104 protein-coding genes (2 of these 104 running past the window's edge) are annotated in these 112,694 nt (G+C 66.9%); 53 read left to right on the top strand and 51 right to left on the bottom strand.

All coding sequences use genetic code 11. From position 1 onward, the window contains the following. From ACTDI4_RS07725 to ACTDI4_RS07715, 3 genes are all read left to right on the top strand, one after another. On the top strand, positions 1-393 hold the 3' portion of the coding sequence (locus tag ACTDI4_RS07725) for an EamA family transporter (protein ID WP_442840592.1). Its footprint begins 45 nt before the window's first position; only the last 393 of its 438 coding nucleotides appear in the window; its start codon lies off the left edge, out of view; the stop codon is at positions 391-393. 213 nt (positions 394-606) lie between these two features. Continuing rightward, a complete protein-coding gene (rsmI, locus tag ACTDI4_RS07720) occupies positions 607-1,518 on the top strand; it encodes a 16S rRNA (cytidine(1402)-2'-O)-methyltransferase (protein ID WP_442840591.1) in 912 nt (303 codons plus the stop codon). Beyond that, complete coding sequence (locus tag ACTDI4_RS07715) at positions 1,511-1,885, top strand: YraN family protein (protein ID WP_442840590.1); 375 nt, start codon at positions 1,511-1,513, stop codon at positions 1,883-1,885. The genes rsmI and ACTDI4_RS07715 overlap by 8 nt, the downstream gene beginning before the upstream one ends. On the opposite strand, the gene ACTDI4_RS07710 is transcribed toward ACTDI4_RS07715, so the two are convergent. The 4 genes from ACTDI4_RS07710 to ACTDI4_RS07695 all read right to left on the bottom strand — a co-directional run bounded on the left by ACTDI4_RS07710 (position 1,870) and on the right by ACTDI4_RS07695 (position 4,690). Next, the gene (locus ACTDI4_RS07710) at positions 1,870-2,646 is read right to left on the bottom strand and encodes an RES family NAD+ phosphorylase (RefSeq protein ID WP_442840589.1); all 777 of its coding nucleotides are present in this window, start codon (positions 2,644-2,646) and stop codon (positions 1,870-1,872) included. The genes ACTDI4_RS07715 and ACTDI4_RS07710 overlap by 16 nt on opposite strands. Continuing rightward, positions 2,606-2,983: an antitoxin Xre/MbcA/ParS toxin-binding domain-containing protein gene (locus ACTDI4_RS07705; RefSeq protein WP_442840588.1), complete on the bottom strand. Its 378-nt coding sequence runs from the start codon at positions 2,981-2,983 to the stop codon at positions 2,606-2,608. The genes ACTDI4_RS07710 and ACTDI4_RS07705 overlap by 41 nt, the downstream gene beginning before the upstream one ends. 64 nt (positions 2,984-3,047) lie before the next feature. Then, positions 3,048-3,323: an acylphosphatase gene (locus ACTDI4_RS07700; RefSeq protein ID WP_442840587.1), complete on the bottom strand. Its 276-nt coding sequence runs from the start codon at positions 3,321-3,323 to the stop codon at positions 3,048-3,050. Then, positions 3,320-4,690, bottom strand: coding sequence for a cytochrome P450 (locus ACTDI4_RS07695; RefSeq protein ID WP_442840586.1), 1,371 nt, complete (start codon positions 4,688-4,690; stop codon positions 3,320-3,322). Before ACTDI4_RS07695 ends, ACTDI4_RS07700 begins: the two co-directional genes overlap by 4 nt. A 175-nt stretch (positions 4,691-4,865) precedes the next feature. On the opposite strand from ACTDI4_RS07695, the gene ACTDI4_RS07690 reads away from it, so the two are divergent. Both ACTDI4_RS07690 and gyrB read left to right on the top strand, forming a co-directional pair. Beyond that, positions 4,866-5,441 (top strand): NADPH-dependent FMN reductase, encoded by a 576-nt coding sequence (locus tag ACTDI4_RS07690; protein WP_442840585.1) that lies wholly within the window; start codon positions 4,866-4,868, stop codon positions 5,439-5,441. 146 nt (positions 5,442-5,587) lie between these two features. Further along, positions 5,588-8,065 (top strand): DNA topoisomerase (ATP-hydrolyzing) subunit B, encoded by a 2,478-nt coding sequence (gene gyrB / locus ACTDI4_RS07685; RefSeq protein WP_442840584.1) that lies wholly within the window; start codon positions 5,588-5,590, stop codon positions 8,063-8,065. 248 nt (positions 8,066-8,313) lie between these two features. On the opposite strand, the gene ACTDI4_RS07680 is transcribed toward gyrB, so the two are convergent. The 11 genes from ACTDI4_RS07680 to ACTDI4_RS07630 form a co-directional block, all read right to left on the bottom strand. Further along, positions 8,314-9,639, bottom strand: a complete 1,326-nt coding sequence (locus ACTDI4_RS07680) for an NAD(P)H-dependent oxidoreductase (RefSeq protein WP_442840583.1) — start codon at positions 9,637-9,639, stop codon at positions 8,314-8,316. 162 nt (positions 9,640-9,801) lie between these two features. After that, the gene (locus tag ACTDI4_RS07675; protein WP_442840582.1) at positions 9,802-11,202 is read right to left on the bottom strand and encodes an NAD(P)(+) transhydrogenase (Re/Si-specific) subunit beta; all 1,401 of its coding nucleotides are present in this window, start codon (positions 11,200-11,202) and stop codon (positions 9,802-9,804) included. 1 nt (position 11,203) lies between these two features. Beyond that, on the bottom strand, positions 11,204-11,626 hold the full coding sequence (locus tag ACTDI4_RS07670) for an NAD(P) transhydrogenase subunit alpha (RefSeq protein WP_442840581.1): 423 nt from the start codon (positions 11,624-11,626) through the stop codon (positions 11,204-11,206). Then, positions 11,626-12,945, bottom strand: coding sequence for a Re/Si-specific NAD(P)(+) transhydrogenase subunit alpha (locus tag ACTDI4_RS07665; protein ID WP_442840580.1), 1,320 nt, complete (start codon positions 12,943-12,945; stop codon positions 11,626-11,628). Before ACTDI4_RS07665 ends, ACTDI4_RS07670 begins: the two co-directional genes overlap by 1 nt. 89 nt (positions 12,946-13,034) lie before the next feature. Next, positions 13,035-13,280 carry an aa3-type cytochrome c oxidase subunit IV gene (locus ACTDI4_RS07660; protein ID WP_442840579.1) on the bottom strand — a complete coding sequence of 82 codons (246 nt, stop codon included), beginning with the start codon at positions 13,278-13,280 and terminating at the stop codon, positions 13,035-13,037. Positions 13,281-13,415: 135 nt separating this feature from the next. Beyond that, positions 13,416-13,565 carry a DUF3096 domain-containing protein gene (locus tag ACTDI4_RS07655; RefSeq protein WP_442840578.1) on the bottom strand — a complete coding sequence of 50 codons (150 nt, stop codon included), beginning with the start codon at positions 13,563-13,565 and terminating at the stop codon, positions 13,416-13,418. A 124-nt stretch (positions 13,566-13,689) separates the two neighbouring features. Continuing rightward, the gene (locus ACTDI4_RS07650) at positions 13,690-14,460 is read right to left on the bottom strand and encodes an N-acyl amino acid synthase FeeM domain-containing protein (protein WP_442840577.1); all 771 of its coding nucleotides are present in this window, start codon (positions 14,458-14,460) and stop codon (positions 13,690-13,692) included. A gap of 211 nt (positions 14,461-14,671) precedes the next feature. Next, entirely contained in the window at positions 14,672-17,005 is a 2,334-nt protein-coding gene (locus ACTDI4_RS07645) for a putative bifunctional diguanylate cyclase/phosphodiesterase (protein WP_442840576.1), read from the bottom strand. A gap of 189 nt (positions 17,006-17,194) precedes the next feature. Then, on the bottom strand, positions 17,195-20,683 hold the full coding sequence (locus ACTDI4_RS07640) for an indolepyruvate ferredoxin oxidoreductase family protein (RefSeq protein WP_442840575.1): 3,489 nt from the start codon (positions 20,681-20,683) through the stop codon (positions 17,195-17,197). Between the two features lie 121 nt (positions 20,684-20,804). Then, positions 20,805-21,296, bottom strand: a complete 492-nt coding sequence (locus ACTDI4_RS07635) for a hypothetical protein (protein ID WP_442843294.1) — start codon at positions 21,294-21,296, stop codon at positions 20,805-20,807. A 283-nt stretch (positions 21,297-21,579) separates the two neighbouring features. Further along, on the bottom strand, positions 21,580-22,206 hold the full coding sequence (locus ACTDI4_RS07630; RefSeq protein ID WP_442840574.1) for a CGNR zinc finger domain-containing protein: 627 nt from the start codon (positions 22,204-22,206) through the stop codon (positions 21,580-21,582). A gap of 82 nt (positions 22,207-22,288) precedes the next feature. On the opposite strand from ACTDI4_RS07630, the gene ACTDI4_RS07625 reads away from it, so the two are divergent. From ACTDI4_RS07625 to ACTDI4_RS07605, 5 genes are all read left to right on the top strand, one after another. Then, positions 22,289-23,194: a branched-chain amino acid ABC transporter permease gene (locus ACTDI4_RS07625; RefSeq protein ID WP_442840573.1), complete on the top strand. Its 906-nt coding sequence runs from the start codon at positions 22,289-22,291 to the stop codon at positions 23,192-23,194. A 170-nt stretch (positions 23,195-23,364) separates the two neighbouring features. After that, positions 23,365-23,949: a TRAP transporter small permease subunit gene (locus tag ACTDI4_RS07620; protein WP_442840572.1), complete on the top strand. Its 585-nt coding sequence runs from the start codon at positions 23,365-23,367 to the stop codon at positions 23,947-23,949. Further along, a complete protein-coding gene (locus ACTDI4_RS07615) occupies positions 23,946-25,688 on the top strand; it encodes a TRAP transporter large permease (RefSeq protein ID WP_442840571.1) in 1,743 nt (580 codons plus the stop codon). The genes ACTDI4_RS07620 and ACTDI4_RS07615 overlap by 4 nt, the downstream gene beginning before the upstream one ends. A gap of 69 nt (positions 25,689-25,757) precedes the next feature. Further along, positions 25,758-25,976 carry a hypothetical protein gene (locus ACTDI4_RS07610; protein ID WP_442840570.1) on the top strand — a complete coding sequence of 73 codons (219 nt, stop codon included), beginning with the start codon at positions 25,758-25,760 and terminating at the stop codon, positions 25,974-25,976. A gap of 72 nt (positions 25,977-26,048) precedes the next feature. Then, positions 26,049-26,792 (top strand): nucleotidyl transferase AbiEii/AbiGii toxin family protein, encoded by a 744-nt coding sequence (locus ACTDI4_RS07605; RefSeq protein ID WP_442840569.1) that lies wholly within the window; start codon positions 26,049-26,051, stop codon positions 26,790-26,792. A gap of 111 nt (positions 26,793-26,903) precedes the next feature. Here ACTDI4_RS07605 and ACTDI4_RS07600 read toward each other — a convergent pair whose 3' ends face one another. Continuing rightward, positions 26,904-28,013 (bottom strand): TRAP transporter substrate-binding protein, encoded by a 1,110-nt coding sequence (locus ACTDI4_RS07600; RefSeq protein ID WP_442840568.1) that lies wholly within the window; start codon positions 28,011-28,013, stop codon positions 26,904-26,906. A 346-nt stretch (positions 28,014-28,359) separates the two neighbouring features. Between ACTDI4_RS07600 and ACTDI4_RS07595 the strand changes: the two genes are divergently transcribed. Then, positions 28,360-29,133 carry a gamma-glutamyl-gamma-aminobutyrate hydrolase family protein gene (locus ACTDI4_RS07595; protein WP_442840567.1) on the top strand — a complete coding sequence of 258 codons (774 nt, stop codon included), beginning with the start codon at positions 28,360-28,362 and terminating at the stop codon, positions 29,131-29,133. A 7-nt stretch (positions 29,134-29,140) separates the two neighbouring features. Here the strand turns inward: ACTDI4_RS07595 and ACTDI4_RS07590 are convergent, their stop codons facing one another. The 12 genes from ACTDI4_RS07590 to ACTDI4_RS07535 form a co-directional block, all read right to left on the bottom strand. Beyond that, on the bottom strand, positions 29,141-30,130 hold the full coding sequence (locus tag ACTDI4_RS07590) for a 2-hydroxyacid dehydrogenase (protein WP_442840566.1): 990 nt from the start codon (positions 30,128-30,130) through the stop codon (positions 29,141-29,143). Positions 30,131-30,177: 47 nt separating this feature from the next. Beyond that, positions 30,178-31,200 carry a LacI family DNA-binding transcriptional regulator gene (locus tag ACTDI4_RS07585; RefSeq protein WP_442843293.1) on the bottom strand — a complete coding sequence of 341 codons (1,023 nt, stop codon included), beginning with the start codon at positions 31,198-31,200 and terminating at the stop codon, positions 30,178-30,180. Positions 31,201-31,271: 71 nt separating this feature from the next. Continuing rightward, positions 31,272-32,156, bottom strand: a complete 885-nt coding sequence (locus ACTDI4_RS07580; RefSeq protein ID WP_442843292.1) for a DMT family transporter — start codon at positions 32,154-32,156, stop codon at positions 31,272-31,274. Between the two features lie 167 nt (positions 32,157-32,323). Further along, the gene (locus tag ACTDI4_RS07575) at positions 32,324-33,145 is read right to left on the bottom strand and encodes a sugar phosphate isomerase/epimerase family protein (RefSeq protein WP_442843291.1); all 822 of its coding nucleotides are present in this window, start codon (positions 33,143-33,145) and stop codon (positions 32,324-32,326) included. A gap of 7 nt (positions 33,146-33,152) precedes the next feature. Further along, on the bottom strand, positions 33,153-34,325 hold the full coding sequence (locus tag ACTDI4_RS07570) for a dihydrodipicolinate synthase family protein (protein ID WP_442840565.1): 1,173 nt from the start codon (positions 34,323-34,325) through the stop codon (positions 33,153-33,155). Then, positions 34,322-35,338 (bottom strand): Gfo/Idh/MocA family protein, encoded by a 1,017-nt coding sequence (locus ACTDI4_RS07565; RefSeq protein ID WP_442840564.1) that lies wholly within the window; start codon positions 35,336-35,338, stop codon positions 34,322-34,324. The genes ACTDI4_RS07570 and ACTDI4_RS07565 overlap by 4 nt, the downstream gene beginning before the upstream one ends. Then, positions 35,335-36,189: a shikimate dehydrogenase family protein gene (locus tag ACTDI4_RS07560; protein ID WP_442840563.1), complete on the bottom strand. Its 855-nt coding sequence runs from the start codon at positions 36,187-36,189 to the stop codon at positions 35,335-35,337. The genes ACTDI4_RS07565 and ACTDI4_RS07560 overlap by 4 nt, the downstream gene beginning before the upstream one ends. Further along, on the bottom strand, positions 36,186-36,950 hold the full coding sequence (locus tag ACTDI4_RS07555) for an enoyl-CoA hydratase/isomerase family protein (protein ID WP_442840562.1): 765 nt from the start codon (positions 36,948-36,950) through the stop codon (positions 36,186-36,188). The genes ACTDI4_RS07560 and ACTDI4_RS07555 overlap by 4 nt, the downstream gene beginning before the upstream one ends. Beyond that, on the bottom strand, positions 36,947-38,473 hold the full coding sequence (locus ACTDI4_RS07550; protein ID WP_442840561.1) for an acyl CoA:acetate/3-ketoacid CoA transferase: 1,527 nt from the start codon (positions 38,471-38,473) through the stop codon (positions 36,947-36,949). Before ACTDI4_RS07550 ends, ACTDI4_RS07555 begins: the two co-directional genes overlap by 4 nt. Positions 38,474-38,475: 2 nt before the next feature. Then, on the bottom strand, positions 38,476-39,750 hold the full coding sequence (locus ACTDI4_RS07545; protein ID WP_442840560.1) for a TRAP transporter large permease: 1,275 nt from the start codon (positions 39,748-39,750) through the stop codon (positions 38,476-38,478). A 2-nt stretch (positions 39,751-39,752) separates the two neighbouring features. Further along, the gene (locus ACTDI4_RS07540; RefSeq protein ID WP_442840559.1) at positions 39,753-40,289 is read right to left on the bottom strand and encodes a TRAP transporter small permease; all 537 of its coding nucleotides are present in this window, start codon (positions 40,287-40,289) and stop codon (positions 39,753-39,755) included. 38 nt (positions 40,290-40,327) lie between these two features. Next, entirely contained in the window at positions 40,328-41,302 is a 975-nt protein-coding gene (locus ACTDI4_RS07535; RefSeq protein WP_442840558.1) for a TRAP transporter substrate-binding protein, read from the bottom strand. Positions 41,303-41,509: 207 nt separating this feature from the next. Between ACTDI4_RS07535 and ACTDI4_RS07530 the strand changes: the two genes are divergently transcribed. The 5 genes from ACTDI4_RS07530 to ACTDI4_RS07510 are packed head-to-tail and all read left to right on the top strand — an operon-like array spanning position 41,510 to position 45,973. After that, positions 41,510-42,616 (top strand): acyl-CoA dehydrogenase family protein, encoded by a 1,107-nt coding sequence (locus ACTDI4_RS07530; RefSeq protein WP_442843290.1) that lies wholly within the window; start codon positions 41,510-41,512, stop codon positions 42,614-42,616. A gap of 8 nt (positions 42,617-42,624) precedes the next feature. After that, positions 42,625-43,395, top strand: coding sequence for a 3-ketoacyl-ACP reductase (locus ACTDI4_RS07525; protein ID WP_442840557.1), 771 nt, complete (start codon positions 42,625-42,627; stop codon positions 43,393-43,395). Next, the gene (locus tag ACTDI4_RS07520; protein ID WP_442840556.1) at positions 43,392-43,925 is read left to right on the top strand and encodes a MaoC family dehydratase; all 534 of its coding nucleotides are present in this window, start codon (positions 43,392-43,394) and stop codon (positions 43,923-43,925) included. Before ACTDI4_RS07525 ends, ACTDI4_RS07520 begins: the two co-directional genes overlap by 4 nt. A gap of 7 nt (positions 43,926-43,932) precedes the next feature. Then, the gene (locus tag ACTDI4_RS07515) at positions 43,933-45,135 is read left to right on the top strand and encodes a LacI family DNA-binding transcriptional regulator (protein ID WP_442840555.1); all 1,203 of its coding nucleotides are present in this window, start codon (positions 43,933-43,935) and stop codon (positions 45,133-45,135) included. Positions 45,136-45,148: 13 nt separating this feature from the next. Continuing rightward, positions 45,149-45,973, top strand: coding sequence for an aldo/keto reductase (locus ACTDI4_RS07510; RefSeq protein WP_442840554.1), 825 nt, complete (start codon positions 45,149-45,151; stop codon positions 45,971-45,973). 551 nt (positions 45,974-46,524) lie between these two features. Here ACTDI4_RS07510 and istB read toward each other — a convergent pair. Then, positions 46,525-47,259: an IS21-like element helper ATPase IstB gene (gene istB / locus ACTDI4_RS07505; RefSeq protein WP_442839287.1), complete on the bottom strand. Its 735-nt coding sequence runs from the start codon at positions 47,257-47,259 to the stop codon at positions 46,525-46,527. Further along, the gene (gene istA, locus ACTDI4_RS07500) at positions 47,192-48,760 is read right to left on the bottom strand and encodes an IS21 family transposase (RefSeq protein WP_442839288.1); all 1,569 of its coding nucleotides are present in this window, start codon (positions 48,758-48,760) and stop codon (positions 47,192-47,194) included. Before istA ends, istB begins: the two co-directional genes overlap by 68 nt. Here istA and ACTDI4_RS07495 point away from each other — a divergent pair. The 5 genes from ACTDI4_RS07495 to ACTDI4_RS07475 are packed head-to-tail and all read left to right on the top strand — an operon-like array spanning position 48,710 to position 53,080. Beyond that, entirely contained in the window at positions 48,710-49,864 is a 1,155-nt protein-coding gene (locus ACTDI4_RS07495; protein WP_442843289.1) for a mandelate racemase/muconate lactonizing enzyme family protein, read from the top strand. The two genes, istA and ACTDI4_RS07495, sit on opposite strands and share 51 nt — an antisense overlap. A gap of 2 nt (positions 49,865-49,866) precedes the next feature. Continuing rightward, the gene (locus ACTDI4_RS07490) at positions 49,867-50,661 is read left to right on the top strand and encodes a FadR/GntR family transcriptional regulator (RefSeq protein WP_442840553.1); all 795 of its coding nucleotides are present in this window, start codon (positions 49,867-49,869) and stop codon (positions 50,659-50,661) included. A 19-nt stretch (positions 50,662-50,680) separates the two neighbouring features. Then, the gene (locus tag ACTDI4_RS07485; RefSeq protein WP_442840552.1) at positions 50,681-51,454 is read left to right on the top strand and encodes an SDR family NAD(P)-dependent oxidoreductase; all 774 of its coding nucleotides are present in this window, start codon (positions 50,681-50,683) and stop codon (positions 51,452-51,454) included. Between the two features lie 14 nt (positions 51,455-51,468). Next, a complete protein-coding gene (locus tag ACTDI4_RS07480) occupies positions 51,469-52,215 on the top strand; it encodes an SDR family NAD(P)-dependent oxidoreductase (protein ID WP_442840551.1) in 747 nt (248 codons plus the stop codon). A gap of 19 nt (positions 52,216-52,234) precedes the next feature. Continuing rightward, positions 52,235-53,080 (top strand): fumarylacetoacetate hydrolase family protein, encoded by an 846-nt coding sequence (locus ACTDI4_RS07475; protein WP_442840550.1) that lies wholly within the window; start codon positions 52,235-52,237, stop codon positions 53,078-53,080. 304 nt (positions 53,081-53,384) lie between these two features. Here the strand turns inward: ACTDI4_RS07475 and ACTDI4_RS07470 are convergent, their stop codons facing one another. Further along, complete coding sequence (locus tag ACTDI4_RS07470) at positions 53,385-54,377, bottom strand: asparaginase (protein ID WP_442840549.1); 993 nt, start codon at positions 54,375-54,377, stop codon at positions 53,385-53,387. A gap of 67 nt (positions 54,378-54,444) precedes the next feature. Continuing rightward, positions 54,445-55,527 carry a tartrate dehydrogenase gene (locus ACTDI4_RS07465; protein WP_442840548.1) on the bottom strand — a complete coding sequence of 361 codons (1,083 nt, stop codon included), beginning with the start codon at positions 55,525-55,527 and terminating at the stop codon, positions 54,445-54,447. Positions 55,528-55,732: 205 nt separating this feature from the next. Here ACTDI4_RS07465 and ACTDI4_RS07460 point away from each other — a divergent pair, with 205 nt between their 5' ends. The 5 genes from ACTDI4_RS07460 (at position 55,733) to ACTDI4_RS07440 (ending at position 61,267) form a co-directional block, all read left to right on the top strand. Beyond that, positions 55,733-56,647: a LysR family transcriptional regulator gene (locus ACTDI4_RS07460; protein WP_442840547.1), complete on the top strand. Its 915-nt coding sequence runs from the start codon at positions 55,733-55,735 to the stop codon at positions 56,645-56,647. 143 nt (positions 56,648-56,790) lie between these two features. Beyond that, positions 56,791-57,837 (top strand): sugar ABC transporter substrate-binding protein, encoded by a 1,047-nt coding sequence (locus ACTDI4_RS07455; RefSeq protein WP_442840546.1) that lies wholly within the window; start codon positions 56,791-56,793, stop codon positions 57,835-57,837. Positions 57,838-57,935: 98 nt separating this feature from the next. After that, positions 57,936-59,429, top strand: a complete 1,494-nt coding sequence (locus ACTDI4_RS07450; protein WP_442840545.1) for a sugar ABC transporter ATP-binding protein — start codon at positions 57,936-57,938, stop codon at positions 59,427-59,429. A 64-nt stretch (positions 59,430-59,493) separates the two neighbouring features. Continuing rightward, a complete protein-coding gene (locus ACTDI4_RS07445; RefSeq protein ID WP_442840544.1) occupies positions 59,494-60,468 on the top strand; it encodes an ABC transporter permease in 975 nt (324 codons plus the stop codon). A 40-nt stretch (positions 60,469-60,508) separates the two neighbouring features. After that, entirely contained in the window at positions 60,509-61,267 is a 759-nt protein-coding gene (locus ACTDI4_RS07440; protein WP_442840543.1) for an SDR family NAD(P)-dependent oxidoreductase, read from the top strand. A gap of 210 nt (positions 61,268-61,477) precedes the next feature. Here the strand turns inward: ACTDI4_RS07440 and ACTDI4_RS07435 are convergent, their stop codons facing one another. Together ACTDI4_RS07435 and ACTDI4_RS07430 are read right to left on the bottom strand one after the other, a co-directional pair. Continuing rightward, on the bottom strand, positions 61,478-61,984 hold the full coding sequence (locus ACTDI4_RS07435; RefSeq protein ID WP_442840542.1) for a MarR family winged helix-turn-helix transcriptional regulator: 507 nt from the start codon (positions 61,982-61,984) through the stop codon (positions 61,478-61,480). A gap of 111 nt (positions 61,985-62,095) precedes the next feature. Further along, positions 62,096-63,274, bottom strand: a complete 1,179-nt coding sequence (locus ACTDI4_RS07430; RefSeq protein WP_442840541.1) for an NAD(P)/FAD-dependent oxidoreductase — start codon at positions 63,272-63,274, stop codon at positions 62,096-62,098. Positions 63,275-63,457: 183 nt separating this feature from the next. Here ACTDI4_RS07430 and ACTDI4_RS07425 point away from each other — a divergent pair, with 183 nt between their 5' ends. From ACTDI4_RS07425 to ACTDI4_RS07405, 5 genes are all read left to right on the top strand, one after another. Next, the gene (locus tag ACTDI4_RS07425; protein ID WP_442840540.1) at positions 63,458-64,513 is read left to right on the top strand and encodes a CobW family GTP-binding protein; all 1,056 of its coding nucleotides are present in this window, start codon (positions 63,458-63,460) and stop codon (positions 64,511-64,513) included. A 172-nt stretch (positions 64,514-64,685) separates the two neighbouring features. Then, positions 64,686-65,660: a WD40 repeat domain-containing protein gene (locus ACTDI4_RS07420; RefSeq protein WP_442840539.1), complete on the top strand. Its 975-nt coding sequence runs from the start codon at positions 64,686-64,688 to the stop codon at positions 65,658-65,660. A 76-nt stretch (positions 65,661-65,736) separates the two neighbouring features. Further along, positions 65,737-67,116 carry an aspartate aminotransferase family protein gene (locus tag ACTDI4_RS07415; RefSeq protein ID WP_442840538.1) on the top strand — a complete coding sequence of 460 codons (1,380 nt, stop codon included), beginning with the start codon at positions 65,737-65,739 and terminating at the stop codon, positions 67,114-67,116. Between the two features lie 13 nt (positions 67,117-67,129). Then, complete coding sequence (locus ACTDI4_RS07410) at positions 67,130-68,518, top strand: glutamine synthetase family protein (protein WP_442840537.1); 1,389 nt, start codon at positions 67,130-67,132, stop codon at positions 68,516-68,518. Beyond that, positions 68,496-69,194 (top strand): UdgX family uracil-DNA binding protein, encoded by a 699-nt coding sequence (locus ACTDI4_RS07405; protein ID WP_442843288.1) that lies wholly within the window; start codon positions 68,496-68,498, stop codon positions 69,192-69,194. Before ACTDI4_RS07410 ends, ACTDI4_RS07405 begins: the two co-directional genes overlap by 23 nt. A gap of 13 nt (positions 69,195-69,207) precedes the next feature. Here the strand turns inward: ACTDI4_RS07405 and ACTDI4_RS07400 are convergent, their stop codons facing one another. From ACTDI4_RS07400 to ACTDI4_RS07385, 4 genes are all read right to left on the bottom strand, one after another. Further along, positions 69,208-70,470 carry a glycerate kinase type-2 family protein gene (locus ACTDI4_RS07400; RefSeq protein WP_442840536.1) on the bottom strand — a complete coding sequence of 421 codons (1,263 nt, stop codon included), beginning with the start codon at positions 70,468-70,470 and terminating at the stop codon, positions 69,208-69,210. Between the two features lie 10 nt (positions 70,471-70,480). Beyond that, positions 70,481-70,981 (bottom strand): heme-degrading domain-containing protein, encoded by a 501-nt coding sequence (locus ACTDI4_RS07395; protein ID WP_442840535.1) that lies wholly within the window; start codon positions 70,979-70,981, stop codon positions 70,481-70,483. A 72-nt stretch (positions 70,982-71,053) separates the two neighbouring features. Further along, positions 71,054-72,379: a guanine deaminase gene (guaD, locus tag ACTDI4_RS07390; protein ID WP_442840534.1), complete on the bottom strand. Its 1,326-nt coding sequence runs from the start codon at positions 72,377-72,379 to the stop codon at positions 71,054-71,056. Positions 72,380-72,551: 172 nt separating this feature from the next. Next, a complete protein-coding gene (locus ACTDI4_RS07385) occupies positions 72,552-73,775 on the bottom strand; it encodes a urate hydroxylase PuuD (protein ID WP_442840533.1) in 1,224 nt (407 codons plus the stop codon). A 138-nt stretch (positions 73,776-73,913) separates the two neighbouring features. On the opposite strand from ACTDI4_RS07385, the gene ACTDI4_RS07380 reads away from it, so the two are divergent. Both ACTDI4_RS07380 and dps read left to right on the top strand, forming a co-directional pair. Continuing rightward, positions 73,914-74,834 carry a LysR family transcriptional regulator gene (locus ACTDI4_RS07380; RefSeq protein WP_442840532.1) on the top strand — a complete coding sequence of 307 codons (921 nt, stop codon included), beginning with the start codon at positions 73,914-73,916 and terminating at the stop codon, positions 74,832-74,834. Positions 74,835-74,934: 100 nt separating this feature from the next. Then, positions 74,935-75,423 carry a DNA starvation/stationary phase protection protein Dps gene (gene dps / locus ACTDI4_RS07375; RefSeq protein WP_442840531.1) on the top strand — a complete coding sequence of 163 codons (489 nt, stop codon included), beginning with the start codon at positions 74,935-74,937 and terminating at the stop codon, positions 75,421-75,423. A 307-nt stretch (positions 75,424-75,730) separates the two neighbouring features. Here dps and xdhC read toward each other — a convergent pair whose 3' ends face one another. The 4 genes from xdhC to uraH form a co-directional block, all read right to left on the bottom strand. Further along, complete coding sequence (gene xdhC / locus ACTDI4_RS07370; RefSeq protein ID WP_442840530.1) at positions 75,731-76,753, bottom strand: xanthine dehydrogenase accessory protein XdhC; 1,023 nt, start codon at positions 76,751-76,753, stop codon at positions 75,731-75,733. Positions 76,754-76,868: 115 nt separating this feature from the next. Further along, entirely contained in the window at positions 76,869-79,223 is a 2,355-nt protein-coding gene (gene xdhB, locus ACTDI4_RS07365) for a xanthine dehydrogenase molybdopterin binding subunit (protein WP_442840529.1), read from the bottom strand. A 3-nt stretch (positions 79,224-79,226) separates the two neighbouring features. After that, the gene (gene xdhA / locus ACTDI4_RS07360; RefSeq protein WP_442840528.1) at positions 79,227-80,714 is read right to left on the bottom strand and encodes a xanthine dehydrogenase small subunit; all 1,488 of its coding nucleotides are present in this window, start codon (positions 80,712-80,714) and stop codon (positions 79,227-79,229) included. Next, positions 80,714-81,088, bottom strand: coding sequence for a hydroxyisourate hydrolase (gene uraH / locus ACTDI4_RS07355; RefSeq protein ID WP_442840527.1), 375 nt, complete (start codon positions 81,086-81,088; stop codon positions 80,714-80,716). Before uraH ends, xdhA begins: the two co-directional genes overlap by 1 nt. Before the next feature lie 182 nt (positions 81,089-81,270). On the opposite strand from uraH, the gene puuE reads away from it, so the two are divergent. The 9 genes from puuE to ACTDI4_RS07310 all read left to right on the top strand — a co-directional run bounded on the left by puuE (position 81,271) and on the right by ACTDI4_RS07310 (position 91,122). After that, a complete protein-coding gene (gene puuE / locus ACTDI4_RS07350; RefSeq protein WP_442840526.1) occupies positions 81,271-82,704 on the top strand; it encodes an allantoinase PuuE in 1,434 nt (477 codons plus the stop codon). 25 nt (positions 82,705-82,729) lie between these two features. After that, positions 82,730-83,563 carry a bifunctional allantoicase/(S)-ureidoglycine aminohydrolase gene (locus ACTDI4_RS07345; RefSeq protein ID WP_442840525.1) on the top strand — a complete coding sequence of 278 codons (834 nt, stop codon included), beginning with the start codon at positions 82,730-82,732 and terminating at the stop codon, positions 83,561-83,563. Then, the gene (locus tag ACTDI4_RS07340; RefSeq protein WP_442840524.1) at positions 83,560-84,069 is read left to right on the top strand and encodes an ureidoglycolate lyase; all 510 of its coding nucleotides are present in this window, start codon (positions 83,560-83,562) and stop codon (positions 84,067-84,069) included. The genes ACTDI4_RS07345 and ACTDI4_RS07340 overlap by 4 nt, the downstream gene beginning before the upstream one ends. Continuing rightward, positions 84,066-84,659, top strand: a complete 594-nt coding sequence (locus ACTDI4_RS07335) for a nucleoside deaminase (protein ID WP_442840523.1) — start codon at positions 84,066-84,068, stop codon at positions 84,657-84,659. Before ACTDI4_RS07340 ends, ACTDI4_RS07335 begins: the two co-directional genes overlap by 4 nt. A 458-nt stretch (positions 84,660-85,117) precedes the next feature. Next, on the top strand, positions 85,118-86,077 hold the full coding sequence (locus tag ACTDI4_RS07330; protein WP_442840522.1) for an ABC transporter permease: 960 nt from the start codon (positions 85,118-85,120) through the stop codon (positions 86,075-86,077). A 12-nt stretch (positions 86,078-86,089) separates the two neighbouring features. Further along, positions 86,090-86,920, top strand: a complete 831-nt coding sequence (locus ACTDI4_RS07325) for an ABC transporter permease (protein WP_442840521.1) — start codon at positions 86,090-86,092, stop codon at positions 86,918-86,920. Further along, on the top strand, positions 86,913-88,577 hold the full coding sequence (locus ACTDI4_RS07320) for an ABC transporter ATP-binding protein (RefSeq protein WP_442840520.1): 1,665 nt from the start codon (positions 86,913-86,915) through the stop codon (positions 88,575-88,577). The genes ACTDI4_RS07325 and ACTDI4_RS07320 overlap by 8 nt, the downstream gene beginning before the upstream one ends. A gap of 48 nt (positions 88,578-88,625) precedes the next feature. Then, entirely contained in the window at positions 88,626-90,212 is a 1,587-nt protein-coding gene (locus ACTDI4_RS07315; RefSeq protein ID WP_442840519.1) for an ABC transporter substrate-binding protein, read from the top strand. Between the two features lie 70 nt (positions 90,213-90,282). Then, complete coding sequence (locus tag ACTDI4_RS07310) at positions 90,283-91,122, top strand: alkaline phosphatase family protein (protein ID WP_442840518.1); 840 nt, start codon at positions 90,283-90,285, stop codon at positions 91,120-91,122. 25 nt (positions 91,123-91,147) lie between these two features. On the opposite strand, the gene ACTDI4_RS07305 is transcribed toward ACTDI4_RS07310, so the two are convergent. Both ACTDI4_RS07305 and ACTDI4_RS07300 read right to left on the bottom strand, forming a co-directional pair. Beyond that, positions 91,148-92,314: a diphosphate--fructose-6-phosphate 1-phosphotransferase gene (locus tag ACTDI4_RS07305; protein WP_442840517.1), complete on the bottom strand. Its 1,167-nt coding sequence runs from the start codon at positions 92,312-92,314 to the stop codon at positions 91,148-91,150. A gap of 87 nt (positions 92,315-92,401) precedes the next feature. Beyond that, entirely contained in the window at positions 92,402-93,166 is a 765-nt protein-coding gene (locus ACTDI4_RS07300; protein WP_442840516.1) for a L,D-transpeptidase, read from the bottom strand. A gap of 155 nt (positions 93,167-93,321) precedes the next feature. Between ACTDI4_RS07300 and ACTDI4_RS07295 the strand changes: the two genes are divergently transcribed. Further along, entirely contained in the window at positions 93,322-93,945 is a 624-nt protein-coding gene (locus tag ACTDI4_RS07295) for a LysE family translocator (protein WP_442840515.1), read from the top strand. Positions 93,946-93,947: 2 nt separating this feature from the next. On the opposite strand, the gene ACTDI4_RS07290 is transcribed toward ACTDI4_RS07295, so the two are convergent. Further along, positions 93,948-94,295 (bottom strand): hypothetical protein, encoded by a 348-nt coding sequence (locus ACTDI4_RS07290; RefSeq protein ID WP_442840514.1) that lies wholly within the window; start codon positions 94,293-94,295, stop codon positions 93,948-93,950. 237 nt (positions 94,296-94,532) lie between these two features. Between ACTDI4_RS07290 and xylB the strand changes: the two genes are divergently transcribed. Both xylB and ACTDI4_RS07280 read left to right on the top strand, forming a co-directional pair. Further along, positions 94,533-95,993, top strand: a complete 1,461-nt coding sequence (xylB, locus tag ACTDI4_RS07285; protein WP_442840513.1) for a xylulokinase — start codon at positions 94,533-94,535, stop codon at positions 95,991-95,993. Positions 95,994-96,104: 111 nt separating this feature from the next. Then, positions 96,105-96,314: a hypothetical protein gene (locus tag ACTDI4_RS07280; RefSeq protein ID WP_442840512.1), complete on the top strand. Its 210-nt coding sequence runs from the start codon at positions 96,105-96,107 to the stop codon at positions 96,312-96,314. A gap of 12 nt (positions 96,315-96,326) precedes the next feature. Here the strand turns inward: ACTDI4_RS07280 and ACTDI4_RS07275 are convergent, their stop codons facing one another. After that, a complete protein-coding gene (locus ACTDI4_RS07275; protein ID WP_442840511.1) occupies positions 96,327-97,307 on the bottom strand; it encodes a GlxA family transcriptional regulator in 981 nt (326 codons plus the stop codon). 78 nt (positions 97,308-97,385) lie between these two features. Between ACTDI4_RS07275 and ACTDI4_RS07270 the strand changes: the two genes are divergently transcribed. From ACTDI4_RS07270 to ACTDI4_RS07240, 7 genes are all read left to right on the top strand, one after another. Beyond that, positions 97,386-98,303: a 3-keto-5-aminohexanoate cleavage protein gene (locus tag ACTDI4_RS07270; protein WP_442840510.1), complete on the top strand. Its 918-nt coding sequence runs from the start codon at positions 97,386-97,388 to the stop codon at positions 98,301-98,303. A gap of 43 nt (positions 98,304-98,346) precedes the next feature. Further along, a complete protein-coding gene (locus ACTDI4_RS07265) occupies positions 98,347-99,414 on the top strand; it encodes a 3-hydroxyacyl-CoA dehydrogenase NAD-binding domain-containing protein (RefSeq protein WP_442840509.1) in 1,068 nt (355 codons plus the stop codon). Between the two features lie 174 nt (positions 99,415-99,588). Beyond that, positions 99,589-100,764: an acyl-CoA dehydrogenase family protein gene (locus ACTDI4_RS07260; RefSeq protein WP_442840508.1), complete on the top strand. Its 1,176-nt coding sequence runs from the start codon at positions 99,589-99,591 to the stop codon at positions 100,762-100,764. Between the two features lie 124 nt (positions 100,765-100,888). Next, the gene (locus tag ACTDI4_RS07255) at positions 100,889-103,075 is read left to right on the top strand and encodes an acetate--CoA ligase family protein (RefSeq protein ID WP_442840507.1); all 2,187 of its coding nucleotides are present in this window, start codon (positions 100,889-100,891) and stop codon (positions 103,073-103,075) included. Between the two features lies 1 nt (position 103,076). Continuing rightward, complete coding sequence (locus ACTDI4_RS07250) at positions 103,077-103,859, top strand: carnitinyl-CoA dehydratase (RefSeq protein WP_442840506.1); 783 nt, start codon at positions 103,077-103,079, stop codon at positions 103,857-103,859. A gap of 1 nt (position 103,860) precedes the next feature. Next, positions 103,861-104,808, top strand: a complete 948-nt coding sequence (locus ACTDI4_RS07245; RefSeq protein ID WP_442840505.1) for an alpha/beta hydrolase — start codon at positions 103,861-103,863, stop codon at positions 104,806-104,808. 21 nt (positions 104,809-104,829) lie between these two features. Beyond that, the gene (locus tag ACTDI4_RS07240) at positions 104,830-106,419 is read left to right on the top strand and encodes an ABC transporter substrate-binding protein (RefSeq protein ID WP_442840504.1); all 1,590 of its coding nucleotides are present in this window, start codon (positions 104,830-104,832) and stop codon (positions 106,417-106,419) included. 63 nt (positions 106,420-106,482) lie between these two features. On the opposite strand, the gene ACTDI4_RS07235 is transcribed toward ACTDI4_RS07240, so the two are convergent. Next, positions 106,483-107,934 carry an aldehyde dehydrogenase family protein gene (locus tag ACTDI4_RS07235; RefSeq protein ID WP_442840503.1) on the bottom strand — a complete coding sequence of 484 codons (1,452 nt, stop codon included), beginning with the start codon at positions 107,932-107,934 and terminating at the stop codon, positions 106,483-106,485. A 447-nt stretch (positions 107,935-108,381) separates the two neighbouring features. Here ACTDI4_RS07235 and ACTDI4_RS07230 point away from each other — a divergent pair, with 447 nt between their 5' ends. Continuing rightward, positions 108,382-108,603, top strand: a complete 222-nt coding sequence (locus tag ACTDI4_RS07230; protein WP_442840502.1) for a DUF680 domain-containing protein — start codon at positions 108,382-108,384, stop codon at positions 108,601-108,603. An 82-nt stretch (positions 108,604-108,685) separates the two neighbouring features. Here the strand turns inward: ACTDI4_RS07230 and ACTDI4_RS07225 are convergent, their stop codons facing one another. The 4 genes in view from ACTDI4_RS07225 to ACTDI4_RS07210 are tightly spaced (at most 35 nt apart) and all read right to left on the bottom strand, a layout consistent with a single transcriptional unit that may run on beyond the window. Then, entirely contained in the window at positions 108,686-109,798 is a 1,113-nt protein-coding gene (locus ACTDI4_RS07225) for an ABC transporter ATP-binding protein (RefSeq protein WP_442840501.1), read from the bottom strand. Between the two features lie 35 nt (positions 109,799-109,833). After that, the gene (bglA, locus tag ACTDI4_RS07220; RefSeq protein ID WP_442840500.1) at positions 109,834-111,495 is read right to left on the bottom strand and encodes a beta-galactosidase BglA; all 1,662 of its coding nucleotides are present in this window, start codon (positions 111,493-111,495) and stop codon (positions 109,834-109,836) included. A gap of 6 nt (positions 111,496-111,501) precedes the next feature. Beyond that, a complete protein-coding gene (locus tag ACTDI4_RS07215; RefSeq protein WP_442840499.1) occupies positions 111,502-112,671 on the bottom strand; it encodes a carbohydrate ABC transporter permease in 1,170 nt (389 codons plus the stop codon). A 1-nt stretch (position 112,672) separates the two neighbouring features. Further along, positions 112,673-112,694, bottom strand: partial view of a carbohydrate ABC transporter permease gene (locus tag ACTDI4_RS07210; protein ID WP_442840498.1) — the final stretch only. It continues 992 nt past the right edge of the window; only the last 22 of its 1,014 coding nucleotides appear in the window; the start codon falls outside the window, past its right edge — the gene reads right to left on this strand; the stop codon is at positions 112,673-112,675.

The raw sequence follows: 112,694 nt of genomic DNA, 5'->3' as shown, positions 1-112,694 counted from the left end.
GCCGGCTTCGCGGCGCTCACGGCAATCTTCGCCAAGGTCGGCGTGGAAAACGTCAATTCCGATTTCGCGACGCTGATCCGCACCGTCGTCATCCTGCTCATCGTCGCAGCCATCGTCGCCGCCACCGGCCAGTTCCAGGCGCCTGGCTCCATCTCGGGCCGGACCTACCTGTTCCTGGTCCTGTCGGGCATGGCCACCGGCGCGTCCTGGCTGTGCTATTTCCGCGCGCTGAAGCTGGGCCAGGCCGCGCAGGTGGCGCCCATCGACAAGCTAAGTGTCGTGCTTGTTGCGGTGTTTGGCGCGCTCTTTCTGGGCGAGCGCCTGTCGGGAACGAACTGGCTTGGCGTCGCCCTCATCGCGGCGGGCGCGGTTCTGGTCGCCTCCCGGGTCTGACGGCGCGCCCTCCCGCGCGGATTTCGTTTCCAGTCGGGTCATGAAGATGTCGAAACGATTGGGCATTGGCCGCTTGTTTCTCCCTGGGGCTTTGTTCTGCGCAAGAAACCCGCCAGGGCCGATCCTGTTCCTCACTGTGGCAAAGCGATGGCGGCCGCCCTCCTGCGCGCCTCACGTTTTGCAACAGTTGCCGATCCGTGCGACAGGAGCGGCATGGAAAACAATGCCGATGCCGGGACGACACGACGCAGCTTCCTGATCGGGCAGGCCGAGTTCCCCGCGCGGACGCCGGAACCGGCGCTCTATCTGGTGGCCACGCCGATCGGCAACCTGGCAGACATTACGCTGCGTGCGCTGGAGACGCTGGCCGGCGCCGACATCGTGGCGGCGGAGGACACGCGGGTCTCGCGCGTGCTGCTGGAGCGCTACGGCATCCGCCGCCGCACCACCGCCTATCACGAGCACAATGCCGCGCAGGCAGGGCCGAAGCTGCTGGCGGCCCTCGAAGCCGGGCAGAGCGTGGCGCTGATCTCCGACGCCGGCACGCCGCTGGTCTCCGACCCCGGCCACAGGCTGGTGGGCGAAGCGCTTGAACGCGGCATCCGCGTGGTGCCCATTCCCGGCCCATCGGCAGTGCTCGCCGCGCTGACAGCGTCCGGCCTGCCTTCGGACGCCTTCTTCTTCGCCGGTTTTTTGTCCCCCAAGGCGGGGCAGCGGCAAAGCCGGCTGGAGGAGCTGAAGGCCGTGCCGGCCACGCTGATCTTCTTCGAATCGCCGCGCCGGCTGGCCGACACGCTTGCCGCCATGGCCGCCGTGCTGGGCGCAGCGCGCAGCGCGGCGGTCGGGCGGGAACTGACCAAGACGTTCGAGGAGATGCGGCTGGGCACGCTGGCGGACCTGGCCGCGCACTACGAGCAGGCAGGCGCGCCGAAGGGCGAGATCGTGGTGTGCGTCGGCCCGCCGCAAGCCAGTCAGGAAGGCCCCGCCGACATCGACCGGCTGCTGCTTTCGCTGGCCCGGGAGATGCCCGCCTCGAAGGCGGCGGCGGAAGCCGCGAAGATGACCGGCGCCCAGAAGCAGGCGCTCTACCGCCGGCTGCTGGAGCTGAAGGACGGCGATGGCTGACGCGGCCGCCCGGCGCCGCAAATCCTATCGTCGCGGCCATCGCGGCGAATGGCTGGCGGCACTGGCGCTGACGGCAAAGGGCTATCGCATCCTTGCCCGCCGCTACCGCACGAAGCTCGGCGAGATTGACCTGATTGCGCGGCGCGGCGACCTCGTGCTGATGGTGGAGGTGAAGGCGCGGCGCTCGCTCGTCGAGGCGATGGAGGCGATCGGCCGCGAATCGGAGCGCCGCATCGAAGGCGCAGCCGATATCTGGCTGTCGCGCCAGCCGGACTATGGCCGGCTCTCGGTGCGCTTCGACATGGTCGCCGTGCTGCCCTGGCGCTGGCCGGTGCATGTGGAGAACGTGTTTTACGGGGAAGGCTGATCCCGGCGCATCAGGGCCGCGACCCTGGGATCTGCCGCGAACAGGTCGAGCGGAAAGGCAAGCCTCAGTTCCGGCCAGTCGCAGAGCGCGTTCGCGCCATGCCGGGAAAATGCGACGCGCCAGGTTTCGTACCGCGCCGGCTTGTCGTCGGCGAAGGCCGCGCAGCCGAACAAAGCCAGATTGGCGCCGCCGGACGGGTCGCGGACCGAACGGTAGCGGACGGTCCCTACCCCCGCCTCGCGCGCCGCGTCGGCAAGCGCCAGGCAGGCGGCATAGTCCGCGGGATCGGTCCAGGAGCCCTCGTCCCTCGATAGAGGCGGCGCGGTCAGATCGAGGCAGGCCGCGACGGAGAAGCCGACCTCGAAACCGGTGAATTCGAGCGGATTGCGCGGCCAGGGCGTTTGCGGGCTCTCGGCAAAGAACAGCAGCCGGTAGAAGACGGTCTCGGCCACCGCCGTCACGCTTCGCTCCGAGGCGTAGTAGACGCCCGGCGAGCAACCCTCGCGGCGGAAGCGGGAACTGCCCGGATAGCGGCCGTAGCGGAAAGGCGTGGACAACAGATAGTGGAGATGGCGGCACTCGGGCGGGCCGGGCGGCTTGGTGCGCTCCAGTTCCTCCTCCAGGAGCTGCTGCTCGTCCATCGTATCGACCAGTTTCATGGTCGATACGCGGTGCTGGGCCTCGACCAGCCGCCAGCAGGTGCCGGCGGCGGGCCGCGCCTCAGACCGGAGCGCGTCTGGCGTCCAGATAGGCGACGACATTGGCCAGGCCGTCCACGGTCCTGATGCGGGCGACCGGTACGCTGCCGAGCGCGAGGTTGTCGGCATGCATCCAGCGGCGGGACGCCGCGTCATCGCCGCCCATGATGGCGTCGAGCGAGCGGTAGAGGCGGATGAACAGCAGCGCCAGTTCATACGGCTTGCCGGACAGGCTGGCCGTGCCGGTGCCGCGCTTGAGGCGCGACAGGGTGGCTTCCGAAAGGCCGATCACCGCCGAAAGGTCCCTGGCAGTCAGGCCAAGCAGGTCGGCCGCCCGCAACAGCGCCTTTGCGGCGACGGCGCCGGCATCCGGCCTGCCTGACGGCAATGGCATCGACATGGCTCGCTCCTTTCTCGTGAAAGGAAATATAGCTTCACTTTCATGAGAAATCAAATAGCGCGGATCATCGCACGATCCTGAAGCCCGGCAGGACGTCCGGAGCGGCGGGCTCCGCGGCCATGTCGGCCACCACGGCCCCGCGCGGCCCTTGCCGCAGCAGCTTCAGCATTTCCTCCACCGCCTCGCCCGGCCCGGCCAGCAGCGCCGCGACGGAGCCGTCCTTCTCGTTGCGCACCCAGCCAGCAAGGCCGAGCGCCTCGGCCTGCTCCAGCGTCCAGTAGCGGAAGCCGACGCCCTGCACGCGCCCGGTGACCCGCACCATGACGGCCAGGCCGCTCATCTTGCCGTCACCTGCATCGGCAGGCCGCCTTCCGGCTGCGTGGTGAGCTTCTGCACCGGCCAGGGCTTCGTCTCGGCGGTGGTGTCGAACCGGAAGCGCGACATCAGCACGGCGAGCGCGATGATGGCCTCCTGCATGGCGAAGGACGCGCCGATGCACACGCGCGGCCCCGCGCCGAAGGGCAGATACTGGAAGCGGTCGATCTTGTCCCGGTTGCCGGGGTGGAAGCGGGCGGGAATGAAGGCGTCGGGGTCCTTCCACAGCTTGCGGTGCCGGTGCACCACCCAGGGCATGACCAGCACGGCCGCGCGCGGCGGGATGGAGAGCCCGTTGAAGGTTTCCGGCTCGATCGGCTCGCGATTGATCGACGGCGCCGGCGGATAGAGCCTCAGCGCCTCCTCGAAGGCGGCGCGGGTGAGCGGCATGGCGTCGAGCCATTTCGCCGGGTCCGGCTCGCGCGCCAGCACCGCGTCGATCTCGCGCTCGATCGGTTCGCGCTCCCACGGCGCCTCGGCCAGGCAATAGAGCGTCCAGCCGAGCGCGCGCGCCGTCGTCTCGTGGCCGGCGCCGATGAAGGTGATGATGTTGTCCTCGACCTCGCCCCGCGTCAGCCCGTCCGGGCCCCGGGCGCGCAGCAGAAGCGTGAGGAAATCCTGCGGCGCGTGGTCCGGATCGCGCTGCAGCCTTTCCTCGCGCATGGCCATGGTGTCGGTCACGATCTTGCGGAAATAGGCCATGGTGCGGCGGCCGCGGATGCGGGTGAGGCGCGGCAGCCAGTCGGGCGCGCGCAACAGGTCGAGCGGATCGACGCGGCCCATAGTCTCGAACAGCCGGTCGATCTGGTGCGAGAAGCTGCCCGGCTCGCCGGCGATCTCGCCCGAAAACAGCGTCTCGGCCAATATGTCGTAGGTCAGTTCGGTCATGTCGCGGGCGATGTCGTGGACCTTGCCGTCCTCGTAGCGGCCGGTGAACTGCCGCGCGCATTTCAGCATCGGCGCAGCGAAGCCGAAGATGTGTCGCGGCGTGAACACCGGCGCCATGGCCTTGCGCGAGCGTTTCCACACCTCACCCTCGGCGGTCAGCAGCCCGTCGCGCAGGATCGGCCGCAGGATCTTCTGGCGCACCGTCGCCATCTTGTAGTTCTTGGCGTTGTCCACCAGCACATGGCGGATCAAGGCCGGGTCGTTGGCCACCACCAGCGGCCCGCCGACGCCGCCGCGCACGCAGATCCACGGCTCGTTGTAGGAGGGCTCGCCCCACAGTTCGAGCGGGTTGCGGTAGACGATGCGCATCATCTCCAGCGTCGAGGGCGGGCTGGTGCGCGGCCTCGGCGCCGGGGGAACGAAGGGAGAGGGCTTGCTGTCCATCGGCTGCTCCGCTGATGCGTCCAATGTAGGACCCGTGCTCGCGCGCGTCCATGGGGCGGCGGGACGGCGCCTCTCCGAAATGTGACAGGGCGCCGCAGCCTCGCGGCTTGCCCGCGTCCGCCGCCTGCCTTAGTTGACGGTCACCAATGGATACCGTCTCAAACAGGAGCCGCACTTGAAGCACCGCCTCAGCATCGTCATCGGCAGCACCCGCCCCGGCCGCGCCGGCCCCGTCTTCGCGCGCTGGCTGGAGAATTTCGCCCACGAGCACGGTAAGTTCGAGCCGGTGCTGACGGATCTTGCCGAATTCGACCTGCCGCTGATCGACGAGCCGCACCATCCGCGCCTCGGCAAATACGAGAAGGAGCACACCAGGGCCTGGTCGCAGGCGGTGGACGCGGCGGACGCCTTCGTGTTCGTGACGCCGGAATACAACTACTTCGCCGCCCCCGCCATCGTGAACGCAGTCGACTACCTGTCGCGCGAGTGGCAGTACAAGCCGGCCGCCTTCTTCAGCTATGGCGGCGCCTCGGGCGGCATGCGCTCGGTCCAGGCCACCAAGCCGCTGCTCACCACGGTCAAGGTCATGCCGATTCCGGAAGCGGTGGCGGTTCCCTTCTACCAGAGATCGCTCGACGAAAACGGCAACTTCACCCCCTCGGAGCCGGTGGCGGGCGGCGCCACCGCCATGCTGGACGAACTGCATCGCTGGAGCGTCGCGCTGAAGCCGATGCGCGCGCCCGCGCAATAGCAGGCCGCATCTGCCGCGATCTGTGGTCAAGGGGCTGCAAAACTTGGAAAATCGGCCCCGAGCGCCTATATCTGTATCATCAAAAGGGCGCGATTCGGGGACAGTTTCCGCGCTGCCGCAGAACGACATCGAACGCACAGGTTTTCATGAACGACCAGACCGAAAACGGCAACGGCGTGAACGCCGAGTATGGTGCCGATTCCATCAAGGTATTGAAGGGGCTGGACGCCGTCCGCAAGCGGCCCGGCATGTATATCGGCGACACCGACGACGGCTCCGGCCTGCACCACATGGTCTACGAGGTGGTGGACAACGCCATCGACGAGGCGCTGGCCGGCCATGCCGACCTGGTGTCGGTGACGCTCAATCCGGACGGCTCGTGCACCGTGGCCGACAATGGCCGCGGCATCCCGACGGACCTGCACCCTTCGGAGGGCGTGTCGGCGGCCGAGGTCATCATGACCCAGCTCCATGCCGGCGGAAAGTTCGACCAGAACTCCTACAAGGTCTCGGGCGGCCTGCACGGCGTGGGCGTGTCGGTGGTCAACGCGCTGTCGGTGTGGCTGAAGCTGAACATCCGTCGCGACGGCAAGATCCACGAGATGCGCTTCACCCATGGCGACGCCGACGCGCCGCTTTCCGTGACCGGCACCTACGAGACGACCAACCAGCCCGGCACCTATGAGGGCCGCAGCGGCACCTCGGTGACCTTCCTGCCCTCGCCCGACACGTTCAAGGGCGTGATCGAATTCGACTACGCAACGCTCGAGCACCGGCTGCGGGAACTGGCCTTCCTCAATTCCGGCGTGCGCATCGTGCTGACCGACAAGCGCCATGCCGACATCAAGACGCAGGAGTTGCACTACGAGGGCGGGCTGGAGGAGTTCGTCAAGTTCCTCGACCGGGCCAAGAAGCCGCTGATCGAGCGGCCGATCGCCATCCGCAGCGAGCGCGACGGCATCACCGTCGAGGTGGCCATGTGGTGGAACGACAGCTACCACGAGAACGTGCTCGCCTTCACCAACAACATTCCCCAGCGCGACGGCGGCACGCACCTGGCAGGCTTCCGCGGCGCGCTGACCCGGCAGGTGACCGGCTACGCCGATTCCGCCGGCATTTCCAAGAAGGAGAAGGTGAGCCTGACCGGCGACGACTGCCGCGAGGGGCTGACCGCCGTGCTTTCGGTGAAGGTGCCGGACCCGAAATTCTCCTCCCAGACCAAGGACAAGCTGGTGTCGTCCGAGGTGCGGCCGGTGGTGGAAAGCCTGGTCAACGAGGCGCTGGGCACCTGGCTGGAGGAGCACCCTGGCGAGGCCAAGACGCTGGTGGGCAAGGTGGTCGAGGCAGCCGCCGCGCGCGAAGCCGCGCGCAGGGCCCGCGAGCTGACCCGGCGCAAGGGCGTGCTCGACATCACCTCGCTGCCCGGCAAGCTGGCCGACTGCCAGGAGCGCGATCCGGCGAAATCCGAACTGTTCATCGTCGAGGGCGATTCCGCCGGCGGCTCGGCCAAGGGCGGCCGCTCGCGCCAGAACCAGGCGATCCTGCCATTGCGCGGCAAGATCCTCAACGTGGAGCGCGCGCGCTTCGACCGCATGCTGTCGTCGGACATGATCGGCACGCTGATCACCGCGCTCGGCACCTCGATCGGCAAGGACGAGTTCAACGCCGACAAGCTGCGCTACCACAAGATCATCATCATGACCGACGCCGACGTGGACGGCGCCCATATCCGCACGCTGCTGCTCACCTTCTTCTTCCGGCAGATGCCGGAGCTGATCGAGCGCGGCCACCTCTACATTGCCCAGCCGCCGCTCTACAAGGTCACGCGCGGCAAGAGCTCGCAGTACCTGAAGGACCAGACCGCCTTCGAGGAATTCCTCATCGACTCCGGGCTGGAAGACGCCTCGCTGACGCTGGGCTCGGGCGAGGTGCGCGCCGGCCAGGACCTGCGCGCGGCGGTGGAGGACGCGCTGACGGTGCGCCAGCTCATCAACGGCCTGCACACGCGCTACAACCGCGCCGTGATCGAGCAGGCGGCCATTGCCGGCGGGCTCAACGCCGATATAGCCGCCGACCTTTCCCGCGCCGGCGCCATGGCAGAGCGCGTCGCGCAACGCCTCGACCTGATCGCCGAGGAGACCGAGCGCGGCTGGACCGGCCGCACCGCCACCTCCAACGACGGTGTCGGCGGCTACGTGTTCGAGCGTATGGTGCGCGGCGTCAAGGAATTCGCCCAGATCGACATGGGCCTCATCAACTCCGCCGACGCGCGGGCGCTGGACCGCTTTGCCGAGCGCCTCGGCGAAGTCTTCGGCGAGCCGCCCGTGCTGCGCCGCAAGGAGGCGTCGGAGATGATCGCCGGTCCATTGGCCCTTCTGGACGCCGTCTTCGCCGCCGGCCGCAAGGGGTTGACCATGCAGCGCTACAAGGGCCTCGGCGAGATGAACGCCGAGCAATTGTGGGAAACCACGCTCGACCCGAACGTGCGCTCGCTGCTGCAGGTCAAGATCAACGACGCCACGGATGCCGACACGCTGTTCTCGCGCCTGATGGGCGACGAGGTCGAGCCGCGGCGCGAATTCATCCAGGACAACGCGCTGTCGGTGGCCAATCTCGACATCTGAGGTTTCCGGCGCCCGGCCCGTTGCGGGCGCCGCGTCGCTTGATAGCGAAATCCCGGGCGAATTTATTCCACCCAAGTTACCCCCACCCCTAACCCCTCCCCACAAAGGGGAGGGGAATCCTGGTGCCGACCCTCATTTCGAGCCGGGCAGAACATGGCGCAGGACGCTTCTGCAAAGTTCCCCTCCCCCTTGTGGGGAGGGGTTAGAGGTGGGGGTACGAGGCGCGCCGAAACAGCGGCCGACGCCCGTCAGGCGTCCGCGCCGTAGACCAGCCGGTCCTGCCGCGCCCTGAGTTCCGCGATCTTCGAGCCCGGCGCCACGGAAGCGTTGGCATAGGTGAGAAGCTCGCCCTTCCTGATCGGCGCGGTCACCCGCCCGTCCTGCAGCAGGCCGCAGGGAATGGCCCGGGCCGCCCGCGCCTCGGGCGCCGTCATGATCCAGGCGCGGTATGAATATTCGCCGATGGCGTCCAGGCGGTCGCCGGGCTTCAGGTCCTTCTTGGCGACGGCGCAGACATCGGCCACCGGCTTCGGCAGCGGCACCATGTCGGCCTTGCCGTAGAGCACGGCGCGCGCGCAGGTGAGCGGCACTTCCAGCGAGGTGAGGTGATAGGGCCGGTGGAAGGTGAAATAAGGGCCCTTGCCCATCCTCAGGTCCTCCATGCGCTCGGTGACGCGCGGATGCGACATGTCGGCTATGACGAAGACGCCGGGCGCCACGCCCTTGCCGATGGAATAGTTGACCACGCCGGCCTTCGACAGCACGCCGCCGTCCTTCTGCGGCACCAGCACCCTTGCCAGCTCGCCCAGCGTGGCGGCGGGGCCGTGCATGCCGGCCTTGTCGGGCACCAGGCCCGTGGCGTTGGCGATCGCCGCCATCTCCACCATGGTCTTGGAGCCGTCGACGAACTCGACCAGCATGCGCACGTTCATGTTGCGGCGGGCCGCCTCCTCCTCGTAGTCGGGCGGCGTGGCGTCCACGTTCAGCGGGTTGTTCTTGCCCTTGCCGGCGGCGACGATGGGGTAGCCCATGGCCGACACGAACTCGATCAGCTCCATGCAGGCCGACGGCTCGTCGCCGGCGCCGAGCGAATACACCACGCCCAGCCGCTCGGCCTCGGCCTTCAGGTATGCGCCGATGGTGACGTCGGCCTCGACATTCATCATCACCAGATGCTTGCCGTGCTCCATGGCGGCGAGGCCGATCTCGGCGCCCACGGCCGGGACGCCGGTGGCATCGACCACCACGTCGATCTGCTCGCTGGCGATGACCAGCGAGGCATCGGAGGTCACGGCGATCCTGCCGGCTTCCATGGCGGCGGTCATGGCCGAGGCGTTCTCGACCTCGCGCGCGTGGCCGCCCTCGCCGTAGGCGATCTCGGCCGCCCTCAGCGCTGCCGGGATCTTGCGCTCGGCCACCGCGCCGACCTCGACGCCGGTCATGCGGGCGACCGCGGTGACGATGTCGGTGCCCATCTCGCCGCAGCCGATCAGGCCGATGCGCACGGGCTTGCCGGTCTTCTGCCGCTCGATCAGGTCGCGGGCCAGTCCCGTCGGCGAAACGTTGATGCTCATGACGGATTTCTCCCTTGGCCCTGCGCTTGCCCCATACCTAGCGGGCGCCTGTTTTCCTGGCAACCGCCGCGCGTCGGACCAAACCCGCCGCGACAAAACGCGGCAAAGAAAAAGCCCGGCGCGAACCGGGCTTTCGACCGTCGGGCCGGCGTTGCCGCAAGATCAGTGGTCCATCGCCTTGACGATTTCCTCGGTCATCTTCTTGGCGTCGCCCAGCAGCATCATGGTGCCGTCCTTGTAGAACAGCGTGTTGTCGATGCCGGCATAGCCGGAGCCGAGCGAGCGCTTGACGAAGAGGCAGGTGCGGGCCTTGTCGACGTCCAGAATCGGCATGCCGTAGATCGGCGAGGACTTGTCGTCGCGCGCCGACGGGTTGGTGACGTCGTTGGCGCCGATGACATAGGCGACGTCGGCCTGCGCGAACTCGGAATTGATGTCCTCCAGCTCGAACACCTCGTCATAGGGCACGTTGGCCTCGGCCAGCAGCACGTTCATGTGGCCGGGCATGCGGCCGGCGACCGGATGGATGGCGTATTTGACCTCCACGCCGTTGGCCTTGAGCTTATCGGCCATCTCGCGCAGCGCGTGCTGGGCCTGGGCCACCGCCATGCCGTAGCCCGGCACGATGATGACCTTCTGCGCGTTCATCATCAGATAGGCGGCGTCGTCTGCCGAACCCTGCTTGACGGTGCGCTCGACGCCGTCGTCGCCCGCGGCACTTGCCGTCTCGCCGCCGAAGCCGCCGAGGATGACGGAGAAGAACGAGCGGTTCATGCCCTTGCACATGATGTAGGACAGGATCGCGCCCGACGAGCCCACCAGCGCGCCGGTGATGATCAGCGCCAGATTGCCGAGGGTGAAGCCCAGCGCGGCCGCCGCCCAGCCCGAATAGGAGTTGAGCATGGAGATGACGACCGGCATGTCGGCGCCGCCGATCGGGATGATGAGCAGCACGCCGAGCAGCAGCGACAGCGCCACGATCAGCCAGAACACCGTATGGCTTTGCGTGAACACAAGCGCCACGATCAGCACCACCAGCGCCAGGCCGAGGGCGATGTTGATGGCGTGGCGGCCGGCGATCATGATCGGCTTGCCCGACATGCGGCCGTCGAGCTTGAGGAAGGCGATGACCGAGCCGGTGAAGGTGATGGCGCCGATGGCCACGCCGATCGACATTTCCACCAGCGCCTGCGCGTGGATGGAGCCGATCTCGCCGATGCCGAAGCTCGCCGGCGCGTAGATGGCGGCGGCCGCCACCATGACGGCGGCGAAGCCGACGAGGCTGTGGAAGGCGGCGACGAGCTGCGGCATCGCGGTCATGGCGATGCGCCGCGCGATATAGGCGCCGACGCCGCCGCCCACGACCAGGCCCAGCACGATGAGGCCGAAGCTGCCGGGCGAAGGCAGCGCCAGCGCCAGGGTGGTGACGATGGCGATGGCCATGCCGACCATGCCGTAGACATTGCCCTGCCGGCTGGTGGTGGGATGCGACAGGCCCCTGAGCGCCAGGATGAACAGGATGCCGGAAACGAGGTAGAGGAAGGAAGCGAGGTTCGCCGTCACGTCACTTGTCCTTCTTCTTGTACATGGCCAGCATGCGCTGGGTGACGAGGAAGCCGCCGAAGATGTTGACCGAGACCAGCACCAGCGCCACGAAGCCGAAGCCGGTCGCCGCGCCCGCCGCCGAAATGCCGACGGCCAGCAGCGCGCCCACCACGATGACCGAGGAGATGGCGTTGGTGACGGCCATCAGCGGCGTGTGCAGCGCCGGCGTCACCGACCACACCACGTAGTAGCCGACGAAGATGGCCAGCACGAAGATGGCGAAGCGGAACACGAACGGGTCGATGGCGCCGCCCGAAAGCGCATGCGCGGCACCGCCTGCGGCTTCGGCCGCGCCGGAGGAATTGGCCAGGTCCTGAACGGCAAGGCGCACCGCCGCGCTTGCCTGGTCGAGCTGGTCGAGAGCTTTCTGAAGTGCGTCCATCAGGCCGTCCCCTCATTCTTGGCGGACTTCTTCGCCGTCGCCCGCTTCGGCTTCGGCGCGGCGGCCTCCTTCGGCGCCGCCGGCTTCCTGCCGCGACGTTTCGGCTGGGCCTCCGCATCGGCCACCAGGGTGGTCGCCGGGATCGCCGCCGGCTCGTCATGCTGCCCCTTCGGGGGCTCCTCGGCCGCCTTGGCGAATGCCGGATGCACGACCTTTCCGCCGTCGGTCAGCATGGTGGCCTTGACCAGTTCGTCGTCGCGGTTGACGGCGAGCTGCTTCGTCTGCTTGTCGACCATCGTCTCGAGGAAGGCGAACAGGTTCTTGGCGTAGAGCAGCGAGGCGGAAGCCGCAATGCGGCCCGCCACGTTGAGATGGCCGACGATCTTGACGCCGTTGTCGGTGGTGACGACCTCGCCGGGCACCGCGCCCTCGACGTTGCCGCCGCGCTCGACCGCCAGGTTGACCAGCACCGAGCCGGGCTTCATCGCCGCCACCACGGAAGCCGACACAAGCTTCGGCGCCGGCCGGCCGGGAATCAGCGCCGTGGTGATGACGATGTCCTGCTTGGCGATGTGCTCGGCCGTCAGCGCGGCCTGCTTGGCCTGGTATTCCTTCGACATCTCCTTGGCGTAGCCGCCCGCCGTCTCGGCAGCCTTGAACTCCTCGTCCTCCACCGCGATGAACTTCGCGCCGAGCGAGGCGACCTGCTCCTTGGCGGCGGGGCGCACGTCGGTGGCGGTGACCACGGCGCCGAGCCGGCGCGCGGTGGCGATGGCCTGAAGGCCGGCGACGCCCGCGCCCATGACGAACACCTTGGCCGCCGGCACGGTGCCGGCCGCCGTCATCATCATCGGCAGCGCGCGGTCGTATTCGGCGGCCGCGTCGATCACCGCCTGGTAACCGGCGAGGTTGGCCTGCGAGGACAGGACGTCCATCACCTGCGCGCGGGTGATGCGCGGCATGAACTCCATGGCAAAGGCGGTGATGCCGGCCCGGGCCATGGCGGCCACCGCGGCGTCGTTGCCGTAGGGATCCATGGTGGCCAGCACGGCCGCGCCCTTCTTGTAGGTTTTCAGTTCGCCGTCCGTGGGGCGTCGCACCTTCAGCACCACATCGGCCTTGCCCGCATCCGCGGCCTTGCCGATGGCGGCCCCCGCCTTGGAAAACTCGGCGTCGGGAATGCGCGAGGCCGTGCCGGCGCCCGCTTCCACGATCACGTCGAAGCCGAGCCCGGCCAGGCGCTTGACCGTATCCGGAGAAGCCGCGACGCGGCCCTCATCGGGATCCACTTCACGAGGGATGAAAATCGTCTGTCCCACCGCGCAATCCTTTCGGCTGGAATCTCCACCTTACGCGGAACTCCGCGCGACGACGGAAGAAAAGAAAGAAGGAAACCTGCGGGGAAGCGTCAGCTAATATGCGCCGGGAGGTCGCGGATCAGGTAGCCGACGACGCCGCAGATAAGCAGGAACAGGACCGTGGCCGAGAAGAAGCCGCCGACGAAGAAACCGAACGCCATCGAGATCAGGATGGCGATGCATACGAGCGAAGTATATTTGGCGAGCGTGATGAAGCCCCTGTAGGTGCGCTCATGCTCGGGATAGTCCATATTCGCGCCAAGTTCGGCCGGACCGGCCGTCGTATGATCTGCCATGGGAACACCCCTCCGAAAACGTCCTCAGGGCACATAGCGAAAAGCCGGGCCAAGGGCAATGGCGCTGTTGCCGCATCCACGCCGTGAATTTGCCTTCGATGCGCCTCGCCGGCCCCGGTGTCGATCCGCCGCCGCTCAGCCGGCCAGATGCGGAAACAGGCCGAGCAGCCCGACCACGATCAGGTAGATGGCCACGATATAGTTCAGCAGGCGCGGCATGATGAGGATGAGCACGCCCGCGATCAGCGCGATCAGCGGCGTCAGCGTCAGCATGGAAACGGTCATTTCGGGCTTTCCTTTCAGCTTCCCGTTCGGACAGAAGGCGTGCACGGCATGGTGCGCGCGCCTTCCTCAACGCCCGCGGCGCGTTAAGGCTCCGCCTTCTCCCGCCTCGCTTCCCCTCCCCCGCTCAGGCCGCGGCAGAAAAATACTTGGCGGTCGGCAGGATGGTCAGCGGCGCCGGCTCGCCGTGCCGAGCCTTGGCAAACAGCATGCGCCGTTCCGTCGCCGTCGAGTGAAAGAAGGGGAAGCGCTCCAGCGTGGGCGCCATGTTCTGCGCGCAGACCGATTCGTAGAAATAGATCGGCATGGTGAACGGCGGATAAAGCCGCGGCTCGCCGACCTGCACGGAGCCGAAGATGCGATGATAGAAGGCAGTATGCTCCTCGCGTATCATCGAGATGCAGCTCGTGGCGTTGAAATAGGTGTTGGCGATCACCGCCAGCCTCAGCGTGACATAGGGCAGAGCCCGGTTCAGCGCCGACATCTGCGGGTCGATGGCGAGGCGGCTGGGATCGATGAAGGTCTGGCCGCGGGCCAGGCGCGGCAGCAGCCGGTCGCCGAACACGGTCATGATCGGCGCCAGCGGCGTGGCGGCGGTCAGGTGATGCAGCCTGACCGTGCTGACGAGGTCGCCGTCCATGAAGACGCCGAAGCAATAGCAGTTGGCAGCGTCGTCGAGATGATCCGACAGCTTCTGCTCGGCGATCGTGTCGAGCAAGCCGTGCGTGTGAAACGCCTTGTAGCGCAGCCGAAAGACCGCCTCGAGGTCTTCGCCGCTCTCGCAGCGCCGATATTCGACGCGCTCCAGAACATCCATAATGTTGCGGGCGAACGCAGAGGGCGCGCGGCGCTCCTCCCCGTCGACAGCCGCAGAACGACAAGGTTCGTAGGTGCCCATGATGTTTCCCCGTACCACCGCGTCCGGGATATTATTCGACCGACTTATTAAGGCGAAGGTAAAATTGCAATCAATCCGGTTTACCGATTGTTAAGGTTAACAAACGGTTAACGGAAAAAGCGCTTGCATCGGGTGAGGCAAGCGCATTGCCGAGCCGAATCGGCGTGCGTGCCGGCAGGCCGCTGTGCCGATGCGGCCCGGACCGCCTTGCTCAGGAAAGCGGAGAAGCGCTCGCCATGTTCGCGCCGGAAGCGGGCGGCAGCAGCTCGGCGGCGAAAGGCCATGTGACGCTGGACATGGTCTCGATGCCGGTGGCGCTCAGGGCCGAGCCGAACAGGAAGCCCTGCACCAGGTCCGGCTGCACCTGCGCCGACAATATCTTGAGCTGCTCGAACGTCTCCACGCCCTCGACCGTCACGGCAAGGCCCAGCCGCCGCGACAGGTTGACGATGCCCTGGAGCAGTTCCAGCGAACGCTGGTTCTGGGCGATGTCCCGCAGGAAGCTGCGGTCGATCTTGACCTTGTCGAGCGGCAGCTTGTGCAGGTAGCTCAGGCTCGAATAGCCGGTGCCGAAGTCGTCCAGCGCGATGCGCACGCCGAGTTTGCGGATCTCATCGACCAGCTCGCGCGTCTGGGAGCGGTCGTCGAGCAGTGCCGTCTCGGTGACCTCCACTTCGAGGCGCCGCGGCTCGAGACCGGACACGGCGAGCGCGTCGCGCACCTTCTGGACGACATCGGCGTCCCGGAAGTCCTTTGCCGACAGGTTGACCGAGACCGTGGTGTGCTGCGGCCACTTGGCGCATTCCGTGCAGGCCGCCTTGAGCACGAAGTCGCTGATCTGGGAGATGATGCCCATCTCCTCGGCCAGCGGGATGAAGATCGCCGGCGAGACGGGGCCGAGTTCGGGATGGTCCCAGCGGCAAAGCGCCTCGCAACTTGCTATGCGCATCGTCTGCGCCGCCACGATCGGCTGGTAGACGACCCTGAGCGATCTGGCCTCGACGGCGCTGCGCAGGTCGGCCTTCATGAGCTGCTTGTTGCGGAAGGCGGCATCCATCGACGCCTCGAAAAGCTGCCAGCCGTTCTTGCCGAGTTCCTTGGCCTTGTAGAGCGCAAGGTCGGCCTTGACGATCATCGCGTCGACATCGCCGGTTTCGGCCTTCGCCAGCACGGCGCCGCCGCTTGCCTGGATGCGCAGCACATGGCCGGCCACGTTGACGTCGCCGTTCAACGCGGCAAACATCGCCTCCAGCAACTGCCCGAGATGGGTTTCGTCCTCTACCCGGTCGAAGAAGACCATGAACTCGTCGCCGCCGAAGCGGCTGACCTTTATGTCCTCGGTCGAGAATGCGGTCAGCCGCTCGGCAACGGCATAGATCAGCCCGTCTCCGACCGGATGGCCGAGCGTGTCGTTGACGCTCTTGAAGTCGTCGAGGTCGATGACGGCAAGTCCGCACAGCCGCTCGCGGCTGCCCGCCATCATGGCTTCGGCCACCAGTTCGTGGAAATAGCCGCGGTTCATCAGCCCGGTCAGGCTGTCGTAGCGGGCCATGAAGCGGATGCGCTCCTCCGCCTCCACGCGCTGGGTGACGTCCTCGAAGGTGATGACGCCCAATTCCTGGCTGCCCTCGCGCGCCGAGAATTCGTAGTGCTGGCCGTTGGTGAACGAGACCAGGACCTTGCGGTCGCGGCCCTCGCGCAAGGCCCGCGTCAGTTGCGCCTCGACATAGCGGCAGTCCTTCGGCGCCAGCATGCCGCCGGCGACGCCGCGCCGCAGCAGCGACTGGATCGAGCGCCCCAGCAGGGCTTCGGGCGTCTTCAGCGACAGCAGCCGGGCGGCCTCGGCATTGCCCACCACCACCTTGCCGTCCGGCCCGAGCATGACCAGACCGTGCGACATGGTGTTGAGCGCACGGTTGAAACGCTGCGCGAGCCGCACGGAGATCTTGCGCTGCGAAATGGCGTTGAACAGCACCGTGCGCACGTGGCCGGCCATGCGGGTGATGACGAAGATGAAGGGCACGATGTAGAGGCCGAGGATGAAATTGGCGACATCGCCCTTCAGCATCAGCGCCACGGAGATCGGCAGCACCACGGCCACGGCCTGCACCGCCACCATGGTGCGCGAGCCGTAATTGCGGCCGACGATGGTGACGGTGGAGCCCATGATGACGGCGATCGCCGCGCTTTCGCCGAACGCGTCGGGCCTCACATAGATGCTGACGAAACAGAACAGGCCCATCAGGAAGGCCTGTATGGTCCCCCCGATCAGGTAGTAGCGTTCCCACTTCCTCGCGGAATCGGCATGCTCGAACGAGCCCCGCCGCTGGCCCTTGCGGATGCCGTAATAGCGGTAGAGGCCGGCGGCCAGCATGGCCGCGCCAAGCAGGAGATAGACCGGATCGCCGGAGGTGTAATAGACCAGGAAGCCGATGAGGCCGTGGCACAAGGCGCCAATGAGCAGGATGCCCGGATCGTTGAAAAGCGACCGCACGAACCCTGCGTAGACGTCTCCGGCGATGTCGTCAGTTTTGTTTTGTTGCATGCCTGCGGTGCCGCGCGAACCGCCTTGTATGACATGCCGGGCCTTAAGAAAGGCTTAGAACGGGCGAGTTCGCGGCGCCGGAGCGCCTGAAACGGGCCTATGCCGGGCCGAAATCCGCTTCAGGTAAAGAAGTGGTGACCGCGTGCCCGGTCCTGATTTGCAAGCAACGCCGCGCTTCCGCTGCGATGCCTATTCGGCCGCCTGCAGTTCGGGTTTCGCGGATGTCGAGGCCAGCCGTTCGACAAGCCGCGCGCGCTCGGCAGCCGCCTTGTCGGTCGAGGCCTGGCGCACATGGCCGTAGCCGCGCACCAGCGCCGGCACCGAGGCGAGCGCGGCCGCCGCCTCGATCCGGCCCGGCGCAAGCGAGGCAGCGAGCGAGGCCTGGACGAGGTCGAGGTCGGCTTCGTATTGCGCCAGAAGGGCGCGCTCGCCGCGGCGCTCGGCGGTGTAGCCGAAGACGTCGAAGGCCGTGCCGCGCAGCCGCTTCAGCGCCGCCAGCAGACGGAACGCCTTCATCATCCACGGGCCGAAGCTGGATTTTCTCGGCCGGCCGTCGGCATCGCGGCGCCCGAGGATCGGCGGCGCGAGATGGAACTCCAGCCTATCGTAGCTCTCGAACTGGCGGGCGAGGTCGCGCGCGAAGGAGCCGTCGGTGTAGAGCCGGGCGACCTCGTATTCGTCCTTCACCGCCATCAGCTTGAACAGGTTCTTCGCCGCCGCCTCGGTCACCGCCTCCGAACCGGGGACGGCCCTGGCCTCGGCCGCCCGCAGCGCCGCGATCCGGTCGGCATAGCGGCGGCCATAGGCCGCGTTCTGATAGCTCGCAAGGAAGGCGGCGCGGCGGCGCACGATCTCGTCCAGCGTCTCGGCACGGGTGGGCGCCTCGCCCTGGCCGGACCGCCCTGCCAGGTTCTTCACACAGGCCGGATCATGCGCGGCGCGGCGCCCCCAGCGGAAGGCGGCGACGTTCATGCCCACCGCCTGCCCGTTGAGCTCGATGGCCTTTTCGAGCGCTTCGGCCGACAGGGGCAGTCCGCCGAGCTGGCAGGCCATGCCGAGCAGGAACATGTTGGCGCCAAGCGAATTGCCGAACAGCACGGCGGCGGCGCGGGTGGCGTCGAAGAAATGCGCCTTGCTGTCGCCCGCCGCGGCGCGGATGGCCTTCTTCAGGCGCTCGGCCGGCAGCGAATAGTCGGCCTGGCGGGTGAAGTCGCCTGGCATCACCTCGGCCGTGTTGGCCAGGAACAGCGTGTGGCTCTCGCGCACCGAGGCCAGCACCTTGCGCGCGCCAGACACGACGAGGTCGCAGCCCAGCACGAGGTCGGCCTTGCCGGCCGAGACGCGGATGGCGTGGATGTCTTCCGGCGCGGCGGCGATGCGCACATGGGTGAAGACCGAACCGCCCTTCTGGGCGAGCCCGGCCATGTCGATCATACCGCAGCCCTTGCCTTCTAGATGGGCCGCCATGCCCAGGATCGCTCCCACGGTGACGACGCCGGTGCCGCCGACACCGTCGATGACGGCCGCCCAGCCTTCCCGCCCAAGCGCGAAAACGGCAGGCTCCGGCACGCCTTCCAGCGGGTCGGCGCTGCCGGCGGCGCCGCCGGCCTTCCTGATGCGGGCGCCGTGCACGGTCACGAAGGACGGGCAAAAACCGTCGACGCAGGAGAAATCCTTGTTGCAGGAGGACTGGTCTATACGCCGCTTGCGGCCGAACTCGGTCTCCACCGGCTGGACCGACACGCAATTGGAGGCCACGCCGCAATCGCCGCAGCCCTCGCATACCAGCTCGTTGATGAAGACGCGCTTGTCGGGATCGGGGAAGGTGCCGCGCTTGCGCCGCCGCCGCTTCTCGGCCGCGCAGGTCTGGTCGTAGAGCAGCACGGACACGCCCTTGACCTCGCGCAGCTCGCGCTGCACGGCGTCGAGGTCGTGGCGCTCGTGGATGGTGGCGCGGGCAGGAAAGGTCACGCGGCCGGCATATTTTTCCGGCTCGTCGGTGACGACGGCGATGCGCTCTACGCCTTCGGCGCGCACCTGTGCGGCGATCATGTCGACCGTCAGGTTGCCCTCGTGCGGCTGGCCGCCGGTCATGGCCACCGCGTCGTTGTAGAGGATCTTGTAGGTGATGTCGGCGCCGCTGGCGACGGCGAAGCGCAGCGCCAGCGTGCCGGAATGGTTGTAGGTGCCGTCGCCCAGGTTCTGGAAGATGTGGCCGCGCTTGGAGAACGGCGCCTGGCCGACCCATTGCGCCCCCTCCCCGCCCATCTGGGTGAAGCCGGAGGTGGAACGGTCCATCCACAGCGCCATGAAATGGCAGCCGATGCCGGCCGCCGCGATCGAGCCGTCCGGCACGCGGGTGGAGGTGTTGTGCGGGCAGCCCGAGCAGAAATAGGGCGTGCGCGAACCGATGTCCTGCGTGTCGGCCAGCATCGCCTGGAACTGCTTCAGCCGCGAAACCCGGGCCGAAATCTCCTCGGACGGGCCGATGGCCTTCAGGATGCGCTCGCCCAGCGCAATGGCGACGTCGTTGGGGTCGAGCGCGCCGGTGGCCCCGAACAGCCGCTCGCCGCGCTCGTCCTTCTTGCCCACGATCGTGGGCTGGAGGGCGGTGCCGTAGAGGTTCTCGCGAAGCTGCGCCTCGATCAGCGAGCGCTTTTCCTCCACCACCACGATCGTGTCGAGCCCGCGCGCGAACTCGGCGACATGCGAAAAGTCGAGCGGCCAGGGACAGCCTACCTTGAACAGGCGGATGCCGAGACGGGCGGCGGCGGCCTCGTCCACGCCGATCTCCTCCAGCGCCTGGCGCACGTCGAGATAGCTCTTGCCCACGGTGACTATGCCGAGCTTCGGGGCGCGGCCGCCGGAATAGACGATGCGGTTCAGCCCGTTGGCGCCGATGAAGGCGGACAGGGCGGCGCGCTTGGCCTCGAACAGCCGCGCCTCCTGCCCCAGCATGTCGATCTCGTTGCGGATGTTGAGGCCGCCCGGCGGCATGTCGAATTCGGGAACGACCACGTTCAGCCGGTCGAGCGAGGCATCCACCGAAGCTGTCGATTCGATGTTGTCCTTCACGCATTTGACCGCCGCCCAGGTGCCGGCGAAACGCGACATGGCGAAGCCGAGCAGGCCGAAGTCGATCAGTTCCTGCACGCCGGCGGGGTTCAGCACCGGGATCATGGCATCCACGAAGGCGAATTCGGTGGCGTGCGCGTTGGTGGAGGATTCAGCCATGTGGTCGTCGCCCATCAGGGCCAGCACGCCGCCATGCTTCGAGGAGCCGGCAAGATTGGCGTGGCGGAACACGTCGCCGGAACGGTCGACGCCGGGTCCCTTGCCGTACCAGACGGAAAAGACGCCGTCATACCTGCCCTCGCCCAGCAGCTCGGCCTGCTGGGTGCCCCAGCAGGCGGTGGCGGCGAGTTCCTCGTTGAGGCCCGGCTGGAAGACGATGTCGGCGGCGGAAAGCTGGCTCCTGGCGCGCCAGAGCTGCTGGTCCAGCCCGCCCAGCGGCGAGCCGCGATAGCCCGAGACGAAGCCGGCCGTGGCGAGGCCCGCGCGCCGGTCGCGCTCGCGCTGCATGATGAGCATGCGCACCACGGCCTGCGCGCCGGAGAGGAAAACACGCTCCCGGGCGAGGTCGAACTTGTCGTCGAGCGCGACATCGTGCAGCGTCATTCGAACCCTTCCTCTGCCGGCGCCGCGCGGGGGCGGCGGCCACCTTCGGAATCGGATGGCCCATCCTTCCTTCCCGGACGGAGGAGGTCAAACGAAAACGCTTCGGCCAGATGCGCTCCGCTCAGCCGGTGACCGGACAGGCGACGCCGCGGCCGCCCGGCAGCCGGCCGTCGGGGCGGCCGGCCAGTTCGGGGTTGGGATCGTAGCCCGGCCCGACCACCAGGGGCCGGTCCGGCAGCATGTCCTGATCCTGAGCCGAGACCATGGTGGTCTCGATATCCTGCAGCACCGTCTTGTCCGCTTCTTCGATGCGGATCGACACCTTGTAGGGCCGGTCCTTGACCACGCATTCCAGCGGCGGGCTCTCGATCGTCACCTTGGCCTGGCCGGGAAACAGCTTTTTCGCGAACACCAGCGGCGGGCCGCCGGCGGGATTGTCCATGGTGGTCACCGCGCTCTGGCCCTCGCCGATCGGTTTCAGCGGGTTGAGCGTGACCAGATAGGTCAGCGTCGCCTCACGGTAGTTGAACACCACGAGCCTGCCGGAAATCTCGAACAGCGCGTCCTTGCCCGAGTCGCGGCAGGCGCCGAGCGCGGCCGTGCCCGCAAGCATGACGACGAGCGCGAGCGCCCGCGAAAACAATGCGGCATTCCCGCCGCGCCGGCCGGCCCGGGAACGAGTGTGTTCCTTAGAACCCCTCGCTGGCCTGCCGGCCATCTCCCCCACAAGGGGGGAGAACAGCCGTCGCCATGGCTTTCGCCAATCTTCCACGCGGCAACTGAAGCGGCGAGGCCGAAACTGCCAGTCTTCCCCCTTGTGGGGAAGATGGCCGGCAGGCCAGAGAGGGGTGTGCGGGAGCGCCCAACGCGTCCCGACCGGCTGCGCGACGGCAAAGCTAGACATTGCCGACCTCCCTTTCCGCCCCGTCGCGCGTAGCCGCGACGCGGCGGCGGTGGTAGTGGCGGCTGGCCTTGCGCCGGTTGCCGCAGACGGCCATGTCGCACCACAGGCGGCTGGCGTTGCGGCTGCGGTCGAGGAACAGCCAGTTGCAGTTGGGGCAGATCCGCAGCCGGGCCAGCACGCCCTCGCCCAGCAGCGACAGCGCCGAGACGGCGAGCGCCGCCTCGAAGGCGATCGGCGCCGCCGGATCGCCGAACGGCTTTCCCGGCCCCCCGATCTTTTCGTCCTCGCCTTCCAGCCCATTCGCGCAGGCCCACAGAAAGGGCGGCATGTCGGCCGTGCCCACGCCCCCGACCGAGACCGCGTTGCGGAACAGGCGGTCGGTGGTCTCGCGGATCTCCAGCACCACGGGGGCTATTGCCTCCGGCTCCGGCACCGCCAGCCGTCGCCCGCCAAGCTCGGCGGCACGATGGACGCTGGCCGCCCCGGCAAAGCGGGCGATCTCGGCCGGATCGGCGAAGCGGTCGAAACTGCGGGCGTCGCCGCGCAGCACCACCGTGTTGGCCGTGTCCAGCGCCAGCACGCCGCCCGAGAAACGATGAGGGATCCACGAAACGCTCATGAATGAAATCTAACCGGTAAAAGCGATTTGACAAGTTAGATTCGTGATAGCAGGTTAAACGTGAAAAAGCCGAAGGTCGGCCATGCTCTATTTCCTGCAACAGGCGCTGAACGGGCTGCATTCGGGCGCGCTCTACGCGCTGCTGGCCTTCGGCTATGCGCTGACCAACGGCGTGCTGCACCGCACCAACCTGGCGCATGGCGCCATCTTCGCCTTCAGCGGCCAGACCCTGATCCTGGCGGCCGTGTTCGGCTATCAGGCGCTGTGGCTGACGCTGCCGGCGGCGGTGGCGCTGGGCATCGCCGCCGCCTTCGCCTATGCGGTGCTGGCCGCCCGCATCCTTTCACGCTTCGTGTTCGCGCCGCTGGCGCTGCGCTCGCCCAACGCCATCGCGGTGGCCACGCTGGGCGTGCTTATCGTGCTGACGGAAACGGGCCGCATCGCCGCCGACACGCACGATTTGTGGCTGCCGCCGATGCTGGCGCGGCCGGTGACGTTCGCGCAAGGCGGCGGCTTCCGCGCCACGCTGACCCTGATCCAGCTTCTCGACTGCGCCGTCGTGCTGGCGGCGATCGCGCTCGGCGCGCTGGCGCTGGCCCGCTCGCGCTTCGGCCGCAACTGGCGCGCCGTCTGCGACGATCCCGGCGCCGCGGCCATGTGCGGCGTGGATGTGGGCGCCGTCTGCGGCGGCGCCGTGCTGGGCGGGGCGCTGGCCGCCGCGCTGGCCGGCGTGCTGGCCGCGCTCTATTACGGCAATATCGGCTTCGGCGCCGGGCTGGTCTATGGCCTGAAGATCCTGTTCGTCACCGCCGTCGGCGGCTACCTGTCGCCGGCGCGCGCGGCTTGGGGCGGCTTCGCCTTCGGCATGGGCGAGGCGCTGTGGGCCGGCTATTTCGCCATCGAATGGCGCGACGCCTGGATGCTGGCCCTGCTGGCGGCGATGCTGGTGCTGGCCGGGGCCGGCCGCGACGCCCGCACGCCCGTGTGAGCATGCCGGTGCAAGGACTTGCCAGACTTTCGTCGCATGACGCTGCGGCGCCTGTGCCCCCTCCCCGCCAATCCTGTTGACCCGTGAGCCAGCCGCTGCATAGGTTTGGTCCAGAGGCGGCGCAAAAAGATTCGGGGGAACGGGCGCTGCCGCATTCAGGGAGGACATGCATGGAAGGGCCGCTCGCTCTGTCCCGGGCAATCGACCGCCTCAACGAATTCGTCGGCAAATGGGTGTCGTGGCTGATCCTAGTGTCGATCCTGGTCAGCTCCACCAACGCGGTCGTGCGCAAGGCGTTCAACATCTCGTCGAACGCCTGGCTGGAACTGCAATGGTATCTGTTCAGCGCCGCCTTCCTGCTGGCCGCCGCCTATACGCTCAAGCAGAACGAGCACATCCGCATCGACATCGTCTACGGCATGTGGCCGCGCCGGGTGCAGCACTGGATCGACCTCATCGGCCACATCTTCTTCCTGATGCCGTTCTGCCTGCTGATGGTCTACTATCTGGTGCCCTACGTCACCCGCTCGGTGCGCAGCGGCGAGATGTTGACCAATGCCGGCGGGCTTATCATCTGGCCGGCAAAGGCCATGCTGCTGGCCGGCTTCTTCCTGCTGGCGCTGCAGGGCATTTCCGAGATCATCAAGAAGATCGCCGTCATGCGCGGCCATATGGACGACCCCAACCCGTTCGTGTCCTCGCACGAACAGGCCGAGATCGAGGCCAAGACGCTTGCCGGCGAGGGCAGCCCATGATCGAACTCATCGCCCAGAACATGGCGCCGATCATGTTCGTCTCGCTGATCGTTTTCCTGCTGATCGGCTATCCCGTCGCCTTCTCGCTTGCCGCCAACGGCCTGCTGTTCTTCTTCATCGGCGTGGAACTGGCGCCGCTGTCGAACGGCACGATCAACCTGTCCTGGCCGCTGCTCTATGCGCTTCCCGACCGCTTCTACGGCGGCGTCATGGCCAACGAGACCTTGCTGGCCATCCCCTTCTTCACCTTCATGGGCATCGTGCTGGAGCGCTCCGGCATGGCCGAGGACCTGCTCGACACGATCGGCCAGCTCTTCGGGCCGATCCGTGGCGGCCTTGCCTATGCGGTCATCCTGGTGGGCGCGCTGCTGGCCGCCACGACCGGCGTGGTGGCCGCCTCGGTCATCGCCATGGGGCTGATCTCGCTGCCGATCATGCTGCGCTACGGCTACGACCGGCGGCTGGCCTCGGGCGTCATCACCGCCTCGGGCACGCTGGCACAGATCATCCCGCCCTCGCTGGTGCTGATCGTGCTGGCCGACCAGCTCGGCCGCTCGGTCGGCGACATGTACAAGGGCGCGCTGATCCCCGGCCTCGTGCTGACCGGCCTCTACATGGGCTACATATTGCTGATGTCCATCGTGCGGCCGAAATCCATGCCGGCGCTGCCGCCGGAGGCGCGCACGCTGGGCCACGGCGTGCTGTCGCTGATCGCGGCGCTGCTGTTCGCCGCAGTGGTCGGCTATGCCGCCTACCGCTACCTGGAGCCGGCCCATGGCACCAATGCCGACATATTGGGCGCCATGGTCGGCGTCATCGCCATCTATGCCGTGGCCATCGCCGACAAGGGCCTCAACGTCAACCTGATGTCGCGGCTGGCGCAGCAGGTGGTGATCGTGCTGATCCCGCCGCTGGCGCTGGTGTTCCTGGTGCTGGGAACCATCTTCCTCGGCATCGCCACGCCGACGGAAGGCGGCGCCATGGGCGCGGTGGGCGCGCTCGTCATGGCCGCGGCCAAGCGCCGGCTGTCGCTCGATCTGGTCAGGCAGGCGCTCGCCTCCACCACGCGGCTGTCGTCCTTCGTGCTGTTCATCCTGATCGGCTCGCGCGTGTTCTCGCTCACCTTCTACGGCGTCAACGGCCATCTGTGGGTGGAACACCTGCTGACCTCGCTGCCGGGCGGCGAGGTCGGCTTCCTCATCGTCGTCAACGTGCTGGTGTTCTTCCTGGCCTTCTTCCTCGACTTCTTCGAACTGGCCTTCATCATAGTGCCGCTGCTGGCGCCGGCCGCCGACAAGCTCGGCATCGACCTGATCTGGTTCGGCGTGCTGCTGGGCGTCAACATGCAGACCTCCTTCATGCACCCGCCCTTCGGCTTCGCGCTGTTCTACCTTCGCTCGGTGGCCGCGCGCGTGCCCTATATCGACAAGATCACCGGCGGAAAGATCGCGCCGGTGACGACCGGGCAGATCTACTGGGGCGCGGTGCCCTTCGTGGCCATCCAGATCCTGATGATCGCGCTCACCATCACCTTCCCGGCCATGGTCATGCACTACAAGGGCAAGGTGGTGGACCCGGGCACGATCGAGATCAGGGTGCCGGAACTGCCGGGCCTCGGCGGGGGTGGTCTCGGGCTGCCGCCGCTGGGCGGCCCGCCTGCGCCGGCGCCGGGCGGGACCCAGCCCGCGCCCATACAGCCAGCCATGCCGGACCTGTCGCAGCCGCCGAGCTTCAACTGAGGTCGATCCCCCGCCGCAAGGCTCGCCCCGTTTGAACCCTTTGCCGTTCGGGCCTATATGGATGCCACGATGACGGACATTCGCGCAGCGATAATACCTGCCCGGTTCCCCGAGCTGAGCAAGCTCGTCTGGAACCGCGACCCGCAGCGCCCCGTGACCGCCGACGAAGCCTTTGCCCTTTACGAAAGGAATTGGCGGCTTGTCGACCGCGAGCACTTGACCGATCGGGAGGCCGGCCTCATCAGGGAACTCGGGAAAAAGTACGGTCGCGGCTTCGGCCTGATCTGACACTTCCTTCGCGTCGGCAGCGGCCGGCGCATCCCGTTGCCGCCCGCCCCTTCCTGCAGCAGGGCAATGCCGATGACATTCCTCCGTGCCGAACACCAGATCATCGCAGACCTGCTCGGACGCATGGACCATCGACTCCTGCTGGACAGCAGATGCTGGTTCGGCGGCGGAACCGCGATCGTGCTCCTGACGGGAGAATATCGCCGGTCGCTGGATGTCGATTTCCTCTGCTCCAGCCCCGACGGATACAGGGACCTCAGGAATGCCGTGGTGCGCTCTGGACCGAAGGCGCTTTTTCCTGAAAGCGCCGTCGGCCTGCGCGAGCCGCGCATGGACCAGTATGGCGTCAGGATGTTCCTGGACTATCGGGGGCTGCGCATCAAGGTCGAGATCGTGCGCGAGGCAAGGATCGACGTCGACGGCCGGATGGACCCCGTGCTGAAGGTGCCGACGCTGCATCGTCACGACCTGTTCGCGGAGAAACTCCTTGCCAATGCCGACCGCTGCATGGATCGCAGCGTGGCCTATCGCGATGCGATCGACCTCGGCATGCTTCTGAAGGCCTATGGCGGCATCCCCGGGATCGCGCTGGAAAAGGCCATCGGGGCCTATGGAGCCGATATCGAGCGCAAGGCGGTCTGGGTCGTGAACAGGCTGCAGGACCGGCAAGAGCTTCTGCATGCGGCCGAGGCCCTTCAGATGGACCACGCCGTCGCGACCGACGCCATAGAGGCTCTCAGGCGCGATTGCCGCCGGCTCTGGCCGCAAGCGCTGATCGGCGACGGCCAGTCCGGCGCCGGCGGGATCCGGGACTGACGCGGCGCCGGTGGCCACAGGGCCGATGTCGGCGCGGAGCCCGAGTGCAGGTCCCCTCCGCCCGGAAACCGGAGGGGACCTGCGCATCGTTTGCGGGCGAGACCCCCGCCTCTACAGCTTGCCGGCGCGCTGCTGGATCATCATGAAGGTGTCGAAATTGTACTCCGCCACCTGCGTCCACAAATAGTGATCCTTGCGGAAGGCGACGATCGATTCCCAGATCTTCTTGAAGTCGGCGTTGGAGGCCATCATCTCGCCATACACCTCGTTGGCCTTGTCGAAGCAGGCCGACATGATCTCCTGGCTGAACGGGCGCAGTTGCGCGCCGTTGGCCACCAGCGACTTCACCGCCGTCGGGTTGAGATAGTCGTATTTCTGCAGCATGTCGGCGTCCGCCGCCTGGGCAGCCGTGCGCAGCAACGACTTGTAGGCTGGCGACAGTTCCTCGTACTTGGCCTGGTTGAACATGAAGTGCACGGTCGGGCCGCCTTCCCACCAGCCGGGATAGTAGTAATAGGGCGCGACCTTGTGGAAGCCGAGCTTCTCGTCGTCATAGGGGCCGACCCATTCGGCGGCGTCGATGGTGCCTTTTTCCAGCGCCGGATAGATGTCGCCGCCGGCAAGCTGCTGCGGCACCACGCCCAGCCGCTCGATGACCTTGCCGGCGAAGCCGCCGATGCGGAACTTCAGGCCCTTGAGGTCGTCGAGCGTGTTGATCTCCTTGCGGAACCAGCCGCCCATCTGGGTGCCGGTGTTGCCGCCGGGCAGCGCGAACAGCCCCTGCTTGGCCATGAACTCGTTGTACAGGTCGATGCCGCCGCCATGGTAGTGCCAGGCATTGCGGCCGCGCGCGTTGAGCGCGAAGGGCACGTCGGAGCCCAGCGCCCAGACCGGGTCCTTGCCCCAGTAGTAATAGCCCACCGTGTGGCACGCCTCGACGGTGCCGGCGATCGCCGCGTCGGCGGCCTGCAGGCCGGGCACGATCTCGCCGGCGGCGAAGACCTGGATCTGGAAATTGCCATCGGTGGCCTCCGACAGCATCTTCGACAGCACCTCCGCACCGCCATAGATCGTGTCCAGCGACTTGGGGAAGGACGACGCCATGCGCCAGGTGACCTTCGGATTGCTCTGCGCGACGGCAGGCGCTGCCAGCGTCGCCGCCGCCGCGGCGGCACCCATGCCGGTCGCACCGGCCTTCTTCATGAACGAACGGCGATCCACGAAATTCCTCCCTCTTTCAAATCGACAGGCTATTTTCAAATCGACAGGCACGACCGGCCGCAGCGATCCCCCCTCGGTGGAACGTCTTGATTTCCCACGGCCGCGAGGCAAGACAATACACGCCGAAGGCATCGAGTCCAGCGCCGGAGACGATTTCCGGCGGGCGCCCGGCCGGCTGAACCGGCCCTCCCCGGCAGCCCTGCGACTATAGTCTGACGCGGCTTGCGGCAGCGCCCCGGCAAGGCGGCCGAAGCACCGGCGCGGCCGTGAAACCCGGCATGGAAAAACCGCCGCCTGTCGACTATGTTGTGTGCCAACGACCCCGCATCGCCTCCGGAAACCAGAAATGCATCAGCCGCTCGTCGCCGTCTCCACCGATGTCCGCCAATTCGAGAACTACACCTGGCATGCGGCGCCCCGGCAATATCTGGAAGCCGCCATTTCGGGCGCCGGCGTGCTGCCGCTGCTGGTGCCCTCCTTCGGCGAGAGACTGGACCTCGACCACCTTCTGTCCGTCGTCGACGGCGTGATGCTGACCGGCTCGAAATCCAACGTGCATCCAGGCCTCTATGGCGGAGAGGCCGGCGAGGCCAACGGCCCCTATGACGAGGACCGCGACGCCACCACGCTGCCTCTGATCCGCAAGGCGATCGAGCGCGGCGTGCCGCTTCTGGCCATCTGCCGCGGCATCCAGGAGATGAACGTGGCGCTGGGCGGGACGCTCGCCACCGAGATCCAGGAACGCGAAGGCTCGCTCGACCACCGCGCCCCCGTCAGCGACGACCAGAACGAGCGCTTCGCCATCCGCCAGAACGTGTCCATCAAGCCCGGAAGCTGCCTGGCCGGCGTGTTCGGCGCAGGCGACATCATGGTCAATTCCGTGCACCGGCAGGCGGTGGACCGGCTGGGAGCGAAGCTCCAGGTCGAGGCCGTGGCCGAGGACGGCACGGTGGAGGCCGTATCGGTGAAGGGGGCGCGCGCCTTCGCCGTCGGCGTGCAGTGGCATCCCGAATACTGGGTGAAGTCGGACTCCGCCTCGCAGAAGGTCTTCAGGGCCTTCGGCGACGCCGTGCGCCAGCATGCGGCGGCGAAGGCGGCATCGAGGGCCGCGGCGGAGTAGGCTTCCCCTACTTCGCCTTCACATGCACGGTCTCGGGCACCGGCGTCAGCGCCCGCCCCTGCGAGAACCACGAAACCAGATTGTCGACGCACAGGTCCGCCATGGCGCGGCGCGTGTGCACGGAAGCCGAGCCGATATGCGGCAGAAGCACCGTGTTGGGGGCGTCCAGCAGCGCCTGCGGCACGTTCGGCTCGTCGGCGAACACGTCCAGCCCGGCGGCGGCGATGGTGCCGTTCGCCAGCGCCGCGGCGAGCGCGTCCTCGTCCACGGCCGAGCCGCGGCCGATATTGACCAGCACGCCCTCCGGGCCGAGCGCCGAAAGGATCTCGGCATTGATCGCCTTCAGCGTCGCCGCCCCGCCCGGCGCGATGCAGATGAGCGTGTTGACCGCCTCGGCCAGCCCCTTGAGCGTGGGATGGTAGGCATAGGCCACGCCCTCCGCCCGGCGCCGGTTGTGATAGGAGACCGAGACCCCGAAGGCCTCCAGCCGCCGCGCCACGGCGAAGCCGATGCGGCCGAGCCCGAAAATGCCGATGCTGCGGCCGCGCAGGGTGAGCGGGCTCAGCGGATAGTTGCCCTTGCGCACCCAGTTGCCGTCGCGCAGCCAGCGCTCGGCGCGCGGCAATTCGCGCAGCGTCGCCAGCAGAAGCGCCAGCGTGGTGTCGGCCACCTCCTCCGTCAGCACGTCCGGCGTGTTGGTGACCATGACGCCGTGGGCGCCGGCATAGGCGGCATCCACCCCGTCATAGCCGACGCCGAAATTGGCCACGATCTCAGCGTTCGGCAGCGCGCGCAGGAAATCGGGCCCGACGAACGAGCCGCCGATGGCCGGCGAGGCGGCGATGCCGCGCACCGTGTCGCGCAGGTCCGCCGTCACCAGGGCCGGGTCGATCCGGTCGATGGCGACCAGGTTGAAGGTCTTGCCGATGCGCGAGACGGCATGCTCGTGCAGCTTGCCGGGCACGAGAATGGAAATGGAGCGGAGATCGAGGGTCATGGCAGGTTCTTCTGTGGCGGTGAAGGAATTGTGGATCGGCGGACGCGTCAGGGTCGCTCCACGGGCCGGCCCGTGGACTGGCGCACATGCAGTTCCGGCTTGATGAGTTCCTGGGAAGGGCGCACGGCCTGGCCGTTGAGCTTGTCCAGCAGGGCGCTGGCGGCGCGGCGGCCCACCTCGCGCTGGCCGTTCCACACGGTGGTGAGCGCAGGCGTCGCGATGGCCGCCTCCTCCAGGTCGTCATAGCCGGTGACGGAGACGTCCACGCCCGGAACCAGCCCGGCGCGGGCGATGCCGTTCATCAGGCCGATGGCGACGAGGTCGTTCCAGCAGCAGGCGGCTGTGGGCTTGTCCTTCAGCGCCAGGAACTGGCTGGCCGCCTCGAATCCACCCTGCTTGGTGCGCGGCCCGGCGATGCGCCAGGAGGGCCGCACTTCCAGCCCCGCCGCCTCCATGGCGTTGACATAGCCCTGGTAGCGGTCGCGGCCGGTGGAGGTCTGGTCGGTGCCGCCGATCATGACGATGCGCCGGTGGCCGAGCGAGATCAGATGGTTGGTGGCGAGCGCGGTGCCGTAGGCGTCGTCGCCGCGGAAGACGGGCACATGCGCCTCCTCGACGTCGCGGGCGATCAGCACCGTGGGCAGGCCGTTCTCCTGCGCGGTCAATATGTCGGAGGCCGGCGTGTCGATGGCCGGCGACATGATGACGCCGTCGGCGCCGAGCTGCAGCAGCGTGTCGATGAAGGTGCGCTGCTTTTCGAGCTGGTCGTAATGGTTGGAGAGCAGGAAGGTCTGCCGGCTGCGGTCCAGCTCGTGCTCGATGGAGCGCAGGATCTCGGCATAGAACGGGTTCATGATGTCGTGCACGACGACGCCGACGATGCCGGAGCGCGAGGTGCGCAGCGAGGCGGCGCGGCGGTTGTAGATGTAGCCGATCTCGCGCGCATGCTCCTTGATGCGCTCGCGCGTCGAGCCGGCGACCAGAGGACTGTCGCGCAGCGCCAGCGAGACGGTGGCGGTGGAGACGCCGAGCGCATCCGCGATGGTGGAAAGCTTGATCTTCTGTGCCAGAGCCCGCCTCCGCCCGGACCTAAATTGTTTAAAATGTTTAAAAGCGGCTTATGCCACCGTTGCGGACGGAGTCAAAGCTTTTTCGCCAGCGCGCGGGTCTCGGCGGCCAGCGCCGCGCGGTTCCTCACCCTCAGCCGGTGCTCGCGGTGGACGATGTAGAGACCGCTCATGACGATGATGGCGGCGCCGACGAGGGTCCAGCCGTCGGGAAGCTGGCCGAAGACCAGCCAGCCGGCGCCGATCATCCACACCATCTGGAGATACGGATAGGGCGCCAGCGCCGTGGTGGTGGCCAGCCGGTAGGCCTGGATCAGCATCCAGTGGCCGACGCCGCCGAACAGGCCGAGGGAAAGCAGCACCGCCCACACGAACGGGTCCTGCGGCAGCGAGACGGTGAAGGGCAGCGTGGGCAGCAGCAGGACCACCGGCGCCAGCCCCGAATAGAGGATGAGGCTTTCGGACGTCTCGGTGGCCGACATGCGCCGCGTCATGATGACATAGAGCGAATTGGACAGCATCGCGCACAGCGCATAGGCATGGCCGATGCCGAACACCCCGACGCCCGGCCGGGTGATGACGAGCACGCCGGCGAAGCCGACCAGGATGGCCAGCCAGCGCCGCAGCCCGGCCCGTTCGCCGAGCAGCGGGCCGGCGAGCGCGGTGATGACCATCGGCCCGAAGAAATAGATCGAGGTGGTTTCGGCCAGTTGCAGCGTGCGCAGCGCCATGAAGTTGAAGATGGTGGAGCCGAACAGGAAGACGCTGCGCAGCACGTGGGCGGACAGGTTGCCGGTGCGGAAGCGGCCGAGATGCCGCCAGCCGCGGAACAGGATCATCACCAGCACGACATGGACGAGGAAGCGCATCCAGGCGATGAAGAGGGGCGCGATGGAGGCCAGCACCAGATATTTGCTGCCGGTGTCGAGGAAGGTGAAGAAGACGTAGGCGAAGACCATGTACAGGATCGCCGCCGGCGAGGTCGCCACGTCATATTGTCTTTGGGGAGCTTGCACGCCTGAAACCGGACCGTGGGAAGAATGCTGCCCGGTATTTGCGGGAATAGCGGGCGGGAAGCAAGGCCCGGCGCCGCCACTTTCATTCGGCCAGGACAACCCGGTTCGTGTCAGACGCAGGTGCGGGCCCTGTCGATCATCGTGCGCAGCACGCCGTCGGGGTCTTCCTGCCACCAATGGTCGCGCGAGAAGATCTCCACCTCGACCAGCCCGTCATAGCCGGCCGCTTCCACCTGCGCCCTGATCGCCGCAATGTCGATGACCCCGTCGCCCATCATGCCGCGGTCCAGCAGCAGGTCGCGCGTCGGCACCAGCCAGTCGCAGACATGGAAAGCCAGCAGGCGCTCGCGCCCGGCGCGCGCGATGCCGGCCGGCAGGTCGGGGTCCCACCAGACATGATAGACGTCGAGCGCGATGCCGACACCCGCGCCCAGTTCGTCGCAGAGCGCATTCGCCTGCGCCACCGTGTTCACGCAGGAACGGTCTCCGGCATACATGGGATGCAGCGGTTCGATGGCCAGCGGCACCTTCGCGGCGCGCGCATGGTCCAGCACGGCGGCGATGCCGTCACGCACCTGGGCGCGGGCGCCGGCAATATCCTTCGAGCCTTCCGGCAGCCCGCCAACCACCAGCACCAGGCACTGCGCACCGATGGCGGCTGCCTCGTCGATGGCCCGCCTGTTGTCATCGATCGCCTGCCGGCGGCCCTCGGCCGTCGCTGCCGGGAACATGCCGCCGCGGCAGAGGCCGGTCACCGTCAGGCCATGTCCGACGATCAGCCGCGCCGCCTCCTCGACCCCGCAGGCAGCCAGCATGTCGCGCCATGGCGCGATGCCGCCGATGCCGTGACGGGCACAGCCTTCGATGCATTGCCGCAGCGTCCAGCGCTGCCGCACGGTGGCGGTATTGAGCGACAGGCGCGCCGGCTCGATCATCGGCTCACACCCCGACGCCGCGCTGGCGCATGACCAGCGCCATGCGCTCGGCCGCCCGTTCGGGATCAGACAAGAGGCCCGCCCTGTCGGCCAGGCGGAACAGCTCGGCCAGATGCAGCGTGGAGCGCGCGCTTTCCTGGCCGCCGACCATGGTGAAATGCGCCTGGAAGCCGTTCAGCCAGGCCAGGAACACGATACCGGTCTTGTAGAAGCGCGTCGGCGCCCGGAAGATATGGCGCGACAGCGGGACGGTCGGCGCGAGAATGTCGCGATAGGTTTCCATGTCGCCGGCGGCCAGCGCATCGAGGGCGGCGGCGGCGGCCGGGGCGATGGCGTCGAAAATGCCGAGCAGGGCATGCGAGAACTGCCCGTCGGCACCGGCGATCAGGGCGGGATAGTTGAAGTCGTCACCCGTATACATGCGCACGCCTGCGGGCAGACGGGCGCGCATAGCGATCTCCTTGTCCTCGCTCAGCAGCGACACCTTGATGCCGTCGACCTTGTCGGCATGGGCGGCGATGATGTCCAGGCAGACATCCATGGCCCGCCAGTGGTCGTCATGGCCCCAGTAGCCGGCCAGCGCGGGATCGAACATCTCGCCCAGCCAGTGCAGGATGACGGGTTCGCGCACGCCCGACAGGATGCGGCCACAGACATGGGCATAGTCCTGCGGCCCCTTCGCGCAGGCCGCAAGCGCCCGGCTGGCCATGAGGATGATGCGGCTCCCGGCGGCTTCGACGGCGGCGCATTGCTCCTCATAGGCTGCGATCACCTGGTCGAGCGTGAGGTCGGGGCGCGGCGCGAGCTGGTCGGTGCCGGCGCCGGAGGCGATCAGCGCGCCGGGGCCGAACGACCTGGCCTCGGCGACGGAGCGCCGGATCAGCTCCAGCGAGGTGGGCCAGTCCAGCCCCATGCCGCGCTGGGCGGTGTCCATGGCTTCGGCCACGCCGAGGCCGAGGCTCCACAGATGGCGGCGAAACGCCATGGTCGCTTCCCAGTCGGGCGCCGATGCCAGCCACGGGTTGACGTCGGCCAGCGGGTCGGCCGCCACATGGGCGGCTGAATAGGCGATGCGCGTGCGCGGGGCCGAAGCCGGCGGCCCGAAGCGCCTCGGCGGCGACAGGCGGTAGGTTTCGAGGGCGCCGTCGGCGCGCGGCAGGATGACTTGTGAAGTCATGGCGCTTTCCCTTTCGAGATGGTCCGGGTGAGCATGGCGTCGATCAGGCGGCGCGTGGCGACGATGTCCTCGCCGCAGACCACGGGCGCACGATCTTCGTCGATCGCCTGCAGGAAATCGGCGATCAGGGCGCGATGCGCGTCATGCGCGAAGGCCATGGGGTCGGCGCCGCTGCCGAAGGCCTGCTCCTGACCGACCGTCTCGGTCGAGCCGTCGTGGCGATGGAGGCTCAGCATGCCGCCTTCCAGCCGGGCGGTGCCGCGAGCGAAGACCAGATCGATGGATTCAGAAAAGCCCGGGAAGCAGGCGGTGGTCGCCAGGATCATGCCCGGCGCCCGCGCGCCGAAAGTGGCGAGCGCGGCGACATGGTCCTCGGTCTCCATCCGGTGCATCGCCGTGGTCGACACGAGCGAGGAATGGATTTCGACGCTGCCGACCAGGGCGCGCAGAAGATCGAGCGTATGGATCGCCTGCGTCAGCAGGACGCCGCCGCCGTCGCGCGCCAGCGTGCCGCGGCCCGGCTCGTCGTAGTAGCTTTGCGGGCGCCACCACGGCACCAGGCATTGGCCGGCCGCAAGCGGCCCGAGCCCGCCCTCCGCGACAAGCTCGGCCAGCCGCATGAAGGCCGGGCGGAAGCGGTGCTGGAAGACGACGCCGAGCTTGCGCTGCCGCGCCTTGGCGAGCGCCTGCAGCGCCTCAGCATCGGCGGTCACCAGCCCCACCGGCTTCTCGACCAGCAGGTGCCTGCCGCTTTCCAGGATGCGTGTGCCGAGATCGCGATGGGTTGACGGCGGCGTCAACAGGATGACGGCCTCGACGCGCGCGTCGGCAAGCACGGCGTCGATGTCGGTGGTGGTCGGGAACGGATATTCGGCCGCAAAAGCCTGGCAGCGCGCCTGCGACTGGCTGACCGCATAGAGCACGTCGGCCGAGGCGGACAGGTCCGTGAGGCTGAGCGCATGCGGGCGTACCGCAAGCCCGAGTCCGATGATGGCAATCCCCCTGCGTCTCATGCGGGCGTCCCCACGCCGAAGAAATCGCAGATCGCCTCCACCTGCCCCTCCAGCATGCGGATGCCCGGCTGGGTCGCGCAGCCGCGTTGCGCGGCGGCCTCCAGCAGCGGCGAGACGACAGGCTTCAGAATGACGTCGACGACCAGCGCCGAGGGCGAAAGGCGCGCGGGATCGACCGGATAGGGGTCGGACGGCCGCATGCCGAGCGGCGTGCAGTTGACCACCACCTCGAAGCCTTCCGGGTCGGCGGTGCCGGCTTCCACGGCAAGGCCCGGCTGCGCCCTGCTCAGGCTGGCGACCAGTTCCGCCTGCCTTTGAGGATCGATGTCGAACAGGCGCAGGCGCGAGGGACCCTCGTCCGCCATGGCGTGGGCGACCGCCCTGCCCGCCCCACCGCCGCCGACGATCAGCACGCTCTTGCCGCGCACGCCGTGGCCGGCCTGCGCCAGGCCCCGGATGCAGCCCTTGCCGTCGAAATTGTCGCCGACGAGGCGTCCGTCCGGGAGCCTGCGGATGGCGTTGACGGCGCCGATGCGGCGACCGCTGTCCTGCACCTCGTCGATCAGCTCCATGACGGAGATCTTGTGCGGCACGGTGACGACGATGCCGTCGAGATTGCCGAAATGGCGCAGCGCCGCCAGCGCCTGCGGCAGGTGCTCGGGCGTTACGTGCAACGGCACCAGCACGGCATTGGCGCCGCGTCGGCGGAAGGCCTGGTTGAACAGGCGCGGCGAGCCGGCCTGCGCGATCGGATCGCCGACGATGACATGCAGCCGGGTCTCGCCCGAAAGCGGCAGCGGCAGGCCCGGAATATCGGGGATGTCGTGAAATGCCTGTGCCTTGTCGTTCATCGTGCAGTTGCCTTGCGTTCGAGGAAAGCGCCTACGCGCGTGCGGCATTCTTCGGTGTCGAGCACGAGCGAGGCCAGCAGCCGCTCCAGCCGCAGCGACTGGCGGATGGGGTGATCGGCCGCCTCGCGCAGCACCTCGCGGGCGAAGCGGATCGCCGCCGGGCTGCGCGCGGCAATGCCCCGCGCCACGGCCATGGCCTCGTCCAGGACGCTTTCGGCTGCGCATACGCGCGCGGCGATCCCGAAAGTACCGGCCTGCGCGCCCGTAAGCGACCTTCCGGTCAGGATGAGATCGGCCGCCAGCGCCCGCCCCGCAAGCTGCAGCAGCCTTTGCGTGCCGCCCTGCCCGGCGATCACGCCGATGCCTGTTTCCGGCAGGGCCAGATGCGCGTCTTCGGCGCACACGATCATGTCGCAGGAAAGCGCCAGCTCGAAGCCGCCGCCCACGGCATAGCCGCGCACGGCGGCGATGGTGGGCTTGCGCGCATGGGCAAAACGGTCGAATTCCTCCAGCCAGTCGTCCAGAACAGCTTGCGCCGCCGTCATGCCATGCACTTCGGCGAGATCGGCGCCGACGGAGAAATGCGTCGGCGTTCCCGCCACCACGATGGCGTGGATGTCCGCCATGCGCTCGGCCTCCAGCAGCGCGCCGACCAGATCGCGGGCAAGCTGCCGTGACAGCGGATTGCCCCGCTTCGGCCGGCCGGTCATGGTCAAAATCCGGACCGGTCCTTCATCCCTGACTTCAAGATGTTCGCTCATGTGCCGAAATACTCCGCTTTCATGCGGGCCGGGTCGCGCACGACCGGGGTGAAATCCATCCGCTCGAGAATGTCGCGGCGGATATCGATGCCGTCGGCGACTTCGATCAGTTCCACGCCGTCGGCGACGAGACGGAAGACCGCCCGCTCGGTGACGTAGACGACCTCCTGGCCCCGCTTCAGCGCCTGAGGGCCGCTGAAGGTGACCGCGCCGACGTCATGGACGAGCTTGCGGACCTGGCCGGGTGTCTCGACCCGGATACCGCCCTCGCCGATCGCCAGGCGCGCGCCCTTGGTGTCGAACGTGCCGCAGAACACCACCTTGCGCGCGTTCTGGGTGATGTCGATGAAACCGCCGGGGCCGATGAAGTCGCCGCCGAGATGGCTGACATTGACGTTGCCGAGGCGGTCGCACTCGGCCATGCCCAGGAAGGCGATGTCGAGACCGCCGCCATGGTAGAAATCGAACTGCTGGGTGGCGGCCATGATGGCGTGCGGGTTCACCGCCATGCCGAACAGGTTGCCGATCAGCATGGCGCCGCCATGGATGCCCTGCTCGATGGTCGTCCAGTATTTCGCCTGTGCCCCGCGCTCGGAAATGATCGCCGCGACGCCGGCCGAGGCGCCGAAGCCGAAATTGACCGTGGCGCCCTCGCGCAGTTCAGCCGCCGCGCGCAGCGCCAGCACCCGCTTGACGCCTTCCGACGCCTCGTCCGAGGCCGGCAGCGCGGTGGTGCGAAGCAGGCCCGCCAGAGCCGGATCGTAGCCGCCCCTGTAGGTCTGTTCCTGGCCGGGGCTGACCACGACCCTGTCGACGAAGATGCCGGGCACCGCCACCTCGCGCGAGGCGAGGCTGCCCGGCTGCACGCAGGCGCGCACCTGCGCGGCCACCAGCCCGCCATTGTTGTGCGCCGCGAGCGCAGCGGCGTAGGTGTCGAGGTCGGCCGGTTCCTCGCGCAGCGAAAGATTGCCGAGCGTGTCGGCATAGGTGCCCTTGAGCAGCGCCACGTCGATCTTCAGCGGCAGGTAGCGCAGGAACGTCTCGCCGCCGACCTCGATCAGCTCGACGATGTCCTGGCGGGCGGCGGCATTCACCTTGCCGCCTTGGCGGCGGGGATCAACGAAGGTGTCCAAGCCCGTCCTGGTGATAAGGCCGGGACGCCCGGCGCCGCTTTCACGCAGCAGCAGCGAGATGACGCCGCCGGGAAGCGAATAGGCCTCGATCTTGTTGTCGCGCGCCAGATCCTGCATCGGCCTGGACCATGTCCAGTGCCCGCCGATGACCCGCCTGACCATGCCTTCGTGGGCGAAGCGGTTGGCTCCGCGCTGTCCGCGGTCGCCGAAGCCGAGCGCGTGGACCAGCGTGAGGTCGCGCGGGTGGCCGGTGGCGAGGAAGCGGGCCTCGATCGCGGCGAAGATGTCGTCCGGCTCCAGCAGGCCGCCGCCGGAGGAGGCGACGGCGATGACGGCACCGTCCCTGATGGCGGCCGCGACCGCCTCCGGTGTCTGAACTTTGTCCTGCACGGTCATTTTCCGAACATGAGGGAGGGCAAGAAGGTGATGATCTGCGGGAACGCCACCAGCACGCCGATGGAGATCATCAGGGCCAGGAAGAACGGCAGGCTTGCCCAGAACACCCGTTCGATCGGCAATTTCGACACCATGGACACCCCGTAAAGCGCCACCCCGACCGGCGGCGTGATCAGGCCGATCACGCACATGATGCAGAACAGCACGCCGACATGGATGGGGTCGATGCCCGTTGCGTTGATCAGCGGCGAGATCGCCGGCACGACCATGAGGATGATGGGCGTAGCGTCCATGAACATGCCGAGCACGAGCACGACCAGCAGGATCAGGATGACGATGAGGGTCGGATCCGTGGTCAGGCTGGTGACCTGCCCCGACAGCAGCACCGGAAGCTGCTCGCGTGAGAATATCCAGCCGTCCAGCCCGGAGATGCTGACGATGAGGAGCAGCGCGCCCACCGCCGTGCCGGCGCCGATGATCTCGCGCGACAGGTCGGGCACCGTCAGCGTTCCATAGAAGAAGCCGAGCAGCATGACGTAGATCACCGCGATCACGCCCGCCTCGGTCGGGGTGCAGATGCCGGAGAAGATGCTGCCGATGATGAAGACCGGCGTCAGGATCACCAGGGCCGCGTCCCAAAGCGTCCGCCAGAGCCGCTTGAAGGAGAAACTCTCGCCCTTCGGGTAGCCCCGCTTATGGCTGAGGATGCCGACGGTGGCCATCAGGAAGCACACGATCATCAGACCCGGAACGATGCCGCCGACGAACAGCTTTCCGATCGAGACGTTGGCCGTGGCGCCGTAGATGATCATGATGATGGACGGCGGGATGATCGGCGCCAGCGTCGAGGCGGAGAGCGTGACGCCCGCGGCGAACGCCGGGTCGTAGCCGCGCTCGCGCATGGCCTTGACGGTGACTGTGCCGACGCCGACGGCGTCCGCCGCGGCCGAGCCCGACATGGCGGAGAAGATCATGCTGGCCAGCACCGCCACATAGCCGAGGCCGCCGCGGATATGGCCGACCACCGCCTGCGCCAGGTTGAAGATGCGCTCGGTGGCGCCGCAGAAATTCATCAGCCGGCCGGCCAGCAGGAACATCGGCACGGCCGCCAGGATACTGTCGTTGACGGTGCCGATGATGCGCTGCGGCGCCAGGCCGAAAGGAATTCCCTTGGCGTAGAGATAGGCCAGCCCGGGTGCCCCGAGCGCCACGAAGATCGGAGCGCGCAGGGCGATCAGGACGAAGATGCCGAGAAGGACGATGGCAAGCATGGTCAGACCCCCACCGGCTCGTGGACGACGCCGTCGCGCTCGGACACAGGAGCCAAGCCGGGCAGGCCGATGTGGCGCCGCTTGACGAGGAAGACGAAGCCATGGATCAGCATCATGGTGAAGCCGATCGGCATGGCGATCGTCTGCACCGCCACCGAGATGCCGAGCGCCGGCATGACCTGGCCGGCGCCGAAGATGCTGGTCCGGTAGCCCACCCAGGCGAGCGTGACCATGAAGGCGATGGTGACGGCATCAACGAGATAGCCGACCATCCCGGCCAGCGCCGCCGGCATGGCGTTGACGACGAAGTCGACGATGAAGTGCTCCGCTTCGTAGAGCGCCCTCGCCCCGCCGATGAAGACCAGCCAGATCATGCAGATGCGTGAGATTTCCTCCGTGAAGGCCAAGGGATCGGACAGCACGAAGCGGTAGAGGACCTGAAGGAACATGATCCCGATCAGTCCCGCGAATGCCAGGAGGATGAGCAGTCCCTCCAGCCGCACGAGCCATCGCTCGGCGCTCAGCAACAATTTCTGCATGACGATATCTCGCTGGTCGTTTGGAAAGAGGCCGCGGCTCAGCGCGCCGACTGGATGCTCTTGATGAGATCCTCGCCGTAGACCTTCGCGTATTTTTCGATCACCGGCTTGGTGGCCTTGATGAACAGCGCCTTGTCCGGCTCGGTGATCGTGGCACCCTGCGTCTTCAGATACTCGAGGTCTCCGGCCAGGTTGGTCGCGAACAAGTCACGCTGATGCTTGGTCACCTCGGCAAATATCTCGTCGAATTCCGCCCTTTGCTCGTCGCTGAGCTGCGCCAGGGCGTCGGCGTTGGCAACCACCACCTTGTAGAGGAAGAAGTGTCCGGTCAGCGACAGATGCGGCGCCTGCTCGTAGAAGCGCATGTTGCGATAGCCGGAACTGTCGTTCTCGGCCGCGTCGATGGTGCCGGTGGCCAGAGCCGTATAGACTTCGCCATAGGGCATCGGGGTGGCCTTGGCGCCAAGCGCGTTGAACGTGTCGAGATAGACCGGGCTGCCGATCACGCGGGTCTTGGCGCCATCGAGGTCGGCCGGCGTCTTGACGTCCACCGACCGGGTGAAGACGTGGCGCTGGCCGCCGGACCACCAGCCCAGCACCTTGAGCCCCGACTCCTGCTCGATCCTGGCGGAGATTTCCTTGCCGATCGGGCCGTCGGAAACGATCCACGGCTGGACGTCGCCGTTCTCGAACAGGAACGGCAGGTCGAACACGCCGGCACTGGGCGCGAAGGCGGACAGGTTCGAGGTCGCCACGGTCGTCATGGTGACGGCGCCCAGGCGCACCTGCTCGATGGCGTCTTTCTCGTCGCCGACCTGCCCCTGCGGGAACACCGTCATCGAGAGCCCGGTCTTCGAGGACTTCAGCCTCTCGGCCAGCTCCGCAAAGGCGGTGTTGGACGGCTCGCCCAGCGGATTGACGTGGGCCGCGGTCAGCTCAAGCGCCGACACAGCGTACGTGCCGGCAAGAAGAAGAGCCGCCGAAAGCGCCCCGGCGATGCTGCGGAATTTCATGTGGTCCTCCCGGATCCCTTAGTTTGCGAGTTTCGCAAATTGCTACTAGAACGATCTACTAGATCGATGTAGTAGAGAATTTATCGGTTGTCTATCGCTTTTTGGCGCGCCGGGCGCCGCCGCGCGGCGGCCATGGCCAAGGGAAGGAAAACGGGAATGGATCAGTTTGCAGCATGCCACGACGAGGAGGCCCTCGAGCGGCATCGCATGTTCGCCACGACGGTGCGCGAGTTCGTGGAAGCGGAAGTGCGCGACCGCGCCCAGGTGCTGGACGAGACCGAAGCCTACCCCGAGGACCTCTACAGGACCATGGCCCAGCTCGGACTGTTCGGGATCACGGTGCCGGCCGAAATGGGCGGCGTCGGCGCGGATGCGGTTTCCTACGCCATCGTCATGGAGGAGCTGGCGCGCGGCTACGCTTCTGTGGCCGACCAGTGCGGCCTGGTCGAGCTGGTGTCCTCGCTGCTCGCCGCCCACGGCACGCCCGAGCAGCGCAAGCGCTATCTCGAACCGCTGGTTCGCTTCGAACGCAAATGCGCCTACGCCATTACCGAGCCCGAAGCCGGCTCCGACGTCGCCGGCATCCAGACCCGCGCCGTGCGCACAGCCAATGGCTGGCGCCTGGACGGCGGCAAGATCTGGATCCACAACGCCCCCGTCGCCGATTTCGCCATGGTGCTCGCCCGCACCGACCCCGCCGCCGGCAAGCGCGGCATGAGCATCTTCATCGTCGACGCCGACCGCCCCGGCTATGTGATCGGCCCGAAGGAGCACAAGATGGGCCAGCGGGCCTCGCAGGTCGGCGCGCTGACCTTCGACGGCATCGAACTGCCGGCCGATGCCCTGCTCGGTGAAGAGGGCAAGGGCTTCCATATGATGATGAGCGTTCTCGACAAGGGGCGCATCGGCATCGCCAGTCTGGCGGTGGGGCTGCTGCAGGCGGCGTTGGAAGCGTCCGTGGACTACGCCAGGACACGCCAGCAGTTCGGCAAGCCGATCGGCGAGTTCCAGGCCGTGCAATGGATGATCGCGGACATGGCCAAGTCGCTCCATGCCGGCCGCCTCATGGTGCGCGACGCCGCCGCCCGCCTCGATGCCGGCCAGCGTGCCACCATGCACTGCTCCATGGCCAAGTGCTTCGCCGCAGACGCCGCCGTCGAGCATGTGGCGAATGCGGTGCAGATCCATGGCGGCATCGGCTTCATCCGCGGCATCGAGGTGGAACGCCTTTTCCGCGACGCCAAGATCACGCAGATCTACGAAGGCACCAACCAGATTCAGCGCATGATCATCGCGCGCAACATCATGCAGTGAGGCCAGCCATGAGCGATTTCCACAAGCGGGCGCTGGTGACGGGAGCCGGCCGCGGCATCGGTCGGGACATCGCCCTTGCGCTGGCGGACAAGGGCTTTGCCGTCGTCGTCAACGACCTCAACGACAACGAGGACCTCGCCCGCACGGTCGCCCTCATCGAGGAGCGGGGCGGCCGGGCGCTGCCCCTGCCCGGCGACATCGCCGATGTGGCCGGCCACGACAGGCTGGTAGAGTCGGCATGGAGCGCCTTCGGCGGGCTGGAGTGCCTGGTCAACAATGCCGGGATATCCGTCGCGCGGCGCGGCGACCTGCTGGAGGCCGTGCCGGAAAGCTTCGACCGGCTGGTCGCGGTGAACCTGCGGGGGCCGTTCTTCCTCACCCAGGCGGTGGCACGGCGCATGGTCGCGGTCGAAAGCGGCGCATTCCGGTCCATCGTCACGGTCTCGTCGGCCAATGCGTCGATGGCCTCCGTCAACCGCGCGGAATATTGCATCTCCAAGACCGGGCTTTCGATGATGGTCAGCCTGTTCGCGCTGCGACTGGCCGAGCACGGCATCAACGCCTATGAAATCCGCCCCGGCGTCATCGAGACCGCCATGACGGCGGTGGCGCGCGAAAGCTACCAGGCCCGCTATGAACAGGGGTTCACCCCGATCAACCGCTGGGGAAAGCCGCAGGACATCGGCCAGGCCGCCGCCATGCTGGCCGATGGCGGGCTGGCCTTCTCTACCGGGGAAGTCCTGCATGTCGACGGTGGCCTGCATGTGAGCAGCCTGTGACGGCGCCGGCCAGCGACACGTCGGCGGCGGGCCGGGCCCTGGCGCCTGGCCTCTACGGCTTCGAAGAGCTGGAGGTCGGCGACCATTTCGGCACTTCCCGCATCATGGTCACCGAAAGCCATGTGGTCGGCTTCGCCGGCCTGTCGGGCGACCTGTTCGACATCCATATGGACGACGCCTTCGCGCAGGCCCACGGCTTTCCCGGGCGCCTGGCGCATGGGCTGCTCGGCCTGGCCATGGCGGATGGCCTCAAGAACCGGGCCCCCGTGCGCATCGCCGGCATCGCCTCGCTCGGCTGGAACTGGCGCTTTCGCCGGCCGATCCTCATCGGCGACAGCATCCGCGCCCGCATCACCGTCACGGCCAGGAAGCCGCACCGCAACCCCGAACGCGGGGTTCTTACCCTGGGTTTCGTGGTAAGCAACCAGGATGACATCGTCGTGCAGGAAGGCGAAACTTTCCTGCTGTGCGCGCGCCAGCCATCGTCCGGGAATGCGCCCGCGGCCGGGCACGATGTGCGGGGAGGATGAAAACGGCATGGACAACCGCGGAAAACCGCAAGCCGATCCGGGCGTTTCGGCGGAACGCCCGGCCGGCCGCATCACGCTGAGCGACATTGCCCAGGCCGCCGGCGTGTCGCGCGCCACGGTTTCGCTGGTGCTGCGCAACAGTCCCACGATACCGGAACGGACCCGCCAGCATGTGCTCCAGCATGCCGAGGCGCTGGGCTACGTCTACAACCGCGGCGCCGCCAGCCTGCGCACCGACAGCACCCATATCGTGGGGCTGGTGGTGCACGACATCACCAACCCCTATTTCGCCGAGATCGTCGCCGCGATCCAGCGCGAGCTGATCAGCCACCAGCTCGTCGCCTTTCTCGGCGACACGCGCGATTCGCCCGAATTGCAGCGCAGCTTCGTCGACACGGTGCGCGAGTACAATGTCGACGGCATCATCATGTCGCCGGCCCAGGGGAGCGATCCCGAGCTGATCGCGCGGCTGCGGCAGTGGCGGCTGCCCTGCGTGCTGTTTTCGCGCAACCTGGCCGGCGTGGAGGTGGACTGTGTCGTCGGCGACAACCATGGCGGCATGCTCCAGCACACGCGCTACCTGCTGTCCCTCGGCCATCGCCGCATCGCCTTCATCGGCGCCAACGACCAGATCTCGACCGGCCACGAGCGCCTGCAAGGCTATCTGGCCGGCCTTCGCGAGGCCGGCATCACGCCCGATCCGCAGCTCGTCGTGCCCTGCCCGCCGACGCGCGTGGACGCGCACAACGCCCTGATCAGCCTGTTGCAGCTCGCCGACCCGCCCACCGCGGCGGCCTGCTTCAATGACGTGACCGCTTTCGGCGCCATGCTCGCCGTCCAGAACCTGGGGCTGAAGATCGGCCGGGACGTGTCCATCACCGGCTATGACGACGTCGCCGAGGCGCAGCTCTGGCGTCCGGCGCTCACCACGCAACGCATTTCCTGCGAGGATATCGGGCGCGAGGCGGTGCGGCTTCTGCTGCGCCGGATCGCCGATCGCGGCGCGGCGGTCGAGCGCGTCACCATCCCGCTCGACTTCAAGGTGCGCCAGACCACGCTGGAGCCGCCGCCGGCCGCCCGCCTTCCCGCCATACGGGAAGCGGCGCTGGCATGGGCGCAGGCGCAGGGCACGCCGTCAGAGGACCTGAAGCCGGAGGCAGCGCCCGTTAGTTACGATCGCAAAACCATGCGGCCGGGAAGCGGCCGATAGATTGGAGGAGCATATGCATTTGATCGAAGGTTCGGTCATTCCGGCAACGGGCTTCGGCACCTGGACGCTGAAGGGCGACGACTGCAGCGAACTCGTCGGGCAGGCGCTGGCCGCCGGCTACCGCGCTATCGACACGGCGGCGAGCTACGACAACGAAGAAGCGGTCGGGGCGGGGCTGCGCGCCTCGCCCGTCCCGCGCGGCGACGTCTTCGTCACCACCAAGGTGTGGTGGACCGACCTGGCGCCGGCCGATTTCGAACGCTCGGCCGAGGCGAGCCTGCGGCGGCTTGGGCTGGACCATGTCGACCTGCTGCTCATCCACTGGCCCAATCCGAAGATCGCGCTGAAGGACACGGTCGCGGCGCTGAACAGGGTGCAGCGGCAGGGCCTCACGCGCCACATCGGCCTGGCGAATTTCACCACCTCGCTGATGGCCGAGGCCATGGGCCTGTCGGACGTTCCGCTCATCTGCAATCAGGTCGAATATCATCCCTATCTCGACCAGAAGAAGGTGTACGACGCCTGCCGGGCGGCCGGCATGGCCATGATTTCCTATTGCCCGCTCTATCGCGGCGGGCCGCTGTTCGAGGAACCGGCCGTCACCCGCGCGGCGGCCAGCCACGGGCGCACGCCGGCGCAGATCGTGCTGCGCTGGCATGTCCAGCAGCGGGGCGTCGGCGCCATTCCGCGCACCACGCGCAAGGAACGCCTGGCCGAGAACGCCGCGATCTTCGACTTCTCCCTTTCCGAGGCGGAAATGGACGAGATCGGCGCCCTGCGGAGCGCCCACCGGCGCATCTGCGACTACGGCTTCTCGCCGGAATGGGACCTTCCCTGACGATGGACGGCACCGGCGTGCCTTCAAAGATCACCAGCTTGATCTGGATCGTAGAGCGCAGCTTCGCCTGATCGGCACCGCAACCGCACGCCTCATGCTCGGCTGACAAAACCTTAATTCGCAAACACATTGCAGAGTATCGGGCCGGTACGGGATGCGAACCATGTCCTGCCTTTGCTGCACCCTGGACAGGACGGAGCAATTTCCCGCCGCATTTCGGCACTCCGTCGAGACGGCCTGAACAGTACGTCATGCGTATATCACGTAGCTTGCGAAGCAAATGTATTTCAGTTGCGAACAGCGGCCGATGAAACAGCCGGATATGTCCCCCATAATCCTCCGGCGTCCACATGAACAGATGGGGTTAAGAAATGAAATCAGATATTTAGACAGACTTGTCTGTCAATGACCGTGGAATCGGGACCCTGTATTTTCGTGCAAAAGGGACCCCGGTTTTGGGGTTGATGAAGGGCACGGCGGTTAGCGCCCGATCAGGCGAAGCTGGTCGGGGTTGCACAGCCTGATCGGGTGCGGTTCGTTGGTTTTTGGCTTTAGCTTTGAGAGCGGCTCTTGAAGCGCCAGGATTCGTTTCCGGTCTCGACGATCTCGCAGTGATGCGTCAGGCGATCGAGCAGCGCAGTGGTCATCTTGGCGTCGCCGAAGACGGTGGGCCATTCGCCGAACGCCAGATTGGTGGTGATGATGACGCTGGTGCGCTCGTAGAGTTTCGAGACGAGATGGAAGAGCAACTGCCCGCCGGCCTGGGCGAAGGGCAGATAGCCCAGTTCATCGAGCACGACGAAGTCGAGCCGGGTCAGGTGATCGGCAATGCGCCCCTGGCGGCCGGCACGGGTCTCGGTCTCCAGCCTGTTGACCAGGTCGACGACATTGAAGAAGCGGCCGCGCGCGCCGTTGCGGATAAGCGCCCGGGCAATGGCGATGGCTAGATGGGATTTGCCCGTGCCGGTGCCGCCGACCAGGACGACGTTACGCTGATCGGCGACAAAGGCTCCGCCGGCAAGATCGCGGATCAGGCTCTCGTTGACGGGCGTGCCGGTGAAGTCGAAGTCATCGACGTCCTTGGCCAATGGCAGCTTGGCGACGGTGAGCTGGTATTTGATGGAGCGGGCCTGCTTCTCCGATATCTCGGCCTGCAGCAGATCGCCGACGATCTTCGGAGGTTCGTGCTGCCGCTTGATGGCGACGCCCATGATCTCGTCATAGGCTGATCGCATCCCGTAGAGCTTCAGCGTGCCCATCAGTTCCAGAACCTCGGTGCGTTCCATGATTATCTGCTCTCCTTAGACGGTCATAGCGGGCGCAGTCGGCGATCGGCTCGTGAGCCAGCTTCAGCGCCTGGGGAATGGAAAGGATCGTGCCCGGCGCCGGGTCGCGGCGGCGGGCCAGGATGTTGAGGATCACCGCCGCCGACGAGACGCCGTGATCGAGCGCCTCCTGACAGGCCGCCTCGACCGCGTTCAATCCGTCGCTCAGCACACAGGTGAGGATCGACACCATCTGCCGGTCGCCGTCATCGGCGGCCTTGAGCTTGCGGCGCACCTTCTCCATGGCCGACGGCAGAACCCAATTCTTGAACGGTGCGCCGTTGCGCAGTCCACCGGGCTTGCGGGCCAGCACCGGGACGTAATGCCAAGGGTCGTAGATCACCTCGTTGCGGCCGAAGCAGCGGGCATGTTCGCCCACGACCACGCCGTCCTGGCGGATGACGATCCGATCGGCATAGGCATGGATCTCGACCGGCCGGCCGACGGCGCTCGACAGCACCGAGTATTTGTTGTTGTCGAAGCGCACCGTGCAGGTCTTCGACACCGAGGCGGGAATGCAGTGGAAGCCGTCGAAGCGCCCGGCATAGGGGATGAAGCTGCCGCGCTCCTCCTCGAACACCTCCCAGATCGTGCGGCCGTCCTGTTCGGGGTGCCGGTGCGCCTTGGCGTAGGAGACGCATTTGTCGGCCAGCCAGCCGTTCAGGTCCTCCAGCGTCTTGAAGCGCAGCCGCGGCGTGAAGAAGCGCTCGCGCACCAGCCCGACCTGGTTCTCGACCTGGCCCTTCTCCCAACCCGACGCCGGCGTGCAAGCTTCCGGTTCGACAAGGTAATGTCCGCACATCTGCGCGAAGCGGCGGTTGTAGCGGCGATCCTTGCCGATGAAGATCGCGTCCACCGCCGTCTTCATGTTGTCGTAGATGCCGCGCGTGCAGGTTCCGCGGAAGAAGGCGAAGGCCCGATCATGGGCGTCGAACACCATCTCCTGCGTCTCGCGCGGATACGCCCGAACAAAGAACATGCGGCTATGACAGAGCCGCATGTGCGCCACCTTCACCGTAACCGTCACGCCGTCCAGCAGGACGACCTCGTGACTCCAGTCGAACTGATAGGCTTCGCCGGGCGCAAAGCTCAGCGGGATATAGGCCTCGGCCGCGGCGCTGCCGCGTTGCTCTTCCCAATCCTGCGCATGCCGCCACACTGAGCTGTAGCTGCCGTCATAGCCGAGGCCGCGAAGCTCCTCGAAGATCCGGATCAGCGTCAGCCGTTCCCGCTGCGGCTTCGCTGCATTCGCCGACAGGAGCCCGTCCAGCTTCTCGCGCCAGGCCCCCATGCGAGGATAGGACTGATGCTTGCGCTCGTACCGGAACTCCGTCTCGTCCGAGCGCAGCACCTTGCGGACCACTTTCCGCGAGATCTTCAGCTCCCGGCAGATCGCCTTGATCGACTTCCCCTGCACCAGCGACAGCCGGCGTATCTTTGCAATCGTCTCCACAACCAACATCCAAAACACAAATGCCTCCGATCAAACCGGAGGCACTTTGATGACCCCACGTTAAGGGGTCCCGTTTGGACGAAAATTACCCCTCAAACAGGGTCCTCATTCCACGAAAAATCACAGCCGGAAGCCTGCAAGGCCACCAGAACGATCGTCGAGGAAGGTTTCCTGCCCCTGCTCCGCGACGCGGGCGACATCGACGTGGCTCGCGCATGGCAACTTATGCGCGCCCATTCCTGGTGGTATGGCGAAGGCGGCATTGCCAGTATTGCGCTGAGCGCGGTCGACATGTCGCTCTGGGATATCCACGGCAAGGAAACGGGCAAGCCGCTGTTCGAGCTTTTCGGTGGCGCCGTACACGATTCCCTTCCCGCCAATGCGTCGTGCCACGTCAACAAGGCGTCGCTGGAGGCATGCGTAGAGGAGGTTCAATCCTACTTCGCCAAGGGGTTTCGCAGCGTGAAGCTGGGGCTGGGCAAGAAGGGTCCCTCGCCCATCGGGCAAGACCCGGACCAGGTGGTTCGCTTCGTCGACATGCTGCGTGACGCACTAGGTGTGGACGCCGAAATCCTTGTCGATATCGGCAACGGCATCGACTGGGACCTGGATACCGGAATCTCGGTCGCGAAGCGGCTTGAGGCGCTTGGGATCGGCTGGATCGAAGAGCCATTTTATCCGACCCGCCACGACGACTATCGTGCGCTCAAAGCGGCTATCTCCACCCCGATCGCCAGTGGAGAGCGCGAATTCACTCTCGCCGGCTACCGCACATTGCTCCGGACGGGTGCGGTAGATGTCTTTGGCGTCGACCCGGCGCGTGCCGAGGGCGTCACTGGTTTTCGCCATGTCGACGCTCTGCTGCGCGAACACGGCAAGACGATCAACGCTCATGCCTGGTCGACAGCCATCACGACCGCGGCAAGCCTGCACCTGTCAATCGCCTCCACTGCTGCACGGCTGTTCGAGTTCAAGCCGCACCCGGTTGTCGTCCAGCAGGAATTGGTGGACCAGCCGATCACGATGCAGAGCGGCCTGGCCAGGCCGACGGCACGCCCCGGGCTTGGCGTCGAGGTAGATGAAAAGGTCGTCAGGGAGCTTTCGGTCGGCTAGGGATGAGACAGCCCAGCAGCCGTTATTGTGGAGCGAAAATGAGAAAGCCGGGAAAGGCAGCCAGCGCCTTTACCTCAGTCGAGCCGGAACCGGACGAGCGCCTGTCCGTCGCCGAACAAGTCGCGCGCCGTCTCATCGAGTTGATCCGGTCGGGAAACCTCCGTCCGGGCGAGCAACTCCCCTCGGAACGTGAACTCTCCGCCATGATGGACGTCAGCCAACCCACGATCCGCGAGGCCTTGCGCGGCCTGCAGATCCTGGGTGCGATACGCTGGACACGCGGCGGCACCAGCTACGTCTCCTCGCTCGATCTCACCGACATGCTGGCCCCGCTTCAGTTCCTCGTCCCGCTGAACGCCAACAATGTCGAGACCCTTTACCAGGCTCGCATGCTGATCGACGGCGGCATCGGCCGGATGGCCGCAATGCTGATCACGGACGACGCTGTTGCCCGGCTGCGCGAGATCGTGAAGTTGCAGAAAGGACTGGTCGGTAACGCGGTCGGCTTTCGGGTTTCGGATTTGGAATTCCACCAGATCATTCTCGATGCGTGTGCAAACCCGTTCCTCGATCGTATCGCCAACTCGCTTTACACGCTCGGCATGGAATATCGCCGCGTGGCGTCGGAAACGCCGGGCGTCATTGCACAGAGCGTGCGCGACCATGCCGCGATCGTGGATGGTCTGGCGGCACACGATCCGGACATGACCGGCGCGGCAATGGAAGAGCATATGCGCAATGTCGACCGCACGACGCGCGAGGCAATGATGCGCCTGGCGTCGGGCGGCAATGAGTGACGCTTCACGGAGGTTTCAAATGCCAGAGCTGACCGGCAAGGTCGTGGTGGTGACGGGTGCGGCGCGCGGGATCGGCGCAGCCACCTCTCGGGAACTGGCGCGCCAGGGCGCGCGCGTGGTCGTGACCGCCCGCTCGCTCCACGCGGCCAAAGCGCTTGCCGATGACATTCTGGCGTCGGGGGGCGAGGCGCTGGCGCTGGCCTGCGATGTAGCCGAGCCCGCCTCGGTGGACGCCATGGTGGCCGGGGTTCGGTCGCATCTGGGCAAGATCGACGCCCTCGTCAACAACGCCGCCATTGTCGACCCGGTCGGCCGCATCGTCGACACGGATCCCGTGCAGTGGATGCGCGCCGTCGAGATCAACCTCGTCGGAGCCTATCTTGCGGCGCGCGCAGTCATCCCGGTCATGCTGGAAGACGGTGGCGGCACCATCATCAATCTGTCGAGCGGAGCCGCGTTCCGCCCGCTCGAGGGATGGTCGGCCTATTGCTCCACCAAGGCCGGGCTCGCCATGTTCACCCGATCGGTCGATCTGGAATATGGCAGCGCCGGGATCGTCTCGATTGGTTTTTCGCCAGGCGTCGTCGACACCGATATGCAGGGCAAGATTCGCGCCTCCGGCATCAACCCCGTCAGCCAGCTTCCCCGCGAGAGCCTGAGCGATCCGAAGGATCCGGGACGCGTGATCGCCTATCTCTGCAGCCAGGCGGGCCGCGAATACGCCGGCAAGGAAGTCGACATTCGAGAGGCTGGGTTGCGCCTGGCCGTCGGCCTTGCCCCTGTTGCAGCCTGAACAAGGAAATCGAGATGAACCAGATTGACCTCAAAGGTCGAACAGCTGTCGTAACGGGCGGCGCGCAGGGCATCGGCCGGGCGGTTGCCGAACGGCTGATCGCATCGGGCGCACGCGTGGCCCTGTGGGACCAGGATGCCGAACTGGTCGAGCGCACAGCGGCCGAACTCGGCATGGGAACCACCTTCCAGGTCGTCGACCAGACCGATTTCGGCCTCGTTGAGGTGGCAGCAAGCGCAACGGAGGCGGCCCACGGCCGTATCGACATCCTGGTAGCCAATGCCGGCATTGCCGGGGCAAACGCCACCGTGGCCGACTATCCGATCGACGAATGGCGCCGCATAATCGACATCAACCTCAACGGGGTGTTCCACTGCTGCAAGGCGATTGTGCCGGGCATGATTGCCAGCGGCTATGGTCGAATCGTCAATGTCGCCTCCATCGCAGGCAAGGAAGGCAACCCCAACGCCGCAGCCTACTCCGCCTCGAAGGCCGGCGTGATCGCGCTGACGAAATCCCTCGGCAAGGAGACGGCAGGCAAGAACGTCGCGGTCAACTGCGTCACGCCGGCAGCCGCACGTACGCGCATTTTCGACCAGATGGCCCAGAGCCACATCGACTACATGCTTTCGCGCATTCCGCGCGGCCGCTTCCTCGAATTGAACGAAGCTTCGGCGATGATCGCCTGGCTCGTGAGCGAGGAGAACAGCTTCACCACCGGCGCGGTCTTCGACCTTTCCGGCGGGCGCGCAACCTATTGATCAGCAAGGATACGACGGCATGAAACTGGTACGATATGGCGAGCCGGGACAGGAAAAGCCCGGCATTCTCGATGCGGACGGCAAGATCCGCGACCTGTCCGGTATCGTCGACGATATCGCAGGCGCGGCGCTCGCGCCCCAAGGCCTCGACAAGATCCGCTCGCTCGACATCGATGCACTGCCTCGCGTCGAAGGCGATGTGCGTTACGGCCCCTGCGTCGGCCAGGTTGGCAAGTTCATCTGCATCGGCCTCAACTATGCCGACCACGCAGCCGAGTCCGGCATGCCCATCCCGAGCGAGCCGGTGGTCTTCATGAAGGCGACCAGCGCGATTTGCGGACCAAACGACACGGTCCTTATCCCGCGCGACTCCGTCAAGACCGACTGGGAAGTCGAGCTCGGCGTGGTCATAGGCAAGGGTGGAAAATATATCGAAGAGGCCGACGCGCTGTCGCATGTCGCCGGATATTGCGTGGTCAACGACGTGTCGGAACGCGAGTTCCAGATCGAGCGCGGCGGCACATGGGACAAGGGCAAGGGAGCAGACACCTTCGGCCCGATCGGCCCCTGGCTGGTGACCGCCGACGAGGTCGCCGATCCCCAGAATCTGGGCATGTGGCTGGACGTGGACGGCAAGCGCTATCAGGACGGCTCGACCAGGACGATGATCTTCGGCGTCGCTCACGTGGTGAGCTATCTGAGCCGTTTCATGAGCCTGCAGCCCGGCGACGTGATCTCCACCGGCACGCCTCCCGGGGTCGGCATGGGCCAGAAGCCGGCCATCTACCTGCGTCCAGGGCAGACCATGCGCCTGGGAATCGAGGGCCTCGGCGAACAAAAACAGGTCACCGCCCAGGACGGCTGAGGAACACGGTAAGAGTATCCGTGTTGGTCAATGCATTGATGGCGCCCCTAAGCGACCTCCTCCCGAGGGTGCGGTCGCCATCGCTGCGATCATACGACCGATACGATCGATATGACCCGACTCCTGAAGAGCATAATGACACGTGGTCCAAATCAGCCCGTCAGCAGGCGCATTGCGGCCTTTGTGTTGCGCGTCGGTTCCGGACGATCTCATCGAGCACGTAAGCCGTTGGTCGGTAGTCGCCCAGTCATGACCCGGCGCGCACTGTCAGCCACAAAAGCGTGATCGTTTCAGGCACATGCGTTTATGCGTCGCCGGCAAGCACTCTGAATTCGGCCGCCATGTCGGCTGCGGCCAACCCGGCCCCAAGGAGGACGCACGCCAGTATGCGTGCCTTGGGGCCCGTGAGGTCGCCGGCGAAAATCGCGCCGGCATGCATCAAGTCCGCCCCGCCGCCATTACCGTATACCGGCTTCACCCTGCCCTGTGTGCAGCGCGAGGTGACGATGACAGGTGTGCCGGCCGCGACAATGTCGGCCACGGCCTTTGCAACCGGCAGCGTGGCATTGCCTCGCCCGAAACATTCCAGAACGATTGCCTTCGCACCGCTCTGCGCGGAAAACCGCACGAACTTGTCGTCCACGCCGACCGCGAGCTTGATGAGATCGACCCGCGTTTCCAGCTTCTGCGGCCGGTAGGTCTTGCGCAGCGTCGGTGCGCGGAAGACGATGACGTCGCCCTCATCCACCTCCCCCAGTTTTCCGTGCTCGCCCGAGGCGAAAGTATCCACCCGCGAAGCATGCGTCTTGGTGACGTCACGGGCCGCGTGGAAATCCTGCTCGAACACGATGATTGCACCCAGGCCGACCGCCCTTTCGGATGCCGCCAGCCTTATCGCGTCCGCCAGGTTGCGCGGCCCGTCCGTGTCGGGGATGTCGGCGCTGCGCTGTGCGCCGGTGAAGACCATCGGCTTTCGGGTATCGACCACCAGATCGGCCAGGAACGCGGTCTCTTCCAGCGTATCGGTGCCGTGCGTGACGACGACGCCATCGATATCGTCTCTTCCCACATAGCTTTCGATACGCTTGGCAAGATCGAAGATGGTCGGCAGCTCAAGCGTGTAGGAGCCGACGTTGCAGAACTGATCGACGATCACCTCGACGCCGTTCGGGCGCCCGTGCAACGTCTCCAGCAGGGCTTCTCCGCTCATGTCGGCAATGCTGGAGCCATCGTCGGAAACGTGACGGGATGCGATGGTTCCGCCCGTCGCTATGACGACGACCTTCTTCTGCGCCATTCTTTGGGCTCCGGTTGTCATGTCCTGAAAATATCTCGGTTTGGAGACAGCTTGGTAAGGGCCGCGCTCATCTGGAGAGGAGATTGTCCCCGCGTATCGACCTGCACAAGGCCTCGGTCACCTCGCGGGTCGTCGCCGTGCCGCCGAGGTCGGGCGTCATGATGCCCGATGCGCAGACATGCTCGATCGCGCGCGTCAATTGCGCGGCAGCTTCGGCTTCGCCGAGATGGTCGAGCATCTGGACCGCCGTCCAGAACGTGGCGATCGGATTGGCGATGCCCTTGCCCATGATGTCGAACGCGGAACCGTGGATCGGCTCGAACATCGAAGGGAAGCGTCTCTGGGGATCGATGTTGGCGGTCGAAGCCACGCCGATGCTGCCGGCAAGCGCGCCCGCCAGATCGGACAGAATGTCGGCGTGCAGATTGGTGGCAACGATGGTGTCCAGGCTCTGCGGGTTGGCGACCATGCGAACCGTCATCGCGTCGACCAGCACCTTGTCCCAGGTCACGTCCGGGAAATCGCCGGCGACTTCCGCGGCGATTTCGTCCCACATGACCATGCCATGGCGCTGGGCGTTCGATTTGGTGACGACGGTCAGCAGCTTGCGCGGACGCGACTGCGCCAATGAGAACGCGTAGCGCATGATCCGCTCGACGCCGACCCTGGTGAAGACGGAAACCTCGGTCGCGACTTCCTCCGGCAGGCCGCGGTGCACCCTGCCGCCGGCGCCCGAATACTCGCCTTCCGAGTTTTCGCGCACGATCACCCAGTCCAGGTCGCCCACGCCGGCATTGCGCAGAGGCGAGGTGATGCCAGGCAGAATCTTAGTCGGCCTGACATTGGCATACTGGTCGAAGCCCTGGCAGATCGGCAAACGCAGGCCCCACAGCGTCACATGGTCGGGCACGTCCAGGGCGCCGACGGCGCCAAAGAAGATCGCGTCGTAGCGCTTCAGTTGCTCAAGGCCGTCGGCGGGCATCATCAACCCGTTGCGCCGGTAGTAATCCGAACCCCAGTCGAAGACCTTGAAATCGAATTTCAGGTCGGCGCGGCGTTCCGCCAGGGCTTCCAGCGCTGCGATGCCGGCCTCGATCACCTCCGGTCCGATACCATCCGCAGGTATGGCGGCGATGGAAAATTCACGCATGGTCCGTCACTCTCCGTATTGACACTGATCCGGATCGCGCATCGCCGAGCCGAGCGTTTTCCGGGCACCGGCTCGCCGCGACCTGGACGGTCGGGCAGCCTGCGGATCATCCTTGCCCTTGGATTAGAAGCGGAGAACGCTGCAATTCAATGCGCTTTAGTTTATACAAAAATCTGCTTTAATCGACCCGAAAGGGTTTCTGCCGATGGACCTCAATCAATTGCGCTGCTTCGTCATGGTGGCCGACGAACTGCATTTCGGAAGGGCCGCCCAGCGCCTCGACATGCTGCCCTCCTCCCTCAGCCGGCATATCCGAATGCTGGAAGAAGACCTCGATGTCCGCCTCCTGATCAGGACCACCCGCAACGCCACCCTGACCGAACACGGCGTTCTCCTCGTGGAGGAGGCGCGCGGCCTGCTCGCCAGGGCGGACGAGCTGGAGCGGCGGATTCGCGCCTTGAGCCGGGACCGGTCGGCGGTGCTGCGGCTTGGCGTCATCGACAGCGCCGCGATCGGCCTGGTGCCGCGCCTGCTGCACGATTTTCGCGAGATCGCGCCGGAAGTCACCGTTCAGGTGCTGGAGGACAAGACCAGCCGCCTGGTGCCCAGGCTGTTGTCCGGCCGGCTTGACCTTGCTCTTATCCGTCCCTCGGCCGCCCCCAGCCGCAGATTGGAAACGCTGTTCCTGCTGCATGAGACGGCGGTGGTGGCTGTCCCCGGCAATCACCAGCTTGCCAAACTGCCCAGCGTCTGGGTGGACGACCTGACCGACCAGACCCTGATCGTGCCGGAGCGGCGCTCGCGCCCGCACAGCCATGACCTGACCATGCGACTGTTCAGCGACCAGGGCCTGACGGCCAAGGTCGTGCAACTCGCTGACGAAAAACAGACCATCGTCAACCTTGTCGCCGCCGGCATGGGAATTGCCATCGTGCCGCGCTGGGTTTCCAAATTCTCGGTCGCTGGCGTGGCCTTCGTGCCTTTGATGTCGTCCGGCGGCGTGGTGCTGAAAAACCTGCCGCTGGCCGCCATCTGGACCAGCGGCACGCGCGATCCGGTGCGCGACCTGATGATCGGCATGCTGCGCGATCACATCGCCGACTATTCCAGGGACAGTTGATCCGGCCTGCAGGGTGCGATGTTTCGCGCCTCTGGATTATTGCGCTATTTAATATAATTGACCGCCGACGGCCGCAGCTTCAAAATTGGGCTTGCATCAGGTTGGCTGGGAAGAGACGCCAACGTAACAACCAAGAGGTGGACATGCGTAGATTTTTCGCGACGTTGTTGTGTTGTTCGGCGGCGGGCTTCGGTGCCTATTCCCCGGCACTTGCCGAGGATGCGCCGAAGAACGGGGTCATCGGCATGAGCGTGCCCGCGCTGCAGAACCCCTTCTGGCGCGCCTTCGCGGATTTCGGCGAGGCCGCGGCCAAGGAACTGGGCGCCTCGGCGGTGGTCGTGGACGCCGACCAGAGCGACGCCAAGCAGCTCGCCGACGTGGAAGGCCTCATTGCCCAGGGCGTAGGCTGCCTGATCATCACGCCGAACACCTCGGCGATCGCGCGCGGCCTCCTGAACAAGGCGGAAGCGGCGCAGGTTCCGGTGGTGTTCGCCGAGCGCTATCCCGGCTTTTCTCCCGCGGAATATGACGGCAAGAGCTATGCCGGCTTCATAGGCGTGGACAACAAGCTGGCCGGCTACAACATCGCCAAGGCGCTGTATGATTCCGGCGTGCGCCAGCTCGTGGCGATCGGCGGCGTGCCCGGCGGCGCCGTTGCCGACGAGCGCAGCGCAGGGCTCGCGCAGTTCCTGCAGGAACATCCGGACATGAAGATGCTGCAGGAACTCCGCAACGGCGAGCTGCGCCAGGACGGCTATACCGACGCGCAGAACTTCCTCTCGGCCTTCCCCGGACCGGGCTTCGAGGGGCTGTGGACTTACAATGACGATACCGCCATGGGTGCCATCAAGGCGTTCAAGGATGCCAAGGTGCTGGACAAGGTCAAGGTGGCCTCGATGGACCTGATTCCCGAGACCGTCGATGCGATCAAGGCCGGCGAAGCGCTTTATTCCACGGGCGGCCAGTGGGCTGAGAGCGGTCAGGCCGCGGTGATGTGCTACGACGCAATGAACGGCAAGGCGAACAACCCGCCGGTTCACGAAATTTCCATCCCCGGCGTGACCTCGGCGAATGTGGAGGCCTATGCGCAGCAATTCGTGGACTCCACGCCGAAATTCGACTGGAAGTCGCTGTCGCAGGTCTACAATCCCGACGCCAAGACCACCGACTTCGCCGTCACCATCAAGTAAGCGTCAGGCGCGACGCCGGAGTGCATCCGGCGTCGCGCCTTTGCGCGAGCGCCGGCTCCGTGGATGGCGATCGCAGCCAGACAAAGCAGAATCTCGATATGCAGATCTTCCAGCTAGAAGGCATAGGCAAGTCGTTCGGAGGCGTGCGTGCGCTTCGCTGGCGAGACGAGGACAGGGTCGAGATTTCCACCGGCGAGGTCTGGGCCTTCGCCGGCGAGAATGGCGCCGGAAAATCCACGCTTGCCGCGCTCCTTGCGGGGGTAACGTCGCCCAACCGCGGCACGATGCGGCATGAAGGCGAGCCCTATGCACCGGCGTCGGTGAACGAGGCCAAGGCCCGGGGTGTCCAGATCGTGTTTCAGGAACCGGCGCTGATCCCGTCCTTGACGGTCGCCGAGAACCTCTTCATCGGCCGGGAAGCCGAGTTTTCGCGCTTTGGCCTGCGTCTCGGCCGGCGCATGGTGGCGCAAGCGCGCAAGCTGCTTGCGGGGGTCTGCCCGCATGTCGATCCCCAGGCCGTGGCACGAGACCTTTCGCTGGAAGACCAGAAGCTGGTCGAAACCGCGCGAGCCGTTTCCACGAATCCGCGCTGCCTCATCTTCGATGAGACGACGGCCACGATGTCGAGCCGCAACACCGCGCTCCTGTTGGATCTGATCGCTCGGCTGAAACCGACGACGGCCATCATCATGGTGACGCACCGCACCGAGGAGATCTTCGCCGTCACCGACAAGCTGCTCATCCTCAAGGACGGGGCATTCGTGGCGGTGCGGGACACCGCCGCCACCACGCCGGACGAACTGTCGAACCTGATGGTGGGCCGCGATGTCGACCTGCACATCCGCAGCACCGGGGCCGGGAACGCAGAGGAGGAACCTCTCCTCGAAATCGAGGGCCTGACCGTTGCCGGCGGCGTGCGAGATTTCTCGCTGCGCCTGGCCAAAGGCTCGATCGTCGGCATCGGCGGGCTTGCCGGAGCGGGCCAGGAGCGCATCCTGAGCGGCATTTACGGGACGCAGCCCTCCTCATCCGGCCGCGTCGTCGTCAAGGGAAAGATCTATGACGGCCGCAGGCCCCGCCGGTCGATCGGGCTGGGCCTCATGTACGCTCCGAAGAACCGCGACCGCGAGGGGCTGATCCTGCAACAGAAGGTGCGCAGCAACATCGTGCTGTCCGTGCTGGATCGGCTGTCGGCCGGCGGCCTGGCGAGCAAGGCGCGGGAAACCTCGCTGTCCTCGCAGCTTGCGTCCCGGCTCAACGTCAAATGCCGCTCTGTCGAGGAGAATTGCCAGAACCTGAGCGGGGGCAACAGGCAAAAGGTAGTGCTTGCCAAGTTGCTGGCCACCGAGGGCGATATTTTCCTGCTGGACAATCCCACGCGCGGCATCGACATCGGCGCCCGCGCGGAAATCTATCAGTTGCTCAACGACCTGACCGCAAGGGGCGCAGGCGTCATCCTCGTCAGCGACGAGCTTCAGGAACTCTTGCAGATGAGCGACACGATCATGCTTATCCGAGACGGCAGAGTGGCCAAGACCTTCGATCGCAAGGACAAGCCGCAGGAAAGCGACCTGATCCGCCACATGATCTGACCTGCCTGACACGAACAGTTCAATCTGCCGCCGGCCACGGCGGCGACCATCAAGCGAGACGGACATGAATTCTGACACCGGCAGCGGAAGCGAGAGCGTCAAGGCCAACGAGGCGCCAGGCAGGACGATGCCGAACATACGCGCGCTGGTGCCGTATCTGGCATTCGTGCTGATCTTCGCATTCTTTTCGATCATGGCGTTCGACCGCTTCAACACGCTGCACAATTTCAGCACCATCCTCCAGCAGGCTACCGTGCTCGCCATCGTCGCCTTCGGCATGCATTTCGTCATCAGCACCGGCAGCATCGACCTGTCGGTGGGCTCGACACTGAGCCTTGCCGGCCTCGTGGGGGCTGCGGTGTCGCTTTGGGCCGGTCCGCTGGGCATTGTCGCCGCTCTTGGCGTGGGCGCGCTGGTCGGGCTGTTCAACGGGGTCGTGTTCACCTATCTGAAGGTCCCTTCCTTCATGGTGTCGCTGGGAACGCTGCTGGCGGTGCAGGGACTGACCATCGTCTATTCGCGCAGCAATCCGATCGTCATCGACGCCTCCATCATGCCGATCGGCATGTTTCCGAACATCGTCTATGTGGCGGCCGGCGTGTTCGTGCTGTGCTATGTTCTTTACAACCACACGACCTTCGGCCGCTATTGCATGGCCATCGGCGGCGACGAGCGCGTTTCGGGCATGAGCGGCCTGCCGGTCAACGCCATCAAGGTATCGGTCTTCGTGGTGTCCGGCCTGCTGGCCGGCCTCGGCGGCATCGTGATGGCGGCAAGGCTCGGCGCCGCGACCCCGACCGCCGGCAGCGCATTCGAGTTGAGCGTCATCTCCGCCGTGGTGCTGGGCGGCACCCCCCTGACGGGCGGCGTGGGCAGCATGCAGAACACGGTCATCGGCGCCCTGATCATTGCCATGTTGGGCAACGGCCTGATCATCCTGGGCATCTCGTCCGAAATCCAGAAAATCATCACCGGACTGATCCTGATCCTGGCCGTGTTCCTGTCGCTCGAACGCGGCAAGATCGGCGTGATCAAGTAAAGGGTCGGACTGGCAACGCAAGGACAGGCAGGAGACTAAAGTGGCAAAGAAAACAGTTATCATCAGCGGCGCCGGCATCGGCATTGGTCACGCAACAGCGCTGGCCTTCGCGGCCGACGGCTACCGCGTATACGTCACCGACATCCTGGAAGAAGAGGGCGACCGCGTCGTGGAGGAGATTCGCGCCGGCGGCGGCGAAGCCGTGTTCCGTCGCCTCGACGTCACCCGCAGCGAGCAGGCCGACGCCATCGTCGCCGAGATCGACAAGAACCATGGCGGCGTCGATGTCGTGGTCGCCAATGCCGGCATCGCCCATCGCGTGCCCTTGGCCGAGATGACGGATGCCAAATGGGACCTCACCCACGAGATCGACCTCAAGGGAGTGCTGAGGCTCGCCCGTGCAGCCGCCCCGCGCATGCGCGAGCGCAGGTCGGGAGCGATCGTGGCCGTGTCGTCGATCTCCGGCATCGCCTATGGCTGGGCCGAACATGTCCACTATTCCGCCGCGAAGGCCGGAATTCTGGGCCTGGTGCGCGGGCTGGCGGCGGAACTGGGGCCTGACGGCATACGGGTCAACGGCGTCGCACCAGGTTTCATCCGAACCGCGCAGTCTCTCTCGGAAGAGCATTCCATGGGCGAGGCCAAACTGGCCGCCCAGGTGCCGGCGGTTCCGCTGCGGCGCATCGGGCAGCCCGACGACGTGGCCGACGTGATATTGTTCCTTGCCTCCAATGGCGCACGCTACATCACGGGCCAGACAATTCTGGTCGATGGCGGCCTGACCATTCAACAGGGGTAGCTGGGGGCTTTCAGAAAGTTGGCGGAAAGGCGCTGCTCCTGCGCCGGCACTGAGCACGCTAAGTTGATTTGAATCCGGTCCGCGGACTCCGATGCGGACCGGCGGCATTGTCGGAGCCGCGTCGGGGCCGCACATGCCCCACCAGAAAGCGCCTAGCGCGGTCGCCCTCGGCCCCGATTATCTGCGGGCAACCTGTCGAGGCGCTTACGGCTAGCCGACGTTCTGCTCTTCCGTAGCTTCGTGCACCTCGACCGGCTCGACCGCTTCTTCCTCCTCGGGCGCCACCTCCTCGTCGGACAGGTTGGCCTCGATGCGTGCCAGAAGCTTGAAAAGCTGCTTCTGCTCCTTCTTGTCGAGGCCCTTCAGCGCCTGTTTCTCGGTCTTCTTCACCGATTTCTCGATGGCCTGGATGGCGGCGCGGCCGGCATCGGTGAGGAAGATGTGGGACTGGCGCGCGTCGGCGTTGGAAGCGCGCTTTTCCAGGAAGCCCTGCGCCTGCAGGCGGTTGATGGTCTTGGTGATGGTGGGGGGGCGCACGCCCAGCCGCTCGGCCAGGCCGCCGGGCGTCTGGCCGTCGTCGCGGCCCAGCGCCAGCATGATCTGGTCCTGCCCGGCGTAGAAACCATGGGTCAGAAGCCGCGCCGCCAGCGCGGTGCGCGCCAGCCTCGCGACCGAATGCAGCCGGCTCATCGTCGCGCTTCTGTCTGCCTTGACCATGTCGAACTCCCTGCGTCGCCCGCTGCTGCCAATGCCAGCCTCATGTTACAACCAGATGACAAAGCTTATCCGGCTGAACATCCCGGCACCACTATCACTCGGAGGTAGGGCCTATACGACCTGGCCGGCGCACCAGCCCGACGACCAGGCCCACTGGAAGTTGTAGCCGCCGAGCCAGCCGGTGACGTCGACCACTTCACCTATGAAATAGAGCCCCGGCACCGATTTCGCCACCATGGTCTTCGAATCCAGATCGCGCGTGTCGACGCCGCCCAGCGTCACTTCGGCCGTGCGGTAGCCCTCCGAACCCGCCGGCTTGACGCGCCAGTCGTTGACCCGGGCCGAGACGCCGCGCAGCCTGTCGTCGGACATGTCGGCGAGATGGCCGTCGAGGCCGCAATCCTGGGCGATGGTCTGCGCCAGCTTCTTCGGCAAAAACGCGGCCAGCGCCGTCTGCACGGCCAGCCTGCCATTGCCGGCGCGCGCCTGCCGCAGGGCTGCGAAAACATCGGTCTCCGGCGCCAGGGCGATGGCGATCTCGTCGCCCTCGCGCCAATAGGAGGAGATCTGCAGGATGGAAGGCCCGCTGATGCCGCGATGGGTGAACAGCATCGCCTCGGCGAACCGCGTCCTGCCGCAGGAGACGACGGCGTCGACCGCAACGCCGGCGAGCGGCCGCAGCCGCTCCAGCATATGCGGCTCGAAGGTCAGCGGCACCAGGGCGGGCCTTGTCTCGACCACGCGCAGGCCGAACCGCGCGGCAACGTCGTAGCCGAAGCCGGAGGCGCCCATCTTGGGAATGGATTTGCCGCCGCTCGCCACGACCAGCGAAGAGCAGCGCACGGCCCCTTCCGTCAGCTTCACGACGAAGCCGGTTTCGGTCTTGTCGATGGCTTCGGCGCGCGTGTTCAGCCGGAGCGCCGCGCCGTGGCGCCTCATGCCGTCCAGCAGCAGGCCGACGATCTGGGTGGCGGAGCCGTCGCAGAAAAGCTGCCCCAGCGTCTTTTCGTGGAAGGCGACGCCATGGGAACGGACCAGCGCGACGAAATCGTGCTGGGTGTAGCGTTTCAGCGCCGAGATGCAGAAATGCGGGTTCTGCGAGGTGAAATTCTTCGGCCCGGCATGGATGTTGGTGAAGTTGCAGCGGCCGCCGCCGGAAATGCGGATCTTTTCGCCGGCGGCCCTGGCATGGTCGACGACCAGCACCTTGCGGCCGCGCCTGCCCGCCTCGATCGCGCACATCATGCCGGCCGCGCCAGCCCCTATGACGAGGACGTCCACAGAATCCACCCGCCGGTCTCCTTGCAAAGCGGCCTATCAGCGGCTTCCTATAGCGTGGGATCGCCAGCATGCCTCCTGAAATCCGGCCGGCTCCCCGCGACATTTCCAACAATGCGGCAGAGCCCGCATTCACCCGTGCAAATCGGCGCCGGCCGTCCTATATCGGGCCCAGACCGAATTCCCGAGGGCATCATGAGCCAGACCCAGACACAAATTCCCGTAACCGTTCTCACCGGCTATCTCGGCGCCGGCAAGACCACCCTGCTCAACCGCATCCTGTCGGAGAACCACGGCAAGCGCTATGCCGTCATCGTCAACGAGTTCGGCGAGATCGGCATCGACAACGACCTGATCGTGGAATCCGACGAGGAGATCTACGAGATGAACAATGGCTGCGTGTGCTGCACGGTGCGCGGCGACCTGATCCGCGTGGTCGAGGGGCTGATGCGCCGGCCCGGCCGCTTCGACGCCATCGTGGTGGAGACAACCGGCCTTGCCGACCCGGTGCCGGTGGCGCAGACCTTCTTCATGGACGAGGACGTGCGCGCCAAGACGCGGCTGGACGCCGTGGTGGCGCTGGTGGACGCCAAGCACCTGCCGCTGCGCCTCAAGGATTCCAGGGAGGCCGAGGACCAGATCGCCTTCGCCGACGTCATCGTGCTGAACAAGACCGACCTGGTAAGTCCCGAGGAGCTGCGCGAGGTCGAGGCCACCGTGCGCGCCATCAACCCCACCGCCCGCATCCACCGCACCCAGCGCTCGGGCGTGCCGCTCTCCGCCGTGCTCGACCGCGGCGCCTTCGACCTGTCGCGCGCGCTGGAGAACGATCCGCATTTCCTCGACGCCGACGAGCATGACCACGATCACGAGTGTGGGCCGGACTGCGACCACGACCATCACCACCATCATCACGATCACGATCATCATGACGGACACGTCTCGCCGATCCACGACGTGACGGTGCAGTCGGTGTCGCTGCGCGGCAGCGAGATGGACTCGCGAAAGTTCTTCCCATGGATCGAGAAGGTGACGCAGCTCGAAGGCCCGAACATCCTGCGGCTGAAGGGCATCATCGCCTTCAAGGACGATCCCGACCGCTACGTGCTGCAAGGCGTGCACATGATCATCGAAGGCGACCACCAGCGCCCGTGGAAGGAGGGCGAGACCCATGAAAGCCGGCTCGTATTCATCGGCCGCCAGCTCGACGCCGAGCGGCTGAAGAAGAGTTTCGAGGCGTGCCAGGCATGACGCAGCGCCTCGACGGGTCCCTCCCCCGTGAGGGGAGGGTGGCCGCGCAGCGGCCGGGTGGGGTCTTCCGTGCCGGACCCGACGCAGTCCTCATGCCGAGCACTGCCGCAGCAACCCCCTCTGGCCGCGATGCAGCCATCTCCCCCGCGAGGGGGGAGAGGGGGTCGCGCTGATGCCCACAGTCGCCCCGCTTGATCTCGAAGGCCATTGCGTGGCCGTCGTCTTCCTGGACGACGTGCCGCATTTCGCGTTCGCCGACGGCGCCGTCCACCGCCTTGACCACGGCCACAAGACCTCGCAGGCCAATGACGGCCTGCTCTGCGCCTTTCACGACGCGGCCAATGACCGTCTGGTCACGGGCGGCGAAGATGGAAAAATCTTTGCCGTTGCGCCCGGCGGCAAGGTGGAGGAACTGGCCAGCGCCGGGACGAAATGGATCACCAGCGTCGCCGCCGGCCCGCAGGGCGCGGTCGCCTACGGCACCGGCCGCACGGCCTTCGTGCGTTTCGCCGACGGCAAGGTGAAGGAGTTTTCACATCCGCGCTCGGTGGAAGGCATAGCCTTCGCGCCGAAAGGCATGCGCATCGGTGTGGCCCGCTACAATGGCGCGACGCTGCATTTCCCCGCGGCCGAGGGCAAGCCCGTGGAGCTGGAATGGGCCGGCGCCCATACCGGCATCACCTTTTCGCCCGACGGCGCCTTCCTCGTCACCACCATGCAGGAGAACGCCCTGCACGGCTGGAAGCTGGCCGATGGGAAGCACATGCGCATGTCGGGCTATCCGGCCAAGGTGAAAAGCCTGTCGTGGAGCGCCAAGGGCAGATGGCTGGCGAGTTCCGGCGCGCCGGCGGCGATCGTGTGGCCCTTCCAGGGCAAGGACGGGCCGATGGGCAAAGCGCCGCTGGAACTGGCCACGCGCGGCAACACCATGGTGACCTGCGTTTCCTGCCACCCGAGCGAGGACGTCGTGGCCATCGGCTACGAGGACGGCATGGTGCTGGCCGCCCGCTTCGCCGACGCCAAGGAGGTACTGCTGCGCCGGCCCGGCAAGGGCGCCGTCACCGCAATGGCCTGGGACCGCGCGGAACGGCGCATCGCCTTCGGCAGCGCGGCGGGCGACTGCGGCGTGATCGACATAGCGGGGTGAGCCGGCCGCGCGCCATTGCCTGTCGGTTGGCGGACGGCTAAAACTCTGCCGAGAGAGGCATTTCGGCGGACATATCTTGGTTCTGGCAGGGACGGCGGCGACCACACAGGGCGGCATTACAAGCGCGCGCATCGCGGCGTTGCGCCAGGCGGAGGCGGAAGCGTTCCGCAAGGCACGGCCGAAGTCGCAGGCGAAGCTCGGCAACGGCATGGCCGGCTTCCTCGGCGGCGTGCCCATGCACTGGATGACGGATTGGCCCACCCCCTTCCCCATCCTGGTCGACCGCGCGCGCGGCGCCACCATCACCGACATCGACGGCAACCGGCTGGACGATTTCTGCCTCGGCGACACGGGCTCCATGTTCGGCCATTCGCCCGCGCCGGTGGCCCGCGCCATCCGCCGCCAGGCCGGGCGCGGCCTCACCTACATGCTACCCTCGGAGGATGCGCTGGCCATCGGCCCGCTGCTGCAGGAGAAGTTCGGCCTGCCCCTGTGGCAGATCGCCACCACCGCCACCGACGCCAACCGCTTCGCGCTGCGCGTCGCCCGCGCAGTGACCGGCCGGGAAAAGATCCTCGTCTTCAACGGCTGCTATCACGGCTCGGTGGACGAGACGATGGTGCGGCTGAAGGACGGGAAACCCGTCAACCGGCCGGGGCTGGCCGGCGAGTTCCGCGATCTTACGCGCGCCACGAAGATCGTGGAGTTCAACGACGCTCCGGCGCTGGAGGCCGCGCTTGCCGACAGGGACGTCGCCTGCGTCATCACCGAGCCGGTGCTGACCAATTCCTGCATGGTGCTGCCCGATCCGGGCTTTCACGCCGAGCTTCGCCGGCTGACGCGGGCTGCCGGCACGCTGCTGCTCATCGACGAGACGCACACCATCTCCACCGGCCCCGGCGGCTACACCAGGGCCTTCGGGCTGGAGCCCGACCTTTTCGTGCTCGGCAAGCCGGTGGCCGGCGGCGTGCCGGCCAGCGTGTGGGGTCTGAGCGAGGAGGTCGCCGCGCGCTACGGCGCGTATGAGCGCACGAAGGAGCCCGGCTATTCCGGCATGGGCACGACATTGTCGGCCAATCCGCTGCAATTCGCGGCGATGCGCGCGACGCTGGAAGAGGTGATGACGACCGAAAACTACGCCCATATGGAGCATCTCGCCCGCCGTCTCGACGCCGGGCTGACGGCGGCGATCGGCCGCCACCGCCTGCCCTGGCATGTGGCGCGCGTCGGCGCTCGGGTCGAATTCATCTGCGCGCCGGGGCCGCTGAAAAACGGCGGGGAGGCGGAGGCCGCGCACGCGCCCGAACTGGAGGCGGCCATCCATGTGGCGCTGGTCAATCGCGGCGTGCTGATCGCGCCCTTCCACAACATGATGCTGGTCTCGCCCGCCACCACCGCCCGCCAGGTCGACCTGCTGATCTCGGCCTTCGGCGATGTGGCGGGCAAGCTTGCCTGATCTGGACACGACCATGACCTCCCCCTCCGGCTCGACCCTCGACGAGGCAAAAAAATTCCTCGAAGCCCATCCCGGGATCGAGGCATTCGACATCGTGCTGACCGACCCCAACGGCGTCGGGCGCGGCAAGATCATCCGGCGGCACGAGTTGACCGGCATCTACGAGAACGGCCGGCACCTGCCGATCTCCATCCTCGGCCTCGACATCACCGGCGAGGACGTGCACGAGACCGGGCTGATCTGGGATTCCGGCGACGGCGATTTGCGCGCCTGGCCGATCCCCGGCACGCTGGTGCCGCTTCACGGCACCAGTCCGGCGCGGGGGCAGGTGCTGATGGCCATGCACCATCTCGACGGCCAGCCGATGAGTTCCGACCCGCGGCATGCTCTGGCCCGGCAGGTGGAGAGACTGGCCGAAAAGGGCCTCTCCCCGGCCGGCGCCTTCGAGCTGGAGTTCTTTCTGCTGGCCAACGACCGCGATGCCGAGGGCAAGGTGCAGCCGGCGCGTGCGGTGCTGGACGGCCGCCGCTCGGGCAAGACCGAGGTCTATTCGGTCGACCACCTGCACGGCATGGAGCCGCTGTTTTCCGACATCTACGCGGCGGCGAAGGCGCAAGGGGTACCGGCCGAGACGGTGATTTCCGAATATGCGCCCGGCCAGTACGAGCTGACGCTGAACTACCGCAAGGACGTGCTGCGCGCCGCCGACGACCTCGTCATGCTGAAGCGGCTGGTGCGGGGGCAGGCGCGCCGCCATGGCGTCACCGCCTGCTTCATGGCCAAGCCGATCGAGGAATATGCCGGATCGGGCATGCATTTCCACGTCTCGCTGCTGGACGACAAGGGCGCCAACGTCTTTTCCGAGGCCGAGGGCCAGAAGTGGTCGCCCCGGCTGCTGCACGCGCTGGGCGGGCTTGCCCAGACCATGGCCGAATCCATGCTGGTGTTCGCCCCGCACGCCAATTCGTGGCGGCGCTTCGTTTCCCAATCCTACGCGCCGGTGGCGCCGAGCTGGGGCGTCAACAACCGCTCGGTGGCGCTGCGCGTGCCGGCCGGCGACGTGAAGGCGCGGCGCATCGAGCACCGGCCGTCGGGCGTCGACGCCAATCCCTATCTGGTGGCCGCCACGGTGCTGGCCGGCATCTCCAGGGGGCTGGACGAACAGCTCGACCCCGGTGCCGAAACCACCGGCAACGGCTATGAGGCGGCGGCCGAAGCCGGCAAGGCCATGCCCTCCGACTGGCGCGCGGCGATCGAGGCGGCCAGGGCTTCGGCCTTCCTGCGCGAGGCGCTGGGGCCGGACCTGCACCGCACCTTCACCGCCATCAAGCAGGCGGAATATCTGCGCGTGGCGCGCACGGTGAGCGAGCTGGACTACCATCTCTACCTGCACGAGGTGTAGCGCGGCGATTTCGCGGAACCATCGCCCGCCCCGGCCATTGCAAAGGCACGAAGCGCAGATGGCAGGCGAAATGGCACCGGACGAGGATGCGGCGACGCTGGCCGAGGCCCGCGCAGCGGCGAAAACCTGCCGGCGCTGCACCCTTTGGCGCGACGCGACCCAGACCGTGTTCGGGGAAGGGCCGCAGGATGCCGAAGTGGTGTTCGTCGGCGAACAGCCGGGCGACCAGGAGGACATCGCCGGCAAGCCTTTCGTCGGCCCCGCCGGCAAGCTGTTCGACGCCATTCTCGAGGAAGCCGGCATCGAGCGGGACAAGACCTATGTCACCAATGCGGTAAAGCACTTCAAGTTCGAGCCGCGCGGCAAGCGCCGCATCCATTCCAAGCCCAATGCCGGCGAGGTGCGCGCCTGCCGCTGGTGGCTGGACAAGGAACTGGGCTTCATCCGCCCGAGGCTCGCCGTGGCGCTGGGCGCCACCGCCACGCTGGCGCTGGCCGGCAAGGCGCTGCCGGTGACCCGGATGCGCGGACAGACGCTCGCGCGCGAGGACGGATTGAAGGTGTTCCTCACCGTCCATCCGTCCTTCATCCTGCGCATCCGTGAGGAGGCGGACAAGCAGGCCGAACGGGCGCGGTTCCTCGCCGACATGCGGGCGGTGAGGAAGCTGATGGGGTGAGGGGCGTGCGGGCCTACCGCACCAGTATCGCCCTGAGATCGTTCACATTCGTGCCGGTCGGGCCCGGGACAAAAAGGTCGCCGACAGCGTGGAACGCCGTCCAGGCGTTGTTGGCCGCAAGCATGGCTTTCGCATCGACGCCCGCCGCGCGCATGCGGGCCACGGTCGAAGCATTGCAGAAGGCGCCGGCATTATCCTCCGAGCCGTCGATGCCGTCGGTGTCGGCAGCAAGCGCGTCGATGCCCTCGGCGCCGTCGATGCCGATGGCGAAGGACAGCAGGAATTCCGAGTTGCGGCCGCCCTTGCCCTTTGCCCGCAGCGTCACCGTCGTTTCCCCGCCGGACAGGATCAGCACGGGCTTGCGGAACGGCCGGTCCCTGCCGGCCACCTCGCGGGCGATGGCGGCATGCACCGAGCCCACCTCGCGCGCTTCGCCCTCGATCGAATCGGACAGGATGACCGCCTCGATGCCCTGCCGCCTTGCTTCCGCGGCCGCCGCTTCCAGCGACACGGCGGCGGAGGCAATGAGGCGCACCTCGTTGCGGGCGAAGCGCTCGTCGTCCGGGCGCGGCGCATCGGCCGCCGGCGAGGCAAGATGCGCCATCACCTTTTCCGGCAGCTTCATGCCGTAGACCTCGATCGCCGCCAGCGCGTCGGCCCGGCTGCCGGCGCTGGGCACGCTGGGGCCGGAGGCGACAAGCGCCGGATCGTCGCCGGGAATGTCGGACACCACCAGCGACACCACCCTGGCCGGCCAGGCCGCCGCCGCCAGCCGCCCGCCCTTGATGGTGGAGACATGCTTGCGGATGGTGTTCATGGCCGAGATCGGCGCGCCGGAGGAAAGCAGCGCCTCGTTGACGGCGATTTCGTCGGCAAGTGTCAGCCCGAGCGCCGGCGCGGGCAGCAGCGCGGAGCCGCCGCCGCAGACCAGCGCCACCACGAGATCGTCCTTTGAAAGCCCGGTGACCAGCCCGAGCAGCCGGCGCGCGGCTTCCAGCCCGGCGGCGTCGGGAACCGGATGCGCGGCCTCGACCACCTCGATGCGGCTGGTCGGCGCGCCATAGCCGTAGCGGGTGACGACCAGGCCTTCGAGCGGGCCGTCCCAGGCGTTTTCGAAGGCGGCGGCCATCTGGGCAGCGCCCTTGCCCGCGCCCACCACGACGGTGCGGCCCTTGGGCCGTGGCGGCAGGTGCGCGCGGATGGTCTTTTCGGGGTCGGCGGCGGCCACGGCCGCGTCGAAGACGGAGGTCAGGAAGGCCCGAGGATCGAGGGTCATTGGTCCGCGCTCATTCTGCCGCCGGCAGCGCGAGCGCTGCGGCGTCGTGCCCGAGATGGGAGGCGAGCGCGGCCACGACGACGTTGTGGTCGTCGCGTTCCGGCAGGCCGGAAACCGCGATCGCGCCGATCACGCCGGCGCCCCTGACCGCGATCGGAAAGCCGCCGCCGGCGAGCACATAGTCGGCGATGTCCAGCCCCTCGCCCACCTTGAAGGTGCGGTCGGGGCTCCGCTGCTCCAGCACCATGCGGTAGGTGCTTTTGAGGAACCGCCTCACCACGTTGATCTTGCGCCGCGCCCACTCGGGATTGGAGCCGTTGGAGCCCGGCATCGCCGCATAGAAAAGCGGGCGGTGGAAGCTGCGGATATCCACGATGACGGGCAGGCTTTCGGCCAGCGCGCGGGTGCGGATGGCCGAGCCGATCTCGAAGGCGGCCGCCTCGTCGAAGCGGTCGAAGACGAGTTCGGCTTCCTGCCGCTTGATGAGTTCGATATCGTCGGCTGCGGTCACGGGCATCCCTCTATTTTGGGGCGGGTTTGACCGATCCGTCCAGCAGGGTCAAGCTTGAAGTCTGCCCGGAAATCAGCCTTCTGCCGGTGTCGCCATGTCGCTCTTGGCCGGCCTTCCCGCCACATAGACCTCGCGCACGGCGCGGTCGTCGCCCAGCGTCTGCAGCAGGAACAGCTCTTCGGCAAGGCTTCCCGCCCGCTCCATGCGCAGCCGCATGCCGGGCGTGGCGGCGCAATCCAGCACGACGATGTCGGCGTCGGTGCCCGGGGCCAGCGTGCCGATCCTGTCGGCCAGCGACAGCGCCTGGGCGTTGCCGAGCGTGATCTGCCAAAAGGACTGGAACGGGTTCAGCTTCTCGCCGTTCAGCGCGATGACCTTGTAGCCCTCGTCCATGGTGCGCAGCATGGAATAGTTGGTGCCGCCGCCGACGTCGGTGGCGGTGGCGATGCGCAGCGGCTTGTCGCGCCGGCGGTAGCGCTGGTAGTCGAACAGGCCCGAGCCGAGGAACAGGTTAGAGGTGGGGCAGAACACGGCGACCGAGCCGGTGTCCGAAAGCACGTCCGCCTCGCGTTCCGACAGATGGATGCAATGGCCGAGCAGGGTCTTGCGGCCGAGCAGCCCGTACTGGGCGTAGATGTCGGTATAGTCCTTCGCCCAGGGATACAGTTCCTGCGTGAAGGCGATCTCGGCATGGTTCTCCGACAGGTGCGTCTGGACGTGCAGTTCGGGGAATCTTGCGGCCAGCGCGCCGGCCATCTCCAACTGCTGCGGGCTCGAGGTGATGGCGAAGCGCGGCGTGATGGCATAGTGCTGGCGCCCCTTGCCGTGCCAGTCCTCTATCAGCGCCACCGTGTCGTCGTAACCCGACTGCGGCGTGTCCAGCAGCCCCTCCGGCGCGTTGCGGTCCATCATCACCTTGCCGGCGATGTTGAGCATGTCGCGGGCGTGGCTTTCCTCGAAGAAGGCTTCCGCCGAGGCCTTGTGCACCGAGCAATAGGCCGAAACCGTGGTGGTGCCTTGCCGCACCATCTCGTCCAGGAACAGCCGGGCGATGCGGCGGCCGTGCTGGGCGTCGCGAAAGCGCGTCTCCTCCGGGAAAGTGTAGGTGTTCAGCCAGTCGAGCAGTTCGGCGCCGTAGCTGGCGATGACCTGCATCTGCGGGAAATGCACATGCGCGTCGATGAAGCCCGGCAGGATGAGATGCGGCCGGTGATCGATCCTTTGCGCGCCCTCGCCCGCCTGCTTCTCCACCTCGGCCCAAGGTCCGGCGGCGGCGATCCTGCCGTCGCGGATCAGCAGGCCGCCGTCCTCCTCGTAGGAATAGGCGCTGTGGTCGTCGGCGGTCTCGGGCCAGCGCAGGAAGGAAAGCGTGCGGCCGCGCAGGAGGGTGGTGGTCATCGAGATTCGCTCCTACGAAATCAATTCAACGCGTTCGCCGAACGGGCGTCATCCCGGCCAAGGGAGCGGCAGCGACCGCGAGCCGGGATCCATTCCGGAACATTGGCAAAATCACGGAATGGATCCCGGATAGCCTCCGCTTCGCTGCGGCTTCCGGAATGACGACCGGGATTCACTGCCCTGTTTCCTCGAACCAGGCGACGATCAGCGCCCGTTCCGCGTCGGTGATGTGGGTGACGTTGGCGGGCGGCATGGCGTGGCTGCGGCCGGCCTGCAGGTAGATTTCGCGCGCGTGCTCGGCAATTGCCGCCTCGCTGTCCAGCACCACGCCCTTGGGCGCATGATAGATGCCTTCATAGACGGGCTCGGCCGCGTGGCACATGGAGCAGCGGCCCAGCACCGTGTCGCGCACGGCCGGGAAATGGGCGGAGGCGACATAGACCTGCGCCGCCGCCGAGGCCGCGGTCTTCAGCTCGCCGGTCAGCACCTTCGGCACCGTCGACAGCCAGATGATGACGATGAACAGGATGCCGGTGACGAGCCATGTCCAGGTCGGGTTGCCCTTCCTGGCGTGGCGGGTGTTGAAATAGTGCCGGATGAGCACGCCCATCAGGAAGACCAGCGAGGCGATGACCCAGTTGAACTCGGTGCCGAACGCCAGCGGATAGTGGTTCGACAGCATCAGGAACAGCACCGGCAGCGTCAGATAGTTGTTGTGCAACGAGCGCTGCTTGGCGATCTTGCCGTATTTGGGGTCCGGCTTGCGGCCGGCGATCAGGTCCGCCACCACGATCTTCTGGTTGGGGATGATGACCATGAAGACGTTGGCCGACATGATGGTGGCGGTGATGGCGCCCAGATGCAGGAAGGCGGCGCGCCCGGTGAACAGATGCGTCAGCCCCCAGGCCATGAACACCAGGATCACGTAGAGCAGGATCATCAGCCCGGTGTCGGCCTTGCCGATCAGCCAGCGGCACAGGAGATCGTAGACGATCCAGCCGCCGGCCAGGCAGGCCAGCGAGATGAGGATGGCGACCGGCACCGAGACGTCGAGCACGGCGGGATCGATCAGGAACAGGTTGGCGCCGGCATAGTAGACGATGGCGAGCATGGCGAAGCCCGACATCCAGGTGGCGTAGCTCTCCCATTTGAACCAGGTCAGGTGCTCCGGCATCTCGGCCGGCGCCACCAGATATTTCTGGATGTGGTAGAAGCCGCCGCCATGCACCTGCCACTCCTCGCCGAAGGCGCCCTCGGGCAGGCCGGGGCGCTGGCGCAGGCCGAGATCGAGCGCGACGAAATAGAAGGACGAGCCGATCCAGGCAATGCCGGTGATGACGTGCAGCCAGCGCACGGCGAAAGCCAGCCAGTCCCAGAAGATGGCGAAGTCGAGCATGGGTCCTCCCTTCCTGCGAAAGCGCGACTTTAAGCCCTGCCGAGGAAACGGAAAGAGGCTGGCGTCGCGAGGACTTTCAAAAAAAAATGGAAAATAATAGGTTCGTTACCACGCAGCTTCAAAAAGCCACGGGTGGACATGTCCTATCTCGACAACATCGCCGTCTTCGTCCGCGTGGTCGAACTGGGCAATCTCTCCGCCGCAGGCCGCGACATGCGCATTTCCCCGGCGGTCGCCTCCAACCGCATTAAGGAGCTGGAAAAGCATCTGGGCGTGCGCCTGTTCAACCGCACCACGAGGCAATTGATGCCGACGGAGCACGGCACGGTGTTCTATGGCGGCGCCAAGCAGGTGCTGCAGGCCATCACCGAGGCGGAAGCCGCGGTCTCGGCGCTTTCGGGCCAGCCGCGCGGCACCATCCGCGTCACCGCGCCGCTCGGGCTCGGGCGCCGGCTGGTCGCCTCCGGCATCCCCGAATTCCACGACAAATATCCCGACATCGAGGTCAGGCTGCGACTCTCCGACCACAATGTCGACATCCTCAAGGAAGGCATCGACGTGGCCTTCCGGCTCGGCCAGATCGAGGATTCGTCACTGCGCATGCGCGGCATCATGGAATGCGCGCGCGTCCTGGTGGCAGCGCCCGAATATCTGGAGGCGCGCGGCGAGCCGGCCGCCGCCGCCGATCTGACCGGCAGGAAGCACGATTGCCTGATGCTGCGCTATCCGGGCAGCAGGGAATTCTTCTGGATGCTGCAGACGCCGGCCGGCGTGCAGAAGTTCGAGGTGCACGGCCCGTTCGATTCCGACGACGGCGACGTGCTGACGGGCTGGGCGCTGGCCGGGCGCGGCATCATCAACAAGCCGCGCTTCGAGGTGGAGCCCTACATCCGCGACGGCCGGCTGAAGGTCATCCTGGCCGACACGCCGCCGACGCCGGTGCAATTCGCCGCCGTCTACCCGCACAAGAAGCTCCAGGACCCGAAGGTGCGCCTGCTGCTCGACTTCATGGCCGACCGCTGCCAGCGGCTGATCAAGGACCTGCTGGCGGGGAAATAGACGCACGGCTCTTGAGGAACCGTATCGCCAGTTGCACATTAGTGGAGGAACGCGCGGCACAGCCTGCCGCGGCGCAACCATAAGCTGCAAGGAGCCCTTCATGTCTTCCCACGCGACCCGCAACGATCTCAAATCCAACGCCAAGAAGGTCTCGATCGAAATCCTCAACGCGCGGCTCGCCGAGGCCATCGACCTGGCGTTGCTGACCAAGCAGGCGCACTGGAACATCAAGGGTCCGCATTTCATCGCCGTCCACGAGATGCTCGACGGCTTCCGCACCGAGATCGACGTTCATGTCGACACCATCGCCGAGCGCGCGGTGCAGCTTGGCGGCACGGCGGTCGGCACCACGCAGGCGGTGGCCGAGGCGACGTCGCTGAAACCCTATCCGATCGACATCTACAAGACCAAGGACCATCTCGCCGCCCTCATCGACCGCTACGCCGTGGCGGCCAACAATGCGCGCGCGGCCATCGACGAGACGGACGAGGCCGGCGATGCCGACGCCGCCGACATTCTGACCGCCTATTCGCGCTCGCTCGACAAGGCGCTTTGGTTCCTGGAAGCCCACACCCAGGAAAAGGAGTGAGGGGCGACACCGTCGGCGGGGGCACGGCCCACGCGCCGGGTGTGCATGCGAGCGTCGGCAAGGCGTGACCGTTCAGGCATGGATTCCCGGGTCGCGTCCTTCGCTCCGCTCGGACTTGCCCGAGAATGACGAAGGTCTGGGCTATCGGGTCAATCGCTGTCGTCGGAGATAGGCGCGGGGCATTCCTCACATCGTCATTCTCGGGCAAGTCCGAGCGGAGCGAAGGACGCGACCCGGGAATCCATGCCTCGGCCCCGAAGACACCAGAGCCCGGGAAGAGCCGGGAAAAAACGCGGGTAGGCGGCGCCTAAGCCCTGCTCTCGGCAAGCTCGGAGGCCGCGCCGGCCCCGTGCAGCGCCACAGCGCTCATCATCTCGGCGGCGGCAAGGGCTGCGATGACGGCCGGACGCTTGTCCTTCACGGCATCGCCGCCGATCGGGGAAACGAGATGCGAAAATTCCCCCTCGCTGCCGCCCGCCGTCTTCAGGAACCAGCTTTTGAAGGTGGCCTTCTTCGTCTTGGAGCCGATCATGCCCACATAGGCCGCGTCGCCGCGCTTCAGGGCCTCGGCGACGATGAGGAAATCCAGCGCGTGGTCGTGGGTGAGGATGGCGAAAGCCGAGCCCGGAGGTGCGGTGCGCACGGCCTCCTCCGGCACCGGCGTCAGCCGGCGCTCGACCCCCGCCGCGATGCCTTCCAGCTCTTCCGCGCGGGTTTCGACCACCATGGCATGCACCGGCAGCAGCGCCACCGCCGCCGAAAGCGCCTTGCCGACATGGCCACCGCCGAAGATGTAGAGATGCGGCAGGCGCGCCTCGTCCGCTTCGGCCGCCGCCACCAGTTCGGCGGCGAGGGCGGCGTCCACCGGCCGGACCAGCACTTCCACGCGCCCGCCGCAGCATTGGCCGATCTCCGGGCCGAGGGGAATGTCGAGGCGGGTTGAGGCGCGATCAGACGAAGCCAACGACTTGGCTTCGTCCGCGCCGAACGCAAAGCCGTCGGGAGGGGTCACCGCGGCCGGGCCCGACGTTTCTCGTTGCTTTCTGGAAGCGAGGGGTCGGCGCACTTCCGCGGCGCCCCCCTCTGTCGCCTGCGGCGACATCTCCCCCTCAAGGGGGGAGAAGAGATGGCGCAGCATCTGCCGGGCCTTGTCGATGGCCATGTATTCGAGCTGACCGCCGCCTATGGTGCCGTGGCTGCCTTCGGCCGACACCAGCATGAAGGCGCCCTTCTCGCGCGGCGTGGACCCCCTGGTGCGGGCGACCGCGACCAGCGCCAGCGGCCCTGCCCGGCCGAGAAAATCCTTCAGTTCCTGCACGGTCGTGGTCATGCCCGACCTCCGCCGAGTGCCGCGCTCCCCGGCGTCGCTCCGCTTCGCTCGGGCAGGCATGGGCAAAAGAGGAACGCAATCATATCCATAAGATATGCCTCGCAAGCCGCTTCGGCTACCTCGCCGCCTGCCGCTTCAGCCGCTCGATCGCCATCAGCACCCGTTCGGGGGTGGCCGGCGCGTCGAGGCGCGGGCAGACGCGGTGGCCGGCAACCGAGGCGACCGCGTCCGACAGGGCATGCAGTACGGAAAGCCCGAGCGGCAGCGGCGGTTCGCCCACCGCCTTGGAGCGGTGGATGGTCGGCTCGTGGGCCTGCGACCAGTCGGCCAGCGCCACGTTGAAGATCTTGGGCCGGTCCGACGCCAGCGGGATCTTGTAGGTGGAGGGCGCATGCGTGCGCAGGCGGCCCTTGCCGTCCCACCACAGTTCCTCCGTGGTCAGCCAGCCCATGCCCTGGACGAAGCCGCCCTCGATCTGGCCGAGGTCGATGGCCGGGCTGAGCGAGCGGCCGACATCGTGCAATATGTCGGTGCGCTCCACCACATATTCGCCGGTGAGCGTGTCCACCGACACTTCCGAGCAGGCCGCGCCATAGGCGTAGTAGTAGAAGGCGTGGCCCCTGCCCTTCGCCCTGTCCCAGTGGATCTTCGGCGTCTTGTAGAAGCCGGCCGCCGAAAGCTGGACGCGGGCGATATAGGCCTGCCTGACCAGTTCGTTGAAAGGGATCTCCTGGTTGCCGATGCGCACCCGGTTGGGCAGGAACACCACCTGGTCCTTCTCGATCTGGTGCGTCTCGGCGGCGAAGTCGATCAGCCGCTCCTTGATCTGGCGGGCGGCGTCCTGCGCCGCCATGCCGTTCAGGTCGGCCCCGGAGGAGGCGGCGGTGGGCGAGGTGTTCGGAACCTTCGCAGTGGTCGTGGCGGTGATCTTCACCCGGTCGAGGTCGATCTGGAATTCCTCGGCCACCACCTGCGCCACCTTCAGGTGCAGGCCCTGCCCCATCTCGGTGCCGCCATGGTTCATGTGCACGGACCCGTCCGTATAGACATGCACCAGCGCGCCGGCCTGGTTGGACTCGGTCTTGGTGAAGGAGATGCCGAACTTGACCGGGGTCAGCGCCATGCCGCGCTTGACGAAACGGCTCCTGGCGTTGAATTCGGCGATCGCCTTGCGGCGGCCGGCATAGTCGGCGCTTTCCTCCAGTTCGGCCACGATGCGCTGGATGACGCAGTCCTCGACCTTCTGGTGATAGGGCGTCACGTTGCGCTCGCCGGCGACGCCCATGGCGTCGTAGAAATTGAGCTTGCGGATCTCCAGCGGGTCCTTGCCGACGGCGAAGGCCACCTCGTCGATGACGCGCTCGGCCCCCACCATGCCCTGCGGGCCGCCGAAGCCGCGGAAGGCGGTGTTGGAGACGGTGTTGGTGTAGAGCGGCGCCGACTTCGCATGCACATGCGGGTAGAAATAGGCGTTGTCGCAGTGGAACAGCGCCCGGTCGCCCACCGGGCCGGACAGGTCGGCCGAGAAGCCGCAGCGCAGTGCGTAGGTATAGTCGATGCCGAGGATGCGGCCTTCGTCGTCGAAGCCGACGTCGTAGTCGATGGCGAAGTCGTGCCGCTTGCCGGTGGCGACCATGTCCTCGTCGCGGTCGAGGCGGACCTTGACCGCCCGCTTTAGCTTCTTGGCGGCGATGGCGGCGATGGCCGCGCACTGATTGGCCTGGGTCTCCTTGCCGCCGAAGCCGCCGCCCATGCGGCGCACCTCCACTGTCACCGCATGGCTCGGCACGCCGAGCGCGTGGGCGATCATGTGCTGGGTTTCGCTCGGTCCCTGCGTGGAGCAGTAGACCGTCACCTCGTCGTCCTCGCCGGGCACCGCCAGCGAGACCTGGCCTTCGAGATAGAAATGGTCCTGCCCGCCCAGCCACATGCGGCCGGTGACGCGGCGCGGCGCGGCGGCGATGGCGGCGGCCGCGTCGCCGCGGCTCAACACCAGCGGGGTGGTGACCTGCCTGTCCTTCTCCGGATCGAGATCCCAGATGTCGACGACGGCGGCAAGCTCCTCATATTCGATCTTCGCCAGCCGCGCGGCGCGGCGGGCCTGATCGCGCGTCTCGGCGACGACGCAGAAGATCGGCTGGCCGTGGAACTCGACCTTGCCTTCGGCGAAGACCGGATCGTCGTGCATGTTGGACGGCGAGATATCGTTTTCGCCGGGAACGTCCGCGTGGGTCAGCACGGCGACCACGCCGGGCGCTTCGCGCACGGCGGACAGGTCCACCGACCTGAGCGTGCCGTGCGCCACGGTGGAAAGACCCAGGCCGACATGCAGCGTGCCGGCGGGCTCTGTGATGTCGTCGATATAGACGGCGGTGCCGGCGACATGCTTGTGGGCCGAATCGTGGCGCTGGCTGGAACGGACGCCGCCGACGATCTTCTGGGCCTTGAGGTTGGGCGTGTGCTTGGTCATGGCTTATGCAGCCTCGTATCTGGACACCTGCACCGGCGTCTCGGCGCCGGTCGTTTCCATGTAGAAACGCAACAGCAGGTTCTTGGCCGCCAGCGCGCGATATTCGGCGCTGGCGCGCATGTCGGTCAGCGGCGAGAAATCCTCGGCATAGCGTTCCATCGCGGCTTCTACGGTCGCCTCGGTCCAGGGCTGGCCGAGAAGCGCCTTTTCCACGGCGGCCGCCCGCTTCGGCGTCGCCGCCATGCCGCCATAAGCGATGCGCACGGAAGCCACCGTGCCGTCGGGTGCAAGCTTCATCAAAAAGGCGCCGAGCGTGGCGGTGATGTCCTCGTCGCGGCGCTTGGTGATCTTGTAGACCGCGAATTTTTCTCCGGCAGCCGGCACGGGCACCGCCACGCTCTCCACGAACTCGCCGGGCTGCCGGTCCTGCTTGCCGTAGGCGATGAAAAACTCCTCCAGCGGGATGGTGCGGCGGGCATTGCCCTTGCGCAGCGTCAGCCGCGCCCCCAGCGCGATCAGCGGCGGGGGCGTGTCGCCGATGGGCGAGCCGTTGGCGATGTTGCCGCCGATGGTGCCCATGTTGCGCACCTGCCCGCCGCCGATGCGCGCAATGAGCGTCCCGAGCGCGGGGATGCGCCGCGACAGCGTGGCGAAGGCCTCCGTGTAGGTGACGCCCGCGCCGATGGTGATGACGCCGTCCTTTTCGGCGAGCGATTTCAGCCCATCCAGCCCGGCGATGAAGACCGCCGGCGCGATGTCGCGCATCTGCTTGGTCACCCACAGGCCGACATCGGTGGAACCGGCGACCACGGTGACGGCCGGCTCCGCCTCCAGCATGGCGGCGAAATCGTCCACACCGGCCGGCACGATCAGGCGCTTCTTGCCCTGGCCGATCTCGACGCGCGCGCCGTCATGCAGGGCCTTGAGCCGCGCCTTCATCTCCTCGCGCTCCACGGCGAGCGGGTCCTTCGCCGCCTTGCCATAGCTGGAGATGGCGCGGGCCGCGCGCATGATCGCCTCGTAGCCGGTGCAGCGGCACAGATTGCCCTGCAACGCGGTCTCGATCTCGCGGTCGGACGGGTCGGGCGACTGCATCCACAAGCCATAGAGCGACATGACGAAGCCCGGCGTGCAGAAGCCGCATTGCGAGCCGTGGAAATCGACCATGGCCTGCTGCACCGGATGCAGCCTGTCGCCCTCTCCGGCCAGATGCTCGACGGTGACGATGTGGCAGCCGTCGAGCGAGCCGAGGAAGCGGATGCAGGCATTGACGCCTTCATAGACGAGGTCGCCGGCGGGGGTGAGGCGGCCCACCAGCACGGTGCAGGCGCCGCAGTCGCCCTCGGCGCAGCCTTCCTTGGTGCCCTTGAGCGAGCGGCTGAGGCGCAGCCAGTCGAGCAGCGTCTGGTCGGGCGCCGCCTCGCGCACCGCCACGTCGCGGCCGTTGAGGATGAAGCGCAGTTCGGAGCGGCTGGCAGGAAGCGGGTTCATCAGCTCCCCCTGTAGGTGGAATAGCCGTAGGGCGAAACGAGCAGCGGCACGTGATAGTGCTTTGCCTCGGCCATGCCGAAGCGAATCGGAACGATATCGAGAAAGGCCGGCTCGGGCAGCGTCACGCCCTGGCGGCGCAGATAATCGCCGGCCGCGAAGACCAGTTCGTATTCGCCGGTCTGGAATTCCGCCCCCGCCAGGAGCGGCGCGTCGCAGCGGCCGTCATGGTTGGTGACGACGGTTTTCAGGTGCGTGCGGCCACTTGGCGCGATGCGGAAAAGCTCGATGGACAGGCCCGCGGCGGGCCTGCCGGTTGCCGTGTCGAGGACGTGGGTCGTCAGACGCCCCCCGTCCGCCTGCGACATTGCTGCCATCGTCGCGCCTCCCGTTGTGTATGGTATTATATATCGTCGATGTGCCTGACCGATTAAAGGTCACGGAAGGGTCCGGGTCGAGCCGAGACCGACAAAAACTGTTTCAAAATTTTTGTGGGGAATGCGAGACAGCCGGTATCGACTATCGTGGGACATCGCGGGACGACCGGCCGGGAGGAATGATGCGTTACGAACGGGATATGCGCGGCTACGGCGCCGGGCGGCCGGACCCGAAATGGCCCGGCGGCGCGCATGTGGCCGTGCAGTTCGTCGTCAATTACGAGGAAGGCGGCGAGAACTGCATCCTGCACGGCGACAAGGCCTCCGAGGCGTTCCTGTCCGAGATCGTCGGCGCGGCCCCGTGGGTCGGCCAGCGCCACGCGAACATGGAATCCATCTACGAATATGGCGCCCGCGTCGGCTTCTGGCGGCTGCTGGACCTGTTCAAGGGCGCGGACGTGCCCGTGACCTGCTACGGCGTGGCCACCGCGCTGGCCCGCTCGCCCGACCAGGTCGCCGCCATGCAGGAAGCCGGCTGGGAGATCGCCTCGCACGGCCTGCGCTGGATCGACTACCGCGACCATTCGATCGAGGACGAGCGCCGCGACCTGGAGGACGCGGTCAAGCTGCATTACGAGGTGACGGGCGAGCGCCCGACCGGCTGGTACGAGGGACGCAGTTCGGCCAACACGGTGCGGCTGGCAGCAGAGGAAGGCGGCTTCGACTACGTGTCCGACACCTATGCCGACGAGTTGCCCTACTGGTTCGAGTTCGACGGGCCGGACGGCAAGACCAAGGCGCAGCTCATCATCCCCTATACGCTCGACGCCAACGACATGCGCTTCGCCACGCCGCAGGGTTTCAATTCGGGCGACCAGTTCTTCGCCTATCTGAAAGACAGTTTCGACACGCTCTACGAGGAAGGCCGCAACGGCCAGCCGGCCATGATGAACATCGGCCTGCATTGCCGCCTGATCGGCCGGCCGGGGCGCTTCGCCGCGCTCAAGCGCTTCGTGGAATATGTGAAGGGCCATGACCGGGTGTGGCTGGCCCGCCGCATCGACATCGCCCGCCACTGGAAAATGCACCACCCCTACGAGCCGCAGGCGCTGAAGCCGTCGAAGATGGAGTTCGAGGAATTCGTGCAGCGCTTCGGCGGCGTGTTCGAGCATTCGCCCTGGGTCGCCGAGCGTGCCTACGCGCTGGAGCTGGGCCCCGCCCACGACAGCGCCGGCGGCCTGCACAACGCGCTGTGCCGCGTCTTCCGCGCGGCGAGCGAGAGCGAAAGGCTGGAGGTGCTCAAGGCCCATCCCGACCTGGCCGGACGGCTGGCGGCCGCCAAGCGGCTGACGCCGGAATCGGCCCGGGAACAGGCCTCCGCCGGGCTCGACGCGCTGACCGACAAGGAGCGCGAACTGTTTTCCAAGCTCAACGCCGCCTATGTCACCACCTTCGGCTTCCCCTTCATCATCGCGGTGAAGGGCAAGACCAAGGAGGAGATCCTGGCCGCCTTCGAAAAGCGCATCGGCAACAGCCGCGCCGACGAATTCGCCACCGCCTGCCGGCAGGTCGAGCAGATCGCGCTGCTGCGCCTCAAAGACATTCTACCGCAATAGTTCCGGACCGATGGACTCGATGAAAATGGCCGATCGCACCTATTACGCGCCCACGGGCGGGCTGCCGCCGCAGAGCGACCTCGTCACCGATCGCGCCGTGTTCACGCAGGCCTACGCGGTCATCCCCAGGCGCGAGTTCAGCGACATCGTCGCCTCCTTCCTGCCGTTCTGGGACAAGACGCGGCTGTGGGTCATCGCGCGCCCGCTTTCCGGCTTCGCCGAGACCTTCTCGCAATACATCATGGAGGTGCAGCCGGGCGGCGGCAGCGACCGGCCGGAGCCGGACGCCGGCGCCGAGGGCGTGTTGTTCGTGGTCGAGGGCGAGGTGACGGTGACGGTCGGCGGCAGGGCACACCGCCTCACGCCGGGCGGCTACGCCTTCCTGCCACCGGCCAGCGGCTGGCGCCTGCGCAACGAGGGCGGCGCCACCGCCCGTTTCCACTGGATCCGCAAGGCCTATGAATTCGTCGACGGGCTCGACGCGCCGGAAGCCGTCTTCGCCAACGACAACGAGGTCGAGCCGATTGCCATGCCCGACACCGGCGGCGGCTGGGCCACGACCCGCTTCGTCGACCCCGCCGACCTCAGCCACGACATGCATGTCACCATCGTCACGCTGAAACCCGGCGCTGTCATCCCCTTCCCCGAGACGCATGTGATGGAGCACGGCCTCTACGTGCTGGAAGGCAAGGCCGTCTACCGGCTCAACCAGGACTGGGTGGAAGTGCAGGCCGGCGACTACATGTGGCTGCGCGCGTTCTGCCCGCAGGCCTGCTATGCCGGAGGGCCGGGAAATTTCCGCTACCTGCTCTACAAGGACGTCAACCGCCACGCCAAGCTGGGAGGGTTCGCACGATGAGCAGGATCATTGTCGCAAAGCCGCTGACCCGCGAGAGCTTCGCCGAATTCGGCGACGTGATCGACATGGGCGGCGGCAACCACTACCCCATCAACGGCGGCAGGACCGAGCGCTTCCATGACCTCGCCACCGCCGAGGCGACGGGATCGAACGCGCGCGTCATCGTCTCGCTGGCCCGCGGAACGCCCTACGAGTTCCCGCTAAACCTGACCATGGTGGAGCGCCATCCCTTCGGCAGCCAGGCCTTCATCCCGCTGTCGCCCAGGCCCTTCGTGGTGGTGGTGTGCCATGACGGGCCGGACGGCCCCGGCGAGCCGCACGCCTTCCTCACCGCGCCCGGCCAGGGCATCAACTATCCGCGCAACCTGTGGCACGGCGTGCTGACGCCTGTCGGCGAGCCACAGGACTTCATCATCGTCGACCGCGCCGGCGACGGCTCCAACCTGGAAGAGTTCCACTTCTCCCACCCCTACGAGGTGCATCTGCCGGAAGGGGCTAAGGCATGAGCGACGTCTCGCTGATCGACCGGCTGCTCGACGTGATCGAGCACGACATCGTGCCGAAGACCGCCGAGGGCGTGGCCAGGGGCAACAAGCTGTTCGGCGCGGCGATCCTGAGGAAGGACGACCGCTCGCTGGTGGTCGCCGAGACCAACAACGAGATCGAAAACCCGCTCTGGCACGGCGAGATGCATTGCCTGAAGCGCTTCTACGAGATGCCCAGGGCCGAGCGCGTGGACACGAAGGAGGCGATCTTCCTTTCCACGCACGAGCCCTGCTCGCTGTGCCTCTCGGCCATCACCTGGGCCGGCTTCGACAATTTCTACTACCTCTTCTCCCACGAGGATTCGCGCGACAGCTTCGCCATCCCGCACGACCTGAAGATCCTGAAAGAGGTCTTCACCCTCGATCCGGGCGGCTACAATGCCGAGAACGGCTACTGGAAGAGCTATTCTCTGCGCCGGCTGGTGCGCGCCCTGCCCGCGCCGGATCGCGAGCGGCTGGAAACGCGAATCGGCGATATTTCGGCGCGTTACGACGAGCTGTCGCAAACCTACCAGTCCGGCAAGGCCGGCAACGACATCCCGCTTGCCTGACGGCCCAGCCGCCGCCCCTCGATCTTTTCCACATGCGCCGGAACGCAGCTCCTGCAACGCGTTGAGCGCCGCAGCAGCCGTGCGCCCGGCAAGGCTTGCCGGCAAGAGGTTCCAACAGGCGGCAAATCGACCTAAGGTTGCGGTGTAACGGAGACCTCGACCCCTGCGAAGGGGTCGACGCGATTGGCCCAGCAGCACCATGCTATTTACGCCAACGCATGTCGCATCCGGTCTTGCGCAGGTGTTTTGGTTGCGGCCATTATCTCCTGACAAAACAAGATCCGAAAAGGGTCGGCCTTGAGAGTGAGGAACCGCAAATTGCCCGAGGAACGCGAATCTGCATGTCGAAGTCTGCCGCCCGCGGGAATGCGCCCCCGCAGCGGACGCGCCGGCCTTCCGGCACGGCGCGGCGGTGACCGGCAGCGCGCCCGTGAAGCGCAGGACACGGCATCGCGCGCATGACGTTTCCGATCCTCAAGCTGATCGCGCAGCGCATTGCCCTGGGGTTCGTCCTGCTGCTGGCCGTCTCGGTGCTGATCTTCGTCGGCACCCAGATCCTGCCGGGCGACGTCGCGCAATCCATCCTCGGCCAGGCGGCGACGCCGGAATCGCTGGCCAACCTGCGCGAGCAGCTCGGCCTCAACGACCCGGCCTACCTGCGCTACCTGCACTGGCTGGGCGGCGTGCTAACCGGCGATCTCGGCACGGCACTGACCAGCGGCCAGGACATCGCCACCTCCATTTCCGGGCGGCTCTGGAACACGCTGTTCCTGGCCTTCTGCGCCGCCGCGATCGCGGTGCCGCTGGCCATATTGCTCGGCCTTCTGGCGGTGCGCTACCGCAACGGGCCGATCGACAAGCTGGTGTCTGGCCTGGCGCTGGCCTCCACCTCCTTTCCGGAATTCTTCATCGGCTATCTGCTGGTCTATTTCTTCGCGGTGAAATGGCAGATCTTCCCCGGCATCTCGACCGTCTATGAGGGCATGCCGTTCTCCGAACGCATGATGGCGGTGGCGCTGCCGGCCACGGCGCTGACGCTGGTGGTGCTGGCGCACATGATGCGCATGACGCGCGCGGCCATCCTCAACGTGATGCAGTCGGCCTATATCGAGACGGCCGAACTGAAGGGCCTGTCGCCCTTCGACATCATCCGCAAGCACGCCTTCCCCAACGCCGTCGCGCCGGTGGTCAACGTGGTGATGCTGAACCTGGCCTACCTCGTCGTGGGCGTGGTGGTGATCGAGGTGATCTTCGTCTATCCGGGCATGGGGCAATATCTGGTCGACCACGTCGCCAAGCGCGACGTGCCGGTGGTGCAGGCGGTGGGGCTGATCTTCGCGGCCGTCTACATCACCTTGAACATCGTCGCCGACATCGCCTCCATCCTGGCCAATCCGCGCCTCAGGCATCCGAAGTAAGAGGGCGCGGCCATGCTGGACATCAAACGCATTCCCCTCGGCGCCTGGATCGGCCTTATCCTGACGGCGCTGTTCCTGATCTGCGCGCTCTTCGCGCCATGGCTGGCGCCGCACGGCAACGGCGAGGTGGTGGGCGACGTGTGGGCGCCGATGTCGGCGCAATACTGGCTGGGCACCGACAATCTCGGCCGCGACCTGCTCTCGCGCATGATCTACGGCGCCCGCATCACCATCTTCATCGCCGTGCTGGCCACGGCGCTGTCGTTTTCGCTGGGCGCCATCCTCGGCTTCACGGCCGCCGTGGTGGGCGGCTGGTTCGACACGCTGATGTCGCGCTTCGTCGACCTTTTGATGTCGATTCCCACGCTGATCTTCGGGCTGGTGGTGCTGTCGGTGCTGCCCTCCACCGTTCTGACGCTGATCCTAGTCATGGGCATCCTGGACTCCACCCGCGTCTACCGCCTGTCGCGCGCCGTGGCCGTCGACATCAACGTCATGGACTTCGTGGAGGCGGCCAAGCTGCGCGGCGAAGGCAAGGGCTGGATCATCTTCCGCGAGATCCTGCCCAACGCGCTGTCGCCGCTGGTCTCCGAACTCGGGCTGCGCTTCATCTATGCGGTGCTGTTCCTGTCGGCCCTGTCATTCCTGGGGCTGGGCGTGCAGCCGCCGGACGCCGACTGGGGCGGCATGGTCAAGGAGAACAAGGACGGCATCGTGTTCGGCATCCCCGCCGCGCTGATCCCCGCCGCGGCCATCGCGCTGCTGGCCATCTCCGTCAACCTGGTCGCCGACTGGGTGCTGAACCGCACCACCGACCTGAAGGGAGGGCGCGGCAATGGCTAGGCGACCGACCGGCGACCCGAACTCCGATACCCTGCTGGACATCCGCAACCTGCGGATCGAGGCCAGGGTCTTCCCGCCCGGCGAAGCGCCCCGGCAGATCACGCTCGTCCACGACGTGTCGCTGTCGCTGAAGAAGGGCAAGGTGCTGGGGCTGATCGGCGAATCGGGCGCCGGCAAGTCCACCATCGGCTTGTCCGCCATGGCCTACGGGCGCGGCGGAGTGCGCATCACCGGCGGCGAGGTGGCGCTGAACGGCCGCGACATCCTGAAGGCGGGCACCGGAGGCGTGCGCCGGCTGCGCGGGCGCGAGGTGTGCTACGTGGCGCAGTCGGCCGCGGCGGCATTCAACCCGGCGCACAAGCTGATGGACCAAGTGGTGGAGGCCGCCCTCCTGCACGGCGTGGCCAACCGGGCCGAGGCCGAGAAGCGGGCGCGCGCGCTGTTCCGCAAGCTCAGCCTGCCGGACCCCGACACCATCGGCAGCCGCTATCCGCACCAGGTCTCCGGCGGGCAGTTGCAGCGGGTAATGACGGCGATGGCGCTGTGCCCGGAGCCGGACCTCATCATCTTCGACGAGCCGACCACGGCGCTGGACGTCACCACGCAGATCGACGTGCTGGCCGCCATCAAGGACGCCATCCGCGACACCCATGTGGCCGCGCTCTACATCACCCACGACCTGGCGGTGGTGGCGCAGGTGGCCGACGAGATCATGGTGCTGCGGCACGGGCGCCTGGTCGAATGGGGCGACACGCGCCAGATCATCAAGGAGCCGCGGCAGGAATACACCAATGCGCTCGTCTCCGTTCACGAGATCGAGCATGAAGAGCACACGCCGAAGGGTGCACCGCTGCTGTCGGTGCAGAACGTCACCGCCTCCTATGGCGGCGGCGCCGTCAAGGTGCTGAAGGACGTTTCGGTGGACATCCACCCCGGCCAGACGCTGGCGGTGGTGGGCGAATCCGGCTCCGGCAAGTCGACGCTGGCGCGCGCCATCACCGGGCTTCTGCCGCCGCAGCAGGGCTCCGTCACCTTCGACGGGCGCAAGCTGGCCAACCGGCTGGCCGACCGGCCGAAGGAGGACCTGCGGCAGTTGCAGATGATCTACCAGATGGCCGACGTGGCGATGAACCCGCCCCACACGGTGGGCACCATCATCGGCCGGCCGCTGGAGTTCTATTTCGGCATGAAGGGGCGTGAGCGCGACCGGCATGTGGCCGAGCTGCTCGACAAGATCGAGATGGGCAAGGGCTTTTCGGACCGCTACCCGGCCGAGCTTTCGGGCGGGCAGAAGCAGCGCGTGTGCATCGCCCGCGCGCTCGCCGCCAAGCCCAAGCTCATCATCTGCGACGAGGTGACCTCGGCGCTCGACCCGCTGGTGGCGCACGGCATCCTCAAGCTGCTGCTGGACCTGCAGCGGGAGGAAAAGGTCACTTATCTGTTCATCACCCACGACCTGGCCACGGTGAAGTCGATCGCCGATTCCATCGCCGTGATGTATCGTGGCGAGGTGGTGCGCTACGGATCCAAGGGAGAGGTGCTGACGCCGCCCTTCGACGCCTATACCGACCTGCTGCTCTCTTCCGTGCCGGAGATGGAGATCGGCTGGCTGGAGAAGGCCATTGCGGGCAGGCGCATGGCAAGCGCCGGGAACTGAACAAGACAACGAAGCAGGGCAACAAGGGACAAAAGGGAGAACCACGACATGACAACCGAACTCGACCACCTGAAGAGGCTTGCCGGCCAGGGCAGGCTTTCGCGCCGCGACTTCCTGGGCCGCGCGGCAGCCCTCGGCGTTTCGGCGGCCTTTGCGGGCACGCTGGCCGACAAGGCCTTCGCGCAGACGCCGGTCAAGGGCGGCCATCTGAAGGCCGGCCTGCAGGGGGGCGAATCCTCCAACGTGCTCGACCCGGCGCTGAACCTTTCCCAGGTCAACTTCTCCTTCGGCAAGTGCTGGGGCGAGCTGCTGGTGGAGCTGAATCCCGACGGCAGCCTGGCAAACCGCATCGCCGAGGAGATCGGCGCCTCCGACGACGCCAAGACCTGGACGATGAAGATCCGCAAGGGCATCGAATTCCACGACGGCAAGACGGTGACGCCGGAAGACGTGGTGGCCACGCTGGAGCGGCACAGCGACGAGAAGTCGAAGTCGGCCGCGCTCGGCATCCTGCAGGGCATCGACCAGATGAAGGCCGGCAACGACGAGGTCGTCATCACCCTCAAGGAGCCGAATGCCGACTTCCCCTACCTGATGGCCGACTACCACCTCGTCATCCAACCCAATGGCGGCAAGGACAACCCCAATGCCGGCATCAGCGCCGGCCCGTACAAGGTCACGGTCAACGAGCCCGGCGTGCGCTATGGCGGCGAGAAATTCGCCAATTACTGGCAGGGCGACAAGCTCGGCCACGCCGCCCAGGTGGAGATCGTCGTCATCAACGACCCGACGGCCCGCAGCTCGGCCCTGCAGGGCGGCCAGGTGCACATGATCAATCGCGTCGAGCCGAAGATCGTCGACCTGATCAAGCGCGTGCCGGGCGTCACCATCCAGACCGTGTCGGGACGCGGCTTCTATCCGTTCAACATGTTCTGCGATACCGCGCCCTTCGACAACAACGACCTCAGGATGGCGCTGAAACTGGCCATGGATCGCGAGGAGCTGCTGGAGAAGATCCTGCGCGGCTATGGCGAGGTCGGCAACGACTTCCCCATCAACAGGGCCTATCCGCTGTTTTCCGACGACATCGAGCAGCGCAAGTTCGACCCCGAGAAGGCGGCGGAATACTACAAGAAGTCGGGCCATTCCGGCTCCATCCTGCTGCGCACATCCGACGTCGCCTTTCCCGGCGCGGTGGATGCCGCGCAGCTCTACCAGCAGTCCTGCGCCAAGGCCGGCATCAAGATCGACATCAAGCGCGAGCCCGGCGACGGCTACTGGTCGGAAGTGTGGAACAAGCAGCCCTTCTCGCTCTCCTACTGGGGCGGACGGCCGACGCAGGACCAGATGTACTCCACCGCCTACATCTCCAGCGCCGACTGGAACGACACGCGCTGGAAGCGGCCGGAATTCGACAAGATGGTCATCGCCGCGCGCGCCGAACTCGACCACGACAAGCGCAAGAAGCTCTATCGCGACATGGGCTTGATGATGCGCGACGAGGGCGGGCTGCTGGTGCCCTTCTTCAACCAGTATATCGACGCCACCGGCAAGGGCGTGGAGGGCTGGGTCGCCAATCCGGCGCAGGAGATGTGCGGCGGCTACGCGCTGTCCATGTGCTGGCTGGCCGCCTGAGCCGGGTATAATGGAGGCCGCCGGGCGATCCGGCGGCCTTTTTCTCCGCTTCACTTAGGTCGCGTTCCGCATGGCGCTCAGGTCCAGGCTCCTTCTCGTCATCCTCGACGGCGTCCCCTGGCGCAACTGGCGCAGATTGTTCGGCAACCTCGAAGGCTGGGCGCAGTCCGGCGAGGCGCGCGTGTGGAAGATGCACTCGGTGCTGCCTTCCACCTCGGCCTGCTGCTACGCCTCGATCCATACCGGCGTGTCGCCGCAGGTGCACGGCATCCGCTCCAACGAGGAGCGCTTCCGGGTCGAGCAGCCCGACCTGTTCTCGGAGGTTTCGCGGGCCGGCGGCAGGACCGGCGCGGTGACGCATTCCTACTGGTCGGAATTCTTCAACCGCTTCCCGTTCGACCCGGTGCGCGACCTGGAATATGACGAGCCGGGCGGGCCCATCACGCACGGCCGCTTCCACACCATGACGGGCTACAACGCCCGCAATCAGATGACGCCGAGCGATGTCGACCTGTTCGCCACGCTGACCATGCTGACCGAGCGCTTTTCCATCGACTACGGCATCCTGCACACCTGCACGCTGGATTCCATGGGCCACCGCTTCGGCCACGACTGTATCGAGATGGACCATGCATGCTACGTGATGGACGGCATGCTGGCCGCCTTCCTGCCGCGCTGGCTGAAGAACGGTTACGAGGTCATCGTGACCGCCGACCACGGCCAGACCGATCGCGGCCATCATGGCGGCCGCGAAGATGCGCAACAGGACGTCGCCCTCTACTATTTCGGGCCGGCGAAAGGACCGGACGAAGAAGCGCTGGTCGACCAACTCCAGCTTGCGCCGACTGTGCTTTCGCGCCTCGGCGTGCCGGTGCCGCGGACCATGCGGGCAGCGTCCTTCCTGGATTGACGAGCCGCCGCAAAAGCGGCGCGCCTCACACGAAGGGCTTGCCGATGCTGTATTTCGCCGGCACCAGCCGCCGCAGATAGGCAAGGCCGGGTTCTGCCAGATGGTTCACATCGGGCTTGAGGAAATCGTCCGGCATGTGGCGCGTCTTGCCGGCGACGGCGGCCAGCGCCACCTTGGCAGGAACCGTCCTTTCCCCGTTGTAGCGCAGCGCCACCGAGCCGCCGCCCTGGTTGGCGACCTCCACGGCGAAGGCGCCGGCCCGGAACGCCTCGTCGGCGTCCACCTCGCTGATGGCGCCGACATAGCCGCGCGGCAGATAGCCAAGCGCGTCCACCCGCGCCCGCTTGCCCGGCAGGCCCTCGGCCAGCGCGTGCTCCAGCGCGGCGGTGAGGTCGCTGCCGGAAAGCTTGACGTTGCCGTGCTGGTCGCGCTCCAGCCGCTCCGGCGACACCAGGCTTTCCACCAGCGCCCGCCCGTCCGCGGTGGACACGCCTTCGGAGACGGCCACCACGCAGCGCCGGTGGCGCGCAAGGCAGGCCTTCACGTCGTCGATGAAGCGCTCGGCCGAGAAGGCCCGCTCGGGCACGTAGACCAGATGCGGCCCGCTGTCGGTGTCCAGGCGCCAAGCGGCCGATGCGGCGGTGAGGAAGCCGGCATGCCGGCCCATGACGATGCCGACATAGATGCCCGGCAGCGCCCTGAAATCGAGGTCCACTGACATGAAGGCCCCGGCCACGAATTCTGCGGCAGAGATGAAGCCCGGCGTGTGGTCGTTCTCGACCAGGTCGTTGTCGATGGTCTTGGGCGCGTGCACGAAGGCGATCCTGCCGGCGGACGCCTGCGCCAGGATTTCCTGGGTGCCGGCGGTGTCGTTGCCGCCGATATAGATGAAGGCATCGGCGCCGGCCTTTTGCAGGCCCTTCAGCACGACGTCGCAATAGGCGGCGTCGGGCTTGTCGCGCGTCGAGCCGAGCGCCGCGCCTGGCGTGCGGCCGATCAGGCGCAACTGCTCCTCGGCGGTGTCGCTGAGGTCGACATAGTCGCCGTCGCGGATGCCGCGCACGCCGTGGCGGGAGCCCAGCACGCGTGCGCCCGGGTGACGCTTGCGGATTTCCAGGACGGCACCAACCAGCGTCTGGTTGATGACGGCGGTGGGGCCGCCGCCCTGCGCGATCACGAAGGTGCCAGACATGGAGGCCTCCCCAAAGGCGGTTGAACAGTCACATTCGCCCGTCTTTTGGCGCCACGCAACGGAAGATTCAATCGATTCGATGTCGCGTCAGGCAACGACGACCGGATTTCTTTTGGAAACACGGGCGTAGAGGTCGATGATATCCTGATTGATGAGGCGCACGCAGCCCGACGACATGGCCTGGCCGATCGACCACCATTCGGGCGAGCCGTGGATGCGGTAGCCCGTGTCCTGCCCGTTCTGGAAGAGATAGAGGGCGCGGGCGCCGAGCGGATTGTCCAGCCCGCCGGGCTGGCCGCCCTTCCACTTCACCAGTTCGGGCTTGCGCTGGATCATTTCCGGCGGCGGCGTCCAGATGGGCCATTCCCGGCCATATTGCACATTGGCGCGGCCGGACCAGGAAAAGCCATCCTTGCCGATGCCGACGCCATAGCGGATCGCCTCGCCGCCGGGCTGGACCAGATAGAGCTTGCGCTCGGCCAGGCGCACCACGATCGTGCCCGGCGCCTCGCCTGTCGGGTCCACCACGATCTGGCGGCGGAACTCGGCCTTCACCTTCTGGTAGGGCACGGCCGGGAGCGCGAAGCCGCCATCGGTCAGGGCGGCATACATCACGTCGGGCGTGGTGATGTGCTTGTCCACGCTGATGGCAGGGCGCATCGGGCGGATGGAGCCGGTGGACGTCATGTCCAGGCCCATGGAATTCATGTCGATGCTGCGCGAGCAGCCGGCCGCGCCGGCCAGCGCAGCCGCCCCCAGCCCGCAAAGCAGGCCGCGGCGCGACATCGAACGCCCGCTCTCCATGGTGTCGCCGGTGCCCGACGGCCCCCGGCCCTGCGGCAACTGACGCATGTATCGGCCCCTCGAAAATCCCGGGAGACAGCCCCAGGTTGCGGCGTATTTTCCCGGATCATGGTTGACAAAGTCTGAAAGCGGCGTCGGCATGCCTCTTTACATTCGCCGCGGGACGCGGATTTATCCTGCATCCGCTCTTCGAGGACAGACCGATGCCGTTCGAGACCTGGGCCGCCTTCGCCGCCGCTTCCGCGATCCTGCTCGTCATCCCCGGCCCGACCATCCTGCTGGTGGTTTCCTATGCGCTCGGACAGGGCTGGCGAACCGCCCTGCCGATGGCGGCGGGCGTGGCGCTGGGCGACTTCACCGCCATGACGCTGTCGATGCTGGGCATCGGCGCGCTGCTGGCCGCTTCCGCCACCGTGTTCACGCTGCTGAAGGTGATCGGCGCGCTCTACCTGATCTGGCTCGGCATCAAGCTGTTCCGCGCCGGCGGCACGCTGCGGGCCGAGCCGCGCACGGATGCGGCCTCGGCGGCGAAGATGACGGCCCATGCCTGGCTGGTCACCGCCCTGAACCCGAAGAGCATCACCTTCTTCGTGGCCTTCCTGCCGCAGTTCCTCGACCGCCACGGCGATTTCTGGACGCAGATGCTGATCTTCGAGGCCACCTTCCTCGGCCTCGCCTTCGCCAACGCGCTCGGCTACGCCGTCGTCGCGGCTTGGGCGCGCAGCCTCATGCGCAACCAAAGGGCGATCCGCATCGTCAACCGCGCCGGCGGCACGCTGCTGGTCGGCGCCGGCATCGCCACAATGGCCGTGCGCACGGGAAGCTGAGGTCAGCCGATTATGTTGGCGAGCTTCGACACTTCCAGATAGTCCAGCGTCACCGCCAGGGCCACGCCGAAGCCGGTGAGCAGCAGGCCGCGCATGAAGGTGCGCGTGGCGCGCTCGAACACCGGCCTCTTGAGGCAATTGTGGTTGAGCAGGCCGGCCAGCGCCCAGATCTGCAGGCCGATGCCGATCAGGATGGGCGCCAGCGCGAAGCCGTCATAGAGTTGCCACGGCACCGGGTTGCCGGCCCAATGCGACACGAAGCCCAGCGAGAACGCCAGCACGATGCCGACGACGGTCAGGGTGCCGTTGCGGAAAATCGTCTCAACCAGTTCTTCCGAATCGGGCTGCATGCCCCCTCCCCTCGGTCGCTTTCGCACAGCTCTCGCGGGCCAGCATAGCGCAAGCTTGTTTCCGCCGAGTTAGCAAAAGGCGCGCGCTCCCACCCGCCACGAATTTTTTTGACGTCCGAAAAAAGTCCCGCGTGCCGCTTTCGGGATTCAGGAATTTTGCTATGACTCCGTTTGAAGGCGCAACGGCCGGCCGGCGACCCGCCTGCGGTCCGGCGCCCGCCGTGGGAGGATGTTTTCATGTATCTCGGCCTCGATCTCGGAACCTCGGGCGTCAAGGCGATGCTGATCGACGCGGACCAGCGCGTCGTCGGCGCCGGCCATGGCGGGCTCGAGGTGTCGCGCCCGCATCCGGGCTGGTCGGAGCAGCAGCCTGCCCATTGGATCGGGGCCTGCGAGACGGCGATCGAGGAATTGCGGGCCCGCCACCCGAAGGAATTTGCCGCCCTTGCCGGCATCGGCCTGTCGGGCCAGATGCACGGGGCAACCCTGCTCGACGCCGCCGACGAGGTGCTGCGGCCCTGCATTTTGTGGAACGACACGCGTAGCCACGCCGAGGCCGCCGCGCTCGACGCCGATCCGCGCTTCCGACGGATCACCGGAAACATCGTCTTTCCGGGCTTCACCGCGCCCAAGCTGGCGTGGGTGGAAAACAACGAGCCGGCCGTCTTCGCAAAGATCGCCAAGGTGCTGCTGCCCAAGGATTATCTCAGGCTGTGGCTGACCGGCGAGCACATGTCGGAAATGTCGGATTCGGCCGGCACCTCCTGGCTGGACACCGGCGCGCGGCGCTGGTCGGCCGATCTGCTGGCCGCGACCCACCTGGACGAAAGCCACATGCCGGCGCTGACCGAGGGAACCCGGCCGGCCGGCGCGCTGCGCGCGGAGCTTGCGGCCCGATGGGGCGTCCAGGCCGGCATCCCGGTGGCGGGCGGGGCCGGCGACAATGCGGCCTCGGCCTGCGGCATGGGCACGGTGGCCGAGGGCCACGCCTTCGTCTCGCTCGGTACGTCCGGGGTGCTGTTCGCCGCCAACGGCGCCTACCTGCCCAACCCGGCAAGCGCCGTGCACGCCTTCTGCCACGCCCTGCCCGAAACCTGGCACCAGATGGGCGTCATCCTGTCGGCGACCGATTCGCTCAACTGGCTTTCCGGCATCACCGGCCGGGACGCCGCCGCGCTGACCGGCGAGTTGGGCGAGCGGCTGAAGGCGCCCACCGGCGTGACGTTCCTGCCCTATCTTTCGGGCGAGCGCACGCCCCACAACGATTCGGCCATTCGCGGCGTCTTCACCGGGCTTGCCCACGAAACCGGCCGCGCGGCGCTGACCCAGGCCGTGCTGGAAGGCGTCGCCTTCGCCTTCCGCGACAGCCTGGAGGCGCTGAAGACAGCCGGCACGCGGCTGTCGCGCGTCACCGCCATCGGCGGCGGCTCGCGCTCGCGCTACTGGCTGGCCGCGATCGCCACCGCGCTCGGCATTCCCGTGGATTTGCCCGAGGACGGCGATTTCGGCGCCGCCTTCGGCGCGGCGCGCCTCGGCCTCATCGCGGCCACCGGCGCGGACCCGCTCGCGGTCTGCACCGCGCCGGCCACCGCAGCCACCTTCGAGCCCGAAGCCGCGCTGGCGGACGCCTATGCGCAAGCCTATGCGCGCTACCGCGCGCTTTATCCGGCGGTGAGGGAGGTTCCGCCGAAAGGCTGACAAATCTTCGTGAGCCGCTGCCCCGCAATCGCCTTTCTGCTGCCTTCAAGAAGCCGTCACGAACTTTCTATAGTCTCGCCATCGCAACGAACCGGAAAGGAGGCGAACGAGATGAATACCGAACACGAGATCGACGCCCTTCTGTCGCGCGACGAGAACGGATCGATCATCGACCGGCTGATGGCAATGCCCCGCCCGGCGGCCGACCCGAAAAAGCCCAGCGAATGGGACCGCGCCGTGGCCGGCCGCCTCGAGGCGCATCTGGCACGCCGCATGCGCGCCCTGATCGAGGGTGACGGCCAGCACCGCTCCGCCGCCTGACGGCGCAACGTATCAAGCGCGCCGCATCCGCACCGGCGCTTCCCCGAACGCCCTCGAAAACGCCCTGGAAAACGCAGCCGCGGACGAAAAGCCCGTCCGCCCGGCGATGTCGGCCAGCGCCACGCGCGTATCGGCCACCAGCCGCCGGGCGGCCCCCAGCCGCAGTCTCAGGTAATAGGCGCCCGGCGTCTCGCCGATCGAGCGGCGGAAGATGTTCTCCAGCGTGCGGGGCGTGACGCCGGTGCGCCGCGCGATCGCCGCCACCGTCAGCGGCTGGTCGATGTGCTGCTCCATCAGCCGGATCGCCTGCGCCAGCCGCGCGTCGTAGCCGTCGAGCCGGCCGAGCGAGACCAGCGGCTGGGCGTCGGTCGCCTCGCGCGACTGGTCGTAGATGAACACGCTTGCCACATCCAGCGCCACGGCCATGCCGAGGCGCGAGCGGATCAGGTGCAGCATCAGGTCGAAGGTGGGCGCGGCCCCGCCGCACGTGAAGACCGGCCCGTCGATGACATAGCGGTCGGGCCGCACGTCGGTGCCCGGGAAGGCGGCGGCGAAGTCCTCCATGTCCTCCCAATGGGTGGTGGCCGCCCTGCCCTCCAGCAGGCCGGCACGCGCCACCAGCCAGGTGCCGGCCTCCACCCCGCCGCAGGCGCGCGCCGCGCGCGCCGCCCGCCGCAGGCCGGCCAGAAGCGCGGCGGTGGCGTAGTTCTGCGTGCCGAAGCCGGCCACCACCACCAGCATTTCGGTCTTTTCCGTGGCGTCGAAACGGCCGCTCATCGCCACCGGCAGGCCGCAGGTGGTGACGGGCGCCTCGCCGGTCATCGACACCAGCTTGAAGTCGAACAGCCGCTCGCCGGCCACGCGGTTGGCCGCGCGCAGCGGATCGACGGCGGACGCCACGCACATGATGGAGGCGCCGGAAAAAACCAGGAAGGTGACCTTGAGCGGCGCATGCTCGGTACGGAAGACCGTGCGGTTTTCGTTTTTTGCCATGCAGTGTTCGTAAAACGCAAAGCACGGCGTTTCAAGCGGCGCGATGATCCGGCAACGTGTTGGATAGGGAGGAAGCCGATGCCGCTCGAGATGAACCGCGAAGTCTTCATCACCTGTGCCGTGACCGGCTCGGGCGGCACGCAGGACCGCAGCCCGCATGTGCCGCGTTCGCCCAGGCAGATCGCCGACGCAGCGATCGAGGCCGCCAAGGCAGGAGCCGCGATCGTCCACTGCCATGTGCGCGACCCCGAAACCGGCAAGCCGCGCCGCGACGTCCACCTCTACCGCGAGGTCACCGACCGCATCCGCGCGGCGGACGTCGACGTGGTGCTGAACCTCACCGCCGGCATGGGCGGCGACATGGTGTTCGGCTCCACCGAGGCGCCGCTGCCGCTGAAGGAGCAGGGCACCGACATGGCCGGCGCTTCCGAGCGCGTGGAGCATGTGCGCCAGTGCCTGCCGGAGATCTGCACGCTCGACTGCGGCACCATGAACTTCAACGAAGCCGACTATGTGATGACCAACACGCCCGGCATGCTGCGGGCCATGGGCTCCATGATGACGCAGATGGGCGTCAAGCCGGAGGTCGAGGCCTTCGACACCGGCCATCTGTGGTTCGCCAAGGAACTGGTGAAGGAAGGCGTCCTTGCGCCCGACGCGCTGGTGCAGCTTTGCATGGGCGTGCCGTGGGGCGCGCCCGACGACCTCAACACCTTCATGGCCATGGTCAACAACGTGCCGAAGGAATGGACCTTCTCGGCCTTCTCGCTCGGCCGCAACCAGATGGCCTATGCGGCGGCCGCCGTGCTGGCCGGCGGCAATGTCCGCGTCGGGCTGGAGGACAATCTGTGGCTCGACAAGGGCGTGCTGGCCACCAACGCGCAACTGGTCGAGCGCGCCGTCGGCATCGTCGAGCGCATGGGCGCGCGGGTGATCGGGCCGGAGGAAGTGCGCCGCAAGCTCAACCTCACCAAACGCGCGCCGCTGGCGGCGTAGTTTCGTGCCACTGCCCCCCCTTTATGACCGAGGGAACCACACCATGACCATCACCAAGGCAGCTGCCATCGGCGGCGGCGTCATCGGCGCGGGCTGGGTCGCGCGCCTGCTGCTCAACGGCATCGACGTTTCGATCTTCGACCCCGACCCGGAAGCATCGCGCAAGGTGGACGAGGTGATGAAGGGCGCGCGCCGCGCCTACCGGCAGATGCTGGCCGGCGGCCTGCCCAAGGAAGGCAAGCTCACCTTCGCCAAGACCATCGCGGAAGCCGTGGCGGACGCCGATTTCATCCAGGAAAGCGTGCCGGAGCGGCTCGACCTGAAGCACAAGGTGCTGGCCGAGATAGACACACACGCGCCCGCCAACGCCATCGTCGGCTCCTCCACCTCGGGCATCAAGCCTTCCGATATGCAGGTGGCGATGAAGAAGCACCCCGAACGGCTTGTGGTGGGCCATCCGTTCAACCCGGTCTACCTCCTGCCGCTGGTCGAGATCGTCGGCGGCGAGCAGACCTTCCCCGAGGCCATCGAGGTGGCCAAGGAGATCTATGCCTCAATCGGCATGAAGCCGGTGGTCATCCGCAAGGAGATCGAGGCCTTCGTCGGCGACCGCCTGCTGGAGGCGGCCTGGCGCGAGGCGCTGTGGCTCATCAAGGACGGCATCTGCTCGGTCGAGGAACTCGACGACATCATGCGCTACGGCTTCGGCCTGCGCTGGGCGCAGATGGGCATGTTCCAGGTCTACCGCATCGCCGGCGGCGAGGCCGGCATGCGCCACTTCATGGCCCAGTTCGGCCCCTGCCTGTCCTGGCCGTGGACCAAGCTGATGGACGTGCCGGAGTTCAACGACGATCTGGTCGACCTCATCGCCGGCCAGTCGGACGAGCAGTCCGGGCAATGGTCGATCCGCGAGCTGGAAAAGATCCGCGACGACAATCTGGTGGCCATCATGGACGCCCTGTCGAAGCAGAACAAGGGCAAGGGCTGGGGCGCCGGCGCGCTGCACAAGAACTATGTCAAGCAGCTCGGCAAGCTGGCCGCCAAAAAGCCGGTTTCGAAGGCGGCCGCCAAGGCCAAGGCCGAGAAGCCGAAGAAGAAGGCAAAGAAATAAGGACCGGCGCGATGACGGCCGTATCCGCCGGTCATCCCGGCAGCCGGTTCGAGCGCAGCGGGAAACAGGCTATCCGGGATCCATTCCGCGACATCGCCGGTCACGGAATGGACCCCGGCTCTCGCCTCACGCCCTTCGGCCGCGCGGCAGCGGCCGGGATGACGGAGAAGTGACATGAATTTCGGTTTGACCGAGGAACAGCGCGCCATCGTCGACACCACGCGCGCCTTCGTGGAAAGCGAGCTTTATCCGCACGAGCAGATGGTGGAGCGCAGCGGCCACCTGCCGATGGAACTCATCAAGGAATTGCAGGCCAAGGCCATCGCCGCCGGGCTCTATGCGGCCAACATGCCGGCCGAGGTGGGCGGCGCCGGGCTCGATACCGTGACCTGGCTGCTCTACGAGAAGGAGTTGGGCCGCGCCAACTATGCGCTGCACTGGACCTGCGTGGCGCGCCCGTCCAACATCCTGCTGGCCGGCACCGACGAGCAGAAGGAAAAATACCTCTATCCCTGCATCCGCGGCGAGAAGTGGGACTGCCTGGCCATGACCGAGCCGGGTGCCGGCTCCGATCTGCGCGGCATGAAGGCCACCGCCGTGCAGGACGGCGACGACTTCGTCCTCAACGGCACCAAGCATTTCATTTCTCACGCCGACATCGCCGACTTCGCGATCTGCTTTATGGCCACGGGTGAAGAAGACGACTCCCGGTCCACTGGGCGCGGCAAGCGCAAAAAGATCACCGCCTTCTTCGTCGACAAGGGGACGAAGGGCTTCACCGTACGCGAGGGCTACCGCAACGTCTCGCATCGCGGCTACACCAACGCCATCCTCGAATTCGACGATTGCCGCCTGCCGAAAAGCCAGGTGCTGGGCGAGGTGCACAAGGGGTTCGAGGTCGCCAATTCGTGGCTTGGCGCCACCCGCCTGCAGGTGGGCGCCACCTGTCTCGGCCGGGCCGAGCGGGCGTTGCAGCATGCCATCGAATATGCCGCGCAGCGCCAGCAGTTCGGCCAGCAGATCGGCAAGTTCCAGGGCGTGTCCTTCAAGCTGGCCGACATGGCCACCGAGCTGAAGGCGGCCAACCTCATGGTGTTCGAGGCCGGCTGGAAATACGACGCCGGCACCGTCACCGACGAGGACATGGCAATGGCCAAGCTGAAGGCCACGGAAATGCTGGCCTTCGTCGCCGACGAGGCGATCCAGATCCATGGCGGCATGGGCCTGATGGACGACCTGCCGCTGGAGCGCATCTGGCGCGACGCGCGCGTGGAACGCATCTGGGAAGGCACTTCCGAGATCCAGCGCCACATCATATCGCGTGCCTTGCTGCGGGCGGTGGGAGGCTGAAAATGCGACCTTCTGCGTGTCTCACCCCCACCCCTTACCCCTCCCCACAAGGGGGAGGGGGACGCCGACGTCGCAGATTCCCCCTCCCCCTTGTGGGGAGGGGTAAGGGGTGGGGGTCCACAGCATGAACCGCCTCGAACGCCTGCTGCGCCCGAAATCCATCGCCGTGATCGGCGGCGGCGCCTTTGCACCCAACGTCGTCAAGCAATCGCTGAAGATGGGCTTTACCGGCCAGGTGTGGCCGGTGCATCCCAAGCGCGCGGAGGTGGAGGGCGTGAAGGCCTACGCGTCGGTGGCCGACCTGCCGGGCGCGCCGGACGCCGTGTTCATCGGCGTCAACCGCTTCGCCACCATCGACATCGTGCGCGAGCTTGCCGCGCGCGGCGCCGGCGGGGCGATCTGCTTCGCCTCCGGCTTCCTCGAAGCCGGCGACGACGACGAGGACGGCGCCCGGCTGCAGGCCGAACTGGTCGCGGCGGCGGGTTCCATGCCGATCATCGGACCGAACTGCTACGGCCTGATCAACTATGCCGACGGCGCCCTCCTGTGGCCCGACCAGCATGGCGGCCGCCGGCTGGAGCCCGGCGCGCGCGGCGCGGCCATCATCACGCAATCGTCCAACATCGCCTGCAACATCACCATGCAGAAGCGCGGCCTGCCGCTGGCCTTCCTGATGACGGCGGGCAATCAGGCGCAGACCGGCCTGTCCGAAATGGCGCTCGGCCTGATCGAGGACGACCGCGTCTCCTGCCTCGGCCTGCACATCGAGGGCTTCGACAAGGTCGACGGCTTCGAGCGGCTGGCGGCCCGGGCGCGCGAGCTGAAGAAGCCGATCGTGGCCATGAAGGTGGGCCGCTCCGAGCAGGCGCGCGCCGCAACCGTCTCGCACACGGCCTCGCTGGCCGGCTCCGACGCCGCCTCCGACGCCTTCCTCAAGCGCCTCGGCATCGCGCGGGTCAATTCCATCCCCTCGCTGCTGGAGACGCTGAAACTGCTGCACGCCTTCGGCCCGCTGCCCGGCCCCACCCTATCGTCCATGAGCTGCTCCGGCGGTGAGGCCTCGGTGATGGCCGACACGGCCGAAGGGCGCACGGTGCGCTTCCCGGCGCTGACCGAGGCGCATCACGCGCGCGTCAAGGCCACGCTCGGCTCCTTCGTGGCGGTGGCCAATCCGCTCGACTACCACACCTTCATCTGGAACGACGAGCCGGCCATGACGGCCACCTTCACGGCCATGGCGTCGGGCGGCTTCGACCTCAACCTGCTGGTGCTGGATTTCCCGCGCAACGACCGCTGCTCGGACGCCGACTGGTGGCCGACGGTGCGCGCCTTCGAGGCCGCGGTGAAGACCAATGCGGCGCGCGGCGCCGTCGTCACCTCCATGCCGGAGAACCTGCTGGAAAGCCATGCCGAGGAATTGTCCCGGCGCGGCCTCGTGCCCCTGCACGGCATCGTCGAGGCCTTCGACGCGGCCGAGGCGGCGGCGTTCGTCGGCAAAGCGTGGAGCCAACCCACCCCCCTCGAAGGGGAGGTGGCCGCGAAGCAGCGGGAGGGGGCAGCCGCAGCTGGCACCGCCTCGATGTCGTGTACCGCCGAAGCGACCCCACCCGGCCCTTCGGGCCACCCTTCCCTCAAGGGGGAGGGAAGCACGCCCGACGAGGCCGAGGCAAAAGCCCTTTTGCGCTCCGCCGGCCTGGCCGTGCCGCAGGGCGCGCGGGCGGCAAGCGTCGCAGAGGCGGTTTCGGCGGCCGAAAAGCTCGGCTTCCCCGTGGCGCTGAAGGCGCTGGGCGTCGCCCACAAGAGCGAACTCGGCGCGGTGAAACTCAACCTCAAATCCGCCGAAGACGTGCGGGCCGCCGCCGGCGTCCTGCTGCCGCTGGGCAGCGGCCTCCATGTCGAGCGCATGGTGGAGGGCGGCGTGGCCGAACTGATCGTCGGCGTCACCCGCGACGCGCTGTTCGGCCCGGTCATGACGGTGGGCACCGGCGGCGTGCTGGTGGAACTGCTCAAGGACAGCGCCACGCTGCTTCTGCCGGCCTCGCGGGCGGAGGTGGAGGCCGCGCTGCAAGGCCTCAAGCTCTATCCTCTGCTGACCGGCTATCGCGGGCGGGCCAAAGCGGACCTCCCGGCCGCCGTTGACGCCATTCTCGCCGTCTCGCGCTTCGTGCTGGAGCATGCGGACGTGATCGAGGAACTCGACGTCAACCCGCTGATCGTCTGCGCGGAGGGCAATGGCGCCTGGATCGCCGACGCGCTTTTGGTCCTCTCCTCCCCCCTTGAGGGGGAGGGAAGCGCCAGCCCAGGAGAATGACATGTCCGACGTGATAAAGACCCGCCGCGAGGGCGGCATTTTCGAAGTCACCCTCGACCGGCCGAAGGCCAATGCGATCGATCTCGCCACTTCGCGGCTGATGGGCGAGACCTTCAAGGCGTTCCGCGACGATCCCGAGCTGCGCGTTGCCATCGTCAAGACTGCGGGGGAAAAATTCTTCAGCGCCGGCTGGGACCTGAAGGCGGCCGCCGGCGGCGACGCGGTGGACGGCGACTACGGCGTGGGCGGCTTTGCCGGCCTGCAGGAACTGCGCGACCTCAACAAGCCGGTGATCGCCTGCGTCAACGGCATGGCGGTGGGCGGCGGCTTCGAGTTGGCGCTGTCGTGCGACCTCATCTACGCCTCCGACCATTCCTCCTTCGCGCTGCCGGAAATTAGGGCCGGAACGCTGGCGGACGCGGCCACGATCAAGCTGCCCAAGCGCATTCCCTACCACGTGGCCATGGACCTGCTGCTCACCGGCCGCTGGATGGACGTGGCCGAGGCGCACCGCTGGGGCCTGGTCAACGAGGTGCTGCCGGCCGACAGGCTGGAGGAGCGCGTATGGGAGATCGCCCGGCTGCTGGAAAGCGGCCCGCCGCTGGTCTTTGCGGCAATCAAGGAAACCGCGCGCGTGGCCGAGGCGCTGACCTTCCAGGACGCCATGAACAAGGTGACGCGCCGCCAGTTGCCGAGCGTGGACGCCCTCTACGGATCGGAGGACAATATGGAGGGTTTTCGCGCCTTCGCCGAAAAGCGCGATCCGGTGTGGAAGGGGCGCTGAGGTGACGGACTATTCGAAGCTGATCGACGCCGAGACCTGGGCCTTCATCGACCGCACCAACAGCTTCTATCCGCCGGATGCGGTCGACCATAGCGTGGACAAACAGCGGCGCACCTATGACGCCATGTGCCGCGAGTTCCACGCCGGCCATCCGCAGGGCGTGAGCGCCGAGACGACGGCGATCGACACGCCGACGCACGCCATCCCCATCCGCATCTACCGCAACACCAGGTCCGACGACGCGGCTGTCGTCCTCTATTTCCACGGCGGCGGCTTCATCCTCGGAGGCCTCGACAGCCACGACGACGTCTGCGCCGAAATCTGCCAGCGCACAGGCTACGAGGTGGTGTCGGTCGACTATCGGCTGGTGCCCGAGCATACGCACCCCGCCGCCTATGACGACAGCCTCGCGGCCTTCCAATGGGCGGCAAGGACCTATGCCAGGCCCATCCTTCTGAGCGGAGATTCCGCCGGCGGCAATCTCGCGGCAGCCGTGGCGCACGCCACGCGCGACCATGCCCGCGCCGCCATCGCCCAGGTGCTCATCTATCCGGGCCTCGGCGGCAGGCTGGGACAGGGCTCCTACCTGACCCATGCCGACGCGCCGCTGCTGAGCGTGCGCGATATGGACTATTATCGCGACATGCGCGCCGGCGGCCGCGACATTTCCGGCGACGCTACTTTCGCGCCGTTCAATGACAAGGACTATTCCGGCCTGCCGGCGACCGTCGTCATCACCGCCGAATGCGATCCGCTGTCGGATGACGGCCGTGACTACCGCGATCGCATCAAATCTGCCGGCGGCAGAGCCGCGTGGATCAACGAGCCCGGCCTCGTGCACGGCTACCTGCGCGCGCGCCACTCGGTCGGGCGCGCCCGCTCCTCCTTCACCCGCATCGTCGAAGCCATCCGCTCGCTCGGCAAGGGCGAATGGAACCATCAACCCTGAACCAAGGAAAGAGAACGGAGCATGTCGGACGAACTCGACTTCCTGAGCCGCTGTGTCGCGACACAGCGTATCAGCCGCCGCGATTTTCTGGGCCGGGCGGCAGCACTTGGCGTGGCCGCGCCCATGGCGACACTGCTTCTTTCGGATGCCGCGCGAGCGGCAGGGCCGGTGAAGGGCGGCACGCTGAAGGCCGGCCTGGTCGGCGGTGAATCGACCGACGGGCTCGATCCGGCGGTCATCAACAATCAGGTCAAGGGCGCCTTCGCCCGCTGCTGGGGCGAGAAGCTGCTGGATGTCGCGCCCGACGGCACGCTGGTGCCGTTCCTGGCCACCGAATATGGCGCATCGAAAGACGCCAAGGTCTGGACCTTCAAGATTCGCAAGGGCGTGACCTTCCACAATGGCAAGGAACTGAGCGCCGAGGACGTGCGCGCGACGATCGAGCGCCATGCCGGCGAGGGGACCAAGTCGGGCGCGCTCGGCGTGCTGCGCGGCATCGAGACGCTGAAGGCGGATGGCGACGAGTTCGTCGTCACCCTGAAGGAGGCGAATGCCGACCTGCCCTATCTGATGACGGATTATCACCTCATCATCCAGCCGAACGGCGGCAAGGATGCACCGGAGTCCGGCGTCAGCACCGGCCCCTACAAGATCGCCGTGCACGAACCGGGCGTGCGCGAAATCGGCGAGCGCTACGACGGTTACTGGGCGCCCGACGAAAGAGGGCACGCCGAACAGGTGGAGATCACCGTCATCAACGATTCGGCCGCGCGCATGGCGGCGTTGCGCTCGAGGCAGGTTCACATGATGAACCGCGTCGAGCCCAAGGTGGTCAATCTGGTCAAGCAGCTTCCCGGCGTCACCATCCAGAGCATCACCGGCAGCGCCCACTACGTCTTTGCCATGCAGTGCATCACGCCGCCCTTCGACAACAACGACCTCAGGCTGGCATTGAAATATGCCATCGACCGGCAGGAGATGGTCGACAAGATCCTCGCCGGCTATGGCACGATCGGCAACGACATTCCGGTCAACAAGGCCTATCCGCTGTTTTCCGACGACATCGAGCAGCGCATGTTCGATCCGGACAAGGCCGCCTTCCACTACAAGAAGTCGGGACATGAAGGCCCGATCGTCATGCAGACGTCGGAGGTCGCCTTCCCCGGCGCCGTGGACGCGTCCCAACTTTTCCAGCAGAGCGCGGCGAAGGCCGGCATCACGCTGGACGTCCAGCGCGTGCCGGGCGACGGCTACTGGGCCAAGGTGTGGAACGTCGCCCCGTTCTCGGCATCCTACTGGGTCGGCCGCCCCACCCAGGACCAGCAATATTCGACCGCCTACCTCTCCAGCGCCGACTGGAACGAGACGCGGTTCCGCCGCGAGGATTTCGACAAGCTGGTGGTCGCGGCACGCGCCGAACTGGACGATGCCAAGCGCAAGGCCATGTATCGCGACATCGCAATGCTGGTGCGCGACGACGGCGGTGCCATCATCCCCGTCTTCAACGACTGGGTGGACGCGGTGTCCGACAAGGTCGGCGGCTACCGGCCCCACCCGGCCGGCGAACTCATGTCCGGCCTAGCGCTGGTGTCCTGCTGGCTTCAGGACTAATCGGGAAAAAGCTGCGGCGCGCTTCCGCAAGAAAGCGCGCCGCCGCTGTCGTCGAAGACGGTCTCAACCGGCGGCGGTCTCGTCCCAGCCGCTGATCGCCTTGACCTCGAGGAAATCGTCCAGGCCCCACTTGCCGCCCTCGCGGCCAAGGCCGGAGGCCTTGTAGCCGCCGAACGGGCTGCCATAGGGCCGGTCAGCGCCGTTGATCTGCACCATGCCGGCGCGGATGCGGCGGGCCACGCGCTGGGCCTTGGCCTTGTCCTGTGTCTGGACATAGCCGGACAGGCCGTAGGGCGTGTCGTTGGCGATGGCGATGGCCTCGTCCTCATTGTCGAAGGGGATCATGGCCAGCACCGGGCCGAAGATCTCCTCCCTGGCGATGGTCATGTCGTTGTTGACGTCGGCGAAAACCGTCGGGCGCACGTAATAGCCGCGGTTGAAGCCTTCCGGCCGGCCGAGCCCGCCGGCGATCACGCGCGCGCCCTCCTTGATGCCGGCCTCGATCAGGCCCTGCACCTTGTTGAACTGCATTTCCGACACGAGCGGGCCGATATGGTCGCCGTCCTCGGCCGGGTTGCCGACCTTGACGGTGGCGGCATAGTCGGCCGCCAGGCTGACGGCGCGGTCGTAGACGGGGCGCTCCACCAGCATGCGGGTGGGCGCGTTGCAGGACTGGCCGGTGTTCTCGAAGCAATGCGCCAGGCCGCGGGCGATGGCGTCCGGCAGGTCGGAATCGGCGAAGACGATGTTGGGCGACTTGCCGCCCAGTTCCAGCGCCACGCGCTTGATGGTGTCGGCCGCCGACTTGGACACGGCGATGCCGGCGCGCGTGGAGCCGGTGAACGACATCATGTCGATGCCGGGATGGCGCGACAGCGCCTCGCCCACCGTCGGGCCGTCGCCATTGACCATGTTGAAGACGCCGGCGGGGAAGCCGGCTTCCTCCATCATCTCGGCGAAGACGATCGACGACACCGGCGCGATCTCGGAGGGCTTCAACACCACCGTGCAGCCGGCCGCGATGGCCGGAACGACCTTCAGCGTCACCTGGTTCATCGGCCAGTTCCACGGCGTGATGAGCCCGCACACGCCGATCGGCTCGTGCACGATGCGCTCCTGCGGGTTGCGCTCGTCCAGCGCGTGCTCGAAGGTGAAGCTCTTCAGCGAGCGGATGAACGCCTTGATGTGGCCGGCGCCGCAGGCGGCCTGGGCTTCCATGGCCAGCTTGATCGGCGCGCCCATCTCATCGGAGATCGCCTTGGCCATGTCGTCCATGCGCCGCGTGTAGACGGCAAGCAGGCGCTCCAGCGCCGCCAGCCGCTCCTCGCGGCTGGTAGCGGCCCAGCCGTCGAAAGCGCGCCGCGCGGCCGCCACCGCCTTGTCGACATCGGCGGCCGAGCCCAGCGAGATCACCGCGAAGGGCTGCTCGTCGGCCGGGTTGATGACCTCCAGTTCCTTCGGCGTCACCGGAGCGGTCCATTTTCCGTCAATGAAGAAATCCGTCTTGCGCAACATCGTCTTTTCCTTTCCGGGCTCCGGTCCGGCCCTCTGCCGATCATGCCTTCCGCTGAAGTTGTATCGTCCCGCCCGCGCCGGCTCAAGCCGCAGCCCGGCCGCCGCATGGGGCCAGCCGCGAAAGGCAGCATCCGCCATCGGATGCCAGTAGCGTTTTTTTGATCGTTTCGGTTGACGCAGCGTGCACGACGCTGTGAACGCCGGCTAAGTATCCTGGAGGAAACCGGGCCAGGACGCAATCACGCAAGCCATTGAATTCTCGTATTTTATTCATCGAATAGGAAAAACGCGCGCGGCTTCAACCCCTCGATTCTTGGACCAGGCGGAACAATATCGTGATTAGCAATTGGAGGGCGGCGCACCCAAATCACCGTTGTCCGATCGACGCGATCCTCCCAAGGCGCCGGGGACGGACGAGACAGACATTGAAGAATTTGGAGTACGAAAATGAAAACGATCGCTCTTACCGCCGCCGCCCTGCTCGTTGCCGCCGGTGGCGCCTTCGCACACGGCAGCGACCATTACGGCTCGCAGGATACCCTCCCCCAGGCCAGCACGACAGACAGCGGCTACACGTCCTCGATCGTGCGCAAGCACGTGACGAAGACGCATGAGGACAACGCCCAGAACCGGGCGACCAACAAGATCCAGCCGCAGTTCGAGCACTGATCGACAGCGGCATTCGCAGTCCCAAAGCGGCGGGCTTGTCCCGCCGCTTTTATTTTCGGCCGGCCCGGGAACAGGACGCGGCTCAGGCCGCCTCGGCCGCCGCCTCGCGGCCGAGGAAGGAACGCCCCTCGCCGTCGAACATGTGCAGGTCGCGCGGCTCGGCCGCAAGGCGCAGCATGGCGCCGCGCCTGATCTCGGCATTGCCCGGCAGCTTCGCCACCAGCGGCTCGCCACCGCGGCCGGTGTCGACATAGACGAGTTGCACCTCGCCCAGTTGCTCGACATAGTCGGCCCTGCCTTCGAACAGATGGTCGGCGCCGGTCGCGATCGCCAGGTCCTCCGGCCGCACGCCGAAGGTCACCGCCCCGCCCTGCGCGCCAGCCGGCGTGGCGATCGGCACCGTCGTCCTGCGGCCGCCGGAATGGCTCAGAAGCGTGGCTGTGCCGGCCTTCTCCACCGTCGCCGGCAGGACGTTCATGGCCGGCGAGCCGATGAACTGCGCCACGAACAGGTTGCCCGGCTTCTTGTAGAGTTCCATCGGCGTGCCGATCTGCTCGACATTGCCGTCCTTCAGCACGACGATGCGGTCCGCCAACGTCATCGCCTCGACCTGGTCGTGGGTGACGTAGATCATCGTCGTGGCCGGCATGGTCTCCTTCAGCTTGGCGATCTCGATGCGGGTGGCCACGCGCAGCGCGGCATCGAGGTTCGACAGCGGCTCGTCGAACAGGAAGACCTTCGGGTTGCGCACGATGGCGCGGCCGATGGCCACGCGCTGGCGCTGGCCGCCCGACATGGCGCGCGGCAGCCGGTCGAGATATTTCGTCAATTGCAGGATCTCGGCCGCCTGCCGCACCCGCCGGTCGATCTCGGCCTTGCTCTCGCGCGCGATCCGCATGCCGAAGGCCATGTTGTCGTAGACGGTCATGTGCGGATAGAGCGCGTAGGACTGGAACACCATGGCGATGCCGCGCCGGGAGGGCGGCACGTCGTTGACCACCTCGCCATCAATCTTCAGTTCGCCCGAGGTGATGTCCTCCAGCCCGGCGATGGTGCGCAGCAGCGTGGACTTGCCGCAGCCGGAAGGGCCTACGAAGACGATGAACTCGCCCGATTTGATGTCGAGGTCGATTCCATGGAGAACATGCACGTTGCCGTAGGACTTCTTCACCTGTCGAAGCGTCAGCTCGGCCATGATTTTTCTCCCCCTTTGATTTTCCCCTGTCCGTTTCAGGCGACCCGCCCGAACCAGGCCCCGTAGCCGGCCAGCCGCAACGGCCCCGCGCCCGACTGGCCGGAGAAGCCGTGGCCATCATGCGGCTGCAAGCGGCCGGCGCCAAGCTCCAGTTCGGCCGGCCGGCTGCCGAGATTGAAGGCACAGACGATGCGCTCGTTGCCCTCGCGCCGCGAAAACGCCACCACGTCGCCGTCGCCGGCGATGAATTCGATGTCGCCCTTGGCCAGCGCCGGATGGTTGCGGCGGAAGGCGAGGAAGCGGCGATAGTGCTCCAGCAAGGAGCCGGCATCGCCCTGCTGGCCGTCGACGGCCCGCGCCAGATGCTCGCGCGGCACCGGCAGCCACGGCTTGGCATCCGAGAAACCGCCATTCTCGGCATGCGCGTCCCACACCATCGGCGTGCGGCAGCCGTCGCGGCCCTTGAATTCGGGCCAGAAGCGGATGCCGTAGGGGTCGCGCAGGTCCTCGAAGGCGAGGTTTGCTTCGGTGAGGCCCAGTTCCTCGCCCTGATAGATGCAGACCGAGCCGCGCAGCGACATCAGCAGCGCCGAGACCACCTTGAGATAGGCCGTCGGGTCGGCCTCGCCCGCCGCCCAGCGGGTGGCGTGGCGCACCACGTCGTGGTTGGAGAAGGCCCAGCACGACCAGCCGTCGGCGGCCACCTTGCCGAACTCCTCCAGCACGGCGCGCACCTTGGCGGCGCTGATCTTCTCGGGCGCCAGGAAGTCGAAGGCGTAGCACATCTGCACGCGCTTGCCGTCTTCCGTATAGGCGGCCACCACTTCCAGCGCGCGCTGGGAATCGCCCACCTCGCCCACCGCCGCGGCGGCCGGATATTCGTCGAGCAGGGCGCGGAACCGCTCCAGGAACGCCAGGTTCTCGGGGCGGCTCTTGTCGTAGAGATGATCCTGGTAGTTGTAGGGGTTCACCGCCGGCGCGGTCTGGTCGTTGCGCTCGGCCGGCGGCAGGGGCGGATTGTCCTCCAGCCCCTGCGAATGGAAATAGAAATTGATGGTGTCGAGGCGGAAGCCGTCCACCCCGCGCTCCAGCCAGAAGCGGGTGGCGTCGAGCAGCGCGTCCTGCACGTCTCGATTGTGGAAATTGAGGTCCGGCTGTTCGGCCAGGAAATTGTGCAGGTAGTATTGCTGGCGGCGCGTGTCCCATTGCCAGGCGGAGCCGCCGAAGATGGACAGCCAGTTGTTGGGCGGGGTGCCGTCGGGCTTCGCGTCGGCCCAGACATACCAGCCAGCCTTCGGATTGCTCCGGCTCGACCGGCTCTCGACGAACCATGGATGGCTGTCCGCCGTGTGCGACAGCACGACGTCGATCATCACCTTCAGGCCCAGCCGGTGCGCCTCGGCCACCAGCGCGTCGAAATCGGCAAGCCGCCCGAACATCGGGTCGACGTCGCAATAGTCGCTCACGTCGTAGCCGAAATCCTTCATCGGCGACTTGAAGAAGGGCGAGATCCAGATGGCATCCACCCCGAGCGAAGCGACGTAGCCGAGCCTTCGGGTTATGCCCTTCAGGTCGCCGATGCCGTCGCCGTCGCTGTCCTGGTAGCTGCGCGGATAGATCTGGTAGATCACCGCCCCGCGCCACCAGTCGCGGTCGACGGCCGCTGCCGGGTTTTCGATTTTCCTTGCCGACTGCATGAAGCCTCAGCCTCCCTTTACCGACCCCGCCAGCAGCCCGCGCACAAAATAGCGCTGCAGCGAGAAGAACACGACCAGCGGCACCAATATGGTGACGAAGGCCGAAGTGGTGAGGATTTCCCAGTCGCCGCCGCGCGAGCCGAGAAGCGCGTTGAGCTTGGCGGTGAGCACGATCTGGTCGACCTCGGTGCCCAGGAAAACCATCGCCACCAGCAGATCGTTCCACACCCACAGGAACTGGAAGATGGCGAAGGACGCCAGCACCGGGAACGACAGCGGCAGCACGATCTTGACGAAGATCTCGAAGTCGCTGGCGCCGTCGATGCGCGCCGATTCCATGATCTCGCGCGGCAGGCCGGCGATGTAGGAGCGCAAGAGGTAGATGGCGAAGGGCAGGCCGAAGCCGGTATGCGCCAGCCAGATGCCGAGATAGGTCTTGGACGGCACGCCGAAGAAGGTGCCGACGCCGTTGTAGAGCTTGAGCAGCGGGATCAGCGACATCTGCAGCGGCACGACCAGCAGGCCGATGACGGTGGCGATCAGCAGCGCGCGGCCGGGAAAGCGCATCCACGCCAGCGCATAGGCGGCGAAGGCGGCGATCAGGATGGGGATGACCGTGGCCGGGATCGTCACCGTCAGCGAGTTCAGGAAGGAGCGGCCGATGCCTTCCGAGTTCAGCACGGCGTGGTAATTGTCGGTGGTGAATTTCGGCGGCGAGGACGCCGCGAAATAGACCCGCCGGCCGCGTTCGCCCTCGAAGGGCGCCGGCGAGACCATGACGTAGGAGCCGTCCTGGTTCACCTGGAGAGTGACGCCCTTGCCCAGGTCGGCCGTCTCGCCGGGCCGGTATTGGGAAGGTTCCTGCGCGCGCGTGCCGAAGGCGGTGAGCGTGCGGGCATCGCCTTCGTCGAAGAGATTGCCGGCGATGCGGTACGTGCCGTCCTCACCGACCTGGTCTGCGGCGGTGCCGAGGCGCCCGGCCTCGGTGCGGGTGGAACTGGTCAGCGCCGTCCACCAGCCGGAGGCCACGATCTGGTCCTTGTCGCGCAGCGAGGAGACCAGGATGCCGAGCGTGGGGATGGTCCACAGCGCCACGAAGACGAACACGGCCAGATGCACGCCGAAACGGCCGAAGAAGGATTTTTTCGCCGCGCCGGCTCTTTTCGGGACAGCCATGTCAGCGCCCTCCCGCTTCGCGG

The sequence above is a fragment of the Mesorhizobium sp. PUT5 genome (genome assembly GCF_052216645.1).
Taxonomy (GTDB): Bacteria; Pseudomonadota; Alphaproteobacteria; order Rhizobiales; family Rhizobiaceae; genus Mesorhizobium.
Note: the sequence above shows the minus strand (reverse complement) of the source record. Positions and strands in the feature narration are given on the sequence as shown.

Bases quoted from the DNA above. Each gene is read 5' to 3' on its own strand.
- bglA (WP_442840500.1), bottom strand. From the start codon at position 111,495: ATGCAGTCGGCAAGGAAAATCGAAAACCCGGCAGCGGCCGTCGACCGC.
- ACTDI4_RS07590 (WP_442840566.1), bottom strand. From the start codon at position 30,130: ATGACCCTCGATCTCCGCTCCATTTCCATTCTCGTGCCCGGCAAGCTG.
- dps (WP_442840531.1), top strand. From the start codon at position 74,935: ATGTCTTCCCACGCGACCCGCAACGATCTCAAATCCAACGCCAAGAAG.
- ACTDI4_RS07225 (WP_442840501.1), bottom strand. From the start codon at position 109,798: ATGGCCGAGCTGACGCTTCGACAGGTGAAGAAGTCCTACGGCAACGTG.
- ACTDI4_RS07270 (WP_442840510.1), top strand. From the start codon at position 97,386: ATGCCGCTCGAGATGAACCGCGAAGTCTTCATCACCTGTGCCGTGACC.
- ACTDI4_RS07470 (WP_442840549.1), bottom strand. From the start codon at position 54,377: ATGGCGCAGAAGAAGGTCGTCGTCATAGCGACGGGCGGAACCATCGCA.
- ACTDI4_RS07380 (WP_442840532.1), top strand. From the start codon at position 73,914: ATGTCCTATCTCGACAACATCGCCGTCTTCGTCCGCGTGGTCGAACTG.
- istA (WP_442839288.1), bottom strand. From the start codon at position 48,760: ATGTTGGTTGTGGAGACGATTGCAAAGATACGCCGGCTGTCGCTGGTG.
- ACTDI4_RS07305 (WP_442840517.1), bottom strand. From the start codon at position 92,314: ATGTCTGGCACCTTCGTGATCGCGCAGGGCGGCGGCCCCACCGCCGTC.
- ACTDI4_RS07215 (WP_442840499.1), bottom strand. From the start codon at position 112,671: ATGGCTGTCCCGAAAAGAGCCGGCGCGGCGAAAAAATCCTTCTTCGGC.
- ACTDI4_RS07235 (WP_442840503.1), bottom strand. From the start codon at position 107,934: ATGTTGCGCAAGACGGATTTCTTCATTGACGGAAAATGGACCGCTCCG.
- ACTDI4_RS07615 (WP_442840571.1), top strand. From the start codon at position 23,946: ATGATCGAACTCATCGCCCAGAACATGGCGCCGATCATGTTCGTCTCG.
- ACTDI4_RS07460 (WP_442840547.1), top strand. From the start codon at position 55,733: ATGGACCTCAATCAATTGCGCTGCTTCGTCATGGTGGCCGACGAACTG.
- ACTDI4_RS07555 (WP_442840562.1), bottom strand. From the start codon at position 36,950: ATGAGCGAACATCTTGAAGTCAGGGATGAAGGACCGGTCCGGATTTTG.
- ACTDI4_RS07625 (WP_442840573.1), top strand. From the start codon at position 22,289: ATGCTCTATTTCCTGCAACAGGCGCTGAACGGGCTGCATTCGGGCGCG.
- xdhA (WP_442840528.1), bottom strand. From the start codon at position 80,714: ATGAACCCGCTTCCTGCCAGCCGCTCCGAACTGCGCTTCATCCTCAAC.
- ACTDI4_RS07435 (WP_442840542.1), bottom strand. From the start codon at position 61,984: ATGGTCAAGGCAGACAGAAGCGCGACGATGAGCCGGCTGCATTCGGTC.
- ACTDI4_RS07260 (WP_442840508.1), top strand. From the start codon at position 99,589: ATGAATTTCGGTTTGACCGAGGAACAGCGCGCCATCGTCGACACCACG.
- xdhC (WP_442840530.1), bottom strand. From the start codon at position 76,753: ATGACCACGACCGTGCAGGAACTGAAGGATTTTCTCGGCCGGGCAGGG.
- ACTDI4_RS07340 (WP_442840524.1), top strand. From the start codon at position 83,560: ATGAGCAGGATCATTGTCGCAAAGCCGCTGACCCGCGAGAGCTTCGCC.
- ACTDI4_RS07705 (WP_442840588.1), bottom strand. From the start codon at position 2,983: ATGTCGATGCCATTGCCGTCAGGCAGGCCGGATGCCGGCGCCGTCGCC.
- puuE (WP_442840526.1), top strand. From the start codon at position 81,271: ATGCGTTACGAACGGGATATGCGCGGCTACGGCGCCGGGCGGCCGGAC.
- ACTDI4_RS07695 (WP_442840586.1), bottom strand. From the start codon at position 4,690: ATGGACAGCAAGCCCTCTCCCTTCGTTCCCCCGGCGCCGAGGCCGCGC.
- ACTDI4_RS07490 (WP_442840553.1), top strand. From the start codon at position 49,867: ATGAGACAGCCCAGCAGCCGTTATTGTGGAGCGAAAATGAGAAAGCCG.
- ACTDI4_RS07320 (WP_442840520.1), top strand. From the start codon at position 86,913: ATGGCTAGGCGACCGACCGGCGACCCGAACTCCGATACCCTGCTGGAC.
- ACTDI4_RS07630 (WP_442840574.1), bottom strand. From the start codon at position 22,206: ATGAGCGTTTCGTGGATCCCTCATCGTTTCTCGGGCGGCGTGCTGGCG.
- gyrB (WP_442840584.1), top strand. From the start codon at position 5,588: ATGAACGACCAGACCGAAAACGGCAACGGCGTGAACGCCGAGTATGGT.
- ACTDI4_RS07295 (WP_442840515.1), top strand. From the start codon at position 93,322: ATGCCGTTCGAGACCTGGGCCGCCTTCGCCGCCGCTTCCGCGATCCTG.
- ACTDI4_RS07345 (WP_442840525.1), top strand. From the start codon at position 82,730: ATGGCCGATCGCACCTATTACGCGCCCACGGGCGGGCTGCCGCCGCAG.
- ACTDI4_RS07650 (WP_442840577.1), bottom strand. From the start codon at position 14,460: ATGGGCACCTACGAACCTTGTCGTTCTGCGGCTGTCGACGGGGAGGAG.
- ACTDI4_RS07275 (WP_442840511.1), bottom strand. From the start codon at position 97,307: ATGGCAAAAAACGAAAACCGCACGGTCTTCCGTACCGAGCATGCGCCG.
- ACTDI4_RS07655 (WP_442840578.1), bottom strand. From the start codon at position 13,565: ATGACCGTTTCCATGCTGACGCTGACGCCGCTGATCGCGCTGATCGCG.
- ACTDI4_RS07455 (WP_442840546.1), top strand. From the start codon at position 56,791: ATGCGTAGATTTTTCGCGACGTTGTTGTGTTGTTCGGCGGCGGGCTTC.
- ACTDI4_RS07560 (WP_442840563.1), bottom strand. From the start codon at position 36,189: ATGAACGACAAGGCACAGGCATTTCACGACATCCCCGATATTCCGGGC.
- ACTDI4_RS07420 (WP_442840539.1), top strand. From the start codon at position 64,686: ATGCCCACAGTCGCCCCGCTTGATCTCGAAGGCCATTGCGTGGCCGTC.
- ACTDI4_RS07525 (WP_442840557.1), top strand. From the start codon at position 42,625: ATGAGCGATTTCCACAAGCGGGCGCTGGTGACGGGAGCCGGCCGCGGC.
- ACTDI4_RS07565 (WP_442840564.1), bottom strand. From the start codon at position 35,338: ATGAGACGCAGGGGGATTGCCATCATCGGACTCGGGCTTGCGGTACGC.
- ACTDI4_RS07465 (WP_442840548.1), bottom strand. From the start codon at position 55,527: ATGCGTGAATTTTCCATCGCCGCCATACCTGCGGATGGTATCGGACCG.
- ACTDI4_RS07400 (WP_442840536.1), bottom strand. From the start codon at position 70,470: ATGACCCTCGATCCTCGGGCCTTCCTGACCTCCGTCTTCGACGCGGCC.
- ACTDI4_RS07255 (WP_442840507.1), top strand. From the start codon at position 100,889: ATGAACCGCCTCGAACGCCTGCTGCGCCCGAAATCCATCGCCGTGATC.
- ACTDI4_RS07540 (WP_442840559.1), bottom strand. From the start codon at position 40,289: ATGCAGAAATTGTTGCTGAGCGCCGAGCGATGGCTCGTGCGGCTGGAG.
- ACTDI4_RS07445 (WP_442840544.1), top strand. From the start codon at position 59,494: ATGAATTCTGACACCGGCAGCGGAAGCGAGAGCGTCAAGGCCAACGAG.
- ACTDI4_RS07700 (WP_442840587.1), bottom strand. From the start codon at position 3,323: ATGAGCGGCCTGGCCGTCATGGTGCGGGTCACCGGGCGCGTGCAGGGC.
- ACTDI4_RS07710 (WP_442840589.1), bottom strand. From the start codon at position 2,646: ATGTCGTCGCCTATCTGGACGCCAGACGCGCTCCGGTCTGAGGCGCGG.
- ACTDI4_RS07535 (WP_442840558.1), bottom strand. From the start codon at position 41,302: ATGAAATTCCGCAGCATCGCCGGGGCGCTTTCGGCGGCTCTTCTTCTT.
- ACTDI4_RS07290 (WP_442840514.1), bottom strand. From the start codon at position 94,295: ATGCAGCCCGATTCGGAAGAACTGGTTGAGACGATTTTCCGCAACGGC.
- ACTDI4_RS07715 (WP_442840590.1), top strand. From the start codon at position 1,511: ATGGCTGACGCGGCCGCCCGGCGCCGCAAATCCTATCGTCGCGGCCAT.
- rsmI (WP_442840591.1), top strand. From the start codon at position 607: ATGGAAAACAATGCCGATGCCGGGACGACACGACGCAGCTTCCTGATC.
- ACTDI4_RS07660 (WP_442840579.1), bottom strand. From the start codon at position 13,280: ATGGCAGATCATACGACGGCCGGTCCGGCCGAACTTGGCGCGAATATG.
- ACTDI4_RS07645 (WP_442840576.1), bottom strand. From the start codon at position 17,005: ATGCAACAAAACAAAACTGACGACATCGCCGGAGACGTCTACGCAGGG.
- ACTDI4_RS07515 (WP_442840555.1), top strand. From the start codon at position 43,933: ATGGACAACCGCGGAAAACCGCAAGCCGATCCGGGCGTTTCGGCGGAA.
- ACTDI4_RS07475 (WP_442840550.1), top strand. From the start codon at position 52,235: ATGAAACTGGTACGATATGGCGAGCCGGGACAGGAAAAGCCCGGCATT.
- ACTDI4_RS07480 (WP_442840551.1), top strand. From the start codon at position 51,469: ATGAACCAGATTGACCTCAAAGGTCGAACAGCTGTCGTAACGGGCGGC.
- ACTDI4_RS07605 (WP_442840569.1), top strand. From the start codon at position 26,049: ATGACATTCCTCCGTGCCGAACACCAGATCATCGCAGACCTGCTCGGA.
- ACTDI4_RS07595 (WP_442840567.1), top strand. From the start codon at position 28,360: ATGCATCAGCCGCTCGTCGCCGTCTCCACCGATGTCCGCCAATTCGAG.
- ACTDI4_RS07670 (WP_442840581.1), bottom strand. From the start codon at position 11,626: ATGGACGCACTTCAGAAAGCTCTCGACCAGCTCGACCAGGCAAGCGCG.
- ACTDI4_RS07280 (WP_442840512.1), top strand. From the start codon at position 96,105: ATGAATACCGAACACGAGATCGACGCCCTTCTGTCGCGCGACGAGAAC.
- xdhB (WP_442840529.1), bottom strand. From the start codon at position 79,223: ATGACCAAGCACACGCCCAACCTCAAGGCCCAGAAGATCGTCGGCGGC.
- ACTDI4_RS07570 (WP_442840565.1), bottom strand. From the start codon at position 34,325: ATGACTTCACAAGTCATCCTGCCGCGCGCCGACGGCGCCCTCGAAACC.
- ACTDI4_RS07310 (WP_442840518.1), top strand. From the start codon at position 90,283: ATGGCGCTCAGGTCCAGGCTCCTTCTCGTCATCCTCGACGGCGTCCCC.
- ACTDI4_RS07485 (WP_442840552.1), top strand. From the start codon at position 50,681: ATGCCAGAGCTGACCGGCAAGGTCGTGGTGGTGACGGGTGCGGCGCGC.
- ACTDI4_RS07230 (WP_442840502.1), top strand. From the start codon at position 108,382: ATGAAAACGATCGCTCTTACCGCCGCCGCCCTGCTCGTTGCCGCCGGT.
- ACTDI4_RS07545 (WP_442840560.1), bottom strand. From the start codon at position 39,750: ATGCTTGCCATCGTCCTTCTCGGCATCTTCGTCCTGATCGCCCTGCGC.
- ACTDI4_RS07580 (WP_442843292.1), bottom strand. From the start codon at position 32,156: ATGGTCTTCGCCTACGTCTTCTTCACCTTCCTCGACACCGGCAGCAAA.
- ACTDI4_RS07680 (WP_442840583.1), bottom strand. From the start codon at position 9,639: ATGAGCATCAACGTTTCGCCGACGGGACTGGCCCGCGACCTGATCGAG.
- uraH (WP_442840527.1), bottom strand. From the start codon at position 81,088: ATGGCAGCAATGTCGCAGGCGGACGGGGGGCGTCTGACGACCCACGTC.
- ACTDI4_RS07385 (WP_442840533.1), bottom strand. From the start codon at position 73,775: ATGCTCGACTTCGCCATCTTCTGGGACTGGCTGGCTTTCGCCGTGCGC.
- ACTDI4_RS07265 (WP_442840509.1), top strand. From the start codon at position 98,347: ATGACCATCACCAAGGCAGCTGCCATCGGCGGCGGCGTCATCGGCGCG.
- guaD (WP_442840534.1), bottom strand. From the start codon at position 72,379: ATGACCACCACCCTCCTGCGCGGCCGCACGCTTTCCTTCCTGCGCTGG.
- xylB (WP_442840513.1), top strand. From the start codon at position 94,533: ATGTATCTCGGCCTCGATCTCGGAACCTCGGGCGTCAAGGCGATGCTG.
- ACTDI4_RS07330 (WP_442840522.1), top strand. From the start codon at position 85,118: ATGACGTTTCCGATCCTCAAGCTGATCGCGCAGCGCATTGCCCTGGGG.
- ACTDI4_RS07610 (WP_442840570.1), top strand. From the start codon at position 25,758: ATGACGGACATTCGCGCAGCGATAATACCTGCCCGGTTCCCCGAGCTG.
- istB (WP_442839287.1), bottom strand. From the start codon at position 47,259: ATGGAACGCACCGAGGTTCTGGAACTGATGGGCACGCTGAAGCTCTAC.
- ACTDI4_RS07620 (WP_442840572.1), top strand. From the start codon at position 23,365: ATGGAAGGGCCGCTCGCTCTGTCCCGGGCAATCGACCGCCTCAACGAA.
- ACTDI4_RS07335 (WP_442840523.1), top strand. From the start codon at position 84,066: ATGAGCGACGTCTCGCTGATCGACCGGCTGCTCGACGTGATCGAGCAC.
- ACTDI4_RS07240 (WP_442840504.1), top strand. From the start codon at position 104,830: ATGTCGGACGAACTCGACTTCCTGAGCCGCTGTGTCGCGACACAGCGT.
- ACTDI4_RS07425 (WP_442840540.1), top strand. From the start codon at position 63,458: ATGAGCCAGACCCAGACACAAATTCCCGTAACCGTTCTCACCGGCTAT.
- ACTDI4_RS07410 (WP_442840537.1), top strand. From the start codon at position 67,130: ATGACCTCCCCCTCCGGCTCGACCCTCGACGAGGCAAAAAAATTCCTC.
- ACTDI4_RS07635 (WP_442843294.1), bottom strand. From the start codon at position 21,296: ATGCTTGCGGGCACGGCCGCGCTCGGCGCCTGCCGCGACTCGGGCAAG.
- ACTDI4_RS07450 (WP_442840545.1), top strand. From the start codon at position 57,936: ATGCAGATCTTCCAGCTAGAAGGCATAGGCAAGTCGTTCGGAGGCGTG.
- ACTDI4_RS07640 (WP_442840575.1), bottom strand. From the start codon at position 20,683: ATGACGCTGCACGATGTCGCGCTCGACGACAAGTTCGACCTCGCCCGG.
- ACTDI4_RS07300 (WP_442840516.1), bottom strand. From the start codon at position 93,166: ATGCGTCAGTTGCCGCAGGGCCGGGGGCCGTCGGGCACCGGCGACACC.
- ACTDI4_RS07315 (WP_442840519.1), top strand. From the start codon at position 88,626: ATGACAACCGAACTCGACCACCTGAAGAGGCTTGCCGGCCAGGGCAGG.
- ACTDI4_RS07510 (WP_442840554.1), top strand. From the start codon at position 45,149: ATGCATTTGATCGAAGGTTCGGTCATTCCGGCAACGGGCTTCGGCACC.
- ACTDI4_RS07325 (WP_442840521.1), top strand. From the start codon at position 86,090: ATGCTGGACATCAAACGCATTCCCCTCGGCGCCTGGATCGGCCTTATC.
- ACTDI4_RS07250 (WP_442840506.1), top strand. From the start codon at position 103,077: ATGTCCGACGTGATAAAGACCCGCCGCGAGGGCGGCATTTTCGAAGTC.
- ACTDI4_RS07530 (WP_442843290.1), top strand. From the start codon at position 41,510: ATGTTCGCCACGACGGTGCGCGAGTTCGTGGAAGCGGAAGTGCGCGAC.